Origin of the sequence: Clostridium sp. HCS.1 (assembly GCF_047900555.1) — a bacterium.
Lineage (GTDB): Bacteria > Bacillota > Clostridia > Clostridiales > Clostridiaceae > Clostridium.
This window is the reverse complement of record NZ_CP170704.1, coordinates 57,672-173,014: the sequence shown is the minus strand read 5'-3', so window position 1 is coordinate 173,014 and position 115,343 is coordinate 57,672. Positions and strand designations below refer to the sequence as shown.

At 28.7% G+C, this 115,343-nt stretch carries 106 protein-coding genes, 2 riboswitches and 2 other annotated features (2 of these 110 cut by a window edge); of the genes, 32 read left to right on the top strand and 74 right to left on the bottom strand.

Annotated elements, in window-relative coordinates; translation table 11 throughout:
* Nucleotides 1-1,390, bottom strand: partial view of a leucyl aminopeptidase gene (locus ACFYH6_RS00790; protein ID WP_416179803.1) — the 5' portion only. The gene continues 86 nt to the left of window position 1, outside the view; 1,390 of the gene's 1,476 nt are visible here — the first part of the coding sequence; it begins with the start codon at nt 1,388-1,390; its stop codon lies off the left edge, out of view.
* Nucleotides 1,391-1,687: 297 nt separating this feature from the next.
* On the opposite strand from ACFYH6_RS00790, the gene ACFYH6_RS00785 reads away from it, so the two are divergent.
* Together ACFYH6_RS00785 and ACFYH6_RS00780 are read left to right on the top strand one after the other, a co-directional pair.
* The gene (locus tag ACFYH6_RS00785; protein WP_416179802.1) at nt 1,688-3,712 is read left to right on the top strand and encodes a penicillin-binding transpeptidase domain-containing protein; all 2,025 of its coding nucleotides are present in this window, start codon (nt 1,688-1,690) and stop codon (nt 3,710-3,712) included.
* 187 nt (nt 3,713-3,899) lie between these two features.
* Nucleotides 3,900-4,283, top strand: a complete 384-nt coding sequence (locus tag ACFYH6_RS00780) for a hypothetical protein (protein ID WP_416179801.1) — start codon at nt 3,900-3,902, stop codon at nt 4,281-4,283.
* Between the two features lie 110 nt (nt 4,284-4,393).
* Here the strand turns inward: ACFYH6_RS00780 and ACFYH6_RS00775 are convergent, their stop codons facing one another.
* The 6 genes from ACFYH6_RS00775 to nrdD form a co-directional block, all read right to left on the bottom strand.
* On the bottom strand, nt 4,394-4,966 hold the full coding sequence (locus tag ACFYH6_RS00775) for a xanthine phosphoribosyltransferase (protein ID WP_416179800.1): 573 nt from the start codon (nt 4,964-4,966) through the stop codon (nt 4,394-4,396).
* 83 nt (nt 4,967-5,049) lie between these two features.
* Nucleotides 5,050-5,151: riboswitch (purine riboswitch) on the bottom strand.
* 34 nt (nt 5,152-5,185) lie between these two features.
* Nucleotides 5,186-5,695 carry an anaerobic ribonucleoside-triphosphate reductase activating protein gene (gene nrdG / locus ACFYH6_RS00770; RefSeq protein ID WP_416179799.1) on the bottom strand — a complete coding sequence of 170 codons (510 nt, stop codon included), beginning with the start codon at nt 5,693-5,695 and terminating at the stop codon, nt 5,186-5,188.
* A gap of 23 nt (nt 5,696-5,718) precedes the next feature.
* On the bottom strand, nt 5,719-6,981 hold the full coding sequence (locus tag ACFYH6_RS00765; RefSeq protein ID WP_416179798.1) for a CapA family protein: 1,263 nt from the start codon (nt 6,979-6,981) through the stop codon (nt 5,719-5,721).
* Between the two features lie 98 nt (nt 6,982-7,079).
* The gene (locus ACFYH6_RS00760; protein WP_416179797.1) at nt 7,080-9,002 is read right to left on the bottom strand and encodes an aconitate hydratase; all 1,923 of its coding nucleotides are present in this window, start codon (nt 9,000-9,002) and stop codon (nt 7,080-7,082) included.
* Nucleotides 9,003-9,019: 17 nt separating this feature from the next.
* A complete protein-coding gene (nifV, locus tag ACFYH6_RS00755; RefSeq protein WP_316341863.1) occupies nt 9,020-10,183 on the bottom strand; it encodes a homocitrate synthase in 1,164 nt (387 codons plus the stop codon).
* Between the two features lie 297 nt (nt 10,184-10,480).
* The gene (gene nrdD, locus ACFYH6_RS00750; protein WP_416179796.1) at nt 10,481-12,595 is read right to left on the bottom strand and encodes an anaerobic ribonucleoside-triphosphate reductase; all 2,115 of its coding nucleotides are present in this window, start codon (nt 12,593-12,595) and stop codon (nt 10,481-10,483) included.
* Nucleotides 12,596-12,884: 289 nt separating this feature from the next.
* Between nrdD and ACFYH6_RS00745 the strand changes: the two genes are divergently transcribed.
* The 3 genes from ACFYH6_RS00745 to ACFYH6_RS00735 all read left to right on the top strand — a co-directional run bounded on the left by ACFYH6_RS00745 (nt 12,885) and on the right by ACFYH6_RS00735 (nt 14,464).
* Entirely contained in the window at nt 12,885-13,730 is an 846-nt protein-coding gene (locus ACFYH6_RS00745) for a DegV family protein (RefSeq protein ID WP_416179795.1), read from the top strand.
* A gap of 1 nt (nt 13,731) precedes the next feature.
* Nucleotides 13,732-14,193 (top strand): PadR family transcriptional regulator, encoded by a 462-nt coding sequence (locus ACFYH6_RS00740; protein WP_316341860.1) that lies wholly within the window; start codon nt 13,732-13,734, stop codon nt 14,191-14,193.
* A 70-nt stretch (nt 14,194-14,263) separates the two neighbouring features.
* Complete coding sequence (locus ACFYH6_RS00735; RefSeq protein ID WP_316341859.1) at nt 14,264-14,464, top strand: hypothetical protein; 201 nt, start codon at nt 14,264-14,266, stop codon at nt 14,462-14,464.
* Nucleotides 14,465-14,508: 44 nt separating this feature from the next.
* Here ACFYH6_RS00735 and ACFYH6_RS00730 read toward each other — a convergent pair whose 3' ends face one another.
* The 13 genes from ACFYH6_RS00730 to ACFYH6_RS00670 form a co-directional block, all read right to left on the bottom strand.
* Complete coding sequence (locus ACFYH6_RS00730; RefSeq protein ID WP_316341858.1) at nt 14,509-14,700, bottom strand: ferredoxin; 192 nt, start codon at nt 14,698-14,700, stop codon at nt 14,509-14,511.
* Between the two features lie 64 nt (nt 14,701-14,764).
* On the bottom strand, nt 14,765-15,586 hold the full coding sequence (locus ACFYH6_RS00725) for an Mrp/NBP35 family ATP-binding protein (RefSeq protein WP_416179794.1): 822 nt from the start codon (nt 15,584-15,586) through the stop codon (nt 14,765-14,767).
* A gap of 11 nt (nt 15,587-15,597) precedes the next feature.
* Nucleotides 15,598-16,437, bottom strand: coding sequence for a hypothetical protein (locus tag ACFYH6_RS00720; protein WP_416179793.1), 840 nt, complete (start codon nt 16,435-16,437; stop codon nt 15,598-15,600).
* A gap of 125 nt (nt 16,438-16,562) precedes the next feature.
* Complete coding sequence (locus ACFYH6_RS00715) at nt 16,563-17,069, bottom strand: hypothetical protein (protein WP_416179792.1); 507 nt, start codon at nt 17,067-17,069, stop codon at nt 16,563-16,565.
* Between the two features lie 42 nt (nt 17,070-17,111).
* A complete protein-coding gene (locus ACFYH6_RS00710; RefSeq protein ID WP_416179791.1) occupies nt 17,112-18,470 on the bottom strand; it encodes a hypothetical protein in 1,359 nt (452 codons plus the stop codon).
* A gap of 122 nt (nt 18,471-18,592) precedes the next feature.
* Entirely contained in the window at nt 18,593-19,444 is an 852-nt protein-coding gene (rsmA, locus tag ACFYH6_RS00705; RefSeq protein WP_316341854.1) for a 16S rRNA (adenine(1518)-N(6)/adenine(1519)-N(6))-dimethyltransferase RsmA, read from the bottom strand.
* Entirely contained in the window at nt 19,444-19,998 is a 555-nt protein-coding gene (rnmV, locus tag ACFYH6_RS00700; RefSeq protein ID WP_316341853.1) for a ribonuclease M5, read from the bottom strand. The genes rsmA and rnmV overlap by 1 nt, the downstream gene beginning before the upstream one ends.
* Before the next feature lie 114 nt (nt 19,999-20,112).
* Nucleotides 20,113-21,165 carry a 3D domain-containing protein gene (locus ACFYH6_RS00695; RefSeq protein ID WP_416179790.1) on the bottom strand — a complete coding sequence of 351 codons (1,053 nt, stop codon included), beginning with the start codon at nt 21,163-21,165 and terminating at the stop codon, nt 20,113-20,115.
* Nucleotides 21,166-21,406: 241 nt separating this feature from the next.
* Complete coding sequence (locus tag ACFYH6_RS00690; RefSeq protein ID WP_416179789.1) at nt 21,407-22,192, bottom strand: TatD family hydrolase; 786 nt, start codon at nt 22,190-22,192, stop codon at nt 21,407-21,409.
* Between the two features lie 199 nt (nt 22,193-22,391).
* Nucleotides 22,392-23,993 carry a Na/Pi cotransporter family protein gene (locus tag ACFYH6_RS00685; RefSeq protein WP_416179788.1) on the bottom strand — a complete coding sequence of 534 codons (1,602 nt, stop codon included), beginning with the start codon at nt 23,991-23,993 and terminating at the stop codon, nt 22,392-22,394.
* 291 nt (nt 23,994-24,284) lie between these two features.
* Nucleotides 24,285-25,874, bottom strand: a complete 1,590-nt coding sequence (gene metG / locus ACFYH6_RS00680; protein ID WP_416179787.1) for a methionine--tRNA ligase — start codon at nt 25,872-25,874, stop codon at nt 24,285-24,287.
* A 175-nt stretch (nt 25,875-26,049) separates the two neighbouring features.
* Nucleotides 26,050-27,993, bottom strand: coding sequence for a methionine--tRNA ligase (gene metG, locus ACFYH6_RS00675; RefSeq protein ID WP_416179786.1), 1,944 nt, complete (start codon nt 27,991-27,993; stop codon nt 26,050-26,052).
* Between the two features lie 68 nt (nt 27,994-28,061).
* Nucleotides 28,062-28,300, bottom strand: a binding site (T-box leader).
* Nucleotides 28,301-28,358: 58 nt separating this feature from the next.
* A complete protein-coding gene (locus ACFYH6_RS00670) occupies nt 28,359-28,700 on the bottom strand; it encodes an SdpI family protein (protein ID WP_316341847.1) in 342 nt (113 codons plus the stop codon).
* Nucleotides 28,701-28,881: 181 nt separating this feature from the next.
* On the opposite strand from ACFYH6_RS00670, the gene ACFYH6_RS00665 reads away from it, so the two are divergent.
* Nucleotides 28,882-29,373, top strand: a complete 492-nt coding sequence (locus ACFYH6_RS00665) for an FUSC family protein (protein ID WP_416179785.1) — start codon at nt 28,882-28,884, stop codon at nt 29,371-29,373.
* A 46-nt stretch (nt 29,374-29,419) separates the two neighbouring features.
* Entirely contained in the window at nt 29,420-29,908 is a 489-nt protein-coding gene (locus ACFYH6_RS00660; protein ID WP_416179784.1) for an FUSC family protein, read from the top strand.
* Between the two features lie 138 nt (nt 29,909-30,046).
* Here ACFYH6_RS00660 and ACFYH6_RS00655 read toward each other — a convergent pair whose 3' ends face one another.
* The 7 genes from ACFYH6_RS00655 to ACFYH6_RS00625 all read right to left on the bottom strand — a co-directional run bounded on the left by ACFYH6_RS00655 (nt 30,047) and on the right by ACFYH6_RS00625 (nt 37,352).
* Nucleotides 30,047-31,813 (bottom strand): aminopeptidase P family protein, encoded by a 1,767-nt coding sequence (locus ACFYH6_RS00655; protein ID WP_416179783.1) that lies wholly within the window; start codon nt 31,811-31,813, stop codon nt 30,047-30,049.
* Nucleotides 31,814-31,963: 150 nt separating this feature from the next.
* Nucleotides 31,964-33,679, bottom strand: coding sequence for a Na+/H+ antiporter NhaC family protein (locus tag ACFYH6_RS00650; RefSeq protein ID WP_416179782.1), 1,716 nt, complete (start codon nt 33,677-33,679; stop codon nt 31,964-31,966).
* 196 nt (nt 33,680-33,875) lie between these two features.
* A riboswitch (Lysine riboswitch) is annotated at nt 33,876-34,051 on the bottom strand.
* Between the two features lie 71 nt (nt 34,052-34,122).
* Entirely contained in the window at nt 34,123-35,361 is a 1,239-nt protein-coding gene (locus ACFYH6_RS00645; RefSeq protein ID WP_416179781.1) for an aminopeptidase P family protein, read from the bottom strand.
* 16 nt (nt 35,362-35,377) lie between these two features.
* Nucleotides 35,378-35,818 (bottom strand): ACT domain-containing protein, encoded by a 441-nt coding sequence (locus ACFYH6_RS00640; protein ID WP_316344889.1) that lies wholly within the window; start codon nt 35,816-35,818, stop codon nt 35,378-35,380.
* Nucleotides 35,819-35,908: 90 nt separating this feature from the next.
* Nucleotides 35,909-36,118 carry a hypothetical protein gene (locus ACFYH6_RS00635; RefSeq protein ID WP_416179780.1) on the bottom strand — a complete coding sequence of 70 codons (210 nt, stop codon included), beginning with the start codon at nt 36,116-36,118 and terminating at the stop codon, nt 35,909-35,911.
* Between the two features lie 119 nt (nt 36,119-36,237).
* Nucleotides 36,238-36,762 (bottom strand): spore maturation protein, encoded by a 525-nt coding sequence (locus ACFYH6_RS00630; RefSeq protein WP_416179779.1) that lies wholly within the window; start codon nt 36,760-36,762, stop codon nt 36,238-36,240.
* A 14-nt stretch (nt 36,763-36,776) separates the two neighbouring features.
* Nucleotides 36,777-37,352, bottom strand: coding sequence for a nucleoside recognition domain-containing protein (locus ACFYH6_RS00625; protein ID WP_316344893.1), 576 nt, complete (start codon nt 37,350-37,352; stop codon nt 36,777-36,779).
* 116 nt (nt 37,353-37,468) lie between these two features.
* On the opposite strand from ACFYH6_RS00625, the gene ACFYH6_RS00620 reads away from it, so the two are divergent.
* Nucleotides 37,469-37,654: a hypothetical protein gene (locus tag ACFYH6_RS00620; RefSeq protein ID WP_316344894.1), complete on the top strand. Its 186-nt coding sequence runs from the start codon at nt 37,469-37,471 to the stop codon at nt 37,652-37,654.
* 352 nt (nt 37,655-38,006) lie between these two features.
* Here ACFYH6_RS00620 and ACFYH6_RS00615 read toward each other — a convergent pair whose 3' ends face one another.
* Both ACFYH6_RS00615 and ileS read right to left on the bottom strand, forming a co-directional pair.
* Nucleotides 38,007-39,005 carry a LacI family DNA-binding transcriptional regulator gene (locus ACFYH6_RS00615; protein WP_316344896.1) on the bottom strand — a complete coding sequence of 333 codons (999 nt, stop codon included), beginning with the start codon at nt 39,003-39,005 and terminating at the stop codon, nt 38,007-38,009.
* A gap of 176 nt (nt 39,006-39,181) precedes the next feature.
* Nucleotides 39,182-42,292 carry an isoleucine--tRNA ligase gene (ileS, locus tag ACFYH6_RS00610; protein ID WP_416179778.1) on the bottom strand — a complete coding sequence of 1,037 codons (3,111 nt, stop codon included), beginning with the start codon at nt 42,290-42,292 and terminating at the stop codon, nt 39,182-39,184.
* A gap of 176 nt (nt 42,293-42,468) precedes the next feature.
* Nucleotides 42,469-42,718: a binding site (T-box leader), on the bottom strand.
* Nucleotides 42,719-42,992: 274 nt separating this feature from the next.
* Between ileS and ACFYH6_RS00605 the strand changes: the two genes are divergently transcribed.
* Nucleotides 42,993-43,211: a (2Fe-2S)-binding protein gene (locus tag ACFYH6_RS00605; RefSeq protein ID WP_008681498.1), complete on the top strand. Its 219-nt coding sequence runs from the start codon at nt 42,993-42,995 to the stop codon at nt 43,209-43,211.
* A gap of 83 nt (nt 43,212-43,294) precedes the next feature.
* Here the strand turns inward: ACFYH6_RS00605 and ACFYH6_RS00600 are convergent, their stop codons facing one another.
* Nucleotides 43,295-43,474, bottom strand: coding sequence for a hypothetical protein (locus ACFYH6_RS00600; RefSeq protein ID WP_416179777.1), 180 nt, complete (start codon nt 43,472-43,474; stop codon nt 43,295-43,297).
* A gap of 155 nt (nt 43,475-43,629) precedes the next feature.
* Between ACFYH6_RS00600 and ACFYH6_RS00595 the strand changes: the two genes are divergently transcribed.
* Nucleotides 43,630-44,805 carry a class I SAM-dependent rRNA methyltransferase gene (locus ACFYH6_RS00595; RefSeq protein ID WP_416179776.1) on the top strand — a complete coding sequence of 392 codons (1,176 nt, stop codon included), beginning with the start codon at nt 43,630-43,632 and terminating at the stop codon, nt 44,803-44,805.
* Between the two features lie 111 nt (nt 44,806-44,916).
* Here ACFYH6_RS00595 and ACFYH6_RS00590 read toward each other — a convergent pair whose 3' ends face one another.
* Together ACFYH6_RS00590 and ACFYH6_RS00585 are read right to left on the bottom strand one after the other, a co-directional pair.
* The gene (locus tag ACFYH6_RS00590; protein ID WP_416179775.1) at nt 44,917-45,480 is read right to left on the bottom strand and encodes a GNAT family N-acetyltransferase; all 564 of its coding nucleotides are present in this window, start codon (nt 45,478-45,480) and stop codon (nt 44,917-44,919) included.
* Nucleotides 45,481-45,512: 32 nt separating this feature from the next.
* Nucleotides 45,513-46,304, bottom strand: coding sequence for an aminoglycoside N(3)-acetyltransferase (locus tag ACFYH6_RS00585; protein ID WP_416179774.1), 792 nt, complete (start codon nt 46,302-46,304; stop codon nt 45,513-45,515).
* A 322-nt stretch (nt 46,305-46,626) separates the two neighbouring features.
* Here ACFYH6_RS00585 and ACFYH6_RS00580 point away from each other — a divergent pair, with 322 nt between their 5' ends.
* Together ACFYH6_RS00580 and ACFYH6_RS00575 are read left to right on the top strand one after the other, a co-directional pair.
* Nucleotides 46,627-46,953 (top strand): transposase, encoded by a 327-nt coding sequence (locus ACFYH6_RS00580; RefSeq protein ID WP_316345662.1) that lies wholly within the window; start codon nt 46,627-46,629, stop codon nt 46,951-46,953.
* A complete protein-coding gene (locus tag ACFYH6_RS00575) occupies nt 46,917-47,822 on the top strand; it encodes an IS3 family transposase (protein ID WP_316345663.1) in 906 nt (301 codons plus the stop codon). Before ACFYH6_RS00580 ends, ACFYH6_RS00575 begins: the two co-directional genes overlap by 37 nt.
* Nucleotides 47,823-47,939: 117 nt before the next feature.
* Here the strand turns inward: ACFYH6_RS00575 and ACFYH6_RS00570 are convergent, their stop codons facing one another.
* From ACFYH6_RS00570 to ACFYH6_RS00540, 7 genes are all read right to left on the bottom strand, one after another.
* Nucleotides 47,940-48,767: a CAP domain-containing protein gene (locus ACFYH6_RS00570; RefSeq protein WP_416180241.1), complete on the bottom strand. Its 828-nt coding sequence runs from the start codon at nt 48,765-48,767 to the stop codon at nt 47,940-47,942.
* A 237-nt stretch (nt 48,768-49,004) separates the two neighbouring features.
* Entirely contained in the window at nt 49,005-49,892 is an 888-nt protein-coding gene (locus tag ACFYH6_RS00565) for a CAP domain-containing protein (protein WP_416180242.1), read from the bottom strand.
* A gap of 326 nt (nt 49,893-50,218) precedes the next feature.
* Nucleotides 50,219-51,484, bottom strand: a complete 1,266-nt coding sequence (locus ACFYH6_RS00560) for a hypothetical protein (protein WP_416180243.1) — start codon at nt 51,482-51,484, stop codon at nt 50,219-50,221.
* Between the two features lies 1 nt (nt 51,485).
* Nucleotides 51,486-52,043, bottom strand: a complete 558-nt coding sequence (locus ACFYH6_RS00555; RefSeq protein ID WP_416180244.1) for a sigma-70 family RNA polymerase sigma factor — start codon at nt 52,041-52,043, stop codon at nt 51,486-51,488.
* A 299-nt stretch (nt 52,044-52,342) separates the two neighbouring features.
* The gene (locus ACFYH6_RS00550; RefSeq protein WP_416180245.1) at nt 52,343-53,065 is read right to left on the bottom strand and encodes a 2-phosphosulfolactate phosphatase family protein; all 723 of its coding nucleotides are present in this window, start codon (nt 53,063-53,065) and stop codon (nt 52,343-52,345) included.
* Nucleotides 53,066-53,089: 24 nt separating this feature from the next.
* Nucleotides 53,090-54,013, bottom strand: coding sequence for a TIGR01212 family radical SAM protein (locus tag ACFYH6_RS00545; RefSeq protein WP_316343430.1), 924 nt, complete (start codon nt 54,011-54,013; stop codon nt 53,090-53,092).
* Nucleotides 54,014-54,099: 86 nt separating this feature from the next.
* Nucleotides 54,100-55,200 carry a hypothetical protein gene (locus ACFYH6_RS00540; protein ID WP_416180246.1) on the bottom strand — a complete coding sequence of 367 codons (1,101 nt, stop codon included), beginning with the start codon at nt 55,198-55,200 and terminating at the stop codon, nt 54,100-54,102.
* Nucleotides 55,201-55,372: 172 nt separating this feature from the next.
* Here ACFYH6_RS00540 and ACFYH6_RS00535 point away from each other — a divergent pair, with 172 nt between their 5' ends.
* Entirely contained in the window at nt 55,373-56,431 is a 1,059-nt protein-coding gene (locus ACFYH6_RS00535; RefSeq protein WP_416180247.1) for a transporter, read from the top strand.
* Nucleotides 56,432-56,582: 151 nt separating this feature from the next.
* On the opposite strand, the gene ACFYH6_RS00530 is transcribed toward ACFYH6_RS00535, so the two are convergent.
* From ACFYH6_RS00530 to murI, 8 genes are all read right to left on the bottom strand, one after another.
* A complete protein-coding gene (locus ACFYH6_RS00530) occupies nt 56,583-58,361 on the bottom strand; it encodes a heme NO-binding domain-containing protein (protein ID WP_416180248.1) in 1,779 nt (592 codons plus the stop codon).
* A gap of 150 nt (nt 58,362-58,511) precedes the next feature.
* Nucleotides 58,512-59,912 (bottom strand): peptidoglycan-binding domain-containing protein, encoded by a 1,401-nt coding sequence (locus tag ACFYH6_RS00525; RefSeq protein WP_316343426.1) that lies wholly within the window; start codon nt 59,910-59,912, stop codon nt 58,512-58,514.
* 75 nt (nt 59,913-59,987) lie between these two features.
* Nucleotides 59,988-63,641 carry a S8 family serine peptidase gene (locus ACFYH6_RS00520; RefSeq protein WP_416180249.1) on the bottom strand — a complete coding sequence of 1,218 codons (3,654 nt, stop codon included), beginning with the start codon at nt 63,639-63,641 and terminating at the stop codon, nt 59,988-59,990.
* A gap of 111 nt (nt 63,642-63,752) precedes the next feature.
* Nucleotides 63,753-64,439, bottom strand: coding sequence for a helix-turn-helix domain-containing protein (locus tag ACFYH6_RS00515; RefSeq protein ID WP_416180250.1), 687 nt, complete (start codon nt 64,437-64,439; stop codon nt 63,753-63,755).
* Nucleotides 64,440-64,808: a DUF3783 domain-containing protein gene (locus ACFYH6_RS00510; RefSeq protein WP_416180251.1), complete on the bottom strand. Its 369-nt coding sequence runs from the start codon at nt 64,806-64,808 to the stop codon at nt 64,440-64,442. It lies immediately after the preceding gene.
* A 26-nt stretch (nt 64,809-64,834) separates the two neighbouring features.
* Entirely contained in the window at nt 64,835-65,359 is a 525-nt protein-coding gene (locus tag ACFYH6_RS00505; RefSeq protein WP_416180252.1) for a peptidylprolyl isomerase, read from the bottom strand.
* A gap of 254 nt (nt 65,360-65,613) precedes the next feature.
* Nucleotides 65,614-65,883, bottom strand: coding sequence for an STAS-like domain-containing protein (locus ACFYH6_RS00500; protein ID WP_316343421.1), 270 nt, complete (start codon nt 65,881-65,883; stop codon nt 65,614-65,616).
* A 154-nt stretch (nt 65,884-66,037) separates the two neighbouring features.
* Nucleotides 66,038-66,814, bottom strand: coding sequence for a glutamate racemase (gene murI / locus ACFYH6_RS00495; protein WP_316343420.1), 777 nt, complete (start codon nt 66,812-66,814; stop codon nt 66,038-66,040).
* A gap of 299 nt (nt 66,815-67,113) precedes the next feature.
* On the opposite strand from murI, the gene ACFYH6_RS00490 reads away from it, so the two are divergent.
* The 3 genes from ACFYH6_RS00490 to ACFYH6_RS00480 all read left to right on the top strand — a co-directional run bounded on the left by ACFYH6_RS00490 (nt 67,114) and on the right by ACFYH6_RS00480 (nt 71,279).
* Complete coding sequence (locus tag ACFYH6_RS00490; RefSeq protein ID WP_316343419.1) at nt 67,114-69,009, top strand: glutamine synthetase; 1,896 nt, start codon at nt 67,114-67,116, stop codon at nt 69,007-69,009.
* Between the two features lie 129 nt (nt 69,010-69,138).
* Nucleotides 69,139-69,705 carry a histidine phosphatase family protein gene (locus ACFYH6_RS00485; protein ID WP_416180253.1) on the top strand — a complete coding sequence of 189 codons (567 nt, stop codon included), beginning with the start codon at nt 69,139-69,141 and terminating at the stop codon, nt 69,703-69,705.
* A gap of 314 nt (nt 69,706-70,019) precedes the next feature.
* Nucleotides 70,020-71,279: a sensor histidine kinase gene (locus ACFYH6_RS00480; protein ID WP_416180254.1), complete on the top strand. Its 1,260-nt coding sequence runs from the start codon at nt 70,020-70,022 to the stop codon at nt 71,277-71,279.
* A gap of 253 nt (nt 71,280-71,532) precedes the next feature.
* On the opposite strand, the gene ACFYH6_RS00475 is transcribed toward ACFYH6_RS00480, so the two are convergent.
* The 4 genes from ACFYH6_RS00475 to ACFYH6_RS00460 form a co-directional block, all read right to left on the bottom strand.
* Entirely contained in the window at nt 71,533-71,826 is a 294-nt protein-coding gene (locus ACFYH6_RS00475; protein ID WP_316343416.1) for a hypothetical protein, read from the bottom strand.
* A 266-nt stretch (nt 71,827-72,092) separates the two neighbouring features.
* Nucleotides 72,093-72,581, bottom strand: coding sequence for a GNAT family N-acetyltransferase (locus ACFYH6_RS00470; protein ID WP_416180255.1), 489 nt, complete (start codon nt 72,579-72,581; stop codon nt 72,093-72,095).
* A gap of 144 nt (nt 72,582-72,725) precedes the next feature.
* Nucleotides 72,726-75,932 carry a carbamoyl-phosphate synthase large subunit gene (gene carB / locus ACFYH6_RS00465; protein ID WP_416180256.1) on the bottom strand — a complete coding sequence of 1,069 codons (3,207 nt, stop codon included), beginning with the start codon at nt 75,930-75,932 and terminating at the stop codon, nt 72,726-72,728.
* 13 nt (nt 75,933-75,945) lie between these two features.
* The gene (locus tag ACFYH6_RS00460; RefSeq protein ID WP_416180257.1) at nt 75,946-76,995 is read right to left on the bottom strand and encodes a carbamoyl phosphate synthase small subunit; all 1,050 of its coding nucleotides are present in this window, start codon (nt 76,993-76,995) and stop codon (nt 75,946-75,948) included.
* A gap of 753 nt (nt 76,996-77,748) precedes the next feature.
* Between ACFYH6_RS00460 and ACFYH6_RS00455 the strand changes: the two genes are divergently transcribed.
* Nucleotides 77,749-78,480 carry an ATP-binding cassette domain-containing protein gene (locus tag ACFYH6_RS00455; protein ID WP_316342456.1) on the top strand — a complete coding sequence of 244 codons (732 nt, stop codon included), beginning with the start codon at nt 77,749-77,751 and terminating at the stop codon, nt 78,478-78,480.
* A complete protein-coding gene (locus tag ACFYH6_RS00450) occupies nt 78,473-79,660 on the top strand; it encodes an ABC transporter permease (RefSeq protein ID WP_416180258.1) in 1,188 nt (395 codons plus the stop codon). Before ACFYH6_RS00455 ends, ACFYH6_RS00450 begins: the two co-directional genes overlap by 8 nt.
* 191 nt (nt 79,661-79,851) lie before the next feature.
* Here ACFYH6_RS00450 and ACFYH6_RS00445 read toward each other — a convergent pair whose 3' ends face one another.
* From ACFYH6_RS00445 to ACFYH6_RS00435, 3 genes are all read right to left on the bottom strand, one after another.
* On the bottom strand, nt 79,852-80,145 hold the full coding sequence (locus ACFYH6_RS00445) for a hypothetical protein (RefSeq protein WP_416180259.1): 294 nt from the start codon (nt 80,143-80,145) through the stop codon (nt 79,852-79,854).
* 9 nt (nt 80,146-80,154) lie between these two features.
* Nucleotides 80,155-80,940, bottom strand: a complete 786-nt coding sequence (locus ACFYH6_RS00440) for an SDR family oxidoreductase (protein WP_316342460.1) — start codon at nt 80,938-80,940, stop codon at nt 80,155-80,157.
* Nucleotides 80,941-81,154: 214 nt separating this feature from the next.
* Nucleotides 81,155-82,546, bottom strand: a complete 1,392-nt coding sequence (locus ACFYH6_RS00435) for an NCS2 family permease (RefSeq protein ID WP_316342461.1) — start codon at nt 82,544-82,546, stop codon at nt 81,155-81,157.
* 295 nt (nt 82,547-82,841) lie between these two features.
* On the opposite strand from ACFYH6_RS00435, the gene ACFYH6_RS00430 reads away from it, so the two are divergent.
* Nucleotides 82,842-83,180, top strand: a complete 339-nt coding sequence (locus ACFYH6_RS00430) for a hypothetical protein (RefSeq protein WP_416180260.1) — start codon at nt 82,842-82,844, stop codon at nt 83,178-83,180.
* Nucleotides 83,181-83,323: 143 nt separating this feature from the next.
* Nucleotides 83,324-83,716 (top strand): hypothetical protein, encoded by a 393-nt coding sequence (locus tag ACFYH6_RS00425; RefSeq protein ID WP_416180261.1) that lies wholly within the window; start codon nt 83,324-83,326, stop codon nt 83,714-83,716.
* Nucleotides 83,717-83,844: 128 nt separating this feature from the next.
* Here ACFYH6_RS00425 and ACFYH6_RS00420 read toward each other — a convergent pair whose 3' ends face one another.
* Together ACFYH6_RS00420 and ACFYH6_RS00415 are read right to left on the bottom strand one after the other, a co-directional pair.
* Nucleotides 83,845-84,552 carry a SanA/YdcF family protein gene (locus ACFYH6_RS00420; RefSeq protein WP_416180262.1) on the bottom strand — a complete coding sequence of 236 codons (708 nt, stop codon included), beginning with the start codon at nt 84,550-84,552 and terminating at the stop codon, nt 83,845-83,847.
* 14 nt (nt 84,553-84,566) lie between these two features.
* Entirely contained in the window at nt 84,567-85,031 is a 465-nt protein-coding gene (locus ACFYH6_RS00415; RefSeq protein WP_416180263.1) for a GNAT family N-acetyltransferase, read from the bottom strand.
* Nucleotides 85,032-85,297: 266 nt separating this feature from the next.
* Between ACFYH6_RS00415 and ACFYH6_RS00410 the strand changes: the two genes are divergently transcribed.
* The 6 genes from ACFYH6_RS00410 to ACFYH6_RS00385 all read left to right on the top strand — a co-directional run bounded on the left by ACFYH6_RS00410 (nt 85,298) and on the right by ACFYH6_RS00385 (nt 90,331).
* Nucleotides 85,298-86,047, top strand: coding sequence for an ABC transporter ATP-binding protein (locus ACFYH6_RS00410; RefSeq protein ID WP_416180282.1), 750 nt, complete (start codon nt 85,298-85,300; stop codon nt 86,045-86,047).
* A 14-nt stretch (nt 86,048-86,061) separates the two neighbouring features.
* Nucleotides 86,062-87,180: an ABC transporter permease gene (locus ACFYH6_RS00405; protein WP_416180264.1), complete on the top strand. Its 1,119-nt coding sequence runs from the start codon at nt 86,062-86,064 to the stop codon at nt 87,178-87,180.
* Complete coding sequence (locus ACFYH6_RS00400) at nt 87,177-88,280, top strand: ABC transporter permease (protein ID WP_416180265.1); 1,104 nt, start codon at nt 87,177-87,179, stop codon at nt 88,278-88,280. Before ACFYH6_RS00405 ends, ACFYH6_RS00400 begins: the two co-directional genes overlap by 4 nt.
* Before the next feature lie 132 nt (nt 88,281-88,412).
* Complete coding sequence (locus tag ACFYH6_RS00395) at nt 88,413-88,664, top strand: kinase to dihydroxyacetone kinase (RefSeq protein ID WP_416180266.1); 252 nt, start codon at nt 88,413-88,415, stop codon at nt 88,662-88,664.
* 99 nt (nt 88,665-88,763) lie between these two features.
* Nucleotides 88,764-89,282, top strand: a complete 519-nt coding sequence (locus ACFYH6_RS00390; RefSeq protein ID WP_416180267.1) for an NUDIX hydrolase — start codon at nt 88,764-88,766, stop codon at nt 89,280-89,282.
* Nucleotides 89,283-89,476: 194 nt separating this feature from the next.
* A complete protein-coding gene (locus ACFYH6_RS00385; protein WP_416180268.1) occupies nt 89,477-90,331 on the top strand; it encodes a hypothetical protein in 855 nt (284 codons plus the stop codon).
* A gap of 146 nt (nt 90,332-90,477) precedes the next feature.
* On the opposite strand, the gene ACFYH6_RS00380 is transcribed toward ACFYH6_RS00385, so the two are convergent.
* The 3 genes from ACFYH6_RS00380 to ACFYH6_RS00370 all read right to left on the bottom strand — a co-directional run bounded on the left by ACFYH6_RS00380 (nt 90,478) and on the right by ACFYH6_RS00370 (nt 93,700).
* Nucleotides 90,478-91,722 (bottom strand): glutamate-5-semialdehyde dehydrogenase, encoded by a 1,245-nt coding sequence (locus ACFYH6_RS00380; RefSeq protein ID WP_416180283.1) that lies wholly within the window; start codon nt 91,720-91,722, stop codon nt 90,478-90,480.
* 16 nt (nt 91,723-91,738) lie between these two features.
* The gene (gene proB / locus ACFYH6_RS00375; protein ID WP_416180269.1) at nt 91,739-92,548 is read right to left on the bottom strand and encodes a glutamate 5-kinase; all 810 of its coding nucleotides are present in this window, start codon (nt 92,546-92,548) and stop codon (nt 91,739-91,741) included.
* Between the two features lie 84 nt (nt 92,549-92,632).
* On the bottom strand, nt 92,633-93,700 hold the full coding sequence (locus tag ACFYH6_RS00370) for an AI-2E family transporter (RefSeq protein ID WP_416180270.1): 1,068 nt from the start codon (nt 93,698-93,700) through the stop codon (nt 92,633-92,635).
* 185 nt (nt 93,701-93,885) lie between these two features.
* On the opposite strand from ACFYH6_RS00370, the gene ACFYH6_RS00365 reads away from it, so the two are divergent.
* Nucleotides 93,886-95,247 carry a YjiH family protein gene (locus tag ACFYH6_RS00365; protein ID WP_416180271.1) on the top strand — a complete coding sequence of 454 codons (1,362 nt, stop codon included), beginning with the start codon at nt 93,886-93,888 and terminating at the stop codon, nt 95,245-95,247.
* 41 nt (nt 95,248-95,288) lie between these two features.
* Here ACFYH6_RS00365 and ACFYH6_RS00360 read toward each other — a convergent pair whose 3' ends face one another.
* The 6 genes from ACFYH6_RS00360 to ACFYH6_RS00335 all read right to left on the bottom strand — a co-directional run bounded on the left by ACFYH6_RS00360 (nt 95,289) and on the right by ACFYH6_RS00335 (nt 101,672).
* The gene (locus ACFYH6_RS00360; RefSeq protein ID WP_416180272.1) at nt 95,289-95,933 is read right to left on the bottom strand and encodes a pentapeptide repeat-containing protein; all 645 of its coding nucleotides are present in this window, start codon (nt 95,931-95,933) and stop codon (nt 95,289-95,291) included.
* Between the two features lie 154 nt (nt 95,934-96,087).
* On the bottom strand, nt 96,088-98,025 hold the full coding sequence (locus ACFYH6_RS00355; RefSeq protein WP_416180273.1) for an FAD-dependent oxidoreductase: 1,938 nt from the start codon (nt 98,023-98,025) through the stop codon (nt 96,088-96,090).
* A 157-nt stretch (nt 98,026-98,182) separates the two neighbouring features.
* On the bottom strand, nt 98,183-98,767 hold the full coding sequence (locus ACFYH6_RS00350; protein ID WP_316342475.1) for a TetR/AcrR family transcriptional regulator: 585 nt from the start codon (nt 98,765-98,767) through the stop codon (nt 98,183-98,185).
* A 99-nt stretch (nt 98,768-98,866) separates the two neighbouring features.
* Nucleotides 98,867-99,637, bottom strand: coding sequence for an ABC transporter ATP-binding protein (locus ACFYH6_RS00345; protein ID WP_316342476.1), 771 nt, complete (start codon nt 99,635-99,637; stop codon nt 98,867-98,869).
* A 2-nt stretch (nt 99,638-99,639) separates the two neighbouring features.
* On the bottom strand, nt 99,640-100,668 hold the full coding sequence (locus ACFYH6_RS00340; RefSeq protein WP_416180274.1) for a FecCD family ABC transporter permease: 1,029 nt from the start codon (nt 100,666-100,668) through the stop codon (nt 99,640-99,642).
* On the bottom strand, nt 100,665-101,672 hold the full coding sequence (locus ACFYH6_RS00335) for a FecCD family ABC transporter permease (protein ID WP_416180275.1): 1,008 nt from the start codon (nt 101,670-101,672) through the stop codon (nt 100,665-100,667). Before ACFYH6_RS00335 ends, ACFYH6_RS00340 begins: the two co-directional genes overlap by 4 nt.
* A 142-nt stretch (nt 101,673-101,814) precedes the next feature.
* Between ACFYH6_RS00335 and ACFYH6_RS00330 the strand changes: the two genes are divergently transcribed.
* Both ACFYH6_RS00330 and ACFYH6_RS00325 read left to right on the top strand, forming a co-directional pair.
* Nucleotides 101,815-102,756: an ABC transporter substrate-binding protein gene (locus tag ACFYH6_RS00330; RefSeq protein ID WP_416180276.1), complete on the top strand. Its 942-nt coding sequence runs from the start codon at nt 101,815-101,817 to the stop codon at nt 102,754-102,756.
* Between the two features lie 107 nt (nt 102,757-102,863).
* Nucleotides 102,864-103,553, top strand: a complete 690-nt coding sequence (locus ACFYH6_RS00325) for a YjjG family noncanonical pyrimidine nucleotidase (protein WP_416180277.1) — start codon at nt 102,864-102,866, stop codon at nt 103,551-103,553.
* Nucleotides 103,554-103,775: 222 nt separating this feature from the next.
* On the opposite strand, the gene ACFYH6_RS00320 is transcribed toward ACFYH6_RS00325, so the two are convergent.
* Together ACFYH6_RS00320 and ACFYH6_RS00315 are read right to left on the bottom strand one after the other, a co-directional pair.
* Nucleotides 103,776-104,324, bottom strand: a complete 549-nt coding sequence (locus ACFYH6_RS00320; RefSeq protein ID WP_416180278.1) for a sigma-70 family RNA polymerase sigma factor — start codon at nt 104,322-104,324, stop codon at nt 103,776-103,778.
* A gap of 22 nt (nt 104,325-104,346) precedes the next feature.
* Entirely contained in the window at nt 104,347-105,105 is a 759-nt protein-coding gene (locus ACFYH6_RS00315) for a hypothetical protein (RefSeq protein ID WP_416180279.1), read from the bottom strand.
* Between the two features lie 196 nt (nt 105,106-105,301).
* On the opposite strand from ACFYH6_RS00315, the gene ACFYH6_RS00310 reads away from it, so the two are divergent.
* On the top strand, nt 105,302-105,952 hold the full coding sequence (locus ACFYH6_RS00310) for a DUF305 domain-containing protein (protein ID WP_416180280.1): 651 nt from the start codon (nt 105,302-105,304) through the stop codon (nt 105,950-105,952).
* Nucleotides 105,953-106,006: 54 nt separating this feature from the next.
* Here the strand turns inward: ACFYH6_RS00310 and ACFYH6_RS00305 are convergent, their stop codons facing one another.
* From ACFYH6_RS00305 to ACFYH6_RS00290, 4 genes are all read right to left on the bottom strand, one after another.
* Nucleotides 106,007-106,360 (bottom strand): hypothetical protein, encoded by a 354-nt coding sequence (locus tag ACFYH6_RS00305; RefSeq protein ID WP_416180281.1) that lies wholly within the window; start codon nt 106,358-106,360, stop codon nt 106,007-106,009.
* A 698-nt stretch (nt 106,361-107,058) separates the two neighbouring features.
* Complete coding sequence (locus ACFYH6_RS00300) at nt 107,059-108,369, bottom strand: IS30 family transposase (protein ID WP_416180559.1); 1,311 nt, start codon at nt 108,367-108,369, stop codon at nt 107,059-107,061.
* Nucleotides 108,370-108,549: 180 nt separating this feature from the next.
* Complete coding sequence (locus ACFYH6_RS00295; RefSeq protein ID WP_416180534.1) at nt 108,550-110,253, bottom strand: ABC-ATPase domain-containing protein; 1,704 nt, start codon at nt 110,251-110,253, stop codon at nt 108,550-108,552.
* An 11-nt stretch (nt 110,254-110,264) separates the two neighbouring features.
* On the bottom strand, nt 110,265-110,849 hold the full coding sequence (locus tag ACFYH6_RS00290; protein ID WP_316342488.1) for a DUF1836 domain-containing protein: 585 nt from the start codon (nt 110,847-110,849) through the stop codon (nt 110,265-110,267).
* A gap of 209 nt (nt 110,850-111,058) precedes the next feature.
* On the opposite strand from ACFYH6_RS00290, the gene trhA reads away from it, so the two are divergent.
* Complete coding sequence (gene trhA / locus ACFYH6_RS00285) at nt 111,059-111,706, top strand: PAQR family membrane homeostasis protein TrhA (RefSeq protein WP_316342489.1); 648 nt, start codon at nt 111,059-111,061, stop codon at nt 111,704-111,706.
* A 156-nt stretch (nt 111,707-111,862) separates the two neighbouring features.
* Here trhA and ACFYH6_RS00280 read toward each other — a convergent pair whose 3' ends face one another.
* From ACFYH6_RS00280 to ACFYH6_RS00270, 3 genes are read right to left on the bottom strand one after another with little or no spacing between them, the layout of a single operon-like run.
* A complete protein-coding gene (locus ACFYH6_RS00280) occupies nt 111,863-112,609 on the bottom strand; it encodes a hypothetical protein (RefSeq protein ID WP_416180533.1) in 747 nt (248 codons plus the stop codon).
* The gene (locus ACFYH6_RS00275) at nt 112,609-113,484 is read right to left on the bottom strand and encodes an ATP-binding cassette domain-containing protein (protein WP_416180532.1); all 876 of its coding nucleotides are present in this window, start codon (nt 113,482-113,484) and stop codon (nt 112,609-112,611) included. The genes ACFYH6_RS00280 and ACFYH6_RS00275 overlap by 1 nt, the downstream gene beginning before the upstream one ends.
* Nucleotides 113,484-113,849 carry a GntR family transcriptional regulator gene (locus ACFYH6_RS00270; RefSeq protein WP_416180531.1) on the bottom strand — a complete coding sequence of 122 codons (366 nt, stop codon included), beginning with the start codon at nt 113,847-113,849 and terminating at the stop codon, nt 113,484-113,486. Before ACFYH6_RS00270 ends, ACFYH6_RS00275 begins: the two co-directional genes overlap by 1 nt.
* A 231-nt stretch (nt 113,850-114,080) precedes the next feature.
* Here ACFYH6_RS00270 and ACFYH6_RS00265 point away from each other — a divergent pair, with 231 nt between their 5' ends.
* A protein-coding gene (locus ACFYH6_RS00265; RefSeq protein WP_316342493.1) for an ABC-F family ATP-binding cassette domain-containing protein crosses the window boundary here: on the top strand, nt 114,081-115,343 show its 5' portion. Its footprint extends 348 nt past the window's final position; only the first 1,263 of its 1,611 coding nucleotides appear in the window; it begins with the start codon at nt 114,081-114,083; its stop codon lies off the right edge, out of view.

Below are 115,343 nucleotides of genomic sequence, written 5' to 3'. Positions count from 1 at the left end.
AAGTCCACGCTGTTCCAGCTATATCTAAGTGTAACCAAGGCTTGTCTTGAACGAAAGCTTCTATAAATAATCCTGCAGTTATTGTTCCTGCATATCTTCCACCACTGTTCTTTAAGTCTGCTATATGAGATTCAATTAATTTCTTATAATCATCAAAAGCAGGTAATTGCCACATCTTATCTCCAGTATATTCTGAAGCTGATTTTAATTCATTATAGAACTCATCATTGTTAGTTACTACTGCTGTAGTAGTTTCACCTAAAGCAACTAAAGCTGCACCTGTCAATGTTGCTAAATCTATAACTTCATTAACATTTTCCTTTGTAATTATATAATGAATAGCATCTACTAAAGTTAATCTTCCTTCAGCATCTGTATTATCTACTTCTATAGTCTTACCAGCCATTGAGCCTATTACTTCACCTGGCTTGTATGCATCACCAGAAACTAAATTTTCACAAGATGCTACAACTGCTACTACATTAAGCTTTAGTCCTCTTTTTGCAATTATAGACATTGCTCCTATAACTGAAGCTGCACCACCCATATCTGATTTCATATCTTTCATACTATTGCTTGGTTTAAGTGAATATCCACCTGAATCATAAGTTAATCCCTTACCTACAAGTCCAAGAACAGTTTCCTTATTATCTTTATCTCCAAAGTATCTCATAACTATAAGTTTAGGCTCCTTAGAAGAACCCTTTGCAACATTATAGAAAGCTTCCATCTTTAAAGCTTTTATTTCTTCAACTCCATGAACTTCTACTTCAAATCCACTTTCTTTACCAACATTAACTGCTGCTTCTGCTAAAGTTTCTGGATAAATTACATTTGATGGTTCATTAACTAAGTTTCTTGCAATTATTATTCCCTTAGCTATTTCAACACCTTCATTTATTGCATCTTCTATTTCTTTTGTAGCTTCTTTTATTCCACATCTAGAAATTGAAACATTTAATTCCTTTTCTTCTTTAGCATCAGTCTTATACTTATTGAATGTATAATTAGCTAATTCAGCTGAAGTTGCCATAGCTTTTATTAATTCTTCAAGTTTTATATTTTCAGTATGAGGAACTCTTAAGAATATATTTGTAAGGCCTAATTCCTTTATCTTTTTTATTCCCTTTCCTGTTGCTTCTCTAACTTTATCTAAATTTAATTCTTCTTCCTTTCCTAAGCCAACTAATACTACAGTTTGAATAGTTTCATCACTTGGTCTTGTGAAAGTATATACTTCTCCATTTTTTCCATTGAATAATTCTTTTGCTTCTGCAAATTTTATATTTTTATTTAACTCTTCATTTGATACTTGTAATTTACCTTCTAATAGGTAGATGACTAAAGCATCTGCTGTTGAACAAGTTAAACTTCTATAGTTTATACTCATTTAATCACCTCATTTTAACTTCCTTTTACTCATAATACCACTATTAGAAAATCTATTCAATGGATAATAATTATTATTTACTTTATTTTTTGAAAATTTATTATTTTTTATGTATAAAAATTTTTACATTGTTAATAATACTAATGTAGATACAAAAAACCTGTTTATACAGGTCCCATCCCCCATTTATTTATAAAGCGCTTCGGCGCTTTTTTATTTTTCTATTTTATGTAAACTTATTAATTTAGTGATATAATTTTAGATATAAATTATAAAAACGGAAAGGGTTAAAAATATATGAAATTAATAAGAAATTTGAAAGTGACTATAGTTTTCTCATTACTTCTAGCATTTATGTTCATCTCTAATGGATGCTCTGGAGTTAGTAAGGCAGAGAAAACTTTTAATACTTTCACTGAAAAATGGGCAGAAGCTGACTATTCATCTATGTATCAAATGTTAACTAATGAATCTAAAGAATACATATCAGAAGAAGATTTTGTTTCAAGATACACTAATATATTTACGGCTATAAATGCAAATAACTTATCTTTTGAAACTAATGGTGAGCCTTTAAAAGAAGATGGAAATATAACAATCCCATTTAAATTAAAGATGAACTCTATAACTGGAGACTTATCTCTTGAGGATTATAAATTATCTGTTATTAAAGAAGACAAAGAATATAAAGTAAAATGGGATGAAAGCTTAATTTTCCCTAATATGATAAAGGATGATAAGATTAGAGTTTTAACAACCCAAGCTAAAAGAGGTAATATTCTTGATAGAAATGGAAAGGTATTAGCAGAAGATGGTACTATTTATACAGTAGGTATTTATCCTTCTAATTTTAATAAATCAAATATAGAAGCTAAGATTACTGAAATTGCTAATGCATTAGATATAAGCGAAGATAATATTACCACTAAACTAGAGGCTAATACTAATCCTGAGCACTTTATTCCTCTTGTAGATATATTAACTACAGATCCAAAGATATCTACTTTAAAAAATAGAGATGATGATGGAATACTCCTTCAAGAAAAAGTAGGTAGAATTTATTATGGTGGTGAAGCCTTTGGTAGACTTATTGGATATATAGGAAGTATTACTGCTGAAGAGTTAGAAGCAAATTCAGACAAGGGTTATAATGATACAAGCCTTATTGGTAAAGCTGGCTTAGAACAAGTGTATGAAGATACCTTAAGAGGTACAGATGCTGGTGAAATTTATATAGAGCGTGGAATGGAAAAGATAAGTATATCTAGTACTGAAGTTGTAAACGGAAAAGATATTAAATTAGCAATTGATTATGATCTTCAAAATAAAATATATAATGAAATGTCTGGAGAAAAGGGAGCTGCTACTGCTGTTAATCCTAAAACTGGAGAAGTTATAGCTATGGTAAGTGCACCTTCATATGATTCAAATACTTTTACTACTTATATAAGTAAAACTCAAAAAGCTAAATGGGAAGAAAATAATCATGCAGACGAAATAAATAGATTTAATAAAGCTTATGCTCCTGGCTCTACTATGAAGCTATTAACTTCAATAATAGGTTTAGAAAATGGTGTTATAGATCCAAATGAAGCCAAAGATATTCAGGGATTAAAATGGCAAAAGGATAGTTCTTGGGGTGATTATAAAGTTACTAGAGTAATAGATCCTGGAAAAGCAGTAAACTTAAAGGATGCTGCCAACTATTCAGATAATATTTACTATGCTCAAGTAGCATTAGACCTGGGAAGTGAAAAATTTATTAATGGTCTTAAGGGCTTTGGTATAGGAGAAGAGTTAACCTTCGAATACCCAATGGAAGCTTCACAAATTTCTAATGATGGAGAGTTAAATAGAGATATACTTATAGCAGATACAGGATATGGACAAGGTGAAGTTATGGTAACACCACTTCATATAGCATTATTCTATAGTACCCTATCAAATGAAGGTAATATGATGCAACCTAGATTAGTTATAAGTGAAAGTCCAGAAGCAAAAGTATGGAAAGAAAGCTTAATATCACAAAATAACTTACCAATTTTAATTGATGCATTTACAGCTTCTGTTAATGATGCTGGGGCTACTCTTCCTGATGGAGCTGTTCCTGGACATAGAGTTGCTGGAAAATCAGGTACTGCCGAAATAAAGGCATCTCAAGATGATGCAAATGGAACTGAAAATGGATGGTTCGTTTCTACAGACCCAGATTCATCTAAAATTTCAATTTCTATGATAATTGAAAATGTAAAAGATAGAGGAGGTAGTCATGTTACTATACCTAAAGTAAGAAATGTTATGGAGTATTACCTTAATAGGTAAGATGGAATAGTTAAGAGGTAAGAGTTTAAAATTGCTTTGTATGTTGCAGGATATTTAATGTATTAAAGAAATATAATTCTAAGTTAATTATTAAAAGGTTATGTACTAAAATTAGTACATAATCTTTTTATTTACATATAATACCACTTGAATTAAAATTATATTATCTTTTTAGGGGGATTATTTTATGAAAAAATCTAAATTGTTATTTTCTTTAATTATTATAAGTAGCTTATTTTTACTGTCATGTACAAAAGATAAATCTATAAAGCCTAACTCTCCAGTAAATACTTCTATTATAATTAAAAACTATATTGATGCTGGGAATTATGAGGCTTTTAAAGATCTATTTAGTGACGGTCTTGAAAATTCAATATCTAAAGAAGATTTTAAAAAGCTTAAAGATATTTCAACTGCAGGTAGTACACATAGCTTATATAATATTATCACTTTTGAAAATGGAGAAATGCTTTTAGTTAAGCTTTATCAAATTGAAGCTACTAGTGAATATAAAGTAGAATCAGTTATACAAATTCCCGAAGAATTCAAAACTTTATTTACACAAGAATAGAAACATTTCATAAAAAACACCCCAAAAATGTTATATATTTATATCTAACATTTTTGGGGCTCTTATATGCTTAAGAGACTTCTAAACTCTTACTTTTTACTTATTAGCTCTTACTTTATTATTGCTTTTCCCTCTTCGAATTTATCTATAATTGCTAGAGATTCAACTCTTACGCCCATTCCTTCTAATACACTTCTTCCTTCTTGGAAACCTTTTTCTATTACTATTCCAACTCCAATTAGGTTTGCTTTGGATTGATTAATAATGTCTATAAGTCCTTTAGTTGCACATCCCTTAGCTAAAAAGTCATCTATTATTAATATATTTTCACCTTCATTTAAGAATTGCTTTCCTACTCTAACCTTATATGTTTTATTTTTAGTAAAGGAATGTACTTCTGATTCATATACTTCCTTATCTAAATTTAAACTTTCAGTTTTCTTTGCAAATACAACTGGTACATAATCAAAATATTGTGAAGCAATAGCTGCTATTCCAATACCTGAGGCTTCTATTGTTAGTATCTTATCTATTTTTTCACCTTTAAATCTGTTTCTAAATTCTTTACCAACTTCATTTAAAAACTTTACATCCATTTGATGATTTAAAAAGGAGTCAACCTTTAATATATTTCCTTCTCTAACTTTTCCTTTGTTCATTATCATTTCTTTTAATAATTCCATGTATATTTCTCCTCTACTACTTAATAAATATAGTATTCTAGAAGCCTGTCCTCTTTATATCTTCAGTAATAAAGCCAAAAAATCCATGGCAATATTTTCTTCGTAGTTAGGATATTTACGGTTTCCTAGTAGAAACACTTGAACCATATTTTCAAGCATATACGAATACTATAATATTCTTTTTTTATAATTATAATCTTTTGAATAAAAAAATCAAGTTTAATAAGTTAATATAATTATGTTACCAGTTCTTAAGCTTTCTTGCACATCAATTATTCTTTGATTAGTTGAACCCCTAAACTTTAATCCTTCAATAGCATTATCTTCTTCAAATTTTCCATCAACTAATACATCTAAGTTATATATTAAGTCCTTCCATCCCTTTCTTTTTTCTAAATTATCAAGTATATGTTCAAAGGTATATCCTGTATAACTCCAAATATTTAAGTTTTTCTTCTTAAAAGCTTTAGCCATATAAGCAAATTCTTCAGCTCTTTCAAAGGGATCTCCACCACTAAAGGTTATACCCTTAATCATAGGATTATTATAAACATCTTCTATAAGTTCATTTATATTTTTCTCTTCTCCACCTGAAAAATCGTGAGTTTCTGGATTAAAACACCCCTTACAATTATGATTACAGCCTTGTGAAAAGAATACTCTTCTAATTCCAGGTCCATTAACTAAACTCTCATAGGCTATTCCTGCTAATCTAATGGTATCCTTCAATTATTACATCCCCTTTTCTAAATTCAATCTCTTATTTTTATTTTATCACTATATGACTCAATAATACTCCTACTTCTATTTAAAGATTCTGTTACTCTTATTTTCCCTTCTTCTGTTAAATATAAAGCATCATTAATAGTTGCTGGTACTACTTCATAAAATAGCTTCCCATCCTTTCCATACCAATTAACCCATGTTGGTAAATAAGTTGGATATTCCACTTTTACTTCCCCTGTGTCTTCATTTTTATTAATTTTAACAAAAACAATTACCCCATCTTCAGTATAGGGATTTTCTATTCTTTCAGTCCTTTGACTAGATAAAAAATTTCCCATAGAATAGATAACTGAGGTTTCATGAAAACCATCTTCTGATTTAATAACATCTATTGGTTGCAATGAATGAGGGTGAGTTGCAAAAACTATATCCACTCCATTATTAGCCAAGAATTTAGCTATTTTTATTTGAGTTTCATTAGGCTCTAACTCATATTCATCTCCCCAATGCATATAAAATATTATAACTTCAGCTCCATCTGCTTTCATTTTATCTATTTCTTCTTTCATATTTTGAAAGTCCTCTTCTAAGGAATCTTCTCTAAAAGTATTCATTAGTGGATAAACCTCACTTGATATTGGAGTTCCATTCAATCCCCTAGCTCCTCCTTCACAAGTCATAGTATAACTATAGGATATAACCCCTAACTTTATCCCTTTTACATCCTTTATTATATATCTATCATTATCAGTACTTGGCCTTGTACCTATTATGTCAAACCCATTATTTTCTAAGGTCTCCCTAGTTCTATAAAACCCTCTAATATCTCTATCTAGAGAATGATTATTCATATTATTAACTACATCTATTCCTGACCATTTCATTGCATCTGCTAATTCATCAGGTGCATTAAAGCTAGGATATCCTGAAAATCCATAGTTTTCTATACCTGATAAAGTACCTTCCAAATTCGATATAGCTAAATCAACATTACTTAAATACTCTTTTACATATTGAAGTGTATTTTTAAAATCATAGCTATCACTTTTTACATCATATTGAGTTTCTAATATTTCCTTATGTATTAGAATATCTCCAGTGGCTGCTATTTCTATAGTTTTTATTTTTTCCTTTTCTTCTACTATAGGTTCTCCTTCTTTTTCTGGTGTTTCAATCTTATTATTATTTAATTGTCTTTTTAATGTTTCTAATTTAGGAATATAAAATAAACCTACAATTAGTATTATACAAATGATTACAAATAAACTAAGTATTATTTTTCTCTTCATTTCTCCTCCTAATATACCCTTTGTTTCAATTATATCCCAAAAATTAAAATAAAAATAGCACACAAAATAATGATTTTGTATGCTACTTATATAAATTTTTATCCTGTTATTTTAACATAATTTAATCTTCCGCCTGCTTTTATTACTTTTATCTCTTTTTCTGTTAAATTAATATAAACACTAAAGAAACTTTCATTAGACATATTTTTTACTATAGCTTTTCCATTAACTAAAGCAGATTGAATATCTGTTATTACAAGGTCATCTAAAGGTCCTACCTTTTCATAATCTACCTCTGCTTCAAACTCCATTGGTATTATTCCATTATTAATAAGATTTGCTTTATGAATTCTTGCAAAAGATTTAGCAATTACTGCTCTAACTCCTAAATATAATGGTACAAGAGCAGCATGTTCCCTACTAGACCCTTGCCCATAATTGTTTCCTGCTACTATTATACCCCCATTATTTTCTTTTGCACGCTTAGGAAACTCATTATCAACTGTATTAAAGCAATATTCAGATAAATAAGGAATATTAGATCTAAATGGTAATAACTTAGAATTTGAAGGCATAATATGGTCTGTAGTAATATTATCTCCTAATTTTATTAAAACTTTCCCCACTAAAATATCTCCTAATGCACTATTTACTGGGAATGGTTGTATATTAGGCCCTCTTACTACTTCCACATCTTTTCCATTCTCTGCTGGTTCAATTATCATGGAATCATCTATTAAAAATTCCTTTGGCATTTCTACTGAAATATCTATATTAAATTCCCTAGGATCTGTTAATACTCCATTTATAGCAGAAACTGCTGCAGTTTCTGGACTTACTAAATATACTTTAGCAGTTAGGGTACCACTTCTTCCATAGAAATTTCTATTAAAGGTTCTTAATGATACTCCTTGTGTTCCTGGTGCTTGTCCCATACCTATACATGGCCCACAGGAATTTTCTAATATTCTTGCTCCTGCACTTATTATATCTGCTAGGGCTCCATTTCTAGCTATCATTTCCATAACTTGTCTTGAACCAGGTGCTATAACTAAACTTACATCCTCATGAACTTTCTTACCCTTTAATATTTTTGCAACCTTCATTAAATCTTCATAAGAAGAATTTGTACAACTTCCTATAGCTACTTGATCGATTTTTATTTTACCAATGCTCTCTATTTCTTCAACATTATCTGGGCTATGTGGCTTGGCTGCTAAAGGTTTAAGTTCATTTAAATCTATAGTTATTTCTTCATCATAAACTGCATCTTCATCGGGTTTAAATTCAATCCATTCCGCTTCTCTTCCTTGGGCTTTAAAATATTCTAATGTTTTTTCATCACTTGGGAATATTGAAGTAGTAGCCCCAAGCTCTGCTCCCATGTTAGTTATAGTTGCTCTTTGAGGAACAGATAGAGTTTTAACACCTTCTCCTGTGTATTCAAAAACTCTAGAAACTCCACCCTTAACTGTTAATCTTCTTAAGACTTCTAAAATTATATCTTTAGCTGCTACCATAGGTTGTAGTCTTCCAATTAAATTAATTTTACATACCCTTGGTGTACTTATATAATAAGCTCCACCTGCCATAGCTAATGCAACATCTAGTCCACCAGCTCCCATTGCAAGCATACCTACTCCACCTGCTGTTGGAGTATGACTATCTGAACCTATAAGGGTATCCCCTGGAACCGAAAATCTTTCTAAGAAAACTTGATGACAAATTCCATTACCTGGTTTAGAAAAATAAACTCCATATTTTGATGCTATAGTTTGTATAAATTTATGGTCATCAGCATTTTCAAATCCTTGTTGTAACATATTATGGTCTATAAATGCTACAGATTTCTTAGTTTTAACTCTGTCTATTCCAATAGCCTCTAATTGTAAGTAAGCCATAGTTCCTGTAGAATCTTGAGTTAATGTCCTATCTATTCTTATACCTATCTCTTTTCCAGTTTCAACTGTCCCTTCAACTAGATGACTTTTTAATATTTTATATACTAAGTTGTCCCCCATTATTTATTGCCCCTTTCTTAATTTACACTTTCTTCTTTTAACTTTAAGTATTCTTTATATATCTGTACTAACTCCTTATCAAATAAACTTCTCTTTAATCTTACAGAAGTTGCCCTTACTATTTGAAGGATTGCTTGAGCTGAATTATCATCTAGTTCTATACCATATTCTTTAAACTTATTAAGAATTCCAGCTTTACCAGAATGTTTTCCTATTACTATTTGTCTTTCAAGCCCAACTATTTCTGGATTAAAGGCTTCATAATTCTTTGGATTTTTAATTGCCCCGTCTGCATGAATTCCTGATTCGTGTGCAAACATATTATCACCAACTATTGCCTTCCATGATGGAAGTATTCTGCCTGAAGCTCTTGATACATATTCTGATACTTCTCTAAACATAGTAGTATCTATATTTCCTTTGTAGCCATATACAAACATTAGTGACATTAAAACTTCTTCTAAAGCAGCATTACCAGCTCTTTCTCCAAGACCATTAACAGTAACGCCTACATGAGATGCTCCTCCAACAATACCTGCTACTGCATTTGCTGTTGCCATACCAAAATCATCATGAGTATGCATTTCTATATCAAATTTAGTCTTCTCATAAAGATATTTTATATCATCACATATTTTAAATGGCTCCATTATGCCAACTGTATCACAAAATCTAAATCTATCTGCTCCTGCCTTTTTACCTTCTTCTATAAATTGAACTAAAAATTCTCTATCTGCTCTTGAAGCATCTTCGCCATTTACGGAAACATATAATCCATTTTTCTTAGCGAACTCTACAGACTTAACCATATTTTCCAATACCCATTCTCTAGAAGTTTTAAGTTTGTGTTTAATATGAATATCTGACACTGAAATAGATATAGCTACAGCATCTACTCCACAATCTATAGATTCTTCTATATCCTTTATTACAGCTCTATTCCATGCCATAATACTTGATTTTAAATTTTTCTTTACGATTTTCTTAATGGCTTCTTTTTCGTCTCCACCCATAGTAGGTATACCAACTTCAAGTTGATCTACACCCATATCACTTAACATAGTAGCTATTGTAACCTTTTCATCATTTGCAAAAACTACTCCTGCTGTTTGTTCTCCATCTCTTAATGTAGTGTCTACTATAAAGACTTCTTTGCCATTTTTTATATTTTTCACTGACATAAAATTTCCCCCTTAGATTTATTTTTTTAAACCCTTGCCCCAACTGAAAATTCAGTCTTTTCTAAAAATTATTAATAATCATTTTATCATATATACTCATATCAAACAAGGAAAATCCCATTGATTTATATAAAAATTGCAAGTTTTAATAAAATTATTTCATTTTTATCTATAAAAACATTTTTTTATAACTTTTTTCTTACTTTTTTGCAATAAAAATAAAAAATCTTGCAACTTTAAAAATAAAAGAAGCGAGAACTTCTTTTTAAAAGTATTCTCACTTCTTATATTTATGCATTAAAATACATTATAATTATTTCTTTTACTAGAATGAGATATTCTATCTGCTCTTTCTTCATACTTTCCTGGCCCAAATCTTTCATCTAAGCTTAAATAACCAGTAACTCTTGATACACCTTGAATATCTTCACTGCCACAATTACAACACTTTCTTTCATTGCTATTTAAATATTCTCCGCAATTCTTACAATATCTTATGTGAAAATTAATTCCTAAATAGCTTATATTTGTATTCTTATATGCATAATTTAATATATCCATTATATTTTCTCCAGAAGGTCTATCATCTACTTCTATATAACTTATATGACCAGCATTACAAAGTTTATGATAAGGAGCTTCAATATCTATTTTATTCTTTATTGATATTGGATACTTAACAGGTATATGAAAACTATTTGTATAATAATCTTTATCTGTAACACCTTTTATTATTCCAAATATTTTCTTATCTTGTTTTATAAATTTTCCTGAAAGTCCTTCTGCTGGAGTAGCATAGCAACTCCAATTTAATTTTGTTTCTTCAGTTGTTCTATCTATAAAGCTTCTAATATAACTAACTATTTTTATTCCTAATTCTCTTGCTTCTATAGTTTCACCATGATGATATCCTGTTAGAGCAACTAAAGTTTCTGCTAGTCCTATAAATCCTATTCCCCATGTACCTTGTTTTAGTATTGGTTCAATAGAATCTTCTTGAGATAAGCCTTCAGAGCCTTTTAATAATCCTTGCCCAGCTACAAAAGGTAAATCTTTAACTCTAAGTTTCTTTAAAACACTATATCTATGTAATAGTGATTCCTTAGCTAATTCTAATCTCTTATCTAATATTTGAAAGAATTCTTCTATATTACCCTTTGCTTGCATTCCTATTCTAGGTAAATTTATTGTTACAGGTGCAATATTACCTCTACCTTTACATCCTGGTTCACCATTAACATTTTTCATTAAATAAGTTCTGCATCCCATAGTTGCTGGCATATATCCTGCATCATAGTATTCCTTATTAAAATCTGCATCTATATTCATAAATGTAGGATTCATTCTTTTAGCAGCTACTTCACAGGCTAATTGATATAAATAATGATATTTATCTTCTGGTTCTCTATTTACCCCTTCCTTAACTCTAAAAATTATATTTGGGAAAATAGGTTGTTCTCCTTTTCCTAATCCCTTCTCATATTCCTTTAAAAAGACTTCACAAATTAATGCAGCATCATCTGAATTTGGAATTCCTAAATTAATTGAACTAAAAGGAACTTGAGAACCTGCTCTTGAATGCATTGTATTTAAATTATAAACTATACCTTGCATAGCTTGATGAACTCTTTCTTTAAGTCTTTTCTCTGTTATAGCCTCAATTCTTTCACTATCAATGCCTAGCTCAATAAGTTCATCCTTTATTTCTTTTCTAGTTGGTTCAATAAATATGGATAAGTCATTATCAAAATCAGGATGGGACTGACCACCAAACATATCATTTTGAGAAGATTGAAGTAATATACAAGAAAGCTCCGCAGCTGTTTCAATTCTTCTCGGTTTTTTAATTGTTCCATATCCAGTATTAAATCCTTTTTCAAGAACTTCTTTAGTTGGTATATGAAGACAATTAATTGTTAAGTTATAACTATCTAAATCATGAAAATATAAATCTCCATTTTCATGGGCTTTGGCTAGCTCCTTAGGCATCATTGATAAATTATGCCACTTATTTGATTCAGATGCTATTCTTAATAATTTTGAACTAAAGTTATTTCCCACATTAGCATTATCTCGATCTGTTTCTACCCCGATTTTCTTAATGGCATTCATTAAGTCAGATTTTATTTCTCTAATATGAGTTCTTTCTTTTCTATAGTTAGAGTAAACTGCTTTAATATTTTCATACCCCATATCTACTAAAGATCTCTCAACTATATTTTGAATTTCTTCAACAGTAATATTTATATTTTTTTCTTTTTCAATGTAATTTATTGCTTTTTGTACTATACTTAAAATTTCACTTTCCTTTAGTTTTTCTCCAGTTTCATCCCCAGCCTTTTTAAGGGCATTAGCTATTTTAACAGAATCAAAAGGAACTTCCCTACCGTCCCTCTTTACTACATATAGCATTTCATATACCTCCCTAACACAATATATTGTATGTTCTTAGTTTTAATTATATTACGTATAAATATTCTTTTCAATTGATAAAAACTTAGTATTCAGTAGCTATATAGAAATCCTATGGTATATATTTCTATATTAACCTTTTTTACTAATTTTTAGCTTTTGACAAAAACATAATTATTTTTACTAAACTATATCAGTATTGATAACTTAAAATTATATCAGTATTGATATGGTTGTTAGTTATGATATAATTAAAATATGAAGATTATATTTTTATTAGGAGGATTTTATGCAAAAAATAGCATTAATAGTTGATAGCGCATGTGACTTATCTCTGGAAACAATTAAAGAGAAAAATATTAATTTACTTCCACTTAGAGTTTCTTACTCTCATGGAGAATATAAGGATAAAGTAGAGATATCTGCAGATGAAATATACAGAAACTTAGATAAAGAGGTTCCTAAAACTTCTCTTCCTAGCGCAGAAGATTTAGAAGAAATACTTGTTTCACTAGAAAAGGATGGATATACTCATGTTATTGCTGTAACTATATCTAGTGGCTTATCTGGAACTTTTAATTCAATAAGATTAGCATTAGAAGATCATCCTAAATTAATATCTTACGTTTTTGATACAAAAATTTTAGCTATGCCTGAAGGAATAGTTGCAATGGAAGTAGCTGATTTAATTAATTCTGGCAAAACTTTTGAAGAAATAGTGTCTGCTATTCCAACAATAAGAAAAAATATTACTGGATATTTCACTGTTAGTACATTAGAATACTTAAAAAAGGGCGGACGTATTGGAAGAGTAGCTGGAACTATAGGTGATATGTTAAACTTAAAACCTATTGTAACTGTTGATGAAAATGGAATTTACTATACAGTTTGTAAAGCTAGAGGTAGGAAGCAATCTATGACTAAACTTACTGGTATATTAAAAGATTCACTTGCTCAAGGGCCTTGTAAAGTTTGGGTGCTTCATGCTGGTGTTTTAGAGGAAGCTAAAATGTTCCTAGAGACATTAAAAGATTTAAATAATATAGTAAGTATTGATATTTCACAAATCAGTCCTGCTTTAGGAGTACATGGAGGCCCTGGTTTACTAGGTCTAGCAATTCAAAGGGTAGATTAATATGAAAGACTTTAATCTTCATTTAAGTAGCATAGAAGATATAAAAGAGGAAGAAAAAAGGCTTCAGCAAGAGTATCAAGAAAAACTTGCTGAGCTAAAAAAAATTCAAAAAGAAAAGGAATCTGTTGGGCAAGTATTTACAAAAGGTTTATTACCTATTTATGTTTTTCATATACTTAGCATTGGCCCATCAAATGGAAATGATATAGCTACAAAAATAGGCGAAAGAACAAATGGTCTTTGGGTACCAAGTACTGGTGGAATATATCCATTATTAAAGAAACTTGAAAAGGAAGAATATATTGTTGGAGAATGGGATGATCCTAAGAAAAAATTTCAAAAGATTTATTCCTTAACACCTAAGGGATCCAAGGAATATGAAATAAGAAAAAAACTTTTAAAACAAAAAATTGAAGAATCCTTAAGGGTTTTTAAAATAATTTATAAGGATTTATATAAGTAAGTATTACTTGTATAAAATATTTATATTACGAGAATAATAACACTATTAAATTTATAGGTGGTGTTATTTTTTGAAAGGTAGAGTAATTGATTATAATTTCTTTGAGGCTTTTGTTGAATTAGAAGATGATACTATAATTAAAGTTCCTTTAAATCAAGTATCAAACTATTTAAATATAGGGGATACAATTAATATTGACTCAAATATTAGTAGTAATTCTCCAAGTAACAGACCTAAAATAATTCAAGACAAGTTAGTAGATTTCTTTTAAAAATTCTTAAAAAATAATAAAAAGATGCTTGGTTAAGCATCTTTTTATTCTGATACGCTAATTGCACTTACTGGGCAACTTGCCTCTGCATCCTTAGCTTCATCTTCATTCTCACTAGGAACATCAGGATTTTTAGCAACAGCCTTTCCGTCATCATCCATTTCAAATACAGCTTCACATATTGATGGACATAATCCACATCCAATACATGTATCCTTATCTACATGAGCTTTCATGATTTTCCCTTCTTTCATAAATACTTCAGTATTATTGTTCCCATGAGTTTTAATTTTATGTGTATTAATATAAGCCTTCAAAAATTAAAGAATATAAATCATTGTTATTTACATATTCTTCTGCATTACCTTCTTCTAGAGCTTCTGTTAAGTCAACATTAATAGGTAATTCTCCAATTAGTGGTACTCCTAAGTACTCTGCATGCTCATCTGCTGACTTTTTACTAAATACCTTTATCTTAGTATCACAGCCTGGGCAATTTATATAAGACATATTTTCTACAACACCTCTTATATCTAATTTCATTTGCTTAGCCATTTCTATAACCTTTTTAACTATCATAGACACCATATCTTGTGGTGTTGATACTATTAAAAGTTCCTTAATAGGGAAACTTTGCATAACAGTTAAAGTTATATCTGAAGTACCAGGTGGCATATCAATTAATAAGTAATCTAATTCTCCCCAAACAGTATCTGTATATAATTGAGTTAAAACGCTACTTACCATAGGTCCCCTCCATACTACAGGATCTTCTTCCTTAGGTATTAATAGGTTCATAGATAGAACTTTTACTCCACCCTTTGAATCTACTGGATAATATTTAAAGTTGTTTTCATCTATTGGTTCTATACGAGCTCTTTTATTGTTTATCCCAAAAAATCTAGGCATAGATGGACCTGTAATATCTGCATCTAATACCCCTACCTTATAACCTTTTTTTCTTAATGTACTAGCAAGTATTCCTGTAACTGTAGATTTACCTACTCCACCCTTACCACTTATAACTCCTATAACATTTTTTATCATGCCATATTTAGGCTTTAATTTTGGTGGTTTTTGTTCAAAGTTTAAAACCTTCTTTGGCTTTCCTTGATCTGACATAATAACACCTCCTACCAATTTTTTTCTACATCTTTAGGAAGTTCCTCTTCCTCATAGACATTAATATTCCATTCTTTATATTGATTTGTTCCAACTACATAATAGTAATATTCAGTATTTCCTTTTTTGTCTTCTACTGTTATATTACTTTTATATTCAGTTGTGCTATGCCCTCTATTTTTTATCCTTACTATAACGTCAAAATCACTTGAAGTATTCTCTATAAGCCCAATATTAGGTGCTGTTTTTTTAGCCTTTTGTAAAAAGTTTTCTATATCAGTAGAGAATATATATTTTAAACAATCTACATCATCTCTAATATCTATTCCAACTTTTCTATCTTTATAGTCTAAAGTCTCACTTAAAGTATTAATAACATCCAAAATTGGTTCATAATATATGTATTCAAAATCTCTTGGTTTTCTTATTATTGATAAATTTTGAAGAATTCCTTCATCAAGCCTTTTTGAAACAGTAAAACTAGTTTCATCATTATAGAAGTTTCCTTCATATGCTCCAACTACGTAATTATACTGCTTTACCTCATCCCCAACTTTAATTTCAAATATGTAATCTGGTTGTAAGTCTGATTTTGTCTCACTAATCTTAGCTTTAGATAGAAGATTATACATATTTTCTATAGCTTTTTCATCTGTTACAAGAAATTTAAAGGATTTGTCTCTAACACTTTGAATACTTATCTGATCTACTTGTGCAGCATTGTCAAAATAATTATTCTTATTTTTAAAACCACTTTTTATATTATCTACAACTCCACATGATGATAAATTAATTGATAATATAACCATTATTGCAGTTATTAAATATTTCGTTGTTTTCTTCAATAACATCCTTCCCCTCTATATAAAGGTTATCCCTACAATTCATTATAATTAATTAGGAGAAGTATTTACTTCTCCTAACTATAACTAAATTATAATACTTTAACTCTTTAATAGCAAATCTTATTGGGTCTTTATATAAAACTCTTGGCTATATATTCAAAAACCACTTTTACACTTTTTTTCTCTTTACCTTCCCTATAAGAAAATTTAATTATAAGAACTTTTCCCTCTGAGTAATCTCTAATATAGTAATTACTAATATCTTTTCCATTACTTTCAGCTATAAACCTCCAATTATAAAGGTCTTTAATATTTTTATTGATAACTATATCTCCTTTTATATTATTATAAATAGTATCTATATCACTATTTACAATGGATATACTTCCATATATATCTTCCTTATTATTGAAGGTAGCAATGGTATCATCTTTTTTATTCTTTAGCTCATCTATATCCCATCCACTTGGCAATGAAAAACTATATTTTCCCTCTCTCAACATATTCTTGTTAAAACTCTCGATATTATTATTTGATATTGCAATTTCTTCTATATTCTTTATGAATAAGTTTTTCATTAATACTATAACTACCATTAGAACTACCATTAGGATGATGGTGTAGACTTTTTTATTCATTTAATATACTCATTAGGATATATAAGTACATTTTATTTGTACCTACTTCATAGGTACAACAACTGTTGAATTTTTAAAATCATAGAACATTAACCAACATCCCATTCCATCTCTAGATTCATCAGAAACCCATGTTACAAATCCAGTCTTTCCTTCATATGGTTGTTCATCCTTATTCTTTTCTCCAGGAATTCCATATACAATATATCTTAAATTGCCTTCTTCATCGCATTTATATCCAAGCATAAAATGTTTATGCTTTCTTATATAAGGATAATAATTTAGCATTGGGTAATATGCTACTGCATATCTATTGTAGTTAGACATGTTACACATTTCATGCAAATCATTAACAGGCACCTTATACCACTTACAGAATTTAATTTCATCATATTTATTTCGACAGTTTTCAAATCCACTAGCTATACTTTCAAAATATTCACCAACACTACCTCTAATTTTAAACTCACTATTTTCTTCTTCTAATTTTTCCTCATATTCATCGAATTTATTTTTTAAATATCCTCTATTTAAATCTTCAATTCCATATAAGCTTCCATCTAAGTTTCTATCAAAAGGATTTTGGCTATAATCAGGTTTTGTAAATGGATTATTTTCATCATCTACTTCCTCAGTTACGTCTTCACTACTTCTAGTATCTTCCTCATCAATTTCTATCTTTTCTCTAACAACCTCTTCTTCAGATACTACTTCTGTTTCTTCAATTATTTCATCTTCTATATCTTCTTCATTTCTAACATCTTCTATCTTTAATTCTACTTCTTTTTCTACTTCTACTTGTACTTCTTCTACTCTTTCAACTTCTATTTTTTCTTCTATTTTTTCTTCTATTTTTTCTTCTAAAGTATCTATAGAGTCAATTTCTTCTTCTACTCTATGTTTGTTTTTCTTCTTTTTCTCTTCTTTCTTGATATATTCCATTTTATTCTTGGTCTTATTATGGCTACAATCTACCATTTTATAATTTTTCCAACTATCATTTGGTTGTTCACCATTAATAAAACCACACATAACTATTATTGGAATACCATTTTTCTCTTTTCCTATGGCAGCTCCTGAAATCTTGTCATAAGATATACCAAGCCCTGCTATATTATCTAATGGATATTCTTTAGTTATTTCTGCCTTACCACCATCTGATACTGATATTTTACCTAAATTCAATATTTTCTTCGTATCCTTCTTATTGCATATAGCTAAAATACAATATTCTTCTTCATCCCTTCTTAGATTTTGAGCATAGAAGGAAATTTTGCAAGAATCTCCTTTAGCCTCTATCTTTGAATATCCTGATAAGGTTTTGTCGTTTGAATTAGAGTAGCCTCTTTCATCCTCTTGTAAAATAATGAAATTTCTATACAACTTATTTAATTGTGACAAACCTTTAGAACCTCCATTTTACATTAATTCAATACATTATATGCTACTCATATCTAAATATGTTAAAAATAAAACTCGTGAGATTTTTGTATTTTACTCCAAATTTCTCACGAGTTGATTAATTATTTTAATTTAAGGTATTTATTAATTTTATCAGATAATATAGCAAATTCATCTATAGTTAGGGTTTCTCCCCTTCTCTTTGGATCAATATCAGCTTCTTTAAAGGCTACTTCTAAATTTTCTTTAGATAAACCAACATTTTTAACCCCATTCCATAGAGTTTTTCTTCTCATATTAAATGAACTTCTTATTATCTCAAAAAATAACTTTTCATTTTCCACTTTTACCTTAGGTTCTTCTAATCTATCTAATCTAATTACAATAGAATCAACCTTAGGTCTAGGCATAAAGCATTGTGGAGGTACTTTTCTTACTATTCTAGTATTACAATAATACTGAACCAATAAAGATAATGAACCATAATCTTTATTTCCTGGTTCTGCATTCATTCTTTCAGCAACTTCCTTTTGAATCATTATAGTTAATGATTTGAAATTATAATTTTCTTTTAATAACTTAACTATAATTGGAGTTGTTACGTAGTAAGGTAAATTAGCCACTAACTTTACGCTTTTTTCTTCTCCAATAATTTCATTAAAGTCAACCTTTAAAGCATCTTTATGTATTAATGTGAATTTAGGATTATCTCCTATTTCTTGAGTTAATATAGGAATTAAATCATTATCTAATTCTATAGCAACAACTTTTTTTGCTTTATTTAATAATTGAGCTGTTAAAGTACCAACACCAGGTCCTATTTCTATAACTAAGTCATTTTCATCTACTTCTGCACCTGAAACTATATCTCTTGGTACTGAATCATCTACTAAGAAATTCTGACCTAGACTCTTTGAAAATTTAAAGTTATACTTCTTCACTAATTCAGCAGTTTTTACATCTTTAATATCCACTACTTAACCACTCCTAGACTTTTTTCTATTTTTTCTATAGCCGTAATAAATTCTTCTTTGCTTATAGCATACTTGTTTAATCTAATTAACATTTGATTAGCATTTCCATATCCAATTCCAAGTTCTTTTCCTAGCATTAGTCTTCTCTTTTTAGAATTAATATCTCCTGTTAATTTAAAATAAAACATATCCTCTGAAGTAAATATTTCTTCAATTATCTCTTCTGATGCCTTTGCCCTATTTAATGCTTCAATTATTACTTCTGGGGATGCATTTTCAACTCCAATATCATCCCCTTTAATTCCGTCCTCTTGAGCAATATAGGCATGTTTTATTCCCTTAACTCTTTTTGATATTATGTTTCTTATTTTTTCTCCTGCAAAATCTGGATCAGTTAATACTATTACACCTTTTCTTTTTTGAGCTTCCCTTATTCTATCTATAACTTTAGCATTAATTCCAAAGCCTCCTACAGCAATAACTTCTGCATCTACAGCTTGTTTAACTGCTGTAATATCATCTCTGCCCTCAACTACAATAACTTCCTTTATCAAAATATTAACTTCCTTTCTCCAATATACCTACCTAATAATTTATCCTTATATATCTATTATGTCAAACTATATTAAAAAAAATAAAAAGATGCCCTTTAAGAGCATCCATTTATTCTACCATTCTCCTGGATAAGCTAAAATATAAACAGGAACATTATATTTTCTTCCCCAGCTGTTAATTGCTTCTTCATTAGAATTAACATATACATCAATAATATTACCTTTTATAGCTCCGCCAGTGTCTGCCGCTATTGCTTTACCATATCCCTCTACATATACTAATGATCCTAATGGGATAACTCTTGGATCTACTGCTATAGTACTAATTCCATTTGGATCTCTTACAGGTACAGTTCCTGTTGCTGTAACCCCGCCACCACTATAAGCTGTAGATTCTACATATAAAACGCTCTTATAATCTAATAGTTGCCCATCTCTACTTGCGAATGTTCTTCTTGTTCCTTGAGCAACAATCTTATTCACTGGTTCTGCTACTACTTTTGAGCTTTTAACAGTTTTTGAAAATTCTTTTCCGTTTTTATATATAACTTCATAAAGAACTTCCTTTTCTCCTGCCGCTCCTTCTTGCTTAACTTGTTCAAGGCCAGTATCTAGATTCGAATCCTCTTCTACAACAACATCAAAATTAATAGCTTCTGAAGCTAGATGTTTTTTAATTTCAATTTTAACTAAATTGATTTGTAAATCAGACGTAATCTCAGTATCTAATGCAGGGCTGATTTCATCTACTCCCTGATTAAATTCAATGCCTTGTTCTTTAAGTTCTTCTTTTTCTACCTCTAGCATATCTTCAATAGTATCTTCTGCTGTATCTATTTTAGTTTTTTTATCACCAACAGTTAATTCTACTGAAACAGCTCTTTTAATAGATATTGTATCTCCTTCAGATACATTACCATTTAAAGCTGGTTGAACTTTGTCCTTAGGATTAATTATAACCCCTTGTGAATCCAACACATCTTTAACAGTCCCTTTATATGTGACAAATGTTTCTTCTTTGCCGTCTATCTTCATCGTTATAGTCTTTCTCATATTTACGAACGTCACTGATATAATTACTAATGTAAGTAAAAACCCTATCAGTATTTTTGCCTTTGGACCGTTAGAAAAGTTATTTTTCAGGTATTTCTTAATATTTTCTACCATCTCTACTTCCTCCCTTTGGCAAGAGCGTCTTTTGAATTATAATTGAATCCAGCGCTTTTGTCAAACTTGACCTCCTGCATAACAAAACTGTACTTAAAAAATGCAACACTGTGCATACTTAAATATAAATTATAAAATAATAGCAATTTTACAGTTGTTTATCAAAAGTAGATTTTAGTAATAGTTCTTCTTTAGTTAAAGGTTGCGTTGTAAAAATATAGTAACATCTTTTAATTTTACTTTATAAATCTTTTCCTATCAACCTCTTAAAATTCTCATTTACAGTTAAATTAACCTCTTTAGGGTCTAATCCCCTAATTTGAGCAATTTGTTCTATTATATAAGCTATATAATCTGATTTGTTCCTTTTTCCTCTATTTGGCACAGGTGCCATATATGGTGCATCTGTTTCTACTAGTATCTTTTCCATAGGAATTTTACTTACTACATCAACAACCTTCTTAGCATTTTTGAAAGTAACAACTCCACCAATTCCTATGTAATAACCAAGTTTTATACATTCCATTGCAAATTCAACACTCCCTGAAAAGCAATGAAGTATTCCCTTTACATTTGGGAATTCTTTAAGTATGTCTAGTGTATCTCCATGGGCATCTCTATCATGAATTACAACTGGTAAGTTTAACTTCTCTGCCAATTTCATTTGTCTTCTAAAGACTTCCTTTTGGACTTCCCTAGAAGGGTTTTCTTCCCAATAGTAGTCTAAGCCAATTTCTCCTATAGCAAGTATCTTTTCATTTTTATTTATTAAGCTTATTATTTCATTTTCTACATCATCATTAAATTCATCAGCATTTTCTGGATGAATTCCTAATGCTCCATAAATAAAATCATTATCTATAGTTAACTTATATGTTTTATCTATGCTTTCATAACTTGATGCACAATTTAATATTAGTGCAACTCCATTTGATTTAATTTCTCTTAAAATATCTTCTCTATCTTCATCAAAGGAGTTATCGTCATAATGGGCATGTGTATCATATATTATATACTTATTTTCCATTTTTTATACCTCCAATTTTTTTATTATATTTATCATTATAGTACAAAATTAAAAATAATAAACATAAATCCTTTAAAACACTATATAAACTTAAATTCATATTACTAATATAATATATGTTTTTACACTAAAGAAAAAACTCCTTACGGAGTTTTTAATCTTAAATTTATAATTATCATAGGTATTTTAATACTATTTATTACTTTCTTCCAGCATGTCCAATATTATTGGCATGGTCACCTATTCTTTCTAAATTACTTATTAAATCTAAGAAGGCAACACTAGAGGCTGCTGAACAGCTCCTATCATGCAATCTTTTTATATTATTTTCTCTAAGTGTCTTTTCTAATCTATCTATTTCTTCTTCTACCATTTCCAGTTCTTTTGGTGCACTCATATTTCTATTATTATAACTCTTTATTGAAATATCTATAGCTTCAATAGTCTTATCAAATATTAACTTGAGTTCCTCTTTTGCTAGTTCTCCAAGATGAATACCCTTACTCATTTTCTCAATAGCTAAATCTGCAATGTTTTCTGCATGATCACCTATTCTTTCAATATCATTTATAACATGGTATGTTGAACTAAACATCTTAATATCTTCTTCTGGTAAATCTAATTGAGATAATTCCACTAAGTAATCTGTTATATCTTTCTCTAAAGCATTTATAATCTTTTCATTTTTATATACCTTTTCGGCAGCTTCTTCACTATTTTCAGTAAATGCTTTCATTGATAAAATTACATTCTTCTTAGCCTTTTCAGCCATTCTTAATGTTTCCTTGAACACTTGTCCATTTGCTACAACTGGAGTATCTAAAAGCTTTTTATCTAAATATATAGCCCCTTCTTTTTCTATTTCTCCATCACCAGGAAGTATTAAATTTACTAACTTAACTAAATATCCAGAAAGAGGTAGTAAAATAACCGTTACTGTTAAATTAAATATTGTATGAGCATTAGCTACTTGTCTTGCTACACTTGTATCTGTTCCTTGTATAAAATTTATAAATGGGTCTATAAATGGTAAGAAAATTATAGCTCCTAGTGTATTAAAAAATAAGTGAACTAGTGCTGTTTTCTTTGCAGTTCTATTTGCTCCTAAAGAAGCCAGTATTGCAGTAACGCATGTTCCAATATTACATCCTAATATTACTGGAAATGCTAGATTCATATCTATAGAACCTGTAGTGGCTAAAGCTACCAATATGCCTGTAGTAGCTGATGAACTTTGAACAACGGCTGTCATTCCAAGCCCTGCAAGTAGTCCTAATATTTTATTATCTGCAACTACAATTACGAATTCTCTAAACCAACTTGCTTCAGAAATAGGTTGCATTGCAGTAGACATAGCTCCCATGCCTAAGAAAAGTATACCAAATCCTAAGGCTATACCTGCTAAATCTCTAACTCTTTTCTTTTTTGCCACAAGTAATATTATGGCACCTACACCAACAAATATTGGGGCGATTGCATCTAAATCAAAGGATACCATTTGAGCTGTTATTGTAGTTCCTATATTTGCTCCCATTATTACCCCAACTGCTTGGGCTAATGTCATTAATCCAGCGCTTACAAAACTAACTACCATAACTGTAGTTGCACTTGAGCTTTGAATTATTGCTGTAACTGCTGCACCAACTAAAACTCCTATGTATTTATTGCTTGTTAATCTTTCTAGTATAGATTTTAGTCTTTCCCCTGCTGAATTTTCTAATCCATCTCCCATTAGCTTCATTCCATATAGGAACATACCTAATCCACCAATAAGACCTGTAAAAATAGAAAAACTATTCATTAATATTCTCCTTGCTAAATTAATACTTTCTGTTAATTTAAAATTAACATTTTGTTAACAAACTTAATATACAACGATTACTTTAAAATGTAAATATTAATTCTATGTTAAATTTTCTTAACATAAATCTTATTCATATTTTATTTATTTTTTTGTCACAATACTGTCATAATAATGATATATCATAGTACTTGTAAAGTAGTTAAAGCATTATTATTTACCCCTAAAACCATCTAATGGTCCCTAGATTAAATTATTCCCCAAAATTATTTAATCTAGGGTTTCATTTTTTTAATATCTTTTTTCTTTTAATCTATTTAGTTCTTCCGTAGCTTTCTTTTTATCTATCTTACTAAATAAATTCTCTATATTTCTAACTTTTCCTTCTTTTTTCTCTATATAACTCCATATAGGTGCATCTAAACTTAAAGCAGTTCTAACCTTTTCACAGGTCCTAGGCATAAATGGATCTAATAAATTTGATAAATTTATTATAAATTGTAATGCTTCATAAATTTTTATCTCTCCAGCTTCGTATGCCTTACTGACTTTCTTAACCATTGATATAATTTCTAAAAGAGAAGCTTTAAACTTACCTTCTTCAATATAATCACCTATGTCAAAATATAAATTTAGAATTTCATCTTTAAATTTTTTAGATATAACCCCCTTTGGAATAGTAGATTTATGCTTATTTTCAATATCATTTAGAACCTTATTAATAAATCCTCCAAGATTATTTACTAAATCTCTATTTACAACATTTATAAAATCTCTCCAAGTAAAATCAGTATCCTTTGTTTCTGGAGAATTAAGAGCTAAATAATATCTAAATTCATCTGCATCATAATTTTCCACAATATAATCTACCCATATTGCCCAATTCTTAACTGATGAAAAATTCTTTCCTTCTAATTTCAAATACTCACTAGATATAACTCGTAAATTAGGATTTTTTACACCAAGACCAGCTAAAATAGCTGGAAATATTACTGTGTGGAAGGGAATGTTATCTTTTCCATGAATAAAGTAAACTCTAGAATCTTCACCTTCCCAGTATTCTCTCCACTCTTCATCTCTACCTTCTAGTGCCTTCATACTAGCTGTCAAATATCCCATAACCGCTTCTATCCACACGAATATCTTTTTATCTTCATATCCTGATATTGGAACATCTACTCCCCAGTTAAAATCTCTTGTTACAGCCTTATCTCTTAAACCTTCATCCAAATATCTATTTACTATTTTTTGTGCATTTTCTCTCCATCCCTTTTGCCTAATCAAAAGCCTTCTAACATCATTTTCAAAGCTTGATAAAGAGAAAAATAAATGCTTTGTTCTCTTTTCAATAGTTTCACTACCACAAAGCTTACACCTTTTATCTAATAAATCTTCACTGTCTATTATTTCATAACAATTTTCACATTGATCTTCAGATACTATCTCCCCACAATAAGGACATTTTCCCTCTACATATCTGTCAGATAAAAACTCATTGCAATTTTCACAATAAGTTTGCTCAATTTTCTTTTCATATATATAACCCTTATTATATAAATCAAGAATAAATTCTTTAACCTTTTCCTGATGATATTCTGAATGTGTTTTTTCAAATACATCAAAAGAAAATCCAAGACTTTTAAAACATCTTATAAATTCATCATGATATTTAACAGTTGCCTCTAAAGGAGTAATTCCTTCCTCCTTAGCCTTCATAGTTACAGGAGTACCATGACAGTCTGTCCCAGATATGAATATTACTTCATCTCCCATAAGCCTATGGTATCTTGCAATAATATCCCCAGGCAGTAATACCGCTATTCTTCCTAGATGCAAAGGTCCATTAGCATAAGGCCATGCATTTCCAACTATTATATTCATAAAAAACCCCCTTTTCTATAACTGGAAAAATGAAAGAGTGAAAAAATGAAAGATTAGTAAGAAACTCAGCTTTACGCTGAGTTTCTTATATAACACTTTAAAAATTTAAATATATTTAAATTTTTAATTCTTTAATTTTTTCATTATTTCATTTCTTAATTTTTTCATTTTTTAATTATCTAACTGTGCTTCCTGTAGGTAATTCTCCTGGATTCACTACTTTTAGTAAGCTATCATCATCTGTTGATGCTGCTAGTATCATACCTTGTGATAACTCGCCTCTTAGTGTCACTGGTTTTAGGTTTGCTACTAATACTACGTATTTACCAACTAGTTCTTCTGGTTTGTAGTATTGTGCTATTCCTGACACCACTTGTCTTTGCTCTCCATTTAAATCTACAGTTAATTTTAGTAATTTCTTAGCTTTCTTTATTGGTTCGCAAGCTAATACTTTTACTACTCTTAAATCTATTTTTTCAAAGTCTTCTATTGTTATTTCTTCTTTAATTGGAGTTATCTCTCTCTTTTCTTCTTTTTTATTAGCAGCTAATTGTGCTTCTCTTAAGGCTTCTAATTCTGCTAACTTTTTATCTACATCTATTCTTGGGAATAGTGATTCTCCTTTTTGAACCTTAGTTCCAACTACTGTTCCATCAAAGCTACTTAATGATTCAAAAGTGATATTGCTTGCATTTATTTGCTCATTTATCTTCTTACTTGTTTCTGGTAAGAAGGCAGATAATAATACTGAAGCAAATCTTAAACTTTCAACTAAGTTATATAAAACTGTTCCAAGTCTTTCTTTCTTTTCTTCGTCTTTTGCTAATATCCATGGTGTAGTTTCATCTATATATTTATTAGCTCTTCCTATTAAATCAAATATATATTCTAAAGCTTCTGGTATTCTTAAATGATCTATTGCATTATTTACTTTCTTAGGAGTTTCTAAAGCTAAGTTAATTAATTCATCATCAATAGATTCTTTAACATTATTGTTTGGAATCACTCCATTAAAGTACTTTTCTATCATAGCTACAGTTCTAGATAATAAGTTTCCTAAGTCATTACAAAGATCAGAATTTATCTTCTTTATAAATATTTCATTGTTGAATAATCCATCTGCTCCAAATGGGATTTCTCTTAATAGATAGTATCTAACTGCGTCTACGCCAAAGTTTTCAACTAAAGTTACTGGATCAACTACATTTCCTTTAGATTTAGACATCTTGCCACCATCAACAAGTAACCATCCATGTCCGAATACTTGCTTTGGAAGCGGTAAATCTAAAGCCATTAACATAATTGGCCAATAAATAGTATGGAATCTTAATATGTCCTTACCAATTAAGTGAACATCTGCTGGCCAGTATTTTTCATAAAGTTCCTTATTATCACTACCATATCCTAAAGCTGTTATATAGTTTGAAAGGGCATCTATCCAAACATAAACAACATGACCTTCATCAAAGGTAACTGGAACTCCCCAGTTAAAGCTTGTTCTTGAAACACAAAGGTCTTGTAAACCTGGTTTTAAGAAGTTATTAACCATTTCATTTTTTCTTGATTCTGGTTGAATAAAATCTGGATGAGCCTCAATATACTCCATTAATCTATCAGCATAATTACTCATCTTAAAGAAATAAGCTTCTTCCTTTGATTTCTCTACTGGTCTTCCACAGTCTGGACAATTTCCATTAACTAATTGAGTTTCTGTCCAGAAAGATTCACATGGAGTACAATATAATCCTTCATAAGAAGATTTATATATATCACCCTTATCATAAAGTTTTTTGAATATATCTTGAACAGCTTTAATATGATAATCATCAGTAGTTCTTATAAATTTATCATAGCTAATATTCATCATCTTCCATAAATCTTTAATTCCTGCTACTATTTCATCCACATGCTCTTTAGGTGTTATTCCCTTTTCTTCAGCAATTCTTTGTATCTTTTGCCCATGCTCGTCTGTTCCTGTTAAAAACATTACATCATATCCTGTTAATCTCTTATATCTAGCTAAAGCATCAGCAGCTACAGTTGTATAAGTATTACCAATATGAAGTTTAGTTGATGGATAATAAATTGGTGTTGTAATATAATATGTTTTCTTACACATACTATTTCCTCCCTATAATCGTTCTTTTCTTTAATAAAAAAGCCCCTATATAGGTATATTAAAACCTATATAGAGACGTATTATACGTGTTACCACTCTAATTCATATTTATTTTACAATAAATATCTCAACAGGTGATCTTAGTATCACCTTGCAATATAACGGTTGCCACCGTATTCCCCTAGCTAATTAGTTCAGAGAATATGCTCCAAGACCATCTTCATAAAGCTTTATGTCGCTAGCTTTCACCTATCCTAGCTCTCTTTAGACACTCCTTCTTTACTACTCTTCTTTTCATAGCATTTCAGTTATTGCTATTACTATGATATTCTATATTAATTTCAGTGTCAATTACTTTTAAAGTATCATTTATCACTAAATTTCTTTTTTATAAGCCTATCTAACATCATTCTAGATAATATAACCATAAACAAACTAAATAATAATATAAATGTAAAAGCATTTTCTCCAAATATAAATAATAATATAGCATTAACTATAAATAATAATGTTCCTATTGAGCCAAAGATTTTTGCTGCCAGCTTATTAGAATACTCCCATGAAATCTTGTCCTTTATCGTATATTGATTTTTATATCCAAATTTCATTTCCTGGTACTTTGTTGAATTTGATTCATATAATCCCCCTATAATAAATAAACCCAATGGTATCAATTCTCCTATTAATAAGTAAATCCAAAGTTCCATAATACACCTCTCTCTATTAGTAATTATACATAATTTATCATATTATTATAATATTATCCTAATTATTTTTATTATGGCAATATAATTCAAGCTAGTTTTCATATTATTAATAAAATACTATAAAATAGCACTCTATATTTTATATGGTATAATTAATAAAAAAAAGATTGGAGTTGATAATGTGGAAAGGTTGGACTTGCCTCATATAGGTTCTAGAAATATTAAAACTGCTCTATCTGTTTTAATATGCCTTATATTCTGGCCAAATTCTCTTTTTGCAGCAATCGCAGCTGTAATCTGTGTTCAAAGTACAGTGGAAAACTCACTAAAAATAGGTTTTAATAGACTTATAGGAACTTTAATTGGTGGTTCCTTATCACTGATACTTTTATATATTATTAATGGAAATCACCTTCAGAGGTTCTTACCTATAATAGTTGCTGCAGGAGTTTCATTAGATATTTATATTTGCAATTTAATAAGAAAACCTTCAGCAAGTTCTATTTCATCAATTACATTAATGGCAATATTAATTATCCAGAGTTCTAATGATCCTTTAATGTATGCTGTTCATAGAACTGTTGAAACTGCCTTTGGAGTAATAGTTGCAATTTTAATTAATAAGTATATTCATCCTCCAAAAGAGAAGAATAATGTTAATGAGAATGACTAAAGATATAATAATTAAAATAGAATAACTAAAGATAAGGAGATATAATATGAATTTCAATTTCCCAAGCATTGGACTTAGAACAATCAAAACTGCTATTGCAGTGTTTCTATGCTTATTATTTTTCCCAAGCGAACCATTTTTCGCTTGTTTAACAGCTGTTTTTTGTGTTCAAGATACAGTTTCTAATTCTATTAACATGGCTATAAATAGAGCCTTGGGAACAGTTTTAGGAGCTGTGGTTGGACTCATATTTCTACTAATATGTAGATTCTTTATTTACAATATATCTACATATTTTTTTAGAAAATTCCTAGTTTATTTTACAATTGCAGTAGGGATTATTATAGTAATTTACTTATGTAATGTAATTAAGAAAAATGGTGCTATAAACATAGCATGTATAGTTTTTCTAGCAGTTACTACAGTTCATGCATTTGGTAATCCAATTTATTATACTCTTAATAGAATTATAGAAACCTTATTTGGTATATTTATAGCTTTGATAGTTAATAAATTTATATTACCACCTAAATAAAAGCAGAGCTTTTATAATTGATAATGGGTAATGCACAATGCATTCTTTAAAGTGTAAAACATGAAAATAAGGAGAAGAATTCCCTTTATCTAATTTTTCTCCCTATCTCTTACTTCTTCTATATTAACTCTTACCTATTTAAACTTCTCTTGTTTCGTGCTTTAAGAATTCTTTTTCTTCTTCATTTAAATACGGGCTTAGTTTTTCAAATACCATCTTGTGATAATCATTTAGCCAAGTTTTTTCTTGTAATGATAGCATTTCTACATTAACCCCTTCTAAATCTATTGGGCAGTAGGATATAGTTCTAAATTTATAGAATTCCCCAAATTCTTCTGATACTAAATCTTTTTCTACTATAATAGTATTTTCAGTTCTTATACCGTACTTTCCTTCTTTATATACACCTGGTTCATTTGTTATGACCATTCCTGGTTCTAATTCTGTTGAATTTCCCATAGGTCTTATAGCTTGAGGCCCTTCATGAACATTTAAGAAGAATCCTAAACCATGACCAGTCCCACATTTATAATCTATTCCATAATCCCAAAGGGGCTTTCTTGCTAATACATCTAAATTAAGACCTGTAGATCCTCTTAAAAATCTAGCTGTTGATAATGCTATGTGTCCTTGTAATACTAATGTATAGTCTCTTTTTTCTTCTTCTGTAATTGGACCTAATATGAATGTTCTTGTAATATCAGTAGTTCCATCTAAATATTGAGCACCTGAATCTAAAAGAAACATACCTTCTGGCTTTAGTTCATAATCACTAGCTTCTGTTGCTGAATAGTGCATCATAGCTGCATGTTCTTTATAACCTGCTATAGTTCCAAAGCTATCTCCTTTATAATTTTCTCCTTCTGCTCTAAAGTCTCTTAATTTATTACTTGCTGATATTTCGGTAATCTTTTCTTTTCCTATATTTTCCTTTAGCCATTTTATGAATTTAACCATAGCTACTCCATCTCTTACTTGAGAGATTTCCCAATTAGCTATTTCTACTTCATTTTTTATAGCCTTTAAATTAGTAGTTATATTAGTTTCTCTTATTAACTTTACTTTATCATTCAAAGCTGTAAATATTTTAGCATTTAATCTCACTTCATCGAAAATAACCGCTCCATTTAAAAGTTTTACATCCTCTTCAATTTCATCATATTCTTTAATTATAAAACCTTCATTATAAAGCTTATTCTTAGTTATATCATCTAATTTATTATTATTAATATAAAGTTTAGCGTAATCTTTTCCAACTACTACATAAGCTAATGCTACAGGATTAAACTTAATATCATTACCTCTTATATTACATAGCCATGCTATATCATCTAAAGAAGATAATATATAAAAATCTCCCTTTTTACTTTCCATATTTTTTCTAACTTCCTTTAGCTTTTCACTAGAAGATTTCCCTGCATATTTTTCATCATGAATAAATATTTTATCTTGAGGTAGCTCTGGTCTATCAGTCCATATATTATCTAATAAATCATTACCCATATTGATATTAAAGCCAATTTCCTTGGCAATATTTAAGTATCCTTCATATTCTTTAACTGAAAATACCTTCCCATCAAAGCCCAAAGTTTCATTAGCCTTTATGTTACTTCTTATCCACTCTTCAATAGTTGGATAACCTGGAGTTCTTATTTTCATAAGAGAAATTCCACTACCATTAAGCTCCTTATCAGCTTGGATAAAATATCTACCATCAGTCCAAAGATATGCTTCCTTCCTTCCAACTAAAAGAGTACCTGCTGAACCAGTAAAACCAGAAATAAATTCTCTACCTTTAAAATATTCAGCAACATATTCACTTTGATGTGCGTCACTACTTGGAATAATATAATAATCTATATTTTCTCCTTTCATAACTTCTCTAAGCTGTTCTAAGTTATTCATGCTTTTGCCCCCTAATTCTATTTTCAAAATATTTTTACTATATAATTTACTATAGTCTATAATATATAACTTTTCAATTTATTATACATACCCATCTTTTTAAATGAAATTTAATCTAAAAAAAGGAGCTGCCTTAGCAACTCCAATTTATTATTCTACTTTTTTCCCAAGGATTTGTACTCCTAAGTAAACTGCTATAAGTGCTATTGGAAGTACTATATACCATTGTACTCCAAATCCTGCTGGTATATAACCAAAGACTATAGTAATGCCAGATACAAATAATGCATACCACATTTGTGTATTAACGTGAGCTATATGATTACATCCAGCTCCCATGGATGAAAGAATTGTAGTATCTGATATAGGTGAACAATGATCTCCAAAAATTGCTCCAGTTAATACTGCACTTGTACTAACTATAACATAACTCATTTCTGGATTCATTGAATAAGCTAATGGAATTGCTAAAGGCATTAATATTCCCATAGTTCCATAGGCTGTACCTGTAGCAAAGGATATTATTGCAGATAATATAAATATTAAACTTGGAAGTAAAAAGTTTGGTAATGAACCTGAAAGTAATGTAACTAAATACTTAGCAGTTCCTAAATCTTTAATTACTGAACTCAATGACCAAGCTAATAATAATATTACTCCTGTTATTAGTAATGGTTTCATTCCATCTATCCATGTTTCTATTGCTTCTTCAATAGTAAATATCTTCTTACCTACTCCCATAGCTATAGCAACTATACTTGCTACTATAGCAGATTGAAATAATGCTACTGATGCATCTGATGCACTAAAAGCTTCTTGTATTGCCCTAAAGGATAGTGGAGAGTTTGTCATTATTTCTTGTAATGCTATATTTTCTCCAGTCATTATAGAAGAATATCCACTATAATAGAAGCAAATTAATGCAGTAGCTACTAATGTTCCTATTGGTATAATAGCATTCCACACACTTAATTTAATTCCTTCCTTAGGCTCAAGCTCTGAATGTTCTATACTTGAATTTAATATATTATTTTTACATTCTTTTATTTCTTTTCTTCTGGCTTCTATTTCAGCCTTATACATAGGTCCAAAATCCTTTAATAAGAAAGATGTAATAAATACGAAAAATAAAATTAATATATTATAAAATCTATATGGAATAGTTTGTAGGAAAACTCCAAAAGCATCTACTTGTTGTCCTACACCATTTATAAAAGCATCATTAATTAATCCTACTTCTAAGCCTATCCAAGTTGATACAATTGCAAGGCCTGCTATAGGTGCTGCTGTTGCATCTATAATAAAAGCAAGTCTTTCTCTAGATATTTTCATCTTATCTGCCACTGGTTTCATAATAGGTCCAACTATTAATGAGTTTGCATAGTCATCAAAGAAAACTGTTAATCCTAATAAAAGTGTAACTAATTGCGCACTCTTAGCTGTTTTTGCTTTTCTTGCTAGAGCTTCTGCTATAGCCTTAGCTCCACCCATTTTAGCCACTAAATGTATAACCCCACCTATTACTAATACCTGAAGTATTATACCTGCATTCCATGGATCAGCTAATGAATTTAAAACTCTTGATACAAAATCTAAGAAAGAATTAATTAAAGCCATTATAAAGGAATTATCTACTAAGTTAACTAAAAAAGCTCCTACAATTGTTCCTATAAATAATGATATTATTACATTCTTAGTTAAAAAAGCTAAAGCTATTGCAACTATTGGTGGTATTAATGTTAAGAATCCATAATGATTAGCATTAGCTGTAGCAGTGTCAACTTCTGCTGCAAAAACCACTGAAGTGGATAGCAAAACCATCAACAAAGTCATTATTAAAACTTTGATTTGTCTTTTGTTTTTCATACTAAGTCCCCCTTAAAGTCTTGTAAATAATTAAAGGGCAGAATTTTTTATTTATTATTTTTATAATCTTAAAATATATAAATATAAAAATAGTTTTCCACACATTTAAAGAAAATATAATATTATAAATAATTAAAAAAGCCTTGAGTATCAACTCAAGGCTAGAATATGCTTACTAAAAATAAGATTAAATTCCCTAAGTGATAGCTCCCCACAAATTTACTTTGTGACAGTGATACATATATTCTATGTAACCCCAGCCATATGATATTAAAGCATTAATCATACGCTTCGGCGATAATTCCTTTCCTATTAAATCATAGTGCTTATCTCATTAATAGTACTTTTAAGTATCGCGCCTCTACCCCGTCTTTATTTACATTTAATTTACATAAATATTGTACAATTATTACTTGAATTTTGCAACCTATATCTATAATTGTCTATAAATTATTTTTAGCCATAAATTCTTCAATTTCATCTATAGTTTTAATCATTTCTTTAGTTAATACTTCATGTCCTTCTTCTGTAATTAAAACATCATCTTCTATTCTTATGCCTATTCCTTCTTCTTCAATATAGATACCTGGCTCTACAGTATAAACCATACCTGGCTTAAATATTACATTTCTATTTTCAAGTTCTATATCATGAGTATCCATACCTAAACTATGTCCAATACTATGGTAATAGTATTTTGATACCTCTTCTTTATTTGTAATAAGGCCTAATGAAACACATTCTTCAGCAATCCATTCCTTAGCTTTTTTGTTTAATTCTAAAAAGCTTGCTCCTGGTTTCATTTCTGATATTACTCTTTCATTTACTTTAAGAACTGCGTTATAAACTTCCTTTTGTCTTTCTGTAAACTTACCACTTACAGGGAATGTCCTTGAAATATCTCCATTGTAATACTTATATTGAGCTCCTAAATCAAATAAAATTAAATCTCCATCTTTTATTTCAGAATCATTAGTTACATAATGTAAAACTGTAGCATTTTTCCCTGCTGCAGCAATAGTTTTAAATGCTAAATCTTTAACTCCATTCTTCTTACATACAAAGTCAAAATAGGCTTCTAGCTCATATTCCTTAATTCCATCTTTAGAATTTTTCATAAGCTCTTTTACACCTTCTATAGTTATAGCTATAGCTTTTCTTATTCTATTAACTTCTTCTTCAGTTTTTATAAGTCTTAATTCTCCTATTAATCTATAAGCATTTAATATATTTATATTAAAATACTTTTCTTTAATTTCCTTTATAAAATTATATGACTTATTTTCCTTCTCTAAATCTAAATATATATTAACCTCTTCTTTATTAAGAATAGTTCTTTCTATAAAACTATTAAAATCACCTAAGTAATTAACCTCTTCAATTCCACAAATATTGAATACCTCTTCTTTTCTTATAGTTTTACCTTCCCACTTTTCTCTAATAGCATCAACTTCTTTTATAAATAAATATTCTTTAATTTCTCCATTTATTTTAGATAAAACTAAAATATGTTCTTCTTCTTCAATGCCTGTTAGATAATAAAAATTTCTATTTGGTGTAAATTGATAATTCTCATCAGCTGTTTTTTTAGGTGCTTTACCTGCAAACAGTATAAGTAAAGAATTATCTTTAATTTTATTTAATACCTTATGTCTATTATCTTTAAAAAAATCTTTTTTCACTTTAACACTTCCTTTATTATTCCATAGCTAATACTTTAACACTTACTACATTTTTTAATCCCCTTAACGTATTTACTAAATGCTTTAAATCTTTTTTCATATTTGATATATCTAATGTTATTGTTACATTAGCTGCCATATTTATTGGTATATCCTGATTAATAGTTAATATATTTCCTTTGTTAAATGCAATGCAATCTAAAACCTTAGATAAGGTTCCAGCCTCATGTGATAGTAAAACAACTAAGGTTATCTTCTTACTATTTAACCCCTCTGTCATTGGAAATATATGATCTTTATACTTATAGTAGGTACTTCTACTTATTCCTGTTTTCTTTACAGCCTCACTTATATCTTTTGCTTTTCCCGTCAAAAGATTCTCTTTAACTTCTAGTACCTTTATGAAAATTTCTGGCATAATTTTATTGCTTACAATATAAAATTTTTCTGAAGCCATTCCCTCACCACCCTTAGTAAAATAAAAAAGCTATATAAATTTTATTATATAGCTTATCTAAACTAAAATACATATTATTCCTAAAGTTATTTATATCAATTTTTTAGATTTTTTACTTCTATTTATATATACCTTTAAAACTGATACTATAATAGAAGTCACTCCACCTAAAGCAAAAAATAATTCTATATTATTAAAAAATAGTCCTAATACTACTCCTACCCCTACACCATAGACTAAATAAATTGATAAAACCTTTATCTCATCATCTGTTAAAAATAAATTTTCAATCCATTTCATCTATTTCCCACTTCCCTCCTTATTCTTATAAATATATTATAATTCACTTTCATTATTAACTAGTTACAAAAATATTACATATTTATTATTTTTTATATTTTTGAATTATTTGCAATAATTTACATCAATAGTTTTGAAACTAAGAAAATTGATATTATTATAGCAGTTAAATCAGCTAATACCGCAGCCCATAATGTATGCCTTATTTTCTTTATTTGTACCGCTCCAAAATATACAGTTATAGTATAAAAAATAGTTTCAGTAGTTCCCATAATTACTGATGCTATTAGTCCTATGTAGCTATCTGGACCATAAGTCTTTACTATATCGGTCAATATTCCTATAGCACCACTTCCTGATAGAGGTTTAATTAAAACCAAGGGGATTATTTCTTTAGGTAGTCCTATTAAACTACCTACTGGTGCTATCATATTATTTAATAAGTCTAATAACTTTGCTTCTCTAAAAATATTAACTGCAATTATCATTGCTAAAAGATATGGAAATATATTAAGGCAAACCTTCAATCCTTCCTTAGCTCCTTCAATAAACCATTCATATACCTTTTTACCCTTAATCATCCCATAAGTTATAATAATTACTACTATTATAGGGATTATACTTTTTGTTATATACTGAAACATAAATAAAATCCTCCTTAAAAGTATCTTTGTAATATCTTACAAAGAACTACTCCTGTAATAGCAGCAAATGTACTTGCTAAAACTGCTGGCAAAATAATTGATCCAGGATTACTAGAACCTACTGCTGCTCTTATAGAAATAACTGTTGAAGGTACTAACTGTATACATGCTGCATTTAAAACTAAAAATAAACACATATCATTAGAAGCTGTACCCTTTTCCTTATTAAGCCTATCCATTTCCTGCATTGCCTTTATTCCAAAAGGGGTTGCTGCATTACCTAATCCCATCATATTTGCTGTTATATTCATAACTATAGCACCTAAGGCCTTCTCATCCTTAGCTGCTTCCTTAAAAATAATCTTTAAAAGTGGCCTTAATAATTTTGCTAATTTGTTTGTAAATCCACTTTTTTCTGCTACCTTCATAACACCACACCAAAAGCACATAAGTCCAACCAAGCCTATAATCATAGATACTGTTGAATCTGCAGAATTAATAATGGATTTTGATATAACCTCTCCATTACCTGTAAATAATCCCACCAATATTCCTAAAAATATCATAATAAACCATATATAATTTATCAAAATTCCACCTCTTACTAATTTCTTCTATTAATATATGACTTGAATATGCTATTTATTAGTGATAGGATGAATATATGTAATATAAATTATGTTTAAATACATAAAGGAGATAATTTATGAAGGAATCAAATTTAAAACTAGCTCAACAAGATATAGATGATGCTCTAAAAACAGTAGAAGATATGGTTAGCTTTATTGATGAAACTGATCTTCCAAAAGAAAAGCTAAGAGAAAAATTTCTTACTTTAACTGAAAAAGTTCAAGAATTAGAAAACATATTAAAAATTGAAGGTATTATATAATCGTACATAAAAAACAATGGATTTGTTAGATTATTATTACAAGATAACATTTTAATAAATTCTAAGAAATTAAAAAACAACTTCCTTAAGAAGTTGTTTTTTTTGACCTTAACCCAAATTTCTCAATGATTAGTTACCCATTCTAATCAAATATACTTATATTATACACAGTTGAAATTTGAAAACGTTTAATGACTTGTAGTATTAATTATAACATGGTTTTTATTTCCTAACAATACATAACTTCTAAAAAAATTGTAAACATTTATTAAATATTTGTAAATATATCCAAAAATGATATTATTTATAAAAATAGAAGTGTAGATATTAATCTACACTTCTATTTAAGTTCTTATTTACAACTATCTCTTTCTATTAGTGTATAATCAAGAACAAATTGAGATTCCTCTAATTCTCTCTTACTAAGCATTTTAATAAGCATTCTCATAGCTACTGATCCCATATCATAACTTGGTTGTTTTATAGTAGTTATCTTTGGATAGAACTCAGATGACATATTGTTATCATTAAATCCAATAACGCTTACGTCTTCTGGTACTCTCTTTCCTACTTCTCTTAAGGCATTTATAACACCCATAGCAATTTCATCTGATGCGCAAACTACTGCATCATACTCTTTCTTGCTATCTTCAAAGTATTTTACAGCTTCGTATCCACTTTTAACTTTTAATCCTCCAAAGTATACTAAGCTCTCATCTACATTGATATCCTTATCATTAAGTGCTTCTTTATAACCTATGTATCTATCTCCCCAAGCATTCATATTCTCTTTTTTTGCACCTGCAAAAGCTATTTTAGATAGTCCCTTGTCTAAAAGATAGTTTGTTGCTTCTTTTGAGGCCTTAGTATTATCTATAGTTACACTTGGTAAACTTTCTTCTTTATCTTTAGTTTCTACTAAAACAGTAGTTAAATTTAATTCATTAATAATATTTAAAGTTTCTTCTTGTAGAGATGAGCTCATATAAATAACCCCATCAACCATTTTTTCTCTTAGTACTCTTAAATATTCTTTTTCCTTTTCAATATCAAAATCTGAATTACATAAGATGACGTTATAATCATAAATATTAGCCACATCTTCTGCTCCCCTAACTATCTCAGGATAAAATCCACTTGATATGTCAGGAACTAAGATTCCTACTGTCTTCGTTCTTTGAGTTTTTAAACTTCTTGCTACAATATTAGGTCTATAGCCTAGCTTATTAATGGCATCTAAAACCTTTTTCTTCGTGTCCTCGTTTACAACATCTATGTCGTTTAAAACTCTAGAAACAGTAGCAATTGATACTCCAGCTTCTCTAGCAACATCTTTTATAGAAGTAGCCATAACACATCACTCCAATTTTTATTTTTTAATCTTTTTTATCTCATTTTAACAATAATTATACTATTTGCAAATACTTTATACAATATTCTAAGTTATTCTTTATAATAACTCACTATAAAATAAGTAAAAAGTTAGAAATTCTATAGAAACTTCTAACTTTTTAACATAAAATTATTCTACTTAATTACTTTAACTGTCATATTTAATTTTTCACCATTAATAACAGTTTCAGTGTAATCAGCATCTTCATTTATAACAATTTCTTGAGTTAATGTTTCTCTCTTTATTACATCTGAATATTTGTTAATGATATTAATTAACATATCATTTCCTGCAACAAATAATTTTATCTTATCTGCAACTTCAAAACCTTTTTCTTTTCTCATATTTTGTATCTTTGAAGTTATTTCTCTTAATTGTCCTTCTTCTTTTAATTCTTCTGTAATTGTAGTATCAAGAACAACTCCGATTTCACCTTCGCCAGCAAAAGCATATCCTTCTAAACCTTGCATAGTTACAAGAACACTTTCACTATTTAATACTATATCAGTTCCATCTACAGTAATAGTTTCAGTTTCACCTGATTGTAATTTTTGAGCTAATTCCATTTGGTTTCTTGAAGCTATTTCTTTTCTTATTCCTGGAATTAACTTACCATATTGTCTTCCAAGAACAGGCAGGTTAGGCTTGATTTCAAAGTTAACATGTTCTGATAAATCAGCTCCAAATTCTACAGTCTTAATATTAAGTTCATCTTTTATAATATCTCCATAATAAGCTGGAATAGCTGCTGTTGAAAGTAACATCTTAGAAAGTGGCTGTCTATTCTTAATATTAGCACCATTTCTAGCACTTCTACCAAGTTTAACTATTGTATAAGCTAAATCCATTTCCTTTTCTAAGTTTTCATCTATTGCACTTTCATCAACTGATGGCCATGAACATAAATGTACACTTTCTGTAGCAGATTTATCTAATCCTACAACTAAATTTTGATAAATTTCTTCTGTTACGAAAGGTACAAATGGAGCTGCTATCTTAACTAAAGTAGTTAAGACTCTATATAATGTAACATAAGCACCAATTTTATCATCTGATAAATCTTCTGACCAATATCTTGCTCTATTTCTTCTTACATACCAGTTTGATAACTCATCTGTAAAATCTTCAATAGCTAATGCAGCTTGAGTTATTTGATATGATGCTAAGTTTTCATCTACTTCCTTAATTAATGTGTTAAGCTTAGACATTATCCACTTATCCATAACATTTTCTGATTTGAAATCTTTATAGTCTAATGGATTAAACTTATCTAAATCAGCATATAAAACATAGAATGAATATACATTCCATAAAGTGCTTAAGAACTTTCTTTGAGCTTCTTGAACATCATCAATAGAGAATCTTGTTGGAAGCCATGGTGCGCTTGCAGTATAGAAATGCCATCTTGTAGCATCTGCACCTTGTGAATCTAATACATCAAATGGGTCTACTACATTTCCCTTTGACTTAGACATCTTTAAGCCTTTTTTATCTAAAACGTGACCTAAAACTATACAGTTTTCAAATGGATTAGTATCAAATATAGCTGTTGAAATAGCTAATAATGTATAGAACCATCCTCTTGTTTGGTCAACAGCTTCTGAAATAAATTGAGCTGGGAAGTTCTCTTCAAATAGCTCTTTATTTTCAAATGGATAGTGTAATTGAGCAAAAGGCATAGATCCTGAATCAAACCAACAATCAATAACTTCAGCAGTTCTAGTCATTTCTTTTCCACATTCAGAACACTTAAGCTTAACACCATCTATATATGGTTTATGAAGCTCTATATCCTCTGGAACATTAATTCCCTTTTCCTTTAATTCAGCTATACTTCCTATACATTCTCTGTGACCACATTCACATTCCCAAATAGGAAGTGGTGTACCCCAGTATCTATCTCTTGATATACCCCAGTCAATAACATTTTCTAAGAACTTACCAAATCTACCTGTTCTTATGTTATCTGGGTACCAATTAATCTTATTATTATTTTCTAAAAGCTTATCTCTAAGCTTAGTCATTGCAACAAACCAGCTTTCTCTTGGATAGTAAAGAAGTGGTGTGTCACATCTCCAGCAGTGTGGATAAGAGTGAGTATGCTTTTCAGCTTTAAACAATTTATTTTCTTCTTCTAAATATTTAACTATGCTTTCATCGCACTTCTTAACAAACTTCCCTGCCCATGGTGTTACTTCTTCTACAAAGTTACCACTAGCATCTACTAAGTTTATAAATCCTATTCCATTTTGCTTAGCAACAAAACTATCATCTTCACCATATGCAGGTGCTATATGAACAATACCAGTACCATCTGATAAAGTTACATAATCACCATGAATAACTTCAAAAGCTTTTCCATCAACTTTTCCAAATGGAAGCAATCTTTCATATTTTGTTCCTAATAATTCAGTTCCCTTAAATTCCTTGATTACTTCGTAATCTTCTCCTAATACTTTTGTAGCTAAATCTTTAGCAACTATTAATGTTTCATCACCAACTTTAGCTTCAATATAATCATATGCTTTATTTACACATAAAGCTAAATTTGAAGGTAATGTCCATGGAGTTGTTGTCCATGCTAATATATATTTATTATCTTCTCCTTGAACCTTAAACTTAGCTATAGCAGTTAAATCCTTAACATCCTTATATCCTTGTGACACTTCGTGAGAAGAAAGTCCAGTTCCACATCTTGGGCAATATGGCATTACCTTATGTCCCTTATATAAAAGTCCTTTTTCCCACATTTGGCTTAATGCCCACCAAACAGATTCTATATATGAGTTGTGATAAGTAACGTAAGGCTTCTCCATATCTACCCAGTAACCTATTTGATCAGTCATCTTTTCCCACATATTAACATAAGTGAAAACTGACTCTTTACATTCTTTAACGAATTTTTCTACTCCATAGCTTTCTATTTGCTCTTTTCCTGAAATACCAAGTTTCTTTTCTATTTCAAGTTCTACAGGAAGTCCATGAGTATCCCATCCAGCTTTTCTTATAACTTTATACCCCTTCATAACTTTATATCTTGGGATAATATCCTTCATAACTCTTGTTAATACGTGTCCTACGTGAGGTCTTCCATTTGCAGTTGGAGGTCCATCATAGAAAGTGAAATACTCACCATCTTGATTCATATCAAAATTCTTTTTAATTACGTTATTTTCTTTCCAAAGATCTGCTACTTCTTTTTCCATACCAACAAATCCTTTTGGTAATTCAACCTTTTTGTACATATCTAAACTCCTTCCGTTAATTAATTTATATCTAAAAGCTATTGCTTTAAGGTTATACTTTTTCTTCTTATAATAATACTAAATACATTTTACATTATTAACTATAAAAAGCTAATTATGCAGATTTCTCTTTATATTAATATTAATAAAGTATTATATAATAAAAAAGCCCCGCCCAATAGGACGAAGATATTCGCTATACCACCTAAGGTTATAAGTTTTTTATAAGCATAAAAAAACTCTTATTTTCGAGTACAAACATACTCTATCCCTTAACGCAGGCTAACGTGAAAAACTTAATCAGCTATATAACCTTTCAGCCTCAAACTCATAGGTGATTTTCCTTAATTTTCTCTATGACTTCACACCACACAGCCACTCTCTTAAAGTATCCAATTAAGTACTTTTCCTAATCACAGTTTTTAAATTTACAAATTATATACCTATTCTACTACAAAGTAAAATATTATAAAAGTCTATATTTAAGAATATTTTCATAAATTTAAGAAAAAAGTTAATAATATTATTAATATAATAAATTAATTTAATATTAAAAATTAATTAATAATTTTTATCAATTAGTATTGACTTTCTTTATTGCTATATTTATAATATAAGCATAAAGAATAAATATTAAAAATTTATTTTTTATCCCCTTTATTTTCCTTAATCTATTTCTTTATATTAGGAGGAAAGATAAGTGGAAAATAACTTAAACGAACAAGTCCTTGATAAGATTACTAAAGTTTGTACTTGCAAGGCAATACCAAGATCCAAAATTAAAGATGCAATCAAAGCCGGAGCACACACTGTAGCAGAAGTTTCTAAGGCAACAGGAGCTTGCACAGGTGGTTGCAGAGGCTACAGATGTACCCCTACAATCCAAAATTTGATTGATAAGCATCTGGAAAACAACTAATATAGTTCCCCCAAACTATATTAGCATATAGATTATATCTCCCCTAAAACCACCTGTCTTAATAACAGGTGGTTTTTTTATTTTCAAAAAATTTTCATTGTTATTCCATAGTTTTTAAAGCTATCTTTTGATAAATTAATATGTTCTAATTCCTTACTAGGCTCTTCTTTGCTAATGCTTTTAGTATTAGCTTCTATTAAAGCATTTTCTAAGTATCTTCTTATTCTTTTTGGTGTTGGTATCACAATTGCCTTAATTATCATAATAATCTCCCTAAAAATTCTTTACATTATAAATATATTTTATTAAATAAGCATTATTCATCTATATTTTACTTTAAGTATTTCCCCCTATCCCCTATACTTAATTTGCAATTATGTTATAATTTTATAGAACTTATTATGGAAGGAGCTATATTATGGCAAGTAAGTTTTTTTTACATAAAGGGAAAAATAAAAGAGCTGAACAAGGCAGACCTTGGATATATATTGATGAAATAAATGAATATGATGGCGATTATGAAAATGGTGATATAATTGAAGTATATAATCACAAAAATTACTTCATAGGAAAAGGTTATATTAATGATAGAAGTAAGATAACTATTAGAATTATGACTAGAGATATAAATGAAGAAATAAATTATGATTTCTTTAAAAGAAGATTTGAAGCAGCATATGAATATAGAAAAACTGTTATAGACACTTCATCTTGTAGACTTATATTTGGAGAAGCTGACTTTTTACCAGGCTTAACAGTAGATAAATTTGAAGACTACTATGTAATTCAAATATCAACTTTAGGAATGGATAAGTATAGAGACTTAATAGTTAAAATATTAGTTGATGAATTCGGAGCTAAGGGTGTTTACGAAAGAAGTGATATTAAGACTAGAGAAATAGAAGGTCTTGAACAAACTAAAGGTTTTTTAACTGAGCCTTTCGATACTAATATAGAAATAATTGAAAATGGTGTTAAGTACATAGTTGACTTAGAAAATGGCCAAAAAACAGGCTTCTTCTTAGATCAAAAGGAAAATAGAGCAGCTATGCATAGAATCTGTAAGGATAAAGAGGTATTAGATTGCTTTACACATACTGGTTCCTTTGCATTAAATGCAGGTATTGCAGGTGCAAAATCAGTATTAGGTATTGATGTATCTCAACATGCTATAGATTGTGCTAGAAAAAATGCAGAGCTTAATAACTTACAGGATACAGTTAAATTTGAATGTCATAATGCTTTTAATGTTCTTGGAGATTGGTCAAGAGAAGGAAAGCAATTTGATGTTGTTATCTTAGATCCTCCAGCCTTTACAAAATCAAGAAATACAATTAATTCAGCTATTAGAGGCTATAAAGAAATAAATCTTAGAGGATTAAAAATGGTTAAACAAGGTGGCTACTTTGCAACTTGTTCTTGTTCACATTATATGAGTGAAGAACAATTAAAGAAAACTGTATTAGAAGCTGCTCATGATGCTAGAAGAACTTTAAGACAAGTAGAAATAAGAACTCAAAGTGCAGATCACCCTATTCTATGGAACTCTGATGAATCTTATTATCTTAAATTCTTTATATTCCAAGTTTTTTAAAATTAAATGGCAAAGACGACTTAATTAGTCGTCTTTTTTAACTTCAGAATTATAAATATCCACAAGGGTTTTAATTTTATCCACATTATATGCCATTATAATGTTAGTAAACTACTTTTTCTTAAAAAATTCTTTAGCAAGAATTCCATACATTGAGTAATCACATATTCCTTGGTTATTTATATCAGCTTGTCTCATTGTTCCCTCATATTTCATACCACACTTCATCATTACTTTTCCTGAGTTTGGATTATTAGGATCATGTCTTGATTCAACTCTGTTAACACCAACTTCTTCAAAGAAATATTTAATTAATGCTTTTAGTGCCTCTGAGGTTATTCCCTTATTCCACCACTTCTTACTTATACAATATCCTATGTGAACCATATTAACTCTTTCATTACTATCTACAGCACCAATGCTTCCAATAGGCTCATCAGCATTTTCTTTTATTGTAATAGCCCAATTATAAGAATCCTCATTTTTATAATCATTAATCCAATCTTGTAAAATATCTTTTGTTAATTCTATACTACTATGTGGAGGCCATGTTAAAAATCTTGTAACCTCTTCATCAGAAGCCCAATTTTTATACATAGCTTCAGCATCTTCCATTTTAAATCTTCTTAAAATTAACCTTTCTGTTTCTATAGTCTTAGTTCCTAAATTCTTCATATATTACACCCCAATTATATTTATTTTATATTTTATTTTCTATTTTTTTCAATCCATTGAACTGCAAAGTCTACAATATCTCTTTGCTTCATAAATCTTATATCTGCATTCCCAACCTTAGTTTTACTTACATTATATTTTTTCTCAAATTCATCACCTATATCTGTAAAGTCTTCTCCATCAACATATAGGGTCGAGTAGGTAATCCATTGACGTTTACCATCTTTAATTACTGCACAACTATTTTCCTCCATATGCTTTGATGGATAATCTGCTCTTTCATCTGCTAGATGCATAGAAGTATTCTTATCATAATCCGTTCCTAATAATAAAACATGTCCATTTAAATTATATAGTTTTGCAATTGGTGACGTTTCCCCAAAAATATCACTTAAATCATGATTACTTACAAGATATTTAGCATTTTTCCCCCAAGCAGCTACAGATCTAACAGGATGATCACTTCGTAATGTACCTGGCCATTTTCTAAACATTTCTGCTACTGCCCCCATTGAATTTGTTGGAGTAATATCTTTATCATAAGCTGGCCAATTATCCCTAATAATATTCCACCACTCTTTAGGTTCCTGCCAGTGTACACCATAAGCTGGGTCCATGTTTTTCCATGTCTGTGTTGGCATCATTATAGTTCCACCCTCCCCAACAACCTCTATAAGTGCTTCAATTATAATTTGTGGTCCACCACATACAAATCCAAAACTCTTCATGGAAGTATGAACCATAATATTTTGTCCACTTTTAACACCTATCTCTCTTAGAGCATCTACTATATCCTTTTTTATTAATATTTTTCTATTATCCATAATTCTCTCCCCTCCTTTTTTATACTATTAATCCCATATATTTATTAAATTAATTTGATTACTATTTAACAACCTTTTCCATATCCTACTACCAACCTAGCTACCTGTCAATAATTGTATAATAAAAAGGAGCTGTGGCAACAGCTCCTAAATTAAAAATGTAGAATGTAAAATGTAGAATTATTGATGTAATTCCAAAGGAATTACTAAAAAGATATATATTTTAGAAACTCCTAAATAGTATAATCCCCTTATGGTAGACAAATATAAAAAGACCTTTATAATTAGGTTAAATATTTGTTTACTATGGAGGGGATTGTTTATGAGTAAGGTTCAAAAAAAATATACAAAAGAAACTAAATTAAAAGCAGTTGATATGTATTTAAATAAACATATAGGAGCAAATACAATTGCAAAGGAATTAGGTTTAAGTGAAAAAAAGAGGGTTTATGATTGGGTAAAAAAATATCAAGCTGAAGGTGATAAAGCTTTCGATATTGAAAATAGAGGTAAAAAATCTAAAATTCAAGCTAATGGCTCACGGAAAGGGCGACCAAAGACTAAATTTTCATCAATAGAAGAAGAAGTTGAGTATTTAAGAATGGAGAATGAATTCCTAAAAAAATTGCAAGCTCTGATAAAAGAATAAAGCGAATTAATATCTACAAAATTATATTTTTATTATCAGAGCGATATTGTATTTCTCGCCTTTGCCTATTGGCAAAAGTAGCGCGTAGCTCCTATTATAAGTGGCTTAAACGTAAGGATATAGTTACAGAAAAGGATATCCAAGATAGAATAATTAAGAGCCATATACTAGATATACATAATAAATACAGAGGAACTTATGGAAGAAAGAGAATATGCATTTATCTTAATAATATATTAGGAATTGAAATCAATCATAAGCGTGTATATAGACTAATGAATGAAATGAATATAAAAGCTGTTATACGTAAAAAAGTATATAAGCATAAGTTTAAACCTGCATCAGTAGCGAAGAATATATTGAATAGAGACTTTGCAGCAATTAGACCGTTAACGAAGTTATGCATGGATATAACATATATTCCTCTAGATAAATCTAGTCGTCGATTTTTATATTTAAGTGCAGTAAAAGATTTATATAATAATCAAATTATTGCTTATAACATGAGTACTCGAAATGATGTAAAACTAGTTAATGATACATTAGAGCAGCTATATGATCTACAATTGAAAGAAGGATGTATATTGCATACAGATCAAGGATTTCAATATACAAGAAAAGCTTATTGCGATGATTTAAAAAGGCATTGTATTACTCAGTCCATGTCTCGTCGTGGAAACTGTTGGGATAATGCTCCTATTGAAATATTCTTCGGTCATTTAAAATCAGAATTAATATACTTAAGTAAAACACAAGGAGCGGAAAATATAATAAATGAAATCAATGAATATATTTGGTTTTATAACAATGAACGAATACAACTAAAATATGGCATGAGTCCTATTCAATATAAGTCTCATGCCGCATAAAGAGTCTTTTTCCTATTGTCTACTTGACAGGGCCAAGTTTAAAAGGAGTTTCTTCTTTAATTTTACATTTTTCATTATTCATTTTACATTGTGCGACAGCACCTTAGGTTTTATATACTAATTATAAAATTCTTGTGTTGCATAATATGTATCTCCTGCTTTATATACACCTATTCCTATGCTACTAAAATTTGATGATAATATATTATCCTTATGACCTTGAGAATTCATCCAATTACTCATAAATCTATTTGCTAAAGCACCATAATCAGTTAAACCTTCAATATATGCAATATTTTCGCCCCAGGCTCTATAAGATATTCCATCAGCCTTAATTATTTGATTCATATATACCCCATCAGGATTTACATGATTAAAATAACCTCTATCTCCCATATCTTTTGATTTTATCCTTGCATAATACTGCATATTTGCATTATAGCTTAATTGTGTTAGCCCAGCTTCTTCTCTTCTCTGATTCACAATTTGAAAAATAGCTTGTTCAATATCACCTATATAGTTACTATTGTCTATAGCTACAGGTTGTGGTGCTGGTGTTACGGGCTGTGGTTCTGAATTTTTAGGTTGTAGTTCTGGTACTTCAGGTGGAGCTATGTTTTCAGTAGCAGAATTATTATTAGTTGGTTCTGAATTGTTAACTTCTGGTGCATTTTGTACTACTTCTGGTTTATTTACAACTTTTTCATTAGTATTTTCTTTACTCTCTATAGTTTTAGACTCTAAATTCTCCTCATTAGAATTAGTATCATTATAATTTACTTCCTCTTCCTTATCCAATTTATCTGAATTTTCCTCTATAACTTCTGCTTTTACTACTTTTTCTTGGGTATTTTCCTTATCGGAATTTAAGAAAATTCCACTTATAGCAACTACAGTAGCTAATCCCATTGATAGAACTAATGTTGCTAATCTTGATTTAATCATTTGTTAAGCCTCCCATAATTAAATGCATTGTTTTATAATTTATTCTTTACATGTATTTAATTGATAATTTCTATCAATTATAACTTAATGAGAGTATAATGTATACTTTTTTTATTAATATTATTACTTTTGATCATATTTACTCTATAATTTATCAATTCATAATATTCATAGGGTAATATTTTTATAAATTCCTAGAAAATAAAAAAATCCAGCTAAAAAGCTGGATTAAAATTTTTATCTATAGAATTCTTGTGTTGCATAATAAGTATTTCCTATTTTGTATACTCCAATTCCTATACTACTAAAGTTCGTTGATAATATATTAGCTCTATGTCCTGATGAATTCATCCAATTATCCATAAACTTAGTTGCTAAAGCACTATTACTATTTGTACCTTGAATATATGCAATATTTTCTCCCCAAGCCTTATAGGAAACCCCATCTGCCTTCATTTGAACAGTTATTAAATTTCCTTGCTTATCTTCATGAGAAAAATATCCATTATCCCCCATGTCCTTAGATTTAATTCTCGCATAATGCTCCATAGTTGTATTATAGCTTAATGCTGGAAGTCCAGCTGCTGATCTTTCCTGATTAACCCTTTGGAATATAGCTTGTTCTATTTCTGCTATGTAATTGCTCTCTGAAACTACAGGAGTATCACTAGGAGTCTCAGATGGTTTATTAGTATCTTGTGATGGTTTATTACTTGGAGTATTAGTATTAGTGTTAGTATCATTTGAAGGCTTATTATATGATGGTTTATTATATGAAGGTCTATTTGATGGCCTTCTATAGCTTGATATTCCTTCTACTCCACTTTCTTCTTCTTCAGTAGAATTCTCTATTTCATCACTTGAAATCATATTATCATCATTTATTAAAACTTCCTCATTAATAGCACTGTTATTAGTATCAGTGTTACTTGCATTAGTGTTACTTGTATTAGTATTACTTGCTTCTCCATTGATTATATCTTTTGAGGCTTCTTCTTTATTTTCATTTTTTACTATATTGTTTTTAGGTACTTCTTTATTAGAATTTACGAAAATACCTCCTACACCTAATGTAACTACCAATCCTATTGATGATATTACCATAATTAATTTTGATTTAATCATTTGTAAATCCCCCTTCAGATTTCTTGTTCCGTGTCCCCATCATAGTAACATAATAAATGCCTGTCCCAAATATGAGTTAGTTTCTAATTATTGAAAATATTCTAACTTTAGTTATTATTTAATTCTTATTGATTTTTTTACCACTAGGTTTTTTTATATTTTTATAAATTATATTTTTATATAAGCACTATGGCTATTAATTAGCATGGTTATCAAAATAAGACGGATTTATTTCACTGAATAAATCCGCCTTATTCATCACAACATTTTCATATTATCCTTATTTTATCCATGGAATAACTACCATAAATTTTCTACTATACTTATCACTCTATTGTGAATTCCCAACTTCCCTTTTGCAATACATCTAATTCATTTATATTTACACTTATATTTCCTGTCAACTTTTCATATATATTTAAATCTTCATAATATATATATATATCTCCAATCATATTCTCTCTATCTCCCATACCACTGCTTGCTCTTGAGGTATCTCTCATTAAGTATATTAATCTATCATTAGAAGCACTATTTGAAATATCTAGACAAATAACTATATTGTTTTCTTCTTTTTTAATTTTAGTAATACTTACTGTATCTTCAATCCCCTCAAAAGTTAATTCCTTGTCTAAAGTATAGTCTCCATTTTTCTCGGGATCCTTAAGTCTTATCTTTGTAGGAGTATTTAAAGTATAGTTTAAATCAACTTCTTCTACTTTAATATTAATTTTTCCACTATAATCCTCTAAAATTTTATATTCTCTACCTGTTCCTTCATTACTTGGTTCAAAGCTTAATAAATTTCCATTTTCATCTCTTACTTCTTTAATTTCTATATGGTCAACCCTAACACTATAATCTTTAGACAATAATGAACTTTCATCACTCCAAAGTCTAAAATACCTCTTACCTTCTATATAGTAACTAGTTCCCCCTATTAATATTCCATTATTAGTAGTGTTGCCTCCGATGTAATTATAATCGTACTTATATTCCGCTTTATCTAAAGATATTTCCTTTAATGAAACATCTTCATACATTAAAACAAAATCTTTTGCCTCAATTCCTCTTATATCTATTCCAAATTCTATAACAGTATTATTTCCACCACCACCAATTACATAGCCGTCATAGCCTTTAATTTCTCCATTTTCTAATTTTATTCCAATGTTAGATATAATTTCTTTAGCTTCTACAGGATATGACTCTCCTATGATTTGAATAAATAGTGCTTCTCCATTATTACTTATACTTCTAACTAGCATTTCTTTATTATTTATGCTTACTGTAAATGGATCCTTTAACATATATAAATCTTTATCCTCTTCCACAGAAATAATTCCATAGGCAGGATTAAAAGCTAACTTTTCTTTTATTTTAGCTATTACATCCTTTCCAAGAGGAGATATTAAAAATATAAAGCTAATGAATATTAATGCCACTATTAAATACTTTCTTCTATTACCAAATGCTTTCCTTTTAGTGATTTTTCTAATTCTTTTTAATTCAAGATCACTCAGAGAGGTTTCCTCTATAGGAATTTCAACTTCTATATCATTTAAAATTTCATAGATATCTTTATCTTTCATTTTATAATACCTCCTCTTCCCCATAAAATTCTTTTTTTAGTTTTTGTCTGCCCCTAAATATTCTAGTATTTATATTATTTATTGTTATACCTATGGACTTACTTATTTCACTGCTTGATTCTCCCAATAGAAACTTTCTAATAAATATACTTTTATCTGGTTCATCATAGGACAATATAATTTTAATTAGCCTTTTAGCTTCTATATTACTTATATAATCATCCTCTAAACATCTTTTATCAGGCATATCCTCATCAGCAACTTCATTATTAACTTTTCTAGAGTATTTTCTAAAATAATCTATAGATTTATATTTAGCTATTCCGGCTATCCAACTCTTAAATTTATATCTATCTCCTTTGAATTTATATCCATTTTCCCAAACAGCAATGAATACGTCGCTTATACACTCCTCTATTATGCCTCTATCATCTATTGATATAAGTGTTTTTCTGACTATTGTATTAACTAGTCCACTATAATTATCTATAATATAATCCAATGCCTTCGGATGTTTTTTCTTCAAGTGTTCTATAAAACTATTATCACTAATTCCCATCTCATCACCTCTATTTATCTCTTCACCTTTTATATCGAAAATAAAAAAGAAATATTACATTACTTTTAAAAAATAAAAACAAAAGATGGCTAAACTAATGTTTAGCCATCTTTTACCGAAATAAATTCTATAATATAGGAGCTTAATTATTTATATATTATATTATTAGAAGTGTGGAGCTTTTAATAATATATTTATTTACTAATTGATATTGATTATCAATCTAATATTATAATATATCTTTTTATTTTTCTTGTCAACACAAAATTTAAAATATTTGAAAAATAATTATAAATTATTTAAATTTTTATACTTTTCAAACTTTTAGAAAACTTAGGTACTATATTTATAATATCTTTTTGACAACAATACTCTAAATCCTTTAATAAATTTAAGGCTTTTAAAATATTATAATGAGTAGCTTCTTTTATATAGCTAATTAAATTAGTGTTATTTTCATAAATATACTTTGCTGTTTTAGCTATATCTGAAAGATCATTATTATCATTATCACATAAAAGACTTATCATATAGCCTGAACAAATAAAGTCATCCATAGAAAATTCCCCATTTGTTCCTGCATTAACGAAAACCACATCTTTATTATATTTCTTTAGCTCCCTTACAACGGCTTTAGCATTTATTATAGCTCCTATAAGTATTTCCTCTGCTTTTAAACTTAAATTAATTGCTCTTGTTCCATTAGTGGTACTTAAAATTATACTCTTTCCTTGAACCTTATCTGAATTATACTCTAAAGGTGAATTAGAAAAATCAAAGCCATCTATTTTTACAGCCTTTCTTTCACCTCCAAGTAGTGGATTTATTCCATTCATTATAAGTTCTTCTTTCTTTTTCAAAGCCTCTTCTATAGTAAGTATAGGAAATACTTCTTTAGCCTTATTTGCTAAAGCAGTTATTATTACTGATGTTGCTCTTAGCATATCAATAACAACTACAACCTTATTTTCTAAATATTCTTCTTTTATATTATCAGCAGAAATAATTATATCTAATTTCATATAAATTCCCCCAATTATATATGGCTACTTAAAATCCTTACCTTGCCATATATCATTATCTTCTAAAGCTTTATCTATAGCATTTAAAACTTCCCATTTTTTAAGACTCCACATTGGACCTATTAATAAGTCTCTAGGTGCATCTCCTGTAAGTCTATGAACTACCATTTCTTCTGGTATTCTTGCTATGCCTTTACAAACTAAATCTATATATTGTTCTTGAGTTAATAGTTTTAGTTCTCCACTTTCGTATTTCTCTACCATTTTAGTTCCCTTCATTAAATGAAGTAAATGGAATTTAATTCCCTTAGCCCCTGAATGTGCTATGTAATCAACAGTCTTTAACATATCTTCTTCTGTTTCTCCTGGTAGCCCGAAAATCGTATGAGCAACTACTTCAATATTTCTTTCAAGTAATCTTTTTAATGTATTATCGAAAACTTCAAAATCATATCCTCTATTAAATTCTCTAGCAGTTTTATCATTTATAGTTTGTAATCCAAGTTCCACTATTAAATATGTCTTTTCATTTAATTCAGTTAAATAATCTAAAACATCGTCATCTATGCAATCTGGTCTTGTTGCAATAGATATGGCAACTACATTTTCTTGAGATAATGCTTCATTATACTTTCTTCTAAGTTCCTCAACTGGAGCATAAGTATTAGTATATGCTTGGAAGTAAGCAATTAATTTACCGTCCTTCCACTTTTTCTCCATCATATCTTTTCTATCTTCAAATTGCTTAGTTATTGATAATATTCTGCTTCCTGCAAAGTCCCCTGATCCTCTTGCACTGCAGAAAGTACATCCACCTTTTGCAACTTTACCATCTCTATTTGGACAATTAAATCCTCCATCTAAAGATATCTTATATACTTTTTCATCAAATTTACTTCTAAGATAATAATTTAAACTATGATATCTTTTATCATTCCACTTTTTCATAATTCCTCCAAAAAATAAAAGTACCACTTTATTTATTTAAGTTGTACTTTTATTCTACTACATTATTTATATATGTTAAGGGTTTTCTATATTTTTTTAATTTCTTTTTCTTCTATATCCACTTTATATTCACCAAGAATATCTTCATTTATACCTTCTGCATTATCTTTACTAGTTACCTTAATATTAAATTCATCCTTTTTAAAATCAAGAAGATGAATGTTATATTTATCATCCTTAAACATTTCATCAAAATTTAACTGTATTAAATCACCACTAGCACTGTTATATACCTTTATTCTCTTAACTAAGTTAGAATTTAAATACTCAGTAATTAAGTATCTCTCTTCATAAGTAAATACTAAATTATCTATTTTTACTCCATTATACATATCTATAGGAATTACTTTCTTTGCTATAGGTTTATCAAGTAAATCTTCTAGGTTACTTGTTTCATTAGTTCTTTCTTGATTACTATTTCCCCCTTCATCGCCCTGACTACTTGCACCTTGTACTTCTTTGCTTTCTTGAATATATGCAATAGATATAAAAGCCCTACTTCCACTTATAGTTGATATTGCTATTTTTTTACCCTTATATCCTAATGATATTGGTCCAAAATTATCTGATGGTACCTTTTCTTTATAAAGCATAAGCTCATTTTCCTTTAAGTAAGCGTCCTTTGGAATATTACTTAAAGAAATAATTAAATCACTTTTCCCTCCGTCTTCGCCAATAATGCGTAAAGCTTTATTTTTAACAAATACTTGTTTTAAATTTGTAGCCTTTATTTCATCTATTTTATAATTATCCTTTTCTTTTATAACTTTAATTGCATAATTATCTAAATCACATTTAGGCTCAGCTGATGAATTTCTTATTACATTAAATATTATAAATGCTGACTTTGAAGATTCTATTACATTATCAGGAGCATATGCTATTATTTCTGAAGTTCCTGTTGATATATTTTTGTTGCTACTTAGTAATTTTTCTGTACACATTTTATTAGCTGCTTCTATATCATTATTTTTAATTAATCCCAAATATTCATCTGCAAAATCAAAGGCTTTTTGTAGACTAAATATATCTATTTCTTCTGCTTTATCCTTTGTTTTTGAACATGCTGAAAGCATCATTAATAAAAATAGCAATAAAGAAGATAATGATAAAATTCTTTTTTTCAACTTAATTCCTCCTTAAACTTCCTTAAAGTTATTTTTCCTAAAATTAGATAGCTTATTCATTTTCATATTTTCTATAGCTTATATTCAAGGCATGGCAAAGTTAAAAACTAAAGGAATAAAAGGCTAATAACTTTTATATATTGTTAGTAGATACAATTTAGGAGGATTTTTAATGAAGGATGAATTTTCTAGAATTTTTCAAGTCGCTGTTGTTTTTATAGGAACCATAGTTGGTGCTGGATTAGCATCTGGACAAGAAATCAAAGAATTTTTTACATCATATGGTGTATTAAGTTTCTTAGGAATTATAGCCTGTGGTATATTTTATGTTGTTCTCGGCTCTATAGTTTCCAAAATAAGTATTAAGTACAAGCTAAACTCTTATGGTGATGTTATAAAAATTGTTAGTCCAAATATCCTTGGCAAAATCACTGGAGTAATAACTACACTTTATTTAATTTCTAGTGCTTCTATAATTTTGGCTGGTAGTGGTGCATTAATACATCAGTTTTTTGGAATTCCAAAAATTATAGGCTCATTAATAATGGTGGCATTTGCTATCTTTTTCTTATTAAGAGATACTAATGGATTAATTGAAGTAAATTCTTTTATTGTTCCAATATTGATTGTTACCATCACTCTTATTACCTTATTATATTTTATGTTTTGTAAGGATATGGTTTCATTTCAGCAAATGACAAAATTTGAACCTACTAAAACTGGGATAGCTTTATCTACAATTCTTTATGCTGGATATAATACACTTTGCTGCCTAGGAGTTTTAGTTCCTTTAAGTAATCAGATAAGAAAACCTAAAACAATGTTCTTCGGAATTGCTTTAGGCGCCTTAGGTTTAATGCTTTTAAGTGCCGCAATTAACTTTTTACTTATGATAAACCAACCATATATACATAAGTTTGAAATTCCACTTTTATTTGTTGCCCAACCTTTTGGAAATATAATTCAAGCACTATTATTAGTTGTCATATTGCTTGAAATGTTTTCTACAGAGGTTTCAGATGTTTATTCAATTAGCAAAACTATAAATCACACCTTTAATATAGATTTTAAAAAAGGCATATTTATAGTTATTTTAATTGCATTACCTATATCAAGAATTGGATTTTCTAAGCTTATCGGCTCCTTATATCCATTCTTTGGACTACTTAGCTTAGTATTTATTAGTCAAACAGTGTATTTTTATTATAAACATAAAAAAGAGTTAAATTAATTATTAAGTCCAATGAAAATCTAGAATAAAAAAATGTAGAATGTAAAATTGAGATAAAAACTACTTTAGAAGTTTTTTAAATTATTTTTAGTAATTTGGAACAAATTACATCGATAATTCTTCATTTTACATTCTACATTTTTAATTTTTACTAATATTTATGCTCATCAGTAATAAAATTCTCTTCCACATCCTTAATCTTTTGAAGGGTTTCTATCATTTCATTAATACTTCTAGTAAATTCTTCTATATTTTGATTTACTTGTTGTGAAGATGCTGCATTTTCAGCTGCTATTTCAGATAAAGTTCTAATTGTAACATTCATTTCTTCAACAGATGCTACTTCACTATTTAATTTATTTATAGCTTCATTAGTTTCATTAGAAACTACCTTTATTAAATCATTTGCTTCTGAACTTATAACTCTGACCTTTTCTAAGTTGGAAGTTTCTATTTCTAAAGATGAATATTGATTTTCTATACTTATAACTAAGGATTTAATTTCTTCTGCAAAATGAGATAAATTACTATTAATATCCTTTACTGCTTGTTGTGATTGTTCCGCAAGCTTCCTAACTTCCTCTGCAACTACTGCAAAACCTCTTCCTTGCTCTCCTGCTCTTGCAGCTTCTATTGAAGCATTTAAGGCCAAAAGATTAGTTTGGTCTGAAATTCCTGATACTATTGACACTATGTTAGTTATATCATTAGCTTTTTTCTCAAGATTTTGTCCCTTTTCTTTTACATTCATAAATGATTCTAAAGCAACCTTAATTGCATCACTAGACTTGTCCACACTTATGTGACTTTCATTTATCTTTTCTACAGATTTTACCAATCCCCTTTTATTATTATCTTCAATCTTAGCTAAATCCTTTAAAGCAATAATGTTGTCATTAGTTTGTTGAACTAGTAATTCTGTACTTAATTCTTGTTTTTCAGCCCATACTAATACTTGTTCTGAACAAGTTGCTATTTCTTCAGTTGCCTTTTTCATCTTTTCAGTAGTTTTATACATTGATTGAGTAAAGACACTTAATTCATTTAAAGTTAAATTAGCAGAAGTTAAATCATGACTAATACTACCCTTTAACTTAGAAATGCCATTATATACTTTTTCTAATATATCATTAGTTTTTATACTTCTGTCTATTTCTTCAAAATTATTATTTTCTATATTATCTATAACATCATTTAAAGGCTTAATAACAATATAACTTATTATCATAGAAATTATTCCTGAAATTCCTCCCATAACTAATGCCTTTATAAGTCCTATTATAGGTATTCCTACTAAGGTTACTATTAAAAATATTGGCATTGCTATTTTTAACTCTAATCTCTTAAAACCTATTTTTGATAATAAATTACTAATTAAAAATTTTTTACTCTTTGCTATACTATTTTCAAATTTAATATGTACTGTTAATTCTCCAGGTTTCCTATCTACTTCTTTAACTTCAATTTTTTCATTAAAGAATTTGGAACTTCCTATTAATAATCCAAGAAAATAATCATTTAATTCCCTTTTTGAAATATATTTAAGATTAATACTATTTTCTGCTACTGGTATAATAGCCATTTTAGGAGGCTTTGCACCTTTTATCTTTCTCATAATTATAGAATGAATAAAGTTAAGTGATGTTAAAAACTTATATAGAGTAACTCGTTTAAAAAATACAGGGTAATCTTCAGCAAACTTATTTAAGTTGTTCTCCCCTATTACTTTCCATAAATCTTTAACAGAAACTCCCACCTTATCTGCTATGATATTAATTAAGCTAAAAATCTTTTCATCCTCTACATCTTCTAGTGGTGAAAAAATAATATTTTCTGGCCAATTAACATTTCTTAAACAATGGTTTATTGTATTATCTCCATATAAATCTCTACAGGTTCTGATCCATGTGGAAACCACAGTACCTTTCATAAATTTCCCTCCTATTAGTAAATTAAAATATCATCTTTTTATTATATATCTAATATGCACAAATAAATAGATATACTGTCGTAAAATGTAAAATAAATTTTTCTAATAAAATAAATATTGAAGGAGCTACCTAAGCAGCTCCTATTATTATTACATATCATCAAAATAATTAAATCTTGGTACTGTTTTATCATAATAATTATCAAAGGATCTTGGTGGAATAAATATTCTCTCTACAGATTTTGTACTTCTTCTAAGTTCAGCTATTCTAGTTACACCCACATATATATCAGAAATTTTGTACCATGTTGCATAGTCAACTACTCCTGTCTTTGGTAAATTAAATACCCCTTGAAAAACTCTAACTGCTTCAGCAGTATTTTCTCCAAATATTCCATCTTGCGATACCTTAGGAATTAATGGGTAATTTTGTGATATCCTGTTTAAATATTCTTGTATAGCTTGGACTTCTGGTCCAGTTGAACCTACTATTAAATCATATCCAGGGTAAGATTTTGGAATACCTTTAACCTGCTCTGCAGTTACTAGCTCTATATCGCTTCCATAAAAATTAGTTAAAATTTCATAAGGTGTTCTTCCTTGATCTCCTAAGTACTTACTTCCCCATTGTGTCATCCATCCAGGACAAGTAACATTTTTTCCATCACAATATTGTGTTAGTAAAGGCTGTTTTCTTCCTATCCTTCTTATATAAGTTGCAAAGATATCATCTACTACAACACTTATACTTTCAAATATGTTTCTTCCATAAGTAAAAGCGTGATCATAAGCTGTGGAATTTGTTATATCAAAGTTTTTTCCTTTTCCTCTATACCATTCTGTATATATTCTATTTAGTGTGAATGAAATTATTGCATAAACATTTGCTCTTATAGTACTTTCTGGCCAAGTTGAATAAATTTCACAAGATGCTACATTCTTTATATACTCCTTATAAAGTACTTTATAATTTGCTGCCGATGTATTATTAGGGCCTCCAGCATGAACTACTATAAATTCTGGTACAACCGGCTTTGGTAAAACTACTCCACTTGTTGGTGGTGGGAGTGGCTTATCTACTTCTTCAGGGATTTTTTCAGGATAATTTCCGTTTAATGTATTTGGTCCTATATTTATTATTTCATTTACATTTCCACCCTGCTGATTTTGAGGAAAATTTGATGTGTTTGGTGGTACGTTTATATTCTCCATTCTAGTTAATATACCTGAAGATTCTATAAGATTGCATTGTTGTATAGCTAGTTCATCTGGGAAAACTTGACACCTGTTTATTAAAATACTCTGAAATCCCTCTCTTTCAATTCTTATGTCATACATACTATAAGGGACTTGTCCAGTTGGCTGTTGAGAATATTCTAGTGGTGGTGCTTCTAAATCAATAGTTTGAGATTCTCCCATTGAATTTGTAGATAATGATATTACTTGTGCGCTTGGACCACCTGCTGATGGCCTTACAGTTATTCTTGCATTGTCAACAGGTATATAAGTTTCATTAATAAAGCATTGAACTTTTAACCTACCCTGTGGCATATATTACTCCTTTATTATTTCTCCTTTAATTAATATATGCTTTAATTGAAATTTTGTTCTTTTTATATAAATTAACTACATATATTTAGGTTTTCTTATAAATAACTTCCCTACCTTATATTCTTCATCATCTCTCGTACTCTCAACTCCTCCAGATAAATTTTCTCTTATTGAATCAAAAACTCCCTTCATATTTAAGGCTCCATACCCCCATTGCTCATTGGGATATCTATCTCCAACTCTCATGGTAGTTCCTCTTATCAAATAACTTCTAATTTCCGTAGGATATAAGTTTTTGTCATTACCTTCTACAACTCCCCATTGTACTAAAAGTGCACAACATCCTGCTGTAACAGCTGTTGCTACTGAAGAACCGCTAATTTTTTTAGTACCTCCTCCTGGTGTAGTAACAGTAGCATTTATGCCGCCTGCTGCAAAATCAGGTTTTATTCTACCGTCTCTAGTAAAACCTCTTCCCGATTGTCCAACCGTTGCATTATTATTTTGATTATAAAACGCTGCTACTATAGCTCTTCTTGCTGTTCCTGGCATAGTTAATGTAGTATATTGACTTGGGCTTAAAAATTTTGTTTCTTCATCTAACAAACTTCTTTGAGGTAACCAACTCCAATACCTACCATCAACAATATAGTCTCCATATAATCTGAACTGCCATATCCCTTCTCTTAATCCCCTTGCTTCAATACTTATTACTTCAGATCCAGTAATGGGATCTGGATATAGATAGTGAATCCTCATTTTAGTTCCTTCATAAACGAAATTTACATCTTCTACTTTATTTAGTCTAGCTGGTATCTTCTCTATTATTTCCCCTGATGGCGATACTATACCTAAAGAAACCCTATCTGGTTGCTGTACATATATTTGAAAATTTAAATCTTTTTGACCTTTACCAATTCTAATTTCCAAATTCCTTATTTCTCCAGACTGTATAAATCTACCTTCAGCATGTGTATCTGTATCACCTTCATTTCCCGTTCCAGTGACACAAACAACACCAACCTGATTGCTTATAGCTTCAATTGATCCTTCAACTTCACTAGTACCATCATGGGCTCCTGTATTAGTTCCTAGAGGAATGCAAATTATCATTGGCATCTTAATATCACTTGCTAATCTTGATAGATATCTTATTCCTAAAATTATGTCTACTCCTACATATCTGCCTTCCTTAATATTGCTAATTCCTGCATTTCTCTGTAAAACCTTAGCTGCCTCCTTTAGCTTAACTACTGCAAAATAGCAATTTGGTGCTGCTCCTTTAACTTCAGGATTATACCCTCTAGCTCCAGCTATACTAGCAACAGAAGTTCCATGGCCTATTAGATCTCTACTGTTAACTATAGCATATGGATCCCCACCATTTTTACTTGTCTGTATAGCTCTATTTATATCATCCTCTTTATACTCTACTCCCATCTTTACTCCATATATATCTTGATTTCCATCTATAGTTTGATCCCATATTCTTAAAATTCTTGTTGTATCATCCTCATTCATAAATTCCCTATTTAAATAATCTATACCTGTATCAACAATACCTACAATAACCCCTCTTCCATTTAATTGAAGATAAGGATTGTTATGAAATAATGTTGCTCCACTTGCATCTACTGGTGAAATTTCTTCTAAGGTATAAATTGCTGGAATTTCTAAAGATGCAATATCTTTTATATATGGCATAATTTCTGAAATTCTATCATACGGCATAAATACTACTGCATAGTTAGTATCTAATATAGCAACAGAAGCCCCTGGAAGTTCATTTATTTTTTTTACTTCTTCTAAGGAATTATATTCAACAATAATTCCTACTACTTCTTTCTCATCTTGATTTTCATTTTGTTCAATCCTATCAATAAAACCATACACATCTTTATTATTTTTCTTTCTTCTATCTTCTTTTAATTCATTATTCACTTTAATATCTTTTTTGTAATTTCTCATTTTTTCTTTAACCTCATTACTTCTCTGATTCGTCATAAAGCCTATATTTTCAATGACTCTTTCTATAGCAGAACTTAAACAAACTTCACCGTATCCCCAAGTAGGATCTGGATATGTTATATCTGTTCTGCTCCTATTTGCAGATACTACTAAAAAATACTTAAGTCTTTCGCCATAAAGATAAGGATCGTTTCTTTTTAATATTCCCCATTCCATCATTAAAGCAGCTATTCCAGAAACATGTGGTGTTGCCATAGATGTACCACTTCTAGAGTCAAAGCTTCTATTAGGAACCGCAGAGATTATCCCTTCCCCTGGGGCAACTAAATCTGGCCTAATAGGTTGATAAATGGTCTTTCTTCCTCTTCCACTAAAAGGGGATATATTGTTAGTTAAATAATTATAACTTCCCACAGCTATAACATTAGTTACTGTAGCTGGTATTCCTAAAGTATTTAAAACAGTTGGTTCTAAAAATTTAGTACTAACATTTAACCCCTCTCTAATTGGTAGCCACATATCATAAACTCCAGAATATTCATTTAACAAATTAATTCTAACTTCCCATTGACCAGATAATATATACTGCCCACTTGATAATATAGCAATTGTAATTTCTCCAACTATATCAAAGGGTTTTGGTCCTGAATAATAGACTTGATATCTATCAGTTCCTATTGTCCCTTCGTAATATCCTTCTCTAACGACTATATCTCCGCTAGTTGCTGCAGCAGGACTAATTATTCTAATAGATATATCTGATAAAACAGGCTTATATAAATTTAATACTATTCCAGGCTCATCTCCAGCTACATTTATAGATATCTTATTTTGTCTTTTTAATGTTCCACCTATATGATGTGCTGAATCACCTTCATTTCCAGCTGCTATTACTATTGTTATTCTTTCTAATGTTGATATGGTAGAAATATATTGTTCTAGAAGACTTGTTCCATTATGAGCCCCATCATTGGTGCTAAGACTAATATTAACAACTAAAGGTTTCTTTAAAAATTTCCCTGCTTCCACTAAGAACTTTAATCCCTTCATAATATTGCTACTAAGCGCAAAATTACCTCTTGTACATTTAACCATGGCCATAGAACTCTTAGGAGCTACCCCATAATATTCAGTATTAATACTTCCTCCTGCACATGCTATTCCCGCTACATGAGTTCCATGCTCAACAGTATCAGTAGATGGAACTATAGAATATGGATCTTGACTTTTTAAAGCATTATTTATATCATCCCTATTATATGCCTTTCCCCCTTCACTTAAATCATAAATATAATCTATTCTAGTGGTACCATCACTATTTCTAAAGGCTGGATGAGTATAATCTATACCTGTATCTATAAATCCAACTAAAACTCCCTCACCTTCAATGTCATAATTATTTCTTGCTGTTGGTACACAAGCTGCTCGGTTGCTACCAGCATCTGTAGTATATAATTGCTTTGGTAACTCAATATATTCAATAGATGGGATATTCGCAAGATCAATTACCTTTTCTCTTGGAATTGTTACTAATCCAAATCCATAGCCTAAATCGTAGTAGCTCCCCCCTACATTCTCTATTGCAACCCTTACATTTTCTGGCGTATCCCCTGATATAATAGTAACTTCTATGGTACTAGTTTCTTCTTCTCCAGCTCCAACATTTATTCCTAATTTACCAAATAAACTTTTAGATATGTTTTGAACTAGTCCTAATCCTGAATTTATCTTATTTGAATTTATATTTTCTATTACTATCACCTCAAAAAGTAATTTATACTAATATATGACTAGGTAAAATGATGTGATATTACAAATAAAAAAAGAGATGAAATATTAAATTCCATCTCTAAGTTACTATAAAGTAATTTACTATAATTTTATTTCTAATTTCTCTAGTTTAGCTACTACAGAAATTTCCTTTAAGTTCATAGTCTCTGTTAGAAGAGTTCCACCATTACTAACTAATAAAGCCTTAGAATTTCCTAATAACTTTATCTGTCTTATAGCTCTTTTTCCCTTATAATCAACTAGGAAAATGCCATTATTACTTGGTTCTTTAACTATACTAGCAAAGGCTAAATCTCCTTTTAACATTCTAAAGCCAGACATTTCATCATCTTGAACTTCTAAGTATAAAACTTTATCTTGATTAAAGCCTTCAACTTTATTTGAGTGAATTGGTAACTCCTTATATCCCTTGCTATTCTTTAAGGTATAATCAAATATAGGAACATTTTTTAGTACTGATGAAAAGGCATTTGTCCAAACTTCCTCTTGCTTTGTATTACTATGTTTTTCAGAGAAACTAGTTTTTAACTCCTTCATAGCTTTTCTTTCTTCTAATAAGGCTTCATCTGTTACTACCATGCTAACATCATTAAAATCAGCCTTTAGTATTTTTGATGCTTTATCAATGAAAGATTCTTGAGCTATTCTTCTTCCCATTTCGACTTCATTAATAAACTTCTCTGCAACTCCTAGCTTTTTAGCTAAAGCTTTTTGACTTAATCCATTTTTAATTCTAGCTTCTTTTATCTTATCGCCAACTCTGCTCACTTAAGCTCTTCCCTTCTGATTTCTTAAATACCATTCTTTTTCTTCAATTAAGTGCTCAACTAAATAACTAAATTTCCACTGAATTGAAGAAGGTGTCACTGCTGCAAATATTCCTTCTTTATATCTCTTTCTAATTGTTGTTATAGCTAATTTAATTTCTTCATCTGAGAATCCATTAAATAAAATAACAGCTTCCTGTGGTAAATCTGCATTAACAGTTTCAAATCTTAGTCCATTTAAAATATCAGAAACTGTCATTTCTGACATTTCTCTTGATACTTCTACTACCTTAAAGCCATCATTTCTTAATTCTTTAAGTTCCTCTTCTGGTATATTATGAACTAATATGCATTTATTATTGCTAAGCATATTCCTCTCCACTCCCCCTTTTTATGTTATCTTCCTACTGTTTCTGGTTCATCATAAGTTTCGTCAAAAGTGTCAACAGTTACTTTAACCATTCTTTGATCTTCAAGAGGCTTATCATTATAATCTCTCTTAGCCTTTACTATTTCATCAGCAACTTCCATTCCTTCTATAACCTTACCAAAAGCAGCATATTGGTTATCTAAATGTGGAGCATCTGCTACCATTACAAAAAATTGACTTCCTGCTGAATCATGAACCATAGTTCTAGCCATGGATAAGACACCTCTTGAATGTTTTAAATCATTTTTAAATCCATTTCTAGTAAATTCACCTTTAATGCTATAGCCTGGGCCACCCATTCCATTTCCCTCTGGACAACCACCTTGAATCATAAATCCAGGTATCACTCTATGGAATATAACTCCATCATAAAAACCTTTATTTATTAAGCTTATAAAATTTTTAACTGTATTAGGAGCTATTTCTGGATATAATTCAGCTTTAATAACTCCTCCATTTTCCATATTTATAGTTACTATTGGGTTTTTCATATAAAATCTCCTTTCAATGTAAATCCTTACTTATTATTTACACTTTCATCATTATCAATTCTCCTAAAGAATACCCTTTAGGTAAAATTTATATTTATCTCTTATAGTAATTATATATTATTTAAAAGTAAAAACAACACATAATTGAAGCTATAAAGCATTCTCCATATAGATATAGCTAAATAAAGGATAAGAAGGAATTGCATTAATACAATTCCTTCTTACCGATTTTAATAATTAGTTATTTTATTATATTATTTAAAGGTAGTTCCTAGAACTACTCTTGAATAATCAGTACGATTTGATAAATTTTTAACATCAACTTGCTGAGAAATAAAATCTCTACCAAAGCTATTAATAAGATCTCCAAATAGCATATTTAGAAATGTTGTAGGAATTCTTTTAAATCCATCAAAGTCTAATAAAACTCCAATATTGAGACTATTTCTAATCATTTCTCTTAATAATATAGCATCTTCTATAGTTATATCTTCTCCTAATACTTCTCTTACTTTAATCTCCATAAATCTTCCCCCCAAAAAATCTGGTTTATTTATTTGAATTTTCTGAATATTTTCTTTACTATAATATATCAAGCCTTCGCTATTTTGTCAACATTTTAACAATATTTTTTTCTATTTTCACAAAAAATAAAAACTCCTTACGGAGTTTCTCAAATTAATTTGTTTTTAGTAATTCATAACTTAAATCTAATACTTTTTTCTTATTAGAAGAATTTATTATTTCAATATTTCCTTTTTCTCTAGATTCTGATAATAGATTTTTCTCACTTAGTCTTCTTCTAAGTTCTTTAGCAGTTCCCAATCCTCCATCTATAATATTAACATCTTCTCCAACAATTCTTGATAATGTTTCTTTTATAAATGGATAATGAGTGCATCCTAATACTATTGAAGCTATTTTACCATCCCTATATGTATTTATTTTTTCTAAAAGATACTCCTCTAAAGCTTCCCCTTTATATTCTCCCGCTTCTATAAACTCAACAAGACCTGGACATGGAACTGGTATGATAGAGGCTCTATCCTTATATTTATCCATTAATCTTTTAAATTTTTCTTCTTTTAATGTCATGGCTGTTGCCATAATTAATATATCTCCATCATTTTTAAGTTCAACAGCTGGCTTTAGGGCTGGTTCTATTCCTACCAAAGGTAGATCTGGATATATTTTTCTCAAATCAGCTACAGCAGCACTTGTTGCAGTATTGCAAGCTATAGCCATTCCTTTAACCCCTTTATTTAGTAATAGCTCTACTGCTTTAAAAGTTAACTCTCTAACTTCATCTACAGTTTTCATTCCATAAGGTGCATTTTTAGAATCTCCGAAATATATATAATCCTCATTAGGCATTATCTTTATAGCTTCTCTTAATACGCTTAAGCCACCAACTCCTGAATCAAAAAAACCTATTGGCCTATTCTTATTGTCCAATTAACTCACTCCATTTTCTTTAATCCTATCTTTTATTTTATACCTTTCTTAAGGATAAATCTATAAATTTATTATTTCTAATTCAATTATGAAATTAAATGCTATAACTATAAATTTTAAGAAAAATATTTTTAATATTTAACATATTTAATCATTGACACCATAGCATGGATATAATAGAATTTTTTTATAAATTATTTAATTTTCCGAATATTATGATGTCTATACCAGTTTAATATTCGATTTTAATTGAAAGGAAGTGAACATTTCTTTGCTATATTTAGGCAAAGAAGATTTCTATGAAAGACTTAATTTATTTAATTCCAAAAGCAAAACATAACAAAGATGACCTATTTACAATATTCAATGAACATCCTGAAATAAAATTCGTATCTATCGTTGGAATAGACTTATCAGGAAATGATACTGATGAAAAAATCCCTGCTAGACTTTTCCTAGATGATATAGATTCATTCTTAAATGGAGTCGCTATTCAAACAGATGGTTCCTCAGTTGTTCTTCCTGGAATAGCTACTTTAAATGACGCAAAAGTAGATATGGTAGCTGACCTTAATGCTAATTGGTTTGTTGATTATAACTATGATCACATCGATTCTCTTACTAACAAACCTATTGGTACTCTTAGAATCCCATCATTTTTAATTCATAATAATAAACCTGTATGTTCAAGAAACATTTTACACTCCGCTATTAATACTTTTAAATCAACTCTTTTAGATATCTTTAAAAGCAAACCTGAAACTTTAAAACCTTTTAAAATTACTTATGATGATATAGATGAAATAGTTATTACATCTGCAACAGAATTAGAATTTTGGGTTAAAACTCCAAATGAAGAAGCTCATATTGAAGAATTATCCACTTCTCAAGTTTTACAAGAGCAATATTGGACAAGAACTAAGGGCTCAGTAAGAACTGCTCTTGAAGAAACTCTTTTACTTATGGAAGCATACGGTTTTGAACCTGAAATGGGACATAAAGAAGTAGGTGGAGTTAAATCTCAATTAGATAATAATGGACAATTTAATCATATAATGGAACAACTTGAGATAGATTGGAAATACGCAGATGCAATTCAAGCTGCCGATAACGAAATCTTTGTAAAAATATTAACCCAAGAAACTTTTAGAAGACATGGATTAGATGTTACCTTTAAACCTAAACCTATAGATGATGTAGCAGGTTCAGGAATGCATGTCCACCTAGGTGTTAGCTTAAAATTAAAGGATGGAAAAAGAATCAACCTATTTACTGCTACAAAAGATGACTTCTTAAGTAAAATAGGTTACGGAGCTATAATGGGAGTTCTAAAGAATTATGAAATAATGAATCCTTTTATATCAACAACTAATGGTGCATTTAAGAGATTAAAACCTGGTTTTGAAGCTCCAATATGTATAGTTACTTCTCTTGGTTTATCTCCTGATAATCCATCAAGAAACAGAACTATATTAATAGGATTAATAAGAGATTTAGCAAATCCTCTTGCAACTAGATTTGAACTTAGATCCCCAAACCCACATAGTAATATATATTTAACTTTATCTGTTTCTTATATGGCTATGCTCGATGGAATCTTATATGCTCTTGAAGATAATAAAACTGAAGAAGATTTATTATTAGAACTTTCTAAGAAGCCTGGTGAAGATGCAGGTTATCTAGAAAAAGATAGAGCTTATAGAAGTGAAGAAGATGTATTTGAATTCTACAGTGATGATGAAAGAAATAATTACTTTGGAAAAGCTCCTTCTACAGTTTATGAAAATCTGATTCAATTAGATAAATACTCTGAAAAATTAAGTGTATTAAAGAGAAATAATGTATTTAGTGACCAATTAATAAATAGCTTTAAGCTTGCTATACTTCAAAGATGGACAACTGATATTATTCATAGAATTATTTTAAATCATGCCGCAGAAGTAAGAAGCTTTAAATTATTACATTCAAACAATGCATTAGACTTAGACATTTCTAATTGGATGACAATAAATAACTTAAGACATTATATAATGAAGGATACTTATACTTCAAAAGGATTATTTACTAGAATTAAAGATGCCATTTCTAATGAAGATTATTCATTAGCTTCTAATCTACTTAATGAATTAGAAGATAACATGAAAAAATTAAGAGATCTTTATAGTAATTATACTAAAAACTTATTAGATATATAGAAATAATATATTGTACAAAGAGGCTGCTTAGACAGCCTCTTTGTTATAACTACTTTTTATGGAATATTTTGTATTACTAGTTTATAATGATATTAAATAAAATATATAAATTAATATTGAGAGGTAGTTATGAAATTAATTTTTATAAGACATGGTAAAACTGATTGGAATGTCCAGGGTAGAATTCAAGGCAGTCATGATATAGAACTTAATGAAATTGGAATAAATCAAGCAATGGAATTAAGTAATAAATTAAAGTCTCTTAATTATAACTTTAAAAAAATTTATACAAGTCCTCAAAAAAGAGCTTTAAAGACAGCAAAAATAATAAGTGATATTAGTAATGTCCCATATATTATAGTTGAAGACCTTAAGGAAATTAATATGGGTAAGTGGGAAGGTCTGGTATGGAAAGAAGTAGAAAATGAATATCCAATGGAGTATAAGAAATGGAAAGGTAATAGACGATTTAATCCACCTCCAAATGGAGAATCTTATGAGGATATGATTCAAAGAGTTATAAGAGCTTTACATAAAATTATTAATGAAAATACTGATGACGTTGTAATTGTTACTCATAGCGCAGTAATTATGTGCTTGCAATGTTACATAACTAATACATCTTTTAATAAAATGTTACAATTCAAAACAAATAACGCTGAAATTACAGAAATAGATAGCAAGTTTATAATATAACTACTATAGAAACATTGTTCTAAATATTATATAATTAATGTGTAATAAAAAGTAACATTTTTTTATAATAGCAATTTTAATATTAATTGTTTTTCTTAACTAATAGTTTGGACAACTTTACTATAGTCTATATTGATGTTTAATAAGTACATTCATATAAGGAGAGAAAATAATGAATATAAAAAATATATTACATAAGCTCATCTTATTTCTATCATCTCTTACAATAACTATAGGCCATGCTTCAATTTTAGTTGTAGGTTTAGAAAAAACGCCAAAATTTCCAAAAAACTTATGATAAAAGGAATGACGATATGTACACAGGATTAATAGATATATTAAATAGTATTGTTCAAAGTTTTATATTTGTATTTGTAGCAAATTATTGCGTTAACGAAGAACATAAAAAAAGTAAAAATCATTTAATTCCATTAATAATATCTTTTTGGCTAATTATAACTTCACTTACTTATCTACTTGGTAACTCAAGTTTGTCTGTTATAATTATTCATATTACTCAGTTGCTATTTTTAATGCTTTTCCCTTACAAGAATGATAAGCTTGGAGCAACAATTGGCTTTACAATAGTATATTTAATTTTTGGCATAAATGTAATTCTATCCTTTATTATATTTGTATTTATAATAAATAATACAAATGTAAATATAACATATGCAAATATCTTAATTATGTATTTGCCTCAATTTTTAGTGTCATATTTAATAGTAGCCAATATGACATTTATTAATAAGATAAATTTAATTATTAAGTCAAGAACCTTTTCTATATTTACTTTAATAATCACGTCCTTAGTTATAGATTTTACTATATCTTTTCTATTCATATATAATGATAAGGATAATCCTCTTTTTAAAGAAATGATTTTTATATTTTTGGCTGCATTTATAATTTTTATTACATTGTATTTTGCAAGTATAGATAAAAAAGCAAAGGAAATTAATAGCTTAAATAAAGAATTAACAACAAAAATTAATGAATTAAAGAAAATTAAGCACGACTATGGTTCGCAAATATCTTATTTATACGGAACATACCTTATGAAGGACTATGAAAAACTAGGTAAATTATTAAAGGGAGTAATAGATGGATATGATATTTCTTCTCAAGTTAAGATATTAAGTAGTAACTTATCAATTATTGCCCAAGTAATAAATACCACGGACTTAAGAGAAGTTGATATTCTTATAGATGAAAAAGCTGATCTTAATCATGCCAATATAAATGAATTAGACCTTCAAAGAATTCTTTCTAATATTGTGAGGAATTCAGTTGAAGCTTTAAATGGGAAAGGTCTATTAATGATTAGAAGTTATTATAGCTATAATTATATAATTATAACTATACAAAATAATGGTCCAGAAATTAATAAGGAGCTTATTGAAAGAATCTTTGAAGAGGGCTTTTCAACTAAAGCAAATAAAAATGGCGATAATGGCTTCGGCTTATACATAGTTAAAGAGCTAATTGATAGCTATAATGGAAACATTAGTGTAAATAGTAATAAAGAATTAACTACATTTACTATAAAGCTACCTTTATATTTAACAACTTAATACTTAACTATTTTTGATATAATTAATTGTGATTTTATTGATGAATCACTTTAAATGTATATTTTAAATACTCTTTCATATTTTTAAAGTATGAATAACTTTGGAATAATTAAAGAGCTGCCGTAGCAGCTCAAAATTTAAAAATCTAAATTTATTCAAATTAGTAGAATATATTTATTTTAGAAACTCCTGAAGGAGTTTATTCCTTAATTCTACATTTTTCATTATTCATTTTACATTGTGCCACAGCACCCTATATCCAAGCTGGAATATGTATTTTATCACTATTCATTAGTGAGATGTTGTCTTCTATAATTCTTCTTTTACTAATTATATTTCTTTTTTTTATAGAGTTTTTACTTATAAAGTCCTCTGCTTCTTTTAAACTATTTGCTTTAAATACAAATGTCCATCCATCTTTGTCGTACTTTCCTGTACAAATCATATATTTATTATTATCATAATCTTTATGTTGTCTATCTACTATTATGCTCTTAAATTCTCCAATTGTTTTATAATTTAATTTTACAAAAACATCATTATTCATTATAACCCCTCCGAGCAAACATAAGTTCTATCTTTATATTTATAATAACCGAACATACGTTCATTGTCAATGATTATACCTCTTTTTTTATAAATATTTATTAAAAAATATTCACCTAGAAATTTATGTAAATCAAATTATTTATTATATAATTCTATTAAATTACAGTTAAAAATTATTATATATAATATTATTCTAACTCTTTTATTTCCTTCCATTCATCTTCTAAAATAGCCATCATAATAACATCTGCATATTTATTTCCATCAAGAATAGCATCTTTTTTTTAAGCCTTCAACTTTAAACCCAGCTTTTTCATAAGCTCTTTTTGCCCTTAGATTAAATGTAAATACTTCTAATTCTAATCTATGAAGCTTTAAGTATTCAAAAGCAAAATCTCTAGTAGTCTTTACAACCCATGAGCCTATCCCCTTTGAACGTCCTTCTTTTCTAAAAATGACAATTCTAAAATTTGCAGACCTTAATTTCCAATCTATTTCATTAATAACACTTTCCCCAATAAATTTTCCCTCTGAATCAATAATCATAAAATCATATCTATCAGTATCATCCACAATTCTATTATAATAGTTAACTACCCCTTCATAGTTAAAATCACCACTTGAGCCAGTTAATCTATTTACTTCATCATCTGGTACCTCAAAACAATCCTTATAATACTTATCTGCTTCTCCATGCTCAAAGGAACGTAAAACAATGCCATCCTTCTGCCAACTCATTTTATACTTTTCCATTTCCTTTTCTCCTTCATAAATTCATTAACTTTTAAATAATAAATACCTTCTGATCTATTATAAACCTATAATAAATATGAGAAAGAGGCTTTTCATTTATATGAAGGCCTCTTTCACTATTAATAATATATAGTCTTTATAATCTTATTTAGTTATATCAAATATCTCTAAGTCCTTTTTATCTATTCTTTGTACCATAACTTCTGCTATTGCTCTTAATGTATCTAAGGCTGTTATTACACCAATATTTCTTTCCACTGCAGCTCTTCTTATTAAGAACCCATCTCTATTAGAGTCATTGCCCTTTGTTGGAGTATTTACCACTAAATCAACTTCTCCATTCTTAATTATATCTAATATATTGGGTTCTTCTTCATGTAATTTCCTTACTACTTCTACTTCTATATTAGCTTCTTTTAAAAGCTTTGCTGTTCCTTCAGTGGCTACAAATTTGTATCCAGCAGTTGACAGCATCATAGCTATTGGCAGGAATTCCTTCTTATCGTGCTCTTTTATAGTTGCTAGTATCTTTCCCATTTTATTTGAAGGATACATATTTCCTGCTATGAAGCCCTTATATAAAGCTTCTTTAATATTTCTTCCTATCCCTAATACTTCTCCTGTAGACTTCATTTCAGGTCCTAATGAAACTTCTACTTTAGGAAGCTTTTGAGTTGAGAATACAGGGACTTTAACAGATACTAATTCTGGTTCCTTATATATTCCTACCCCATACCCTAAATCACTTAATTTATATCCTAACATTACCTTTGTAGCTAAGTCTACTATTGGCACTTTACTTACCTTACTTATATAAGGAACAGTTCTTGATGCTCTTGGATTAACTTCAATTATATATAGCTCACCTTCAAACTCTATGAACTGAATATTTATCATTCCTTTTATTCCAATAGCAATAGCTAATTTCTTTGTATAATCTAATACCTTATTTTTAATTTTCTTGCTGATATTTTGGCTAGGATACATTGTGACTGAGTCACCTGAGTGAACACCAGCTCTTTCTAGGTGTTCCATTATTCCTGGAATTAATATCTCTTCACCATCTGATATAGCATCTACTTCTATTTCTCTACCCATTAAATATTTATCTACTAATATTGGATTCTTATGATCCTTTGCAAAAGCATTCTTTAAGTAATATTTTAATTCTTCCTCATCATGAGTAATTTCCATTCCTTGTCCACCTAGAACATATGAAGGTCTTACTAACACTGGGAATCCTAATCTTCTAGCCTCTTCTAAGCCTTCTTCCATAGTCCAAATTCCCTTACCCTTTGGTCTATCAATTCCTAGACTTTCTAGTAATTCATCAAACTTCTCTCTATCTTCAGCCATATCTATTTGATCAGCAGTAGTTCCAAGAGTCTTAATTCCTTTTTCCTTTAAGAAATTAGCAAGCTTTATAGCTGTTTGTCCACCAAATTGAAGTATAACACCATATGGATTTTCTTTTTCAATTATATTAAAGACATCCTCTTCTGTTAATGGTTCAAAGTATAATTTATCAGAAATATTAAAGTCTGTACTTACTGTTTCTGGATTGTTATTTACTATTATAGTTTCAATTCCCATTTTCTTTAATGATTTTACGCAGTGTACTGAAGCATAATCAAATTCTATACCTTGTCCTATTCTTATTGGACCTGAACCTATAACTATTACTTTTTTCTTATCAGATACTTCTACTTCATCATATTGCTCATAAGTTGAGTAGTAATATGGTGATAAAGCTTCAAATTCCCCTCCACAGGTATCAACCATTTTATATGCAGGTTTAATATTCCATATACTTCTTAATCTATAAACATCTTCTGGACTAACTTTAAGCATATCTGCTATAGCCTTGTCTGAAAATCCCTTTTTCTTTAAATTTAATAACCATTCTTTATCTAAATCTTCTATTTTACTTAATTTCAATCTAGTTTCTTCTTCTACTATCCATTTAAACTTTTCTAAGAAGAATATATCTATTCCTGTTATCTTAGCTATACTTTCAATTCTATAATCTCTTCTTATCATTTCAGCTAAGGCAAATAATCTTTCATCATCTGGTTTAACTACTATTGCTTTTAATTCTTGAATACTTAGTTCCTTAAACTTCGGATGATCTAATGAATATTTTCCTATTTCTAAACTTCTTATTCCTTTTAATAATGCAGCTTCTAAATTAGAGCCTATAGCCATTATTTCTCCTGTTGCCATCATCTTAGTTCCTAAGGCTCTATCTGCTGTAAAGAACTTATCAAAAGGCCACTTTGGAATCTTAACTACTACATAATCCAATGTTGGTTCAAAACAAGCATAGGTTTTTTGAGTAACTGCATTCTTAATTTCATCTAATCCATAACCTAGAGCTATCTTCGCTGCAAGCTTAGCTATTGGATAACCTGTTGCCTTAGAGGCTAGTGCTGATGATCTTGAAACTCTTGGATTAATTTCTATTACTGCATATTCAAAAGAATTTGGATTTAATGCAAATTGCACATTACATCCGCCTTCAATTCCTACAGCATTTATTATATTTATTGCTGAAGTTCTAAGCATTTGATACTCTTTGTCTGATAAAGTTTGTGATGGTGCTACAACTATACTATCTCCTGTATGAATACCAACTGGATCTATATTTTCCATGTTACATACAGTTATACAGTTTCCATAAGAGTCTCTCATTACTTCGTACTCTATTTCTTTCCATCCCTTAACTGACTTTTCTAATAGAACTTGTCCAATTGTACTTAATTGTAATCCTGATGCTAATATTTCTCTTAACTGTGCTTCATTATCAGCTATTCCTCCACCAGTTCCCCCTAAAGTATAGGCTGGTCTAACTATTACTGGATATCCTATTTCTTCAGCATATCTAACCCCTGCTTCCATTTCAGTTATTATTTTGCTTTGAATAACTGGCTCATTAATTCTATTCATCATATTTCTAAAAAGCTCTCTATCTTCTCCTTCTTTAATAGATTGAATAGAGGTTCCAATTACTTTTACATTATATTTATCTAAAATCCCTTCTTCGTATAATTCTACAGCTAAGTTTAGTCCTGTTTGACCGCCCATTCCTGTAATCATACTATCTGGTCTTTCCTTTTCAATAACTTTTTCTAAAAATTCTACTGTTAATGGTTCTATATAAATCTTATCTGCAACTTCTGCATCTGTCATAATAGTTGCTGGATTTGAATTTACTAATACTACTTCTATTCCTTCTTCTTTTAAGGCTTGGCAAGCTTGAGTTCCTGAATAATCAAATTCTGCTGCTTGGCCTATAACTATCGGTCCTGACCCTATAACTAAAACTTTTTTTATATCTTTATTTAATGGCATATCCTAATTCCTCCTATAGTGCATACTTTATGAATTTATCAAATATATATTCGCTATCCTGTGGCCCTGCTGCAGCTTCTGGATGGAATTGAACTGAGAATATTGGAAGCTTTGTATGCTTCATACCTTCAATAGTTCCATCATTAATATTGATATGAGTTGCTACAACATCTTCTGGTAATGTTTCAACTACATATCCGTGGTTTTGTGATGTAATATGGACTTTATTTTCTTCTAAATCCTTAACTGGATGATTACATCCTCTGTGTCCAAATTTTAATTTAGTAGTTTTACCACCTAAAGTTAATGCTAAAAGTTGATGTCCTAAGCATATACCTACTAAAGGTTTTTTCCCTACTAAACTCTTTATATTTTTTATTACATCCCCTAGGTCTTCTGGATCTCCAGGTCCATTTGATAAAAATACTAAGTCTGGATTTATTTTTAAAACTTCTTCTGCAGTTGCACTCATTGGAAATACTGTTAATTTACAGCCTCTCTTTTTAAAGTTTCTAATTATATTTTCCTTTATTCCAAAATCAATTATTGCTACATGCTTTCCTTCGCCATCTATAGTGTACTTTTCTTTTGTACTTACTATACTAACTGCATTTTTATTTGAAAATCCTTCTACTCTTTCCTTTACATCTTCTAAAGTAACATCTTCTAAAGAAATCATACCCTTCATAGTTCCATAATTTCTTAATACCTTAGTTAATGCTCTTGTGTCTATGCCTTCTAAACCTATAATCTTATTTTGTTTTAAATAACTTTCAAGGTCCATTTCACATCTAAAGTTATTTGGGAAATTACACTTTTCTCTTACTATAAATCCCTTAACCTTCGGTGTTCTTGATTCCATATCCTCTAGGTTTATTCCGTAATTACCTATAAGAGGATAAGTCATAGTAACAATTTGTCCATAATAGGATGGATCTGTTAAAACTTCTTGATAGCCTGTCATTCCTGTAGTAAATACCACTTCTCCTATACTGTCTTTTAAATATCCAAAGGCTTTGCCTTCAAAAATCATGCCATTTTCTAATATTAGCTTTGCTTTCATATTTAGCCCTCCTAAAATATAAATATATATAGCTAAAAATACACTTCATAAAAGCTTATCTTACTAAAATAAAAAGGATACTAAGGAGACAACAAAATTACTGTTCTCTCCCTACTATCCTTCTATATTTAATATCAGTATTAGAAAAGGTCCTAACTGACATTTCTATGCAATTATTTTGTGAATATAAATATAACATAAATACATACTCCCTTTCTGGCCTCACAGGACCAATTTAAAGTGTACTTTTTAACTTGATATAAAAATTATTACCTTTTTATATTATTCTATATTTTCTCCATATATATGTCAAGATTTACTATATTAATATTTATACATATATAGAAAACTAATTTAACAAACCATTTTAAACTTCACAAAACCATTACTGATATAAATATAGTGATAGTATATAAGTTGTATATTATTCATCTAATATATATAATATATTATTTTACTTGAATTTAAAACATATTTATGAATATTTATTCATTAATATTCTATTTTTATACCATAATCTATTTATTTTCATTGAATATTTTTCATATATTCTGGGATGATTATTATCTCTAACCCCTTTTTCTACTTTTTTATATAATATTCCAATAGCTGATATTTCACTTTAAATGTATATTTTCATCAATATGTAAAAAAATTCAAATATACATTGATTTCTCCACCTAAATATTGTAAAATAGTATATTATAACTCTTTAAAAAATATTTTTTACCACTATATAAAAGGAGGAACCATATGCTTATTTTAAATAATGTCAGCAAAAGTTTTAAAAAAGTAACTGTAGTTGATAACTTATCCTTTTCAGTAGATAAAGGTGAAATAGTTGGTCTACTTGGTGAAAATGGTGCTGGTAAAACCACAACTCTAAGAATGATTTCTACAATGCTAGAAATCTCAGCAGGAGATATTAAAGTAAATGACATCGATGTAAAATCAAATCCTGAAAAAGTAAGAAAAGAAATTGGAATACTTTTTGGAGGGGATGTAGGCTTATATGATAGATTAACTGGAAGAGAAAACATAAGATATTTCGCTAACCTATATGGTATGAATAAAAAAGAAGCTGATGAAAGAATAGATGTATTAGCTAAAAGTTTTGAGATGGAAGACTATATAAATAAACCTGTTGGAAAATATTCACGAGGTATGAAGCAAAAAATTTCTATTGCAAGATCTATAGTTCATAATCCATCTGTTATGTTATTTGATGAACCAACCACTGGGCTAGATGTAAGTGCTGCAAGAATTGTACAAGACTTCATACTTCAGTGCAAAAGGGAAAATAAGATTATCTTATTCTCAAGTCACTCTATGAAAGAAGTAGAAAAGTTATGTGATAGAGTTGTAATTATTAATAAGGGAAAACTTCTAGAAAATTGCACATTACCACAATTAGCAGAAAAATATAATAATAACGATTTAGAGGAAACATTCCTAACACTTATAGGAGGTCATACTAATGAATAACTTTACAACTGTTTTAAAGAAAGAATTATTAGATATTGTTAGAGATAAAAAAACATTAGTATTTACATTAATACTTCCAATACTTATTTATCCTCTAATGTTTAAATTTATGTCTTCCTCAATGGAAAAAGCAGTAACGGATGTTGAAAAAGAAATTAATATCTATATAGATGGTGATACTGATTCTACTATGGCAAAAGTAATTACCTCCTTAGAAAATATTAAAATTCCTGAAGTAGATTCTCCTACTGAAGCTTTAAAAAATGGAGATATTCAGTTAATAATAAATATTCCAGAAAACTTCGATGAAAATATAGCTGCTGGTAAAAATGATGCTATTGATTTATTAATTGATGAAGAGTCAAACAAATCAATGCTTGCAAGCAGTATGGTTAGCGAGATTTATGATAATTATAAAAGCACAATTGTAGAACAAAGATTAACTGCTAGTGGTATTGATCCTTCAATATTAAAACCCTTTGAGGTTAATATTAAATCTGGAATAAGTGCCGATAGTGAAAATGTAAACTCTATGGCATCAATGCTTCTTACTATGATACCAACACTTATAGTAATATTAATGGTATCTTCAACTGTTGGTATGGCAGCCGACTTAGGAGCAGGTGAAAAAGAAAGATTCACTTTTGAGCCATTGCTTTCAACTTCAGCTAAAAGGTCATCTTTACTTTGGGGTAAAATTACAGCCTTATGCACAGTATCCTTTATAGCCTTAATTGCAAACCTAGCTGCTATGGTATTTTCAATGCAAAGATTTATGAACTTTGGAGAGGGAGAAATACAATTTAATTTAGCACCATCAACTATACTTGGTATGTTAGTAGTAGGTTGCTTAGTGCTTGTAACCTTATCAGCATTACAAATATCAGTAAGTATATATGCAAGATCAACTAAAGAAGCAAATTCATACTTAGCTGCTATTACAATGCCAACTATGATTTTATCCTTCATTCCATATATGATGGATGCTAAAGGAATAAATCCAATATTCTTTAATATCCCTGTAACCAATGCAATTTGCTTAATGAAAGAATTCACTGTTGGAATATTCGATATTAAACACATAGCTTTAGTTATAGGTTGGCATATAGTTTATATAATTGCAGCCATTATATTCGCTAAATTTATGTTCTCAAAAGAGGAAGTGATTTTTAGAAACTAAAGTTTCTAATGCATAATTGATAATGCATAATGCTTAATAAATGAAAGAATGAAATAATGAAATAATTATGGAATAAATTCCTTCTGAATTTATTGAAGTTAAATATTAAAGGAATTCAGCTAAAAACTGAATTCCTTTATTTTTTTCATTCTTTCATTCCCTAAAACTCCGAAGGAGTTTTCTCCTTGATTCTACATTCTACATTCTTCATTTTTCATTGTAGAAAGTTTGGCATCAAACTTTCTACAATCAGGCCATGTATGATAATTAGCTCCTTCTTTTGAATGGTATTCTATAAAATCTCCAATATTAATTTCATATGTTTCAAAATCATTTAGTTCTATTTCAATCCTATTATCCTCTAAAATATCAAGCCTTGTTACTTCTCCAGTTGGTATTGATTCACTTCCATAATAAAAAGTAACTCCATTTTCTATTAATGTCTCATATAGTTCTAGAACTTCCTCTTTTAGATTTTCTTCCAATAGTATCACCTAACCTTTGTTCATCATTAATATTATTTTTCTAGATAAACTTCTAGGTATAAACTTATTAACCAATATAATTATCTTGTTTTTTAATCCAGGAATTATTATAAGTTTTCCCTTTTTGAAATCTTTATAAGCAATTTTAGCTACTTCCTTTGGTGTCATTAATGCTTTTTTAGCAGATTCCTTTTTCTTTATACCAGACTTTTCTTGAAAACTTGTTCTTACAGGCCCTGGGCATAAACAGCTTATTTTAATATTTTTTCCCTTTACCTCTTCATATAAAGCCTCTGTGAAATTTAATACGTAGGATTTCGAAGCATAATATGTTGCCATTTTTGGCCCAGCACAAAAAGCAGCTGTAGATGCCACATTCATGATAGAGCCTTCTCCATGCTCTATCATAGCTGGTAAAAATATTTTGGTTAGTTCGGTTAATGCCCTAATATTTATATCAATTAACTTAAGCTCCTTTTCCATTTCTATTTCACTTAAATACCCAAAGGAACCTACCCCTGCATTATTTATTAAAATATCCACAGATAAATTATTTTTATTCACATATTCTAATACTTTTTCACAAGAGTTATCCTCAGATAAATCTAAAGAAATAGTATAAATATTAATATTGTATAAGCTTAATTCATCCTTTACCTCTTTTAGTCTATCTTCATTTCTCGCAACTAGAATCAAGTTATTTTCATCCTTTGCATATAGCTTAGCTAATTCATATCCTATACCAGTAGTAGCTCCAGTTATTAATACGCAACTCCTACCATACGGCTTACCCATAAAAATTCCTCCACTTATTTTATAATAATAAACTTTAATTTTTAATATATCATATTGTCCTTTAAATATAAATATTATTACTTTATATAATCATTGGAACTTTTCCCTCTATTATAATAAATATCAAATAAAAAAATAAAATAGGTGAAATATCATTAAATTTAAGTTGATATTTCACCTTATTAAAAATTCTATTCTATTTTATTTTTTATAATTACAGTGCCCCTATTATGAAGTTAATTAAGAACAATGCACTCACTATATACATTATTGGATGAACATCCTTAGCTTCTTTCTTAACTATTTTAACTAAACAATATGTCATAAATCCAGCTGCCACACCATTTGAAATGCTTCCTGTAAAAGGCATAAATGTTACTACAAAGAATGCTGGAAGGGCTACTTCAAACTCACTCCAATCAATATTCTTGAAGGATTCCATCATTAAAACACCTACTACTATTAAAGCTGGTGCTGTTGCTGCTGATGGCACCATTCCCATTATTGGTGATATAAATAATGATAATATAAATAATACTGCTACTGTAACAGAAGTTAATCCAGTTCTTCCACCTTGTCCGATTCCTGCTGCACTTTCAACATAAGTTGTTGTATTACTTGTACCAAAAAGTGCTCCTATTGATGTTGCTGTTGCATCTGCAAATAAAGCTCTTTCTAACTTTGATGAGAAATTATTTTCACTTTCAAATAACTTTTCATCATTTTCATCAAATATACCTGCTTTTCTTCCTGTTCCTAAGAATGTACCAATAGTATCGAAAGTATCTGATAAAGAAAATGCAAAAATTGTAATTAATACAAGAGATATTTTAGATGGATCACTAAATAATCCTGCAAAATCTAACTTTAAAAATGTTGGCGCTATGCTTGGAATTCCAAATGATATTTGTGAAAAATCAGGAACTTGTGTTACATCCATGAAAATACCAATAACTGTAGTTATAAGAATTCCAAATAAAATTGCTCCCTTAAAATTAAGAAGCATTAATATAATTGTAATTACTAATCCTATTAGAGCTAATAAAGCTACTGGGTCCTTAAAATTAGTCATTGCTAAATTTACACTATTAAATATTGTTGAACCTTCTGATGAAGCAATTTGATTAGCAGCTTCACCTGTGAAAGTAATAAAATGTGCTTGTTTAATTCCTAAAAATGCAATAAATAATCCTATACCACCTGATATTGCATATTGAAGTGAATGAGGAATAGCTTGTATTATCATTTTTCTTATTTTAGTAGTAGTAATAATTATATTAATAATTCCGCAAATAAATACCATGGCTAATGCTTGTTGCCATGTAAATCCTAAACCTAATACTACTGTAAAAGTGAAAAATGCATTTAAGCCCATTCCAGGAGCTTGAGCAAAAGGTACATTAGCTACTAAACCCATTATTAGAGTTCCTACCGCTGCAGCAATAATAGTAGCTACAAAAACTGAATTCTTATCCATGCCTGCTGCTGCTAAAATAGATGGATTTACGAATAAGATATATGCCATTGTCAAAAATGTTGTTAATCCTGCCATTAATTCAGTTTTAACATCTGTGCCATTTTCCTTAAGTTTAAAAAACTTTTCCATAAAAATACCTCTTTCATTTATTCGAATGTTTACATTAGTATACTATCACTTCATTCGTATAAAATCAATATTTTTAATAAATTTTATTAGAAAATGTATCTTTTATTTATTCCTAACAAATAAAACACGAACGTTAATATTTTGTTAACAGAATGAATATCTGTATTTTAGAATTCCTATTTCATCTCAATTCTATATTTTTACATTTTTGTTTTAAATTAATTTTATCCATATATCCCCATAAAACACTTAATATGGTATAATATAATATAATATATATATTAGGAGGTTCTATATGCTTACTATATCTATCAATAATGTGGTGGTTTCTATAAATAATAAATCATCTAAAGATTTAGAGAAATGTACCATTGAGCACACTGGAGAAGGTGGTCATCCAATTAAATTAGGTAACATTAAATCAATGAAATCAACTAGTGAAGAAATGTGTATCTCAACCTCAAGAGAAAGATCAAAACTAATTTTCACTTACACATTAAATGGTGAAACTTATAGTTCAACTGTATATGATAATATATTTTTCACTGATATAAGGCCAATCACTATATCTATTTTTGAAGAAAATAATACCTTGTTATTTAAAACTGCACGTGTACGACCAGAAAATAATTAATTTTAAGGAGAGATAATATATTAAAAAAATTATACCCTCCTTTATAAGACCATTAATTATTGAAATTACAGAAGAAGATAATAACTTAGTATTTAATACTGAAAGAGTATCTAGTAAAAATATTTAAATTAGGAGGATTTATAATGAAAAGAGAAGTTCAAAAAATTCCTATTCCTTTATTAATTTGGGGTGGTGGTCTTAATAAACGGAACACCATTATTTATGTAAAAAATCATACATCTCATAATTTAGATAAAGTGACCATTGAAAGAACTGGTATGGGTGGACATCCTATTGAGTTAGGAACAATAAAAGCAATGAGTAATGATACTAATGAAGAAATTTACCCTTCACCAATTATGGAAAAATCCGATTTAATCCTAAATTACGTATTAAATGGTGAAAATCACAGTTCAGTTATTAATGGTAATATAACTCTTACTGATGTACGACCTCTATTAATTGATATAAATGAGGAAAATGGTGAATTAATTTTTTCAGCAACTCGTGTAACTCATGAAGAGATAACTAGATAAGAAATTGTGCTACAACACAATTTCTAATGAATAATGTAAAATGTAGAATAAAGGAAAAAACTCCTTGCGGAGTTTCTAAATTTTCAATTTGGAGCTGTTGTGACAGCTCCTTTCATTCTTTAATTTCTTCATTCTTTCATTTCTTCATTTTTTCCGTCTTCTGTTACTCTTCCATCAGAGCTATTTACAGGAATAGCATCCCCTAAAAATTTAGGTTCTGGTTTTAAAATATTTACATAAGCAAAATCCTTTAATTGAGCTAAAAGCTCACGTTTCTTATAGCTATCCATTAATTGATATTCTCTTATATCAGATTTTACACCATAAGCATATATACCTAACTTTCGTGCTATATATAAAGCTCTTGGTAGGTGATATTCATTAGTAACTATAACAGCTTTATCTACCTTAAAAATTTCCTTAGCTCTATACATGGTATCATAGGTGCTGAAACCTGCATGATCCATAAAAATTAGTTTTTCATCTACATTACCTTTCATAATGTATTCCTTCATAGCCCTAACTTCGTTATACTCTTCTCTGCCATGATCACCACTTAAAATAAATGTCTTACCAAGCCCAGCCTTATAAACTTCTAATGATGTTTCTAGTCTATCAGATAAAATATCAGAAGGTGTTCCATCCCCTCTAACGCCTGCACCAAGGACTATTATTGCATCATTAGCACTAGGCATATCTTCAATATTATAAATATACTTTTTATAACTATTTACTGTTGAAATGGCAATACTTATGATTATTATAGTTATTGCAATTAAAGATATAAATATTCCCATAACCTTTTTCCCCCACTTATTTAATTTAATCTTCCTCATAAATTCTCCTTATATTATATTCTAAATTTCATTTTTACGTGAGATATTCCTGCTTCTTCATATTCCTCTGATACTTCTATAAACCCAACAGATATGTATAAATTTTTAATATATGTTTGAGCTGATAATGTTATGTTACTAACATTATAATTCTTCTTTATTTCTTCTATTGCCTTAAGCATCATTTCCTTAGCTAAACCTTTGTTTCTATATTCTTTTAAAACTAAAACCCTACCTATTGATGCTTCTTTATAAGCTAGTCCAGGTGGTAATAATCTACAATATCCTATTACCCTTTGGTTTTCATTATCCATAGCAAATAAATGCATACATTCTTTATCTTTATCATCAAAGTCATTTTCACTAGTTATTTCTTGCTCACAAGCAAAGACTTCATATCTAGACTTAACTATTTCGTAAAGTTCATTTATATTAAGTTTATTAAAGGATTTACATTTAAACTTATATCTATACTTCATACATTTCTCCTTAAATCACAAATTTTAACATATTATAATTATAATATTATTGTTTTATATTTTCTATAAATAACTTAATTCAATAAGTTTTATTTATATATGTACATTTAAAATGTATTTATAAGTAAATTCGACTATTTTCGAGATATTTTATCTAACTAAATAAATATAAGGTAATTTAAGTTATTTCTATGTTTGTACCAATGCTCTTATAGTATTACTATTTATATAGATTTAAATGAACACTGTTCATATAGGAGGTAATTATATTGATAATAGAAATAAATAATCTAGTTAAAAACTATAAAGATTTTAAAGCAGTAAATATAAAAAATCTAAATATTAAAGAAGGAGAAATCTTCGGATTCTTAGGACCAAATGGAGCTGGTAAAACTACAACAATCAGTATTTTAAGCGGACTTTTCTCTAAGTACTCTGGAGAGGTTAAAATATTTGGAAAGAATATAAAAGAGAACTCAGTATACATTAAGAAGAACTTAGGTGTTGTTCCACAAGATTTAGCTTTGATAGATGATTTAACAGCAGAAGAAAATGTTAAGTTTTTTGGAGAATTATATGGACTAAGAGGAAAAGAACTTAAAGCTGCCGTAAAGGAAACTCTTGAGTTTGTAGGCCTATGGGATAGAAAAAAAGATTTTCCTCCTAAGTTTTCTGGTGGAATGAAAAGAAGATTAAATATAGCTTGTGCTATTGTTCATAAACCTAAATTAATTATCTTTGATGAACCAACAGTAGGTATTGATCCTCAATCAAGAAATAATATTTTAGAAACTATAAAGAAATTAAATGAGCAAGGCTCAACTGTAATTTATACTTCACACTATATGGAGGAAGTCGATAGCATTTGTTCTGACATATGCATAATAGATCACGGTGAAATAATTGCAAAAGGTACTAACGATGAACTTAAGGCTTTAGTAAAACATGAAGATGGAAGTATAGCTTCATTAGAAGAAGTATTTCTTCAACTTACTGGTAGAAGCCTTAGAGATTAAGGAGGTCTTGGCTTATGAAAATTTTAACCATAGTAAAATATAGACTACTACAATCATTAAGAGACATACAAAGCCTTATAACAATGATCTTAATACCAATATTTTTAATATTAATACTAGGAAATGCTCTTAAAAATAATGAGGACTTTACAGCAAGAACCATTGATAAAGTAAATTTATTATATGTAGATAATGATACAACTAAAGGTGCTGAAGCCTTTGAAAACTTTATTACCCTAGATGAGCTTAGTGATATTATACAAGTTGAAAAGATAACTAATGTTCAAGAAGGAAAAGACTTAGTGGAAAATAGAAAATATGATGCATTAGTTATATATGATGAAAATTCTACTGGCAAATTAGAACTAGTTGGTTCTGAATTTAATCAATTAGGAGTTTCAATAGTTAAGGGAATAATAGAAACCTATTCTTCTTCAGCAAATGCAATGGAAGCTCTAGCTAAGATTCAATCAAGAAGTTTTATCATAGAACAAAATAATAACTTCCAAGATGAATCAGTATCCATATCAGGTAAAAAGCCTTCTGCTATTGATTATTATGCAGTAACAATGCTTGTAATGATAGTAATGTATGGATCTATTTATGCTAACTTTGCTATAGATAAATCTTATTATGGTTCAGTTGGTAGTAGATTTAGATCAACACCTTTAAACCTTGCTGAAATATTTATTGGTGAAGGTATTGGCGTAGTTCTTACAATTATGGTTCAAGTACTAATACTTCTAATGATATCTAATTTTGCTTTTGGAGTTAATTTTGGTAATAACCTGCCAACTATAATATTAACAGCCTTTTCATTATCCGTATTATCTACAATGCTAGGTATATTTGCAGTAATGGCTACAAAGAAAGGTTTACTTGGACTAGCTCTATTAAATGTTATAGTTCCTATATTTACATTCTTAAGTGGTGGTTTTGTTAAAGTAAACTTTGATGGAATCATTGGATTTATAGCTAAATTAACACCTAATGCCTTAGCTTCAAATGCCATATTTAAATCAATCTATGGTGGAGCTTCAAAAGAAGTCTTTCTAAGTATATTAGGCCTTTGGATTATATCAGCCTTATTATTTATGGGAGCTAGTATAATAGGAAGGAGAGAAAGAATATGACAATTTTTAAAGCAACATTAAAAAGATTATTCAGGGAAAAATTAAATATTTTATTTTTAATAGTATTACCTTTAATATTTATGATAATTGCTTTTTCTGGCTCAAATGGAACAGCACCATTAAAGGTTACTGTTATAGATAATGATAAAACAACTGTTACAGAAGATATAATAATTAATATTAAAGATAAAGCAGAAATTAACTTTAATGGAGAAGAAACTATACAAGATAATTTAATTAATAATGAAATAGATTATGCAATAGTTATTCCTGAAGGATATACCAAGGAGTTAATAAATGGAGAAAATCCAATTATTAAAACTTATGAAGCTAAAGAAGGAAACACTTCTACTGCTATTAAAGCTTCATTAGATAATTATATTAATATATTAAAAACCTTTGCTAAAAATTCTAATGGTGATGAAGATAAGTTCTTTAATGCAATTAAGAATTATTCAGATGGTTCATATAAAATGTCTTATACCAGTGTAGATAAAGGCGAAGGAAATAAATCTAAAACAGATACTGCTATGGCATTTATAGTACTTAATTTACTATTTTCAGCAACAGCAGCAACTAATATAATATTAAAGGATAGAGAAAAGAACGTATTTACAAGATTATTTACTACTCCAATGACTAGGTTTAAGTATATATTCCAAAGCTTACTTTCATTTTTAGTAATTACTTTTGTTCAAATAACCTTATATTTCTTAGCCTTTAAATATGTATTTAAGTTTAATTTAGGAGATTCTCCATTAAGCTTATATATTTTATTCTTAATATTTGGTATATTTACAATTTCCCTTGGAGTATTTATAACTACCCACGCAAAGGACTTAAGAGTATCTGGAACAATAAGTACTCTTGTAATACTTCCTTTTGCAATGCTTGGTGGTTGCTTCTGGCCAAGAGATATTATGCCAACAGTATTAAAGAATATCTCGAAAGTAATACCAACAACTTGGATTAATAGTTCAAATAGCAATGTACTTTATGGTGCAACCTTAGGAAATGAAATAAATACTATAGTTTTACTTCTAGGAATTTCATTAATACTATTAGGACTATCCTCATATAAATTAAAAAACAAAGCATAACTAAAAATAAAAGATATCTCTTCATTCTTTAGTTCCAAGTGAACATATAAAAAAGAGATATCTTTTATTTTTTTGTGAGTATGCTATACTCATTTTATAATATATAAACTTAAATGGAAAGGAGATTTAATTATGCTTGAATTTAAATTTGATACTCAATTATTAATTGAAGGACAAAATTTATCAGAAGATGACATTAATGAATATATAACAAAAAATATAGAAGGTGATTGCTTATTAGCAGTTGGTGACGAGGATTTAATAAAGGTTCACTTCCACACTAATACTCCATGGATACTTCTTGAGTATTGTTCATCACTAGGAGATATCTACGATGTAGTTATCGAAAATATGGAAAGACAAGAAAATGGGCTACAAGGTTAAGTAATAAGTAACAGTTAATAAGTAAAAATTTAGAGGTAAGAAGTAAAATATACGTCCATTTAATTTCTTGCCTCTTAGCTATTACTTTATAGGAGAATTATGATGGAACTGTGGGATATTTATGATAAAAATAGAAACTTAACTGGTAGACAAATGAAGCGTGGTAGTGAATTCGGTAATGGTGATTTCCATCTTGTAGTTCATGTTTGTATTTTCAACTCAAAGAATGAAATGCTTATTCAACAACGTCAGCCATGGAAAAATGGATGGCCAAATATGTGGGATCTAACAGTTGGAGGAAGTTCTTTAGCTGGTGAGACAAGTACAGAAGCAGCTGAAAGAGAAACTTTAGAAGAGATAGGTCACAAAATTGATTTGTCAAATGAACGCCCATTTTTTACTATAAACTTTGATAAGGGCTTTGATGATTACTATATTATCGAAAGAGATATAGATATAAAAGATTTAAGCCTTCAATATGAAGAAGTTCAGTCAGTTAAATGGGCAACTAAAGAGGAGATATTACAACTAGTTAATGATGGTAAATTTATTGATTACTGGTTTATTGAAAATTTATTTGATATTAGAAAAAATAGAGGTTCAATGAGAACAGTTTAAAACAAAAGAGCTACAAGTTATTTAATACATGTAGCTCTTTATTATAATATTTTACTTTTAAATATAAATATAATCTAATAAAAAACTTCCATAGTAATTTTTTCAGCAATCTATTAAGTCTTTATAGAACAAATAAATCTCTAGTGAATATATTATTAACTATATAACAATTATTTATTATAGTTAGGAGGCTTATGATTAAACGAAATAGTTCCTCTATCACAATGGATTACTTTATTGATGGTGAAAAATATACTTTTTGGCAACGGACTGGAGATACATGTTCAAACCATTTCTATATAAGGGAGGATAATTGTAGAGTGAGTAGAGATGAAGATTGTATGAGAAATAAATGTTCTTGTTTCCATGATTGTTGCCCTGGACCTCAAGGGCCTGCTGGACAACCTGGATTGCCTGGAGTACCAGGAGCACCAGGGGCACCAGGAGCACCAGGAGCACCAGGAGCACCAGGAGCACCAGGAGCACCAGGAGCACCAGGACCCCCAGGCCCTCCAGGACCTGCTGGAGGTGGAGAATGTGAATGTTGTTTAGCTGGGTTAAGAGCAGTTTTAGGTTATTTGAAAGCTGTTGGCGCTTCTGATATAAGAATAGAAACAATAGCTCCTCAACCAGCTGCAAATAACGTAAGCATAGTAAGATTTTTCCCAGATGCAAACGCTTCATCTACAGCACTTTTAGTTGAGCTTTCAAATGGAACAATAGTATCAATTTGTGAAATAGAGCTGATACACAGCCTTAGTTTAGTTGATGGCTCATCTGATAATGTTCCTGATGCTTTGAAGCTTTTATTAGATAATACCATAGCAGAAATTCCAGATTCATGTGAAAATTGTTGCCAAGAAGAACTAAGAAAGCTATTTGAAAGTAATATTGGTAACCAAGTTTCAAATGTGGACACAAATAGAAATAATGTTATTTCAGGAAATAATACTGTATTAGCTACTGGCGCAGCCTTAGCTTTAATAGATACTTCTGGACAAGGAGCCTCAGCAATTAATTTATGTTTTGTATCTTCAGTTACTTTCTGATAAGTGATATTCTTTATTTTGTAATTTAAATAATTCTAGAAAGTTTATATTAACTAAAAAAATAAAGAGTTACAAGTTACTTGTAACCCTTTTTTTAATTTTCATTCTTTCATTCTTTAATTTTTTCATAGTGCGATAGCACATCTTTACCTAATTTGTCCATTTCCATAGATTATATATTTAATAGTAGTAAGTTCTTTAAGTCCCATTGGACCTCTTGCATGAAGCTTTTGAGTACTTATTCCTATTTCTGCTCCAAAACCGAATTCTCCACCGTCTGTAAATCTTGTTGATGCATTAACATAAACTGCTGCTGCATTTACTTTGCTTAAGAATTTTTGAGAATTCTTATAGCTATCAGTTACAATGGCTTCTGAATGTCCAGAACCATATTTATTAATATGAGTAATGGCTTCATTTACATCCTTAACTACTTTAGCTCCTATTATATAGTCTAAGTATTCCTTGCTCCAATCTTCTTCAGTAGCAGATGTAGCATCAGGTATTATATACTTAACCTTTTCATCTCCTCTTATTTCAACATCCTTTTCTCTTAAAGCTTGTACAACAATAGGTAAAAAGTCCTTTGCTATTTTTTCATTAATAAGCATTTTTTCTGCTGCATTACATACTGATGGTCTTGAAGTTTTTGCATTTACTATTATATTCTTAGCCATTTCAAAATCGCAAACTTCATCTACGTAAATATGGCAGTTTCCAACTCCTGTTTCAATTACAGGAACAGTAGCATTTTTAACTACAGCTTGTATTAATCCTGCCCCTCCTCTTGGAATTAAAACATCTATATATTCATTAAGTTTCATCATCTTAGTTGCAGTTTCCCTACTAGTATCTTCAACTAATTGAATTGAATCTTTAGGTAAACCAGCTTTTATTAAGGCTTCTCTTAATACTTTAGTAATAGCCTTGTTAGAATTTATAGCATCACTTCCGCCTTTTAGAATTACTGCATTTCCGGTTTTTAAACAAAGTCCTGCAGCATCACAAGTTACATTTGGTCTAGCTTCATATATTATTCCGATTACCCCTATTGGAACTCTTTGCTTTCCTATTTGAATTCCATTAGGTCTTTTCCACATTTCTATAACTTCTCCAATTGGATCATCTAATGCAATAAGATCTGTTAACCCTTTTGCCATATCATTAATTCTATCTTCATTTAAAGCTAATCTATCTAGCATAGCCTTTGAGGTGCCCTTTTCAATTGCTATATTTAAGTCTTTTTCATTTTCCTTTATAATTTCTTCTGTATTATCTATTAAAGCTTTTGCCATTAATTCTAATGCATTATTTTTTTCTGTGGTAGATGCTATTCCTAAATCGTAAGAAGCTTCTTTAGCATTTTTTCCTAATTCCTTTAAATCTAATATCACTTAAAACTCCCCCTTATTTATTTGAAACAAATAATGTTCCTATTTCCTCTCCATTTAATATACTTAATAATATTTTTGGGTTTTCTCCATTTGCTAAAACCATATGTACTCCTGCTTCTGTTGCTGTTCTTGCTGCAGTTAATTTAGTTATCATTCCGCCAGTTCCTAAATTACTTCCTGCTCCACCACAACACTCTTCAAGCTCTGGTGTTATTTCTGTTATTTCTCTTATAAGCTCTGAATTTTCATTTTTTCTAGGATCTGAATCATAAAAACCATCTATATCAGATAATATTATTAATAAGTCAGCATTAACTAACTTAGCAACTATAGCTGATAAATTATCATTATCACCAAATCTCACTATATTTTCTATCTCATCTATAGATACTGTATCATTTTCATTAACAACAGGTATAATTCTATTTTCAATTAATGTTTCGAAGGTATTACAAACATTCTCTCTAATATGATCATCTTCAACTACATCTCTAGTTAAAAGTACTTGCCCAACTGTATGACTATATTCTCCAAAAAACTTACTATATATGTGCATAAGTTCACATTGTCCAACAGCTGCAACTGCTTGTTTTTCTCTTATAGTTTTAGGCTTTTCCTTAAGTTTTAACTTAGATACTCCAACACCTATAGCTCCTGAAGTAACTAATATTACTTCTTTTCCTGAATTCATAATATCTGATAGTACTCTTGTTAACTTCTCTATTCTAGTTAAATTTATATTTCCATTTTCATATGTTAGTGTTGAAGTTCCTACTTTTACTACTATCCTATTAGCTTTTTTTATCTTTTCTCTATTATCCATTCTCCTGATCCCCCGTAATTATTTCTTGCTTTAATTATAAGTATTCTTAAATATTTTTTCCACCTAAAAAGTAGATAAAAGATACTATTCTTTAAACTCTCTTATTTTTTCATCTAATTCTCTATTAAAGTACTTATAAATAACTTTAGCTAAAGAATAAATCGGTACTATAGCAAAAGCTCCAATAGGCCCAATTAAAGTGGCTGCTCCTACCACTAAAAAAATATCTGTTATAGGATGTATCTTCATAGTTTTTCCCATAATTAAAGGCACTATTATTCTACCTTTAAGGGTTTGTGCTATTAATACTAATATTGATAATTTCAAAATCATCTTCCATCCTAAGGCTATAGCAATTATATATGGAAGTATTAAAGATATAAAGAAGCCAATAAAAGGTATAAAAGCTAAAATAAATGTTACTGAAGCTAAAAGTAATGGATTTATCATTCCTATGATTTTATACCCAATAAATATCATTATAGCTAGTGATAGTGCAACTTTTGCTTGACCAATTATATATGCTGATAAGACTTCATCTCCCTCTGCCACTATATCTTTAGCCTTATTTCTATATTTCCTAGGAAATAATTTTATTAATGCTTCCTTTATATTTTCTTCATCTTTAAGTAAATAAAAAGCTATTAAAACTACTAATAATATATCAGAAAATAATTGAATTCCTTTATTAAAAAGCCTTTTTATATTAGTAGATATTAAAACTATGTAGTTTTGTATATCGCCTAAAAATTTATCATAATAATCAACATTTAAAACACTTCTTTTAACCATACTTCCTATATTTTCTGTATCACTTCTTGCTTCTATTATTTTTAAAAATATTTCTTTAACGCTTATAAATTGATCTATAAAATAATCGCCAAAATATTTACCTATTCCTGCTACTATAAAGAAAAAAATAAATATTGTTAAGGCTGCTGCCATTCCTTTATTCATTCTCTTTTGTATAAATAATTTATTTAATGGTCTTAGTATATAAAATAAAAATACTCCAAATATTATTGGTATGATTACAACTGAAAATATTACACTTACAAATTTTTTTATTATATAAACATTACTTAATAATATTATTAATATGGCAAATAAATTTAAAATAACTAAATATGTAATAACATTTTTCTTACTCATAATAAATTCTCCCTTAGTTAATTGATAAATTTAGTTTATCCTTATTATAAGAAAATATTAACATAATATTTTTGTATAAATTTTAGTTGTTTTTGTATAAAAATATATTGATTTTTAGATTAAATATGTATTAAAATTAATTCCTGTGTATAAATATAAATTACTTTCATATAAAGGAGACCGAGATGAAAAATATAACTAGAGATGAAATTTCTCTTAAAAATTCTCTTATTTTTATTATTCCATCTTTAATAGGAATGCTTTTATTTATGGTACCTATTAAATTTAATGGAGAAATTACTATACCAGTAGCATTAATGTCAAAGTATCTTGCATCTTTATTAGAAGGATATTTGACTTCTATTATTACTTTAACGGTTTGTATATCTGCAATATTTAGTATAATAACTAAGGTATTCAAACCAGATTTTATAATTAAAAATATTTTTTTAAATGCTTTATTTAATGTAAGCACAATTTGGGTTATAGCTAGAATTTTAGGAGCTATATTTTGTGTTCTAGCCCTATTCAATTTCGGTCCTGAAATAATAATAAATTCTGGAACTGGAACTTTTGTATTAAATGATTTACTTACAATTTTATTTACTATTTTCTTTTTTGCAGGCTTATTATTACCTTTATTACTTAACTTCGGATTACTAGAATTTTTTGGTGCAATTCTTACTAAAGTTATGCGACCTATATTTACATTACCTGGACGTTCATCAATTGATTGTATTACTTCATGGCTTGGTGATGGAACTTTAGGAATATTATTAACTAATAAGCAATATGAGGAAGGATTTTATTCTAAAAGAGAAGCTGCTGTTATAAGTACTACATTTTCAGCTGTTTCAATAACTTTTAGCTTAATTGTAATAGATACTGTTGGATTATCTCATTTATTTATTCCTTTTTATTTAACTGTAACACTTTCTGGAATAGTAGCTGCTATGATTCTTCCAAGAATATATCCATTACGTAAAATTCCTAACCATTATTATAATAATAAGATGAAAAAGGATGATGAAACTATCCCAAATGGACATAGCTCTTTATCTTGGGGATATAAAAAAGCTCTAAATAAAGCAGAAAAAAATCCTGGGGCTAAGGCCTTTTTAATTGATGGTACTAAGAATGTTTTAGATATGTGGCTTGGTGTAATTCCTGTAGTTATGGCTCTTGCTACTATAGCACTGATAATAGCTGAATATACTTCTGTATTTCAAATATTAGGTTTACCTTTTATTCCTTATTTAAACCTACTTCAAGTTCCAGAAGCTATAGCAGCATCTCAAACTTTAGTGGTTGGATTTGCAGATATGCTACTTCCATCAGTTTTAGCTGCTAATTCTATAACTAGTGATATGACTAAATTTATAGTAGCTTGTACTTCAGTATCCCAATTAATTTATATGTCTGAAGTTGGTGGAGTGTTACTTGGATCAAAAATTCCAGTATCATTAAAGCAGCTAATAATAATATTTATAGAAAGAACTTTAATTACCTTACCTGTAATAGTTCTTGTAGCAAACATTATATTCTAAAATGTAAATAATTGGGCCCCTGGGGCCCAATTATTTTACAATTATTTTACAATTATTTTCATAAGTCTTGTTAAGTCTAAAGCTTGGATAGCATTAACTGTTACTCCAGCTAAGTCTTCTATTTCAGCATCTATACCTGTAATATCACAGGTTGTAAAATCTATTTTTTTCAAGTTAGTTTTATTAAAATAAGCATTAGTTAAATTGGTTTCATTAAAAATTACCTTATCTAACTTTGTTTGTTGGAAGATTCCTTCTGAAAAATTACATTTATCAATGGCTATATTCTTAAGCTTTGAAAATGAAAAGTTTATATATTTTCCTATGGAATTACTAAATAACACTTCTTTTATGTTACACTCGTCAAACTTTGCTCCAAGTAGCTTGCAATTAATAAATTCTACTCTATGAATACTTCCACCACTAAAATCTACATTAGATAAATCGCAATTTTCAAATACTGAATCTAATAAATCTATATTTTGTAATGAGCAATCATTAAAAATAACATTCTTAAACCTACAAGAATCTATAGTTAATCCTTTTTCTTGTAAGTAATCTATATCTATATCTTCAATTATTTTATTTTGTATTTTATCAAATCTAGCTATTTCATCTTCTACTTTATTTAATTCTTCAAGTTCATCTATAAACTTAGGTTTTTGAATTTTGTATAACTTTCCCATATATTACTCCTATATTCTTTATCTTACATTACAATAAAAATATTATATCCTACTATATAAGAAAAGAATAACATTTTTCCCATGTTAATATACTAATATATAATAAAAAAATAAGAGTTATATAATTTTCTTACATAACTCCTACTTATATTTACTAAATTTGTCTTGCTACATTTACTGCTTCTTCAATACTGTTTAATGCTCTACGAGCTCTAACTGCATCGCCTATTACATGATATGCTATATTCTTTTCTTCACAATAATTAGTAAGTTCGCTAAAGTCACGTGATCTTGCTCCTATTGCTACAACTACTGAATCACAAGGAACTTCTTGAATCTCTCCATTTACATCTATTACTATTGATTTCTCTTTTATTTCAATACATTTTGCTTCTGTTATAGTCTTTATACTTTCACGATATAAGCTTTCCATAACACAAATCTTTCTTAATTGTCCTAAATCCTTTGCTACTTCATTAAGCATTTCTACTACAGTTATATTATTAACTTTTCCTGATAAGTATTCAGCAACTTCTAATCCAACTAAGCCTCCACCAATAACTACTACTTCTCCAGTTACCATTGCAGTACCTGCAAGAATTTCATGAGAATTAGTTACATGTGATAAATCAGCTCCTGGAACTCTAAGCTTCATTGGTTCTGCACCAGCAGCTATTATAACTTCATCTGGATTTATGTCTTTAATTACATCTACTGTAACAGGAGTTGAAAGTCTAATATCTACTCCTTTTCTTTCTGCAATTTCTCCCATAGAGATAGCAGCTTCCTTCATTTCTTCTTTTCTTGGAGCAGCTCCTGCTAATACAAACTGTCCACCTAAAGAATTAGAAGCTTCACATAAAATAGGATTATGTCCTCTATCCTTTAACTCTATAGCAGCTTGAAGTCCTGCAACTCCTCCACCTACTATTAATACTTTTTTAGGATTACTTGTTTTTTCTAATTTAAATTCTGCTTCTCTCCCTAATGCAGGATTTCTTAAACAAGTTATGAAAGGTACATCAGGTGATGAGAATCCATCATAACATCCTTGATTACATCCTACACAACGTACTATGTCTTTTTCATTTCCATTCATAGCTTTATTACAGAATTCTGGGTCTGCTAATTGTGCTCTACCGATAACTACCATATCAGCTTTTCCACTCTTTATTATTTCATCAGCTTGTCCTGGATCGTTAATTCTTCCAACAGCCACAGTTAACATTCCTGTTTCCTTTTTAATTCTCGCTGCATTATCTACATTAAATCCTCTTGGTAAATCTACTGGAGGTACTTCAAATTTTATAGCAGCACTTGAGAAGTTTCCACGAGATACATCTAATGCATCTACTCCCACTTCCTTAGCCCACTTACAGAATTGAATAACATCTTCTATAGTAAGTCCATCTTCTACATAATCATCATGTGCATCTATTCTCATAAATAAAGGCATGTCCTCTGGAACATTAGCTCTAATTGCTTTTATACATTCTAATAAAAATCTAGCTCTATTTTCTAAACTTCCACCATATTCATCTGTTCTTTTATTAAAAGCCTTACTTAAGAATGAATGAGGTGTATAGTTATGTCCTGCGTGGAATTCTATTGCATCAAAACCTGCTTCAACTGCACGCTTAGCTGCATCTCCAAAAGCCTTAATAGATTCCTCAATAATTTCCTTACTAGCTCCTGGAACTATATAATTTTCAGTAACCTTAAATTCACTTGGTACTACTACCATTGCAGTAGGATCTCCAAATAAAACAGCTGATCCACCTAACCATAATTGAACCCCAGCCTTTGCACCACCTACATGAATTGCATCAACTAACTTTTTTAAACCTGGTATATATTTATCATCTGAAATTGCTAAGAAACTTTTAGGTGCAGCTTTGTCATAAACTGAACAAACCTCTGTAAAGTTTAAACCGTTTCCACCATTTGATCTTGCAACATGGTAATTTATAATTTGATCTGTTACTTCTTTGCCATTGCCAGCCATCTTAGTACCCATAGCTGGGAAGATAACACGATTTCTCATTTCCATTCCTCTAATTTTAATTGGACTAAAAACATTCTCAAACGCCATTTTATTACCTCCAAAAATATAAATTTTAAATTAACTCCCGTATAATTATTATATTTCTTTGTTAAAAATAAATCAATATGTTTAAAACATTTTGTTTTAATTTAATAAAAGCACAAAAAATGCCCTATGTTTTTAAACAATAGAGCATTTTCCTTATCTATTTTTTTCCTTTTAATAACTTTATTAGATTTTTTATGTAAATTAATCTTTCTTCTTCAGTAGATATTATTTCCTTGTTATAAGCTCCATCTTCATTAGTAGCTGGATAAGTAATAGATGCCATAAATATTGTTTTTCTATATTTAAAGTCTTCTTCACTACAATTCAGTACATTTTTCAAAACACTATATAACTTTATATTTTCTTCTTTTGATCTTTCAATTATTTTTATATCCATTTCACTCTTTTCAATTGCAGAAGCTGCTTCTTTATTCATAACTAAAACACCTGGGTATCTTAAACAATATTCTATTATTTCATTAGAACACTTAATAAGTTTTTCTTCATCACTAAGGCTTTCATCATAAAGTGCTGCATGAGCTTGAGTTATATTCTCTAAGTAAAACTCCTTAACATAATTCATCATATTTTCTTTGCTATTAAAATAATAATTTATTGCACTAATATTTACTTCTGCTTCTTTTACTATAGATCTAATAGGGACATTAGTAGTTCCATTTTTACCAAAAAGATATAAGGCTTTATCTAAAATTTTTTCTTCTATCCCCTTTAATTCTCTCATTATTTCACCTCTAAAAATTCAAACTATAAATATTATATCAATTAACTATTTTTATATCAAAATTAAATTATTTTTCTTAATATACTTATAATTTAATACTTAAATAAAAGGCACACATAATTTACAATTATCTATAGGTGAATCTATAAGCCTACACTTTATATCAAATACTTCTTTTATAAGTTCTTCATTTATAATTTCATTCTTTGGGCCTTGAGCTAAAATACTTCCATCCTTTATTGCAACTATATTATTAGCATATTTTAGAGCATGATTTATATCATGAATAACCATTACTATTGTTCTATTTTCTTTTTCATTTAAACTTTTTAAGATATTTAAAATCTCTAATTGATATTTTATATCTAAATGATTAGTTGGCTCATCTAAAAGTATTATATCTGTATCTTGAGCTAATGATAAAGCTATCCATGCCCTTTGTCTTTGTCCACCTGATAAATTATTTAAACTTCTATCCTTTTCTTCTATTAATCCAACCTTCTTTATAGATTCCATCACTATTTCTTCATCTTTTTTACTCCAAAAAGAAAATAGATTATGATATGGGTATCTTCCTTGCTTTACTAAATCATAAACAGTTAAGTCTTCTGGTGCATTACTACTTTGAGGAAGCATAGATAAAAGTTTAGAAACTTCCTTTGATTGCATTTTAAGAATATCTTTATCTTCCATTAATATAGATCCAGTTCTAGGTTTAAGTATTCTTGCTATTGCTTTTAATAATGTAGATTTCCCACAACCATTTGAACCTATTAATGCTGTAATCTTCCCCTTTTCTATATCTAAATTAATATTATCTAATATAACTTTTTCATCATAACTTAACTTTAAGTCCTTTGCTTTTATCATATCTATCTTCCCCTCCTATAGTCTTTTCTTCTCTTAATTAAAAGATATATAAAATAAGGCGCACCTATAAAAGCTGTAAATATTCCTATTGGCAAGTCTTGAGGATAAAATAACCACTTAGATGCAAAATCAGCTAACATTGTAATTATTCCACCTATAAATATTGAAAGTGGTATTATATTTTCAAATTTAGAATCTACTAATTTTCTAGCAATATGAGGACCTATTAATCCTACAAAGGATATCCCCCCTCCAATAGTTACTGCACCTGCTGATAAAGCAGCAGATATTCCAAGTAATATTAATCTACTCTTATATATGTTATTTCCAAGTACGATTACAACTCCATCTTCAAGTTGATGAAGATTTAAATCTTTTATAAATATTATTGCTAGTATAGTAAAGATACTAAATATAATCATTATAAGTATTGCATGAGTCCAATTTACTCCATATATACTTCCTGTTATCCAAGTTGTAGCTTCTTTTATAAAAATTACTGGCCCATTAACTATTAATATATTAGTTATAGCCTTAAAAATAGCAGAAACTCCAATTCCTATTATAATTAATTTACTTGTAGATGATGATTTTCCATTTATAAGCAATATAGCTAATAAAGCTACAAATGAAAAAGCAAATGTGAATATTGGCATATAAAGTATTGATGTTGTTAAGGAATTATTTTTAGGATCTGTAAAAATAGTAAGGAACACTAATGCTCCTACTGATCCACCATTTACTACTCCTAAAATATCTGGTGATGCTAAATCATTTTTTACTACTCCCTGAAGAATAGCTCCTGATAGTGATAAGGATGCACCAACAAAGAATGCAACTACAATTCTTGGTAATCTTATATTCATTACCAAAATAGATGAAAATCCTGTATCAATACCTACTATGCTTTTTATTACATCTAATGGACTAACCATCACTTCCCCTATACATAAAGAAAAAATGAAAATTAATAGAGTGATAATAAATAGAGCTACAGTTAATTTAATAGCTTTTTTGCTTATATTAATCAATTTCTACTCCTCCTTTTGGCAATATATATGAAGAATGGTCCTCCTATAAGTGCAGTTAATGCACCAACTGGAACTTCCTTTGGATAAACTATAAATCTAGACCATATATCTGCAAGTAACAATATTGAAGAGCCTGTAAATATTGAAAATGGTATAAGCCATCTATAATCAGTTCCTATAAATTTATGAACTATATGTGGAGTAATAAGTCCAATAAAAGCTATTGGTCCTGCTAAAGCTACTGATATCCCAGATAAAATTGCTACTATAAATATTATAATAATTTTTAAATATAGTGTTTTCATACCTAATGACTTTGCCATTTCTTCTCCTAAAGAAAATACATTAAGCTTTTTACCAAGAAATAATGTAACAATCATCATTATCAATATTATTGGAATAAACTTAATAATTACATCTAGTTTCTGACCTTCAACAGAACCAGTCATCCAATAAATAACCTGCTCTAAGGCAACTTCATTCTTATATAAAATTCCTTGTGATAATGAAAAAAATAATGCCCCTAATGCCGTTCCTCCTAAAGTTAAATCCATTGGATTTATATCTCCAGAAAGACCTCCACACAAAATATAAACAAATATTGATGCTAATAGTGCCCCTAAAAATGATACCCAAGAAAGGCCTAAAGAGGATATTCTAGGGAAAAAAGTAAGAGCTATAACTAATGTAAGTACTGCTCCTGAATTAATTCCTAATATACTGGGAGATGCTAACTTATTCCTAGTTAGACTTTGTGTTAAAAGTCCTGCAACTCCTAAAGAACCTCCAACAAAAAGGGAATTTAATGTTCTTGGAACTCTTGAAGATCTTATAATAATATGCTCTTGAGAATTATTAAAATTCATATATGAATCTATCAATGTTCTATAAGAAGTATGTATAAATCCTTTTGTAATACTTAAATAACATAAGATAAGAGTTAATATTACTAGCAAAAAAAGTAATATTATTTTCCCTTTACTCTTATTAAGAATACTTTTCATATAAATTCCTCCACTTACAACTAATAAAAAAAATATTATCATTTGTTATTGATAATCTTTATCACTAATGATATCATAAACAAGTAATAAAATATATATAAAATATACATTTATATGTTTATAAATTATAGGGGGATCACGTATGCAAAAAAAACTATTGTCTGCAATTCTATCAAGTGTTTTAGCTATTAGCTTATTTGTTGGTTGTTCTAATAAAACTGAAACTACAACTAGTACTAATACTAGAACTATAGAAGATTCTATGGGTACAACAGAAATACCAGAAAATCCAAAGAATATTGTTATATTAACAAATGAAGGTACTGAAGCTCTACTTGCACTCGGTGTTAAGCCAGTAGGTGCAGTTATTGGCTTTGGTGGAGATTGGTATGATCATACTAAAGCAGAACTTGAAGGAGTTAAATCTGTTGGAAAAGAAACTTCTGTGAATGTAGAAGCTATTGCTGCTTTAAAACCTGATTTAATAATTGGTAATAAAATGAGACATGAAAAAATATATGATCAATTGAAATCAATAGCTCCAACTGTTTTTTCAGATACTTTAAGAGGAGAATGGAAAGATAACTTTAAATTCTATTCTAAGGTTTTAAATAAAGAAGCAGAAGGAACTAAAGCTATAAATGATTATGAAGATAAAATTAAGTCAATAAGTGAAACCTATAAGGACAAGCTTAATACAGAAATATCTCTTGTAAGATTTATGGATGGTAAAACTAGAATTTATCTTGGTGATACTTTCTCAGGAACTATACTTAAAGAAATTGGATTCAAAAGACCTGCAACTCAACAAGGAACAGATTTCGTAGCTGAAATAGGAAAAGAAAGATTAAATGAGACTGATGGAGATGTAATGTTCTATTTCACTTATGATACAGGTGATGGAAAAGGAGTTGCCAGAGAAGAAGAATGGCTAAATGATCCACTATTTAAATCTCTAAATGTTGTAAAAAATAATAAAGCATATAGAGTAGATGATACTATTTGGAATACAGCTGGTGGTATAAAGGCAGCTAACTTAATGCTAGATGATTTAACTAATATGCTAGAAGAAGGTAAGATTTAAATTATATAAGTATAATGAGCTGTTTATTCAGCTCTTTTTTTTATATATTAATTAGTCTATATAGTGTAATATAAGTTTATAATTATATAAATCTATGGAGGGCTATTATGAAATATGAAGTTTTATTATTTGATGCTGATGAAACCTTATTTGATTTTAAAAAGTCAGAAAAACAAGCTTTTGAAAATAGTATTAAGGAATTTAATATAGATTATGATGAAAGCTATCATTTGAAAACTTATGAAGAGATAAATAAAAATATTTGGTTGGAATTTGAGCAAGGTTTAATTACTCAAGAAAAGTTGAAGGTTGAAAGATTTAAAAGATTATCTAAGGAAATACATGTACCTTTTGATGAATTAGAATTTTCTAAAGCTTATATAAGGCACTTATCTAATGCTTCCTTCTTATATAATGATAGTATTGAATTAATAAAAAAATTAAGTAATGATTATAAACTAGCTATAATTACTAATGGGCTTAAAGATGTTCAATCTAAGCGAATAGGACAATCTGTTATAGCTAAATACTTTGACACAATAGTTATTTCTGAAGAAGTGAAGGTATCAAAGCCTAATCCAGAAATATTTGAAATTGCTTTAAACAACCTAAATTATACTGATAAGAGTAAAGTATTAATGATTGGAGATAGCTTAACTTCTGATATTAAAGGTGGAGTAAACTTTGGCATTGATACTTGTTGGATAAACTTTAATAATTATAAAAATCTAACTTCAATTAAACCTACATATGAAATCTCAAACTTATTAAATTTATTTGAAATACTAAGTAAATAATAGTTTTAATAATATAAAATATAAAAATACACCTCCAAATATTAGATACTTATGTCTAACATTTGGGGTGCATTTCAATGTTTAACTGCTTATTTTATATATGAATAAATAGAATTTTTTAGTTTTCTTATAATAGGAGTTAACCCTGAATCACACCTTTGTATAAAATAAAGACCTACAGAATATATTTTATATTCTATAGGCCATTTACATTAACCTTAATTATTCCATTAGTTTATCATTAATTTTTTCATAATATATCTTTATTTTCTCTTTTCCCCTGCTTAATCTCTTATAAACTACTTCTTTACTTAATCCTAAATCATTAGATATTTTTTCTACCGACTCTTCGAATAAATATCTTTTAATAAATATATTTTTATCTTCTTCTTTTAGAGTCTTTAATAACATATAAAACTCTTCATTATCTACTTCTATACTTTCATTAAATTCAGTATATACAATCTCTTCATTAAGCTCTAAACTAATTCCTCTTTTATTTATTTTTCTTTTATAATCAATGGCCTTATACTTAGCAACTGAAATTAAAAAGTTTCTTAAGCTGCCTTTCGTACTATCATAACAATCTATATTTCTCCAAATTGTTATTAAGACATCATTAAAGCATTCATCTACATCATTTATTTCTGAGAAATTATAAAGTATTTTATTTATCACTCCATAAATTAATTTTCCATAGGTTCTTGATAAATCATCTAATGCAAACTGTTCCCCATTGATTAATTCTAAAACTATTTCCTTATCTTCCATACCGCTCTCCCCTTATAGAAAACTAATTATATTTATTTGATAAATATTCTTGTATTTCATCACAGTCTGTATTTCTTATTAATAAATCCTTAAACTTACCATTAGTAAACTCAATAAGAATCTCTGATTGAAGTTTTCTTCTTGTAAGAAAGAAATAAGCAATAGGTATTATTGAAATAAAGTAAACACTATTTTTTACTAATTCGGATTTATTTGATAGCATATATGAAACACTTGAAAGTATTGTTGATAATGCATGTGCTGCTGCCAGTAACAATAATGCTATTGCTATTGCCAATACCTTATTTTTCTTATAGTCTAATTGAAAATGAAATCTATACTTTTTCTTAACATCTAGCCCTACATTAATCTCTTTTATATCTTCTTTATTATATATTTTTATTCCTTGCATTCTATTATAGTAATTTGCATTAACTACAATAATTCTTTTATTTGTACAAAACATTAGTACATTAAAAGAGTATCCATCCCCAGTCATAAAGGGTGCATTAACCATCATATTTACCCCAGTGGCAACTGCAAGCATTTCTGAATCTGTAGCCTTAATTATCTTTTCTATTACTTCATTCTCTTCCAATATTTTTTCCTTTACATGAATGCAAGCTTCTTTAAATTTATCTTTTGCTAGCTTAGTTTTTACATCATTTGTTATACTATTTAATTTCTTCTCTTCAATATTAGTAAGATCCATATACTCTTTGATTTCTTCCTCATTATAATTAATTCCATTTAATTCCTTAAATATTTGTCTATCATTCATATTAAATACTCCTTTAATTATTTATTTTATACTATATACGAAACCATATGTTAATATCTGGACATTTTGTGTAATAAAAATAATTAATTCTATATATTTATTAATAACTTTACTTATATCTCTTAATATCTCTTTAAGTATATATTGGTTCTCTTTTTGAAATACTAATTCAGAAGTAAACTTTAGGAGGATATTTATGAAAGAATTACTTTTAGCACTATTAATAATGACCCCATTTACAAATACTAATATAATTTCTAATCATCAAGCTATATCTACCAATATAGGTATTACTGAACCTACTGAAACAAAACAAGGATATAATCAGGAATATACTACTATTTTTAATAATATGAAGAAGGAAATGAATGCTGCAGCTAATACAGGAAATGTTAACTTAGATTTTGTCTTAGAAATGATACCTCATCATGAAGGTGGTATAAATATGGCAAAAGCAATAGTCAAATATGGTTCCAATCCAGAAGTTAAAAAAATTGCTGAAAATATTATTACTTCCCAAAGTGCTCAAATTCCAATTATGGAAGAATTAAAAACTAAATTTGAGAAAGAAAAACCTTCAAGTAAAGCTGATTCTAAAAAATATATAAAAGAATATGATAAAATTAAAGACACTATGTTTAAGAAAATGAAAGATGTTATAATAACCGATAATGTTGATGTTAACTTCCTTCAAGAAATGATATATCATCATGAAGGTGCCATTGGAATGGCAAATAATATCTTAAAATATACAACAGATCCGGAACTTAAGAAATTAGCTGAAAATATGGTTTCTACCCAAAGCAAAGGTGTAGAAGAAATGAAGTCATTATTAAGGAACTTATAAAATAAAATTAAAAAAGCAGATAAATTTGTCTCAACAATTTTATCTGCTTTATAATTAATAATCCTTTTTCTTTTTTACAACAACTACTATATTTAATATAAATATAACTAAGCTTAAAATTGAAATTCCTATTAATACATCATTCCAAAAAGTCCAATTCAATGCATTATTATCAGCTAATACACCCTGAAATATAATTCCTGAATACATAGCAACTCCACATAAAATATCAATTATCAAATCATAAGTATTTATTAATTTTCTAATTACATTATTATTAATTAAATTTTTTCTAACTCTTATTGCTTTATAAAAATTTACACATATTATAATAAATAATACTATATAAGCTATAAATACTAATTGAAAATGATTCATTACATTATCCAAAGGCTTTACCTCTAACATATCTATTCCTCCTAATATATACCCAACCTATTTCAAATTCAAAGCTAATTATATCAATATACTTATTTTCATTCAATAATTTTACAATTTTCATATATTAAATATCTAATATTGTCCTTATAGATTGTTTAATATATTCTGGGAAAAATAATGTTAATTCACCATGACTCTTATAATATCTTTTATCATGATATACATTTATGCTAATTCTACTTAATTCATTTAATAGAGGATTTATATCACAATCATAAGTTTCTTCCTCTTTAAAATAATGAATATATATATTATTGTTAAATCCAAAATCATCTAGTATAAATAGCTTATTACAATTAAATGCGTCAATAGTTCTTATATAATTATATCTAGCTCCTTATTAATTTTACTTACTATGTCCATATTATTATCTCTAAAATTTTTTTATAAAAAATAAAACAATGTTTATTTAACATCGTTGAATGCAAAACTAACTTCCGTTTTAGAGTAAGCTATTGATATTGCAAGAGTAAGGTCAGTTTTTACACTTAAATTTAGTGGCTAAAAGCTCTAAAATAAGATATAATTTTCATAAGATAATCAATTTTTAGGGTTTTTAAGCATGCTTATTAAGCCTACGGAAATCGGCTTGCAAAACTAAGTTCCGTTTGCTTGATTTTTGCATGATTAAGTTCCGTTGATACTTGCCCTAGATTTTTGATATCTTATTTTTTAAAAAGTGCAGGTTTTAGATGTATTTCATCTGCTGGTATAGGTTTTAATGATAGCTTGTCTAACAATGAATTATCTAATAACATTTGAGCTAGTCTGAATGGTGTATTTCCGTTTAAGCTAGCTCTTGCTGTACTATTAATATGATTCATCATCAAAGTAATATCTTCTTGAGTACGATTGTTTAATGATATTCCTTTAGGTATTATGTACCTTATGTACTCGTGATTCTTTTCTACGTGCGGCTTCTGATAAGAAGCCATGGGATTACAGTAGAAAATTTTGGTCCTCTGATTTCCTTTAGCATCTAATTCTAAATCTTTAGGATTCTTAAATTCAGAACCATTATCTGTTAATATAATAGGGAAATGATTCTTAAATACTTCATGCCCTAATACTTCATATAACTTATCTATAACTTCTTTTACAGCTAGCTCGCTACAACTATCAATTATAAACGCTAGCATTAAGGCACAATTTCTAAAAATAAAAGTTATAAGAACTTTGCCACTTCGTGTGCCGTGAACGGTGTCCATTTCTACTATAGGTATATTTGGATTCTCTTCAGTGAATTTAACAAAATCAACAAATGTTCTTCCAATTCTATAATTAGATTCTTTAATGACAGGAGGTGTAGATTTTTTTCGGGGTTTATACTTAACTTTTCTAGGTAAATCAATATTTCTAGCTGTAAAAGCATTTTTATCAAAATAATTATATAAAGTTCTTTCACAACAATTTATTTCTTTCCTATGATGAGTAAAAATATGAAATAAAGATTGCCCTTTAAAAATTAATGGAGAGATAACATCATCTATATTTTTCAATTCTTTTGAGGTTATATTAAGGCCTTCCCTAGATGATATTAATAGTTCTTTATACTTTGTATCTGCAATTTTAGATTTATAATACTGCTTTTCTGCCGTACACGTAGTAGCAGTGTTACAGCCGTTACAAACATATGGATAGCGATCAAGTTTAAAACATTTCTTAGCTGAAAAATCAGTGCATGCTCTGTAGCAGTTTATGAATCTACATTTCTTACATTGCTTTCCGCAGTTACTATTACATAAGTTTGTCTTAGTGCAACTTCTTCGATGTTGGCACGGTTGTATATCATTTTCCTTTTTCTTACTTACTTTAAGAAATCTATTTCTTTTAATTTCCTTAGATATAGTAGTTGGATCCTTTTTTAATCTTTCGGCAATTTCTTTTAATGGGTAATTTTGATCTAATCCATATTCAATTATAATTCGATCTTCAATCCTAAGGTGCTTTCCCTTGCATAAATTATTGTTTGACATAATTAATCCTCCCAATATGCTAAGGACAAATATCAAATTAATTATATCAAAGACTTTGCAAAACTAACTTCTGTTTAAGTAAAAAAACGGAAGTTACTTTTTCAATTTACAGTTTATTTAACATAAACCCCATTTTATTACATATTAATTACATTATATCAAATAAATGTAAAAAAGTAATTATGTTATCTTTAATTTTCTAAATCTATTATAGGATGCCATTATTTCTTGTTTCCTAGGTAATGCTAAACTTCCTGAACCACCCTTTATTTTATCTATAGATATTAATCCATTTCTTATTACTTCTAAATATGCCTCATTTACAGCCTCTTCTAAAGTAAGATTTTTATTCATTCTATTTTCTTCTATCCACTTCATAATAGCTCCAATAGCATTTAATTGTTCATTATCTACAAGTTGTTCTACAGCTCTTAAATCAATATTTTCATTATTGATACTTATATTACTTAATCCCATAGTTTTAATTTTTACACCTTTATAGGTGCTTTCAATAGTTCCCTTTTGAAGCTTTCTATCAAGGTTTATATTTATAAATATATCATTTTCTTTAATTCTCTTATTTATTTCTCCTCTCATAAGAGCCTTTGCTTCTTTTGTAACATCCTTTGTTTCATAATTATCCATTTGAATAACAGTATCTGCTACATCAAAATAATCGCCAGAGCTACCTATAACTAATATAGTTGAAATATCCCTTTGCTTATATAAAGGCTTCACTATTTCAATAAATGGTGTTATTGGCTCCTTTTCCTTAGATACTAATCTTTGCATTAAGTCATCTCTAATCATAAAATTAGTGGCTGATGTATCTTCATCAATAAGTAAAACCTTTGCTTTAGCTTCAATAGCTTCTACTATATTAGCAGCTTGTGATGTACTACCACTAGCATTTTCTGTAGTAAATTTAACTGTATCTTTACCATTTGGAAGGTTATCTATAAATAATGATATATCTGTATTTTTAATACTCCTTCCATCTTCTGCTCTTACTTTAACTGAAGTATTATCAGTAATTACAAATTCTCTGCCATCGCCTTCAATATGATTATATACACCTAGTTCTAAAGCATTTAAAAGAGTAGACTTTCCATGATAGCCTCCCCCAATTATTAAAGTTATTCCTTTTTTAATTCCCATTCCTTTAACTAAGCCCTTATTAGGTAAATTTAATTCTACTTCTAATGATTCTGGAGACTTAAACGGTAATGCATTCTTTAATGGTCTTTGTGAAACTCCGCTTTCTCTAGGTAGTATTGATCCATTAGCTATAAAAGCAATTAAATCTTTTTTCTTAATTTCAGTTCTTATATATTCTTGGTCCTGGACTAATTTAACCCTATCTATCACTTTAGTCTTATTGATATTCTCATATATTAATGTATTTTCAACTATACTTGGTATAACATTATATAAAATCTTTTCTAATTCTTTAGATAATACAGTTCTTCCCTTTGCTGGAAAACCAACATAAAATCTAGCCTCAATATTATCCTTATTTATTACTATTGAAGTTCTTTCTAATATCTCTTGTGGACATCTACTTATAGAAATTAATCCACTTTTACCAGAACCAAATATCTTTTCACTAAACTTATTTATATTAAAATAAAATAATCTAGTTAAAAAATCAGAAACTGCAATTCTTTTATAATCTTCATTTATTAATTCTTCTGGAAACCTTGCTTTATCCTTATTTATAATAATTCTTATTCTTGATGGTGAAGCAAAGGGGTCTCCTTGAACATGATCTATACTTAAAATATAATCATTAAAATCATATTGCCCTTGTAAATCTTTATATGCTTTATATCCTCTTCCATCTATTCTTTGAAGTTCATTTCTTAAAGTTATAGAATTCTTCATATCAATACCTCCTATAGCTTATTAAAATATTCGTCTATTAACTTTTCTCCCATTCTTCTATACATATTGCTCATATTAATAAAGGAGCTAAGTAATAAAAAGTTTTTTTGGAATTCTTCATCCTCTTCTATATTTTCACTTATCATATTGCTTTCAATATTATTATTTTTTTCTTCTATAGTTTTTTCTACATCTTTTAAATCCTCATTATATTGTTTTAAATATAAACTATATAATTCTCTTATTGGATACTTTTCTCCATCCTCGAAGGTTTTAACTATCTTATTTAATGAACTCTTTATATCACCGATAGATAAGCCACCCTTTAAATTATATATAAGGCTCATTAGTATTAAATGCTCCTTACTATACTTTTTATTTTTTATAGACATTAATAACTTACCCTTAGCATAATTATTTACCATTGTCTTTGTTAATGCCTTATCATCTTCAGTTCTTTTACTTTCATTAAATTTACTATCAAATAACTGAGTAACTTGATCCATATATAAGTCTAACTCTGGCATTTCTTCTAATGTTAATTGATTTTGTAAATTTAACTCTTTAAATTTTTCCATTAATTCATTTTTATCCATAAGTTCCTCCATGTAGTTTCTTAAACTACTTATTAATATACCTATATTTAAATATACTAGTAATCAATAGATAATTCAAGAAAATTAATAAATTTCATCACTTTTCTAAAAATATAAGATATTTTCAACTTTGACTTTTTAAATACACTTTATTAATATATAAGTAACAATATGTAGTTTTGAAAACTATATGAAAGAGGTGTTGAGTTTTGGAAAAGTATTTAAGAGAGCCTATTAATAGTTTAACCCATTTTATTGGTGCCATTCTTTCAGTTTTTGCTTTAATTGCAATGCTAGTAAAAGGATTTATCAACAATTCATCTACTGTCACAATTGCTTCTGTTATAATATTTGGTATCAGTTTAATCTTGTTATATACTGTATCGGCAACTTATCATGGAGTTATAACTAGCGATAAGGTTATTTTCAGATTAAGAAAATTAGATCACTCTATGATTTTTATATTAATAGCTGGTTCTTATGCACCATTTAGCTTAATTGCCCTTGGAGGCTCAAGAGGAACTATTTTCTTTACAATTATAGCTTCTATTGCCATATCTGGTATCCTGTTTAGAATGCTTTGGTTTAACTGCCCAAGATGGCTACAAACAGCTCTTTATATAGGTTTAGGTTGGGCTGCTATATTTATGATTAAGCCTTTATCACAAGTATTAAGTCCTATTAGCTTATTTTTATTAGTTTTAGGTGGAGTACTTTACACAGTAGGTGGCGTTATCTATGGTCTTAAACCTAAGAAACTTCAACTTGGGAAATTTGGTTTCCATGAAATATTCCATATATTCATTATACTAGGAAGCTTATGTCACTTTATTTGTGTATTTATATATTTAATATAAAAGCTCCTTAATATATTAAACTTTATATAATCTCTTGAAGTAAAAAGAGCTGATTTAACAGCTCTTAATAAAAATATACTTTTAAAACTCCGAAAGGAGTTTTTTCTTTAATTTTACATTCTACATTTTTAAATTTACATTGTGCGTCAGCACACTCTATCTTTGTTTAATTATTGCTTTTCTAGTTAATAGCCTTGCTAATGCTATAAATATTATAAATGATACTAAAAATGTTAATATAGGTGCATATACATTTTGAGTTTTCAATCCAAATATAGTTTCTATAAATTTATTAATATTATTAATAATGCTAGGATACGCTGTTCCTATCATGCTTATTAATATGGATAATGCAACTGGAATAATAGATACTACTACCTTCATAAAGCTATTGCATTTATAATAAATTATAGTTATTAAAAAACCTAAAGAAATTGCAACTAAACATAACGAAGCCTGAAAAATAAAACTATTAAATAAAGTTGAGATACTGTTACTTTGTATCCAATCAATAGAATTATACCATTCGCCACTTCCTATATTCGCATAACTCATATCATAAATAGTTGGACATTTTATAAAGATGTTATAAACACGATTAATTATTATATCTATAATAGACATAAATAATGCTATTGGAATCATAGACAATGCTGTTCCATATAAGAAGTCTTTTCTAGATACGTTGTTACTCTTCATAAAATAGAAATTTTCCTTAAATAAATTTAAACCTGCAACAAAGATAAATATTACTGATGATATCTCTAATCCAGAGGAAGATATATTACCAGTTCCTGAGAGTATGGCTGATAATAGGCATACAGCAATAAAAATTGAGTAATAAATTATTATAGAATTTTTTAAACTATTAAGATTATATTTTACTATAGATTTTAATTTCATTATTTAACTTCCTCCTCTCCAGTTAAGTGAATAAATAATTTTTGTAATTCTACCTTTGATGTTTCTAATTCTAAATCTCTTATTTGTATTTTATTTTCATCAGTAATCTTTCCAATAATAGTTGCTGCCTTAAATCCTGCTATAGATTCTATATTAATGCACTTCTTATCCTTTATATATTTTTCAACTTTTTCTGAAGGTCCTGAAATTAGATATGCTTCAGCTAATAAACTTTCTACTTCCTTATCTCCTAATACCTTTCCCTCCTTAATTATTATTACTTTTTCTAAAATCTCTGAAACTTCTTCTATTATATGAGTTGATAAAATTATAGTCTTAGGTTCATCAATATAATTTGCAACTAATTCCTTATAAAACATATCTCTATGATTAGCATCTAATCCTAAAACAGGTTCATCAAAAATTAATATTTCAGCTCCTGATGCTAAAGTTATAATTATTTTACAAATTGATGAATATCCAGTAGATAATTCTTTAAATTTCTTATTAATATTAAGACCAAATTTTTCACTTAAGTTTAAGGCATAGTCCATATCAAAGTTTTTATAAAACTCTTTTGACCATTTAAATATATCCTTAATCTTCATTCCTTCAGGATATAAATCTTGTTCTGTCATAAAATAGGCTTTCCCTAAAGCTTTACTATTTTCAATTACATCTTCATTATCTATTGTTACACTTCCTCCACTTGGAAAGATTCTATTAGTGATAAGATTTAAAAGTGTTGTTTTTCCTGCCCCATTTCTTCCTAATAATCCATATATCTTATTTTCTTCTATAGTTAATGAAACATTATCTAAAACTCTATTTTTCCCATATTCTTTAGTTAAGTTTGATATCTTTATCAATGCCATTAGCTATTCCCCCTTTTTATCATATCTAAAATATCCTCAACAGATATATTAAGCTTCTTTGCTTCCTCAATTAATGAAATTATATAATTAGAATAAAAACTATCTTTTCTCTTTTGTATCAGTACTTCCTTGCTTCCCTTTGAAACAAACATTCCAACACCCCTCTTTTTATAAATAATTCCCTGATCTACTAATAAATTAAATCCCTTTGCTACTGTTGCTGGATTGATTTTAAATTTTACTGATATTTCTGTTGTTGACGGTATTACTTCATCTTCTTTATAAATTCCATTTAATATACCATCCTCTATTAACTGAGCTATTTGAATGTAAATAGGTGTTTCACTAGAAAAATCTAAATTCATAGCTACCTCCTTTTAACTTTATACTATAATATATGTATCTTTTGTTATTTAGTTAATTACTTATGTAATTAACTATATACCTATTGGATTTATTTGTCAATATATCTCAAATAAATTATTTACTTAATTTCCATTAAATTTTCTAAATATTATTTTGTCTTTCAATGAAATTATGTTTACTTTATGATATAATAACGAAATGAATAATTTTAGAAATGAGGTCGGTTTTTAGTGATAACTGTATCAAACGTAAGTTTAAGATTTGGTGGCCGTAAGCTATTCGAAGACGTAAATATAAAGTTCAACCCTGGTAACTGTTATGGTGTTATAGGTGCTAACGGTGCTGGTAAAAGTACTTTCTTAAAAATATTATCTGGAGAAATTGAACCAAATACAGGTGATGTAAGTATTGCACCTAATACAAGAATGTCTGTTTTAAAGCAAGATCACTTTGCTTATGACGAATATGAAGTTTTACAAACAGTAATAATGGGTAATAAAAGATTATATGAAATAATGGAAGAAAAGGATGCTTTATATGCAAAGCCAGACTTTTCTGATGAAGACGGTATAAGAGCTTCTGAATTAGAAGGTGAATTTGCTGATATGAATGGTTGGGAAGCTGAATCAGACGCTTCTTCTTTACTTCAAGGTTTAGGAATTGGAACTGATATGCACTATAAGAAGATGGCTGAATTAACTGGTTCTGAAAAAGTTAAGGTTCTTTTAGCCCAAGCCTTATTCGGAAATCCTGGAATATTAATTCTAGATGAGCCTACTAACCACTTAGATATACAATCAATTAACTGGTTAGAAGACTTCCTTTTAAGATTTGAAGGAACTGTTATTGTAGTATCCCATGATAGACACTTCTTAAATACAGTATGTACTGTAATGGCTGACGTTGACTTTGGAAAAATCAAATTATACGTTGGTAACTATGACTTCTGGTATGAATCAAGCCAATTAGCACTTCAAATGGCTAAGGATCAAAACAAGAAGAAAGAAGAAAAAATCAAGGAATTACAAGACTTTATTGCAAGATTTAGTGCAAATGCTTCTAAATCTAAGCAAGCAACTTCTCGTAAGAAGTTATTAGATAAGATTACTTTAGATGATATACAACCATCAAGCAGAAGATATCCTTTCGTTGGATTTAAACCTGAAAGAGAAGTTGGTAATGAAATTCTTACTGTTGAAGGATTAACTAAGACTATTGATGGAGTTAAGGTTTTAGATAATGTTAGCTTTAGAGTTAATAAAGATGATAAAATTGCTTTCGTTGGTGACAATGAAATTGCTATAACAACTTTATTTAAAATAATTAATGGTGAAATGGAACCAGATAGTGGAGAATATAAATGGGGAATAACAATAACTAATTCTTACTTCCCTAAAGATAATACAGAGTTCTTTGAAGGATGTGATTTAAGCTTAGTTGATTGGCTTAGACAATATGCTGGAAAAACTGTTGAAGAACAATCTGAATCTTAC

Excerpts from the sequence above, each read along its gene's own strand:
- ACFYH6_RS00785 (WP_416179802.1), top strand. The coding sequence starts at position 1,688 with ATGAAATTAATAAGAAATTTGAAAGTGACTATAGTTTTCTCATTACTT.
- ACFYH6_RS00780 (WP_416179801.1), top strand. The coding sequence starts at position 3,900 with ATGAAAAAATCTAAATTGTTATTTTCTTTAATTATTATAAGTAGCTTA.
- ACFYH6_RS00775 (WP_416179800.1), bottom strand. The coding sequence starts at position 4,966 with ATGGAATTATTAAAAGAAATGATAATGAACAAAGGAAAAGTTAGAGAA.
- ACFYH6_RS00765 (WP_416179798.1), bottom strand. The coding sequence starts at position 6,981 with ATGAAGAGAAAAATAATACTTAGTTTATTTGTAATCATTTGTATAATA.
- ACFYH6_RS00760 (WP_416179797.1), bottom strand. The coding sequence starts at position 9,002 with ATGGGGGACAACTTAGTATATAAAATATTAAAAAGTCATCTAGTTGAA.
- nifV (WP_316341863.1), bottom strand. The coding sequence starts at position 10,183 with ATGTCAGTGAAAAATATAAAAAATGGCAAAGAAGTCTTTATAGTAGAC.
- nrdD (WP_416179796.1), bottom strand. The coding sequence starts at position 12,595 with ATGCTATATGTAGTAAAGAGGGACGGTAGGGAAGTTCCTTTTGATTCT.
- ACFYH6_RS00745 (WP_416179795.1), top strand. The coding sequence starts at position 12,885 with ATGCAAAAAATAGCATTAATAGTTGATAGCGCATGTGACTTATCTCTG.
- ACFYH6_RS00740 (WP_316341860.1), top strand. The coding sequence starts at position 13,732 with ATGAAAGACTTTAATCTTCATTTAAGTAGCATAGAAGATATAAAAGAG.
- ACFYH6_RS00730 (WP_316341858.1), bottom strand. The coding sequence starts at position 14,700 with ATGAAAGCTCATGTAGATAAGGATACATGTATTGGATGTGGATTATGT.
- ACFYH6_RS00725 (WP_416179794.1), bottom strand. The coding sequence starts at position 15,586 with ATGTCAGATCAAGGAAAGCCAAAGAAGGTTTTAAACTTTGAACAAAAA.
- ACFYH6_RS00720 (WP_416179793.1), bottom strand. The coding sequence starts at position 16,437 with ATGTTATTGAAGAAAACAACGAAATATTTAATAACTGCAATAATGGTT.
- ACFYH6_RS00715 (WP_416179792.1), bottom strand. The coding sequence starts at position 17,069 with ATGAATAAAAAAGTCTACACCATCATCCTAATGGTAGTTCTAATGGTA.
- ACFYH6_RS00695 (WP_416179790.1), bottom strand. The coding sequence starts at position 21,165 with ATGGTAGAAAATATTAAGAAATACCTGAAAAATAACTTTTCTAACGGT.
- ACFYH6_RS00690 (WP_416179789.1), bottom strand. The coding sequence starts at position 22,192 with ATGGAAAATAAGTATATAATATATGATACACATGCCCATTATGACGAT.
- ACFYH6_RS00685 (WP_416179788.1), bottom strand. The coding sequence starts at position 23,993 with ATGAATAGTTTTTCTATTTTTACAGGTCTTATTGGTGGATTAGGTATG.
- metG (WP_416179787.1), bottom strand. The coding sequence starts at position 25,874 with ATGAATATAATAGTTGGAAATGCATGGCCTTATGCTAATGGACCTTTG.
- metG (WP_416179786.1), bottom strand. The coding sequence starts at position 27,993 with ATGTGTAAGAAAACATATTATATTACAACACCAATTTATTATCCATCA.
- ACFYH6_RS00670 (WP_316341847.1), bottom strand. The coding sequence starts at position 28,700 with ATGGAACTTTGGATTTACTTATTAATAGGAGAATTGATACCATTGGGT.
- ACFYH6_RS00660 (WP_416179784.1), top strand. The coding sequence starts at position 29,420 with ATGAATTTCAATTTCCCAAGCATTGGACTTAGAACAATCAAAACTGCT.
- ACFYH6_RS00655 (WP_416179783.1), bottom strand. The coding sequence starts at position 31,813 with ATGAATAACTTAGAACAGCTTAGAGAAGTTATGAAAGGAGAAAATATA.
- ACFYH6_RS00650 (WP_416179782.1), bottom strand. The coding sequence starts at position 33,679 with ATGAAAAACAAAAGACAAATCAAAGTTTTAATAATGACTTTGTTGATG.
- ACFYH6_RS00640 (WP_316344889.1), bottom strand. The coding sequence starts at position 35,818 with ATGGCTTCAGAAAAATTTTATATTGTAAGCAATAAAATTATGCCAGAA.
- ACFYH6_RS00635 (WP_416179780.1), bottom strand. The coding sequence starts at position 36,118 with ATGAAATGGATTGAAAATTTATTTTTAACAGATGATGAGATAAAGGTT.
- ACFYH6_RS00630 (WP_416179779.1), bottom strand. The coding sequence starts at position 36,762 with ATGTTTCAGTATATAACAAAAAGTATAATCCCTATAATAGTAGTAATT.
- ACFYH6_RS00620 (WP_316344894.1), top strand. The coding sequence starts at position 37,469 with ATGAAGGAATCAAATTTAAAACTAGCTCAACAAGATATAGATGATGCT.
- ACFYH6_RS00615 (WP_316344896.1), bottom strand. The coding sequence starts at position 39,005 with ATGGCTACTTCTATAAAAGATGTTGCTAGAGAAGCTGGAGTATCAATT.
- ileS (WP_416179778.1), bottom strand. The coding sequence starts at position 42,292 with ATGTACAAAAAGGTTGAATTACCAAAAGGATTTGTTGGTATGGAAAAA.
- ACFYH6_RS00600 (WP_416179777.1), bottom strand. The coding sequence starts at position 43,474 with ATGATAATTAAGGCAATTGTGATACCAACACCAAAAAGAATAAGAAGA.
- ACFYH6_RS00595 (WP_416179776.1), top strand. The coding sequence starts at position 43,630 with ATGGCAAGTAAGTTTTTTTTACATAAAGGGAAAAATAAAAGAGCTGAA.
- ACFYH6_RS00590 (WP_416179775.1), bottom strand. The coding sequence starts at position 45,480 with ATGAAGAATTTAGGAACTAAGACTATAGAAACAGAAAGGTTAATTTTA.
- ACFYH6_RS00585 (WP_416179774.1), bottom strand. The coding sequence starts at position 46,304 with ATGGATAATAGAAAAATATTAATAAAAAAGGATATAGTAGATGCTCTA.
- ACFYH6_RS00580 (WP_316345662.1), top strand. The coding sequence starts at position 46,627 with ATGAGTAAGGTTCAAAAAAAATATACAAAAGAAACTAAATTAAAAGCA.
- ACFYH6_RS00570 (WP_416180241.1), bottom strand. The coding sequence starts at position 48,767 with ATGATTAAATCAAGATTAGCAACATTAGTTCTATCAATGGGATTAGCT.
- ACFYH6_RS00565 (WP_416180242.1), bottom strand. The coding sequence starts at position 49,892 with ATGATTAAATCAAAATTAATTATGGTAATATCATCAATAGGATTGGTA.
- ACFYH6_RS00560 (WP_416180243.1), bottom strand. The coding sequence starts at position 51,484 with ATGAAAGATAAAGATATCTATGAAATTTTAAATGATATAGAAGTTGAA.
- ACFYH6_RS00555 (WP_416180244.1), bottom strand. The coding sequence starts at position 52,043 with ATGGGAATTAGTGATAATAGTTTTATAGAACACTTGAAGAAAAAACAT.
- ACFYH6_RS00550 (WP_416180245.1), bottom strand. The coding sequence starts at position 53,065 with ATGAAATTAGATATAATTATTTCTGCTGATAATATAAAAGAAGAATAT.
- ACFYH6_RS00545 (WP_316343430.1), bottom strand. The coding sequence starts at position 54,013 with ATGAAAAAGTGGAATGATAAAAGATATCATAGTTTAAATTATTATCTT.
- ACFYH6_RS00535 (WP_416180247.1), top strand. The coding sequence starts at position 55,373 with ATGAAGGATGAATTTTCTAGAATTTTTCAAGTCGCTGTTGTTTTTATA.
- ACFYH6_RS00530 (WP_416180248.1), bottom strand. The coding sequence starts at position 58,361 with ATGAAAGGTACTGTGGTTTCCACATGGATCAGAACCTGTAGAGATTTA.
- ACFYH6_RS00525 (WP_316343426.1), bottom strand. The coding sequence starts at position 59,912 with ATGCCACAGGGTAGGTTAAAAGTTCAATGCTTTATTAATGAAACTTAT.
- ACFYH6_RS00510 (WP_416180251.1), bottom strand. The coding sequence starts at position 64,808 with ATGCTTAGCAATAATAAATGCATATTAGTTCATAATATACCAGAAGAG.
- ACFYH6_RS00505 (WP_416180252.1), bottom strand. The coding sequence starts at position 65,359 with ATGAAAAACCCAATAGTAACTATAAATATGGAAAATGGAGGAGTTATT.
- ACFYH6_RS00500 (WP_316343421.1), bottom strand. The coding sequence starts at position 65,883 with ATGGAGATTAAAGTAAGAGAAGTATTAGGAGAAGATATAACTATAGAA.
- ACFYH6_RS00490 (WP_316343419.1), top strand. The coding sequence starts at position 67,114 with ATGAAAGACTTAATTTATTTAATTCCAAAAGCAAAACATAACAAAGAT.
- ACFYH6_RS00485 (WP_416180253.1), top strand. The coding sequence starts at position 69,139 with ATGAAATTAATTTTTATAAGACATGGTAAAACTGATTGGAATGTCCAG.
- ACFYH6_RS00480 (WP_416180254.1), top strand. The coding sequence starts at position 70,020 with ATGTACACAGGATTAATAGATATATTAAATAGTATTGTTCAAAGTTTT.
- ACFYH6_RS00475 (WP_316343416.1), bottom strand. The coding sequence starts at position 71,826 with ATGAATAATGATGTTTTTGTAAAATTAAATTATAAAACAATTGGAGAA.
- ACFYH6_RS00470 (WP_416180255.1), bottom strand. The coding sequence starts at position 72,581 with ATGGAAAAGTATAAAATGAGTTGGCAGAAGGATGGCATTGTTTTACGT.
- carB (WP_416180256.1), bottom strand. The coding sequence starts at position 75,932 with ATGCCATTAAATAAAGATATAAAAAAAGTTTTAGTTATAGGGTCAGGA.
- ACFYH6_RS00460 (WP_416180257.1), bottom strand. The coding sequence starts at position 76,995 with ATGAAAGCAAAGCTAATATTAGAAAATGGCATGATTTTTGAAGGCAAA.
- ACFYH6_RS00455 (WP_316342456.1), top strand. The coding sequence starts at position 77,749 with ATGCTTATTTTAAATAATGTCAGCAAAAGTTTTAAAAAAGTAACTGTA.
- ACFYH6_RS00450 (WP_416180258.1), top strand. The coding sequence starts at position 78,473 with ATGAATAACTTTACAACTGTTTTAAAGAAAGAATTATTAGATATTGTT.
- ACFYH6_RS00440 (WP_316342460.1), bottom strand. The coding sequence starts at position 80,940 with ATGGGTAAGCCGTATGGTAGGAGTTGCGTATTAATAACTGGAGCTACT.
- ACFYH6_RS00435 (WP_316342461.1), bottom strand. The coding sequence starts at position 82,546 with ATGGAAAAGTTTTTTAAACTTAAGGAAAATGGCACAGATGTTAAAACT.
- ACFYH6_RS00430 (WP_416180260.1), top strand. The coding sequence starts at position 82,842 with ATGCTTACTATATCTATCAATAATGTGGTGGTTTCTATAAATAATAAA.
- ACFYH6_RS00425 (WP_416180261.1), top strand. The coding sequence starts at position 83,324 with ATGAAAAGAGAAGTTCAAAAAATTCCTATTCCTTTATTAATTTGGGGT.
- ACFYH6_RS00420 (WP_416180262.1), bottom strand. The coding sequence starts at position 84,552 with ATGAGGAAGATTAAATTAAATAAGTGGGGGAAAAAGGTTATGGGAATA.
- ACFYH6_RS00415 (WP_416180263.1), bottom strand. The coding sequence starts at position 85,031 with ATGAAGTATAGATATAAGTTTAAATGTAAATCCTTTAATAAACTTAAT.
- ACFYH6_RS00405 (WP_416180264.1), top strand. The coding sequence starts at position 86,062 with ATGAAAATTTTAACCATAGTAAAATATAGACTACTACAATCATTAAGA.
- ACFYH6_RS00400 (WP_416180265.1), top strand. The coding sequence starts at position 87,177 with ATGACAATTTTTAAAGCAACATTAAAAAGATTATTCAGGGAAAAATTA.
- ACFYH6_RS00395 (WP_416180266.1), top strand. The coding sequence starts at position 88,413 with ATGCTTGAATTTAAATTTGATACTCAATTATTAATTGAAGGACAAAAT.
- ACFYH6_RS00390 (WP_416180267.1), top strand. The coding sequence starts at position 88,764 with ATGATGGAACTGTGGGATATTTATGATAAAAATAGAAACTTAACTGGT.
- ACFYH6_RS00385 (WP_416180268.1), top strand. The coding sequence starts at position 89,477 with ATGATTAAACGAAATAGTTCCTCTATCACAATGGATTACTTTATTGAT.
- proB (WP_416180269.1), bottom strand. The coding sequence starts at position 92,548 with ATGGATAATAGAGAAAAGATAAAAAAAGCTAATAGGATAGTAGTAAAA.
- ACFYH6_RS00370 (WP_416180270.1), bottom strand. The coding sequence starts at position 93,700 with ATGAGTAAGAAAAATGTTATTACATATTTAGTTATTTTAAATTTATTT.
- ACFYH6_RS00365 (WP_416180271.1), top strand. The coding sequence starts at position 93,886 with ATGAAAAATATAACTAGAGATGAAATTTCTCTTAAAAATTCTCTTATT.
- ACFYH6_RS00360 (WP_416180272.1), bottom strand. The coding sequence starts at position 95,933 with ATGGGAAAGTTATACAAAATTCAAAAACCTAAGTTTATAGATGAACTT.
- ACFYH6_RS00355 (WP_416180273.1), bottom strand. The coding sequence starts at position 98,025 with ATGGCGTTTGAGAATGTTTTTAGTCCAATTAAAATTAGAGGAATGGAA.
- ACFYH6_RS00350 (WP_316342475.1), bottom strand. The coding sequence starts at position 98,767 with ATGAGAGAATTAAAGGGGATAGAAGAAAAAATTTTAGATAAAGCCTTA.
- ACFYH6_RS00345 (WP_316342476.1), bottom strand. The coding sequence starts at position 99,637 with ATGATAAAAGCAAAGGACTTAAAGTTAAGTTATGATGAAAAAGTTATA.
- ACFYH6_RS00335 (WP_416180275.1), bottom strand. The coding sequence starts at position 101,672 with ATGAAAAGTATTCTTAATAAGAGTAAAGGGAAAATAATATTACTTTTT.
- ACFYH6_RS00330 (WP_416180276.1), top strand. The coding sequence starts at position 101,815 with ATGCAAAAAAAACTATTGTCTGCAATTCTATCAAGTGTTTTAGCTATT.
- ACFYH6_RS00325 (WP_416180277.1), top strand. The coding sequence starts at position 102,864 with ATGAAATATGAAGTTTTATTATTTGATGCTGATGAAACCTTATTTGAT.
- ACFYH6_RS00320 (WP_416180278.1), bottom strand. The coding sequence starts at position 104,324 with ATGGAAGATAAGGAAATAGTTTTAGAATTAATCAATGGGGAACAGTTT.
- ACFYH6_RS00315 (WP_416180279.1), bottom strand. The coding sequence starts at position 105,105 with ATGAATGATAGACAAATATTTAAGGAATTAAATGGAATTAATTATAAT.
- ACFYH6_RS00310 (WP_416180280.1), top strand. The coding sequence starts at position 105,302 with ATGAAAGAATTACTTTTAGCACTATTAATAATGACCCCATTTACAAAT.
- ACFYH6_RS00305 (WP_416180281.1), bottom strand. The coding sequence starts at position 106,360 with ATGTTAGAGGTAAAGCCTTTGGATAATGTAATGAATCATTTTCAATTA.
- ACFYH6_RS00300 (WP_416180559.1), bottom strand. The coding sequence starts at position 108,369 with ATGTCAAACAATAATTTATGCAAGGGAAAGCACCTTAGGATTGAAGAT.
- ACFYH6_RS00295 (WP_416180534.1), bottom strand. The coding sequence starts at position 110,253 with ATGAAGAATTCTATAACTTTAAGAAATGAACTTCAAAGAATAGATGGA.
- ACFYH6_RS00290 (WP_316342488.1), bottom strand. The coding sequence starts at position 110,849 with ATGGATAAAAATGAATTAATGGAAAAATTTAAAGAGTTAAATTTACAA.
- ACFYH6_RS00280 (WP_416180533.1), bottom strand. The coding sequence starts at position 112,609 with ATGAAATTAAAATCTATAGTAAAATATAATCTTAATAGTTTAAAAAAT.
- ACFYH6_RS00275 (WP_416180532.1), bottom strand. The coding sequence starts at position 113,484 with ATGGCATTGATAAAGATATCAAACTTAACTAAAGAATATGGGAAAAAT.
- ACFYH6_RS00270 (WP_416180531.1), bottom strand. The coding sequence starts at position 113,849 with ATGAATTTAGATTTTTCTAGTGAAACACCTATTTACATTCAAATAGCT.